The organism is Mesorhizobium huakuii (assembly GCF_030160235.1).
GTDB classification, from domain to species: Bacteria; Pseudomonadota; Alphaproteobacteria; order Rhizobiales; family Rhizobiaceae; genus Mesorhizobium; species Mesorhizobium huakuii.
The window spans coordinates 1-110583 of record NZ_BSNY01000054.1 but is presented as its reverse complement, the minus strand read 5'-3'; the positions used below and the strand labels follow the sequence as shown (position 1 = coordinate 110583).

Below are 110583 nucleotides of genomic sequence, written 5' to 3'. Positions count from 1 at the left end.
CAACACGCGCAACAAGTCGAAGACGGGGTCTGAAGCCGACAGCTTCAAGCGCGCCGTCACCGTCTGCATGCGCGCCATTGCCGGCGACAAGGACATGGAAGTCGGCTTCGCCAAGGACAGGCCCGCACTTGCCGGCAGCCGTGCCCGGCTGCCCGAACTGCCGAAGAAGGCGTCGAAGACCGACATTGCGATCACCCGCGGGCTCGGCGATTCCATGGCGCTGAAGCGCGCCTGCCATGATGCGCGCATCCACACCAAGCTGGCGCCGGAAGGCAAGGCGGCGCGCGCCATCTATGACGCGGTCGAGCAGGCCCGTGTCGAGGCGATCGGCAGCCGCGCCATGCAAGGCGTCGCCGACAATATCGGCTCGATGCTGGAGGACAAATACGCCAAGGCCAATCTCGTCGACGTCAAGGACAAGGCCGACGCGCCGATCGAGGAAGCGCTGGCGCTGATGGTGCGCGAGAAGCTGACCGGCCGGCCGGTGCCGAAGAGCGGCGAGCGACTGGTCGAACTCTGGCGGCCCTGGGTCGAGGAGAAGGCCAAGGCCGACCTCGACGGGCTGTCTGCCAAACTCGACGACCAGCAGGCCTTTGCCCGCGTCGTGCGCGAAATGCTCGCCTCCATGGAGATGGCCGAGGAACTCGGCGACGACCAGGAGACGGAAGACTCCGAGGACAATGACGACAACCAGCCGCAAGGCGAGGAGCAGAGCGAGGAGGGCGGGGAAGAGGATTCCGGCTCCGAGCAGTCGCAGTCCGAGGATGCCGAGGCTTCGGCCGATGACGAGCAGTCGTCCGAGACGGAGGCATCCGATGCCACCGCCGACGATCTGTCGGACGATGACGATGCCGATGCCGAGACGCCCGGCGAGGCGCGCCGCAACGACAATCCCTTCACCAATCTGCCGAAGGAAATCGACTACAAGGTCTACACATCAGCCTTCGACGAGACGGTCGGTGCCGAGGAGCTTTGCGAAGAGGAAGAGCTCGACCGGCTGCGCGCCTTCCTCGACAAGCAACTGGCCAACCTGTCGGGCGTGGTCGGGCGGCTGGCCAACCGGCTGCAGCGCCGCTTGATGGCGCAGCAGAACCGGTCCTGGGATTTCGACCTGGAAGAGGGCTACCTCGACCCGGCGCGGCTGGTGCGCGTCGTCATCGACCCGATGCAGCCGCTCTCCTTCAAGCAGGAACGCGACACCAAGTTCCGCGACACGGTGGTGACGCTGGTGCTCGACAATTCGGGCTCGATGCGCGGCCGGCCGATCACGGTCGCCGCCACCTGCGCCGACATTCTCGCCCGCACGCTGGAGCGTTGCGGCGTCTCGGTCGAGATCCTCGGCTTCACCACGCGGGCGTGGAAGGGCGGGCAGGCGCGCGAAAAATGGCTGAAGGACGGCAAGCCGCCGAACCCCGGCCGGCTCAATGATCTGCGCCACATCATCTACAAGTCGGCCGACCATCCATGGCGCCGCGCCCGGCGCAATCTCGGCCTGATGATGCGCGAAGGCCTGCTCAAGGAGAACATCGACGGCGAGGCGCTGCTGTGGGCGCACAACCGGCTGATCGCCCGGCCCGAACAGCGCAAGATCCTGATGATGATCTCGGACGGCGCGCCGGTCGACGATTCGACGCTTTCGGTGAATCCCGGCAATTATCTCGAACGCCATTTGCGCGCCGTCATCGAGCTGATCGAGACGCGCTCGCCGGTGGAACTGCTGGCCATCGGCATCGGCCATGACGTCACGCGCTATTATCGCCGCGCCGTCACCATCGTCGATGCCGAGGAACTGGCCGGCGCCATGACCGAGCAATTGGCCTCGCTGTTTGCCGAGGAAAGCGCACGCGACACGCGGCGCGGCGGCATGCGGCGCGCCGGATGATCCTTTCACGGGGCGGGTTTCGGCAAACGCTCTTCGCCGCCATCGCCCTGTTCGCCGGCGTGGCGTCCGCGCCAGCCCGTTCGGCCGGGTCGGCTTCGGTTGAACCCATCGAGGTTTCGGCCCGCCCCATCACCGAATTCCGCATTGGCCGGACCGACAAGCAGTTCGGCTCGCTCGAATTCGTCGGCGGGCTGGAGATGACCTCGAAATCGCGTGATTTCGGCGCGCTGTCGGCCTTCCGCTTTCTGAAAGCGGGCAGCGATTTCATCGGTGTGGCTGACACTGGCTACTGGTTCTTCGGCACGGTGGCGCGCGACGCCGACAGGCGGCCCGTGGGCATCCAGAACTTCCGCATGCAGCAGATGGTCGACCAGGGCGGCCAGCCGATCGACGAGAAATGGGAGGTCGATGCTGAAGGCCTCGCGGTCAAGGACGGTATCGCCACCGTCGGTTTCGAGCGCAACCACCGCGTTGCCCAGTTCAGGATCGACCCGCAGAACATGAAGGCGCCATACCGGCAGCTGGATTTCCTGGTGCCGGCGCGGGAGCTGCGCCAGAACCGCGGCTTCGAGACCGTCACCCATGCCAATCCCAATGGCCAGCACCAAGGCGGTCTGGTCGTGGTCTCGGAAAAGAGCCTCGACAAATCAGGCAACATCTACGCCGCCATCATCGAAGGACCGCACAAGGGCGTCTTCACCGTCAAGCGCAACGGCGACTTCGACATCACCGACGGCGCCTTCCTGCCGGATGGCGACCTTTTGCTGCTGGAGCGGAGTTTCACCATGGCGGGCGGGCTCAAGATGCGGCTGCGGCGTATCTATGGCGAGAGTGTCGAGAAGGGCGCCGTTGCCGACGGACCGGTGCTGCTGGATGCCGACATGGGCTACCAGATCGACAATATGGAGGGTCTCGACGTCTGGACCCGCGATGATGGCGCGGTGATGGTGTCGATGGTTTCCGACGACAACCATTCGATCCTGCAGCGCAATCTCTATCTGGAATTCGTCCTGCACCAGGATTGAATGACGCTTCAGCCGCGAACCCAACGGCGGGTTCGATCTGGTCGGCCGCCTTCCACTCCGTCGCCGCTTCGCGACGCCACCTCTCCCCGTTGGAGGGAGAGGAAACGCGCCTGATTGGTGGACGCACTTTCTTCCTCTGCCCGTCAACGGGGAGCGTCTTTCCTCTACCCCGTCGATCGGGGGAGAGGTGGCGCTGCGAAGCAGCGACGGAGTGGGGGTCGACTGCCCGTCCCTCGATCCGTCGCCAAATACTTTAGTCCAGACTTGACAATCGGCATCACCGCCGCAATACTCAAGTCCATGCTTAACTATTCCGAGATCGACAGCATTCTTCGCGCTCTTGTCGAGCCCACGCGTCGCCAGATCCTGGACCGGTTGAGCCGCGGACCGGCCACCGTCAGCCAGCTGGCGGAGCCATTCGGCATGACCTTCGCCGCCGTCTTGCAGCATCTGCAGGCGCTGGAGGCCTGCGGCCTGATCCGCAGCGAAAAGATCGGGCGGGTGCGCACCTGCCGGATCGAACCGGGCGGGCTCGCTCCGCTCGCCGACTGGATTGCGGAGCGCCGCATACCGGCGGAACGCCACCTCGACCGTCTAGGTGAAATTCTGGCCGAGACGGACCCATCCCCAAAAGGCCAATCCCCCAAGAAGAATCAGCAAAAGGACGAGCAGACATGAACCAGATCGCCCCCGTGAAAGACGAGCACTCCGTCATCCACTCCACATTCACCATCGAGCGGACCTATCCGCAATCGCCAGCCAGGGTCTTCCACGCCTTCGCCGACAAGGCCACGGTGCGGCGCTGGCGGGTCGACGGCGACGGTTTCACCATCGCCGAATTCAGCTTCGATTTCCGTGTCGGCGGCGGCGAGGTGTCACGCTTCAGCTATGGCGGCGGTCCGGAGGTCAGGCTCGACGCCCAGTTCCAGGACATCGTTCCGGATCAGCGCATCGTATTTTCCTACCGGATGGCAATCGGGCCGCAGCCGATGTCGGCATCGCTGACCACGATTGAATTGACACAATCGGGCGACGGCACAAGGCTGACCTATACCGAGCAGGGCGCCTTCTTCGATGGTGTCGATTCCGCCAAGGGACGGGAGGAGGGGACCCGCGGGCTGCTGGAGGCCCTGGCCGCAGAGCTTGAGAGGTCGAAGTAAGCCCGAACCGCCAGCCGGCGGCTCCGGTCAGGACCGCGCGCCGTTGGTGGCGATCCAGATGACATGGCGCGCGCCTCGCTTGCCGTTGGCGCGCGTGTTGACCTCCTCGACGGCGAAGCCTGCCTGCTTCAGCCGCCGCGTGAAACCGCTATCCGGCCCTTGCGACCACACCGCCAGCACGCCACCCGGCTTGAGGGCGGTGCGTGCGACGCCGAGGCCTGCGAGGCTGTAGAGGGCGTCATTGCCCTTGTGGACGATGCCTTCCGGGCCGTTGTCGACATCGAGCAGAATGGCGTCCCAGGCCGCAGGCCCGGACTGGATCAATTGCCCGACATCGGTCTCCTGGATGGCGACGCGGGGGTCGTCGAGACAGCCGCCAAACACCTCCGCCATGGGGCCGCGTGCCCAGGCGACGACCGCCGGCACCAGTTCCGCGACGACGATGCCGGCATCCTTGCCGAGTTCGGCCAGGGCGGCGCGCAACGTAAAACCCATGCCGAGGCCGCCGATCAGGATCCTCGGCTGGCGATGGTCCGCAATCCTCTGGCAGGACAGTTTCGCCAGCGCCTGCTCGGAGCCGCTGAGGCGGCTGTTCATCAGCTCGTTGGTGCCGAGCATGATCGAGAACTCGTTGCCGCGCCGCTTGAGGCGAAGTTCCTGGGCCCCATCCCCGGTCTTTGCCGAATCGAGCTGGACCCAGGGGATCATGGGCTTTGTCTGACCATGATCTTTTCCGAAAACCGGAAGCCACTTTTCGGGATCATGGGCTAGACGGCCACGGCCGGCTGGCTCCAGCGGGCGGCGAGCAGCCGGTAGGGGATGAGCGCGACCACCGCGATGATCAGCTTCACCGAGAGATCGCCCAGTGCCCAGGAAACCCATCGCATGGCCTCGACATGGAAGACGCCCATCAGCGGCGCCGTTTCGAGCGCGAAACTGTCATTGGGGCCGGTGAAGGCGAAAGCAGCGGAGAAGGCGACGGTGAAGAACACCATGGTGTCGAAGACCGATCCGACCAGCGTGCCGACGATCGGCGCCCGCCACCAGCTCTGCCGGCGCAACCGGTTGAACACGGTGACGTCGAGCAGTTGCGCGGATAGGAATGCCGCGCCTGAAGCGGCCGCGATGCGCACCAGCCGGTCGGCCGCGGTTTCGAATTCGATCAGGCCATGGCGGAACAGGAAGGGCGGGACGAGAATCGAGCAGACCACAGCCGTCATGAAGCCGACAAAAACGATCCGGCGCGCCACGGCAGGGCCATAGCGGCGGTTGGCGAGGTCGGTGACCAGGAAGGAGAACGGATAAGTGAAAGCCCCCCAGGTCAGCAGGTCGGCCAGAGACAGGCCGCCGATCTGGCCTTGCATCGGGAACTGCACGAGGATGTTCGATGCCACGACGACAAGCGCCATGGCGGCCACGAAGGGCAGATATCGCGAGAAGGACGTCATTTTTTTATCCTGGGTAATGGAACCAGCGGAGCATCATGCCCATAGGGCGGTGCTCGCTTCGTAGTCGAGCATCGGATTGTCGAACCTTGCGGATCCATCCGATGCTCCAGGCCAACAAGAGGTTGGCCCGGGCGGTCCCCCGCCTTATCCGATGTTAGGCAGCGACCTGTTCGGCCAGCTTCTTGGCGATCTGCTTCTTCAAGAGGCGCGCGCGCTGCGACAGTTCCTTGACGTCGGCCTTGGCCAGGAAGGCGTCGAGGCCGCCGCGATGTTCGACCGAACGCAGGGCGTTGGCCGAAATGCGCAGGCGCACATTCTGGTTCAGCGCTTCCGAGATCAGCGTCACATTGACGAGGTTCGGCAGGAAGCGACGCTTGGTCTTGTTGTTGGCGTGGCTCACATTGTTGCCGGTCTGGACTGCCTTGGCAGTGAGTTCGCAGGTGCGGGACATAATTCTAACCTTCAATTCTCTCGGGACCTGCCAAACCTTTGTGCCCACGCCGGGTGGCGCGCGGTTCTGGTCAGGCGGCCTTATGGAAAAAGTTGGCGTTCCATAGTTGCATTTCACCGGGGCGTCAAGCTCCGGCTTCGCCACGGAGGCGCCCGGCATTTCATATTAAGGCCGGATTTCATCCTATAAGCGGTCTCATAGGGACATGCCAGACCGGAGTCGCCCGCCTCCGGCCGAAAATCAAGGATCCGATCCCGCCATGCCTCGTTTGTCTCATGCGCTTGTTGCCGCGCTTGCCATCGCCTTGCCCTCCGCCGCGTCGGCTGCCTCGCCGCAGTCCTTCAAGGGTGAGTACACGGTGTCATTCCTTGGTCTCACGATCGCGAGATCGACCTTCTCCAGCCATTACGAGAACGGCGCCTACGCCATCGACGGTACTGTCAGCGCCGCCGGACTGGCCAAACTGTTCGACGACACGCGCGGCACGGTCTCGTCCAAGGGCACGATTTCGGGTCAGAAGATGGTACCGCAGGCGTTCCGCGCCGACTACACCTCCGGCAAGAAGGTGTCGGCGATCGACATTCGCTTTGCCAATGGCGCCGTCGCCTCCACGCAGGTCATCCCGGCGCCTGGCAAGCGCGACCCCAACGACTGGGTGCCGATCGGTGCCGGCGACCTGGCATCGGTGCTCGATCCGATGGCCGCGACCGTCATCCATGCCGACAGCCTCGACCAGGTCTGTGGCCGCAAGGTCAAGTTCTATGACGGCGAGATGCGCGCCGACCTGACTCTGACCTACGATTCGAAAGGCATGATCTCGGTGCCTGGCTATAAGGGCGATACAATCACCTGCCGGATGGGTTTCGAGCCGGTGGCGGGCTATCGCAAGGGCCGCAAGGCGCTGAACTATCTCAGGAACAAAAGCCGGATGATGGTGACGTTTGCGCCGCTCGGCCAAACCGGAGTATATGCCCCAATCCACGCCACGGTTGGAACGCAGATCGGCACCTTGACCATCAGCGCCAGGCGTTTCGAAGCGGTACAATAGGCGCGCCCTGGAGACAGAATAGCGCGCCACTGGAGAACGGAATGGGGCGCGCCACACTGATCGGTTTTTCAGCGGTCGCCATGTGGGCGCTTCTGGCGCTGCTCACCGACGCGTCGGGCAAGGTGCCGCCGTTCCTTTTGTCGGCGATCACCTTCTCGATCGGCACCGGAGTCGGGCTTGTTGCGCGGCTGTTCATGCCGGCCGCCGACAAGAGCCGGAAGATACCGCCGCAGGTCTGGCTGATCGGCATTGCCGGCCTGTTCGGCTACCACTTCTTCTATTTCACCGCGCTGCGCAATGCGCCGGCGGTCGAGGCGAGCCTGATCGCCTATCTGTGGCCGCTGCTGATCGTGCTCGGCTCCGCGCTGATGCCGGGCGAAAAACTGGCGTGGAACCATGTCGTCGGCGCGTTGCTCGGCCTTGCCGGCACCGTGCTGATCGTCACCAAGGGCGGCGGCCTTGCCTTCGATGCGCGCTACGCCTTCGGCTATGCCATGGCTGCGGTCTGCGCCCTGCTCTGGTCGTCCTATTCGCTTTTGTCGCGGCGCTTTCCCTCGGTGCCGACCAGCATCGTAACCTGGTTCTGCGCGGCGACCGCCGTTCTGTCGCTCGTCTGCCATCTGGCGCTGGAGCAGACCGTGTTGCCAAATGGCGCCGGCCAGTGGCTGGCCGTAGTCGGGCTTGGCCTGATGCCGGTAGGGGCGGCCTTCTACGCCTGGGACATCGGCGTCAAGCGCGGCAACATCCAGGTGCTGGGCGCGGCAAGCTACGCGGCGCCGCTGCTCTCGACGCTGGTGCTGATCGCGGCCGGCGTCGCCGAGCCGTCGCTGCGCATCCTCGCCGCCTGCGTGCTCATCACCGGTGGCGCGGCCCTGGCGGCGAAGTCGCTGTTCCTGCGCAAGCCGGCTGCGGCCGAGAGCGGAGCCAAGGTATCTGAAAGCGGAGCCGGGGCATGACGATGCCGTTTGCCGGCGGCATCGACGCCAATGCCAATGCAACGCTGATCTTCTCGCTGGTGGCAGCGGTGATCTACGCCTTCACGCTGGGCATGCCGCCGGGCCTTGCCCGCTCCGCGGCAAAGACGCTGGCGGTCGCGATGCTTGCCGTGCTGTCGGCGCTGCAAGGCGGTCCGCTGCTGCTGGTCGCGGCCCTTGCGCTCAGCGCGGTGGGCGATGCCTTCCTGTCGCGTGACGGTGAAAAGGCGTTTCTCGGCGGGTTGGCGAGTTTTCTCATTGCCCACATCGTCTACATCGCGCTGTTCCTGCGCAGCGGTGGCGGGTTGGGATTGCTTGGCGCCGAATCCTGGCGCGGGGCGATCGCGCTGGCACTGGCGGTCTTCGTCATAGTCATGCTGGCCGCGCTCTGGCGTCGTGTCGGCCCCGGCCTGCGCGTGCCGATCGCCTGTTATGTCGTGGCGATCCTGGCGATGGGCATGGCGGCGCTGACCACCAACAGCGCCTGGGTCATCGGCGGCGCGGTGCTGTTCATGGCATCTGACGGGCTGCTGGCCACCGAAAAATTTCTCGTGGCGGCCATCTCGCCGCATCGCGCCTGGATGCGTTTCGCCGTCTGGGTGCTGTACTATGCCGCCCAGCTCGCGATCACGCTGGGGTTCCTGCTGGGTTAGGATTCCAGCCCGGCTCGGCCAGTTCGAAGGCGGCAAAATCAAAGCCCGGCGCGACCGTGCAGCCGACCAGCGTCCACTCGCCCAGGCTGCGCGCCGATTGCCACCAGCTCGCCGGCACGACGATCTGCGGCCGTTCGCCCGCCGCGAGCCCGATGCCGAGCACCTGCTCGATGACGGCGCCGCCTTCTTCCCACATCGACAGGGCCAGCGGCGCGCCGGCATGGAAATGCCAGACCTCGGCTGCGTCCTTGACCCGGTGCCAGGCCGAAAGCTGGTGCTGTTCCAGCAGGAAATAGATGGCGGTCGAATGGCCACGCGCTCCGCCGGCTTCGTCACGAAAGGTTTCCGCGTACCAGCCGCCTTCCGGATGCGGCTTCAGTCCGAGTGTCGCGATGATCTCAGCGGAACTGGTCATGGTCTGCGAAATCCCTCGGGGTTCAAAAATTGTCCTTGCGCTTGCGGATTTCGGCGAACACCTCGGCGTCGGAGGCCTTCTCCAGCCCAAGATGCTTGCGGATCGCCGGATCGTGCCAGCGCAGGAAGGGATTTGTCGACAGTTCCTCGCCGATCGTCGTCGGCAGTGTCGGCTTGTTGTCCAGCCGCAGCGCCTCGATCCTTGCGGCGCGCTCCTTCAACGCCGAATTGGTCGGGTCGACGGTCAGCGCGAAACGGGCGTTGGCGAGCGTGTATTCATGGCCGCAATAGATTGTCGTCGCGGCGGGAAGGGCAGCGAGTTTCCGCAGTGATTCATACATCACCGGCGGCTTGCATTCGAACAGCCGCCCGCAGCCCAGCGCGAACAGCGTGTCGGCGGTGAAGGCCACCTGCGATGCCGGCAGATGATAGGAGACATGGCCGGCGGTATGGCCGGGGGTGGCGATCACTTCGATGCGCTCGTCGCCGAGATGAAGGACGGAACCCTCTTCGACGGTTTCGTCGATGCCGGGGATCTTGGCCTTTTCCGCCTCCGGGCCGACGATGCGCAGCTTGAAGCGCTCCTTCAGCGCCAGATTGGCCTCGACGTGGTCCATATGATGATGTGTGGTCAGGATCATCGTCGGCGTCCAGCCTGTGCGCTTGATCGCGGCCAGGATCGGCGCTTCCTCGGGCGCGTCGATGATCGCCGTCTGCCCGCTTTTCGGGTCATGCACCAGCACGCCGAAATTGTCCGTGCGGCACATGAATTGTTCGACTTCGACCGCCATCGCGTCTCTCCTTTTGTCGCCGCAGACATAGGGCGCCGGAAGACGGATGTCATCCACGGGATGACCGAATGTCATTCCCGGGGAAGACGAATGTCATCGCAATGTGTCAGCCGCCTCGGGGCCCTTTGTTGAAACCGGCCGATATCACGGCTACATCCCTGACATGCATTCCGACATCGTCGACCTTCGCTCCTTCTATTCGACAACGCTTGGCCGGTTCGCCGAGCGTTCGATCACCATGGCGTTGTCGTCGATATGGGCTGCCGTCCCCAACGAACGGCTGGTCGGGCTTGGCTATACCTTGCCGTGGCTGGAGCGTTTCGGCGCCGACGCCGAGCGAGTGTTTGCCTTCATGCCGGCGACGCAGGGTGCCGTGGTCTGGCCGGCAACCGGGCCGACGGCGACGGCGCTGGTTTTCGACGAGGAACTGCCGCTGGTCGATTCCTGCATCGACCGCATGCTGCTCGTCCATTCGCTCGAACATGTCGAAAACCCGCGCGAGACGCTGAACGAGATCTGGCGGGTGCTGTCGCCCGCGGGGCGCGTCGTCATCGTCGTGCCCAACCGGCGCGGTGTCTGGGCGCGCTTCGAGCATACGCCGTTCGGCAATGGCCGGCCCTTTTCCCGTGGACAGCTCACCGAATTGCTGCGGGAGGCGAACTTCACACCCGCCGCCTGGTCGGATGCGCTGTTCTTCCCGCCATCGCGGCGGCGCTTCATGATGCGCTTCCACAATGTGCTGGAGCGCGCCGGCCGGCGGCTGTGGCCGATCTTTTCCGGCGTCATCGTCGTCGAGGCGCAGAAGCGGCTCTATCAAGGCGTGCCGGTCGCCCAGCGCGCCTCGCGCCGCGTTTTCGTGCCGGTGCTGTCGCCACACGGCGCGACGCGGCTCGGCCGCCGGGCCGAGGCGACAGGCGCGGCTCGCCAGGTGAAACCTTCGTGATCGTGCTAGAAACGCGCGCGGCGCGTCCTTTCTCGACCTATCTGTCGTGATGAACTCGCAGCCTGTTTGATATGCGGATGCCGTCATCATCCGGTTTCAGCATCGCACCTGAACGCAAGGACCTCTGACATGGCTGATCAACTTGACAATCAGGCCACCGTTCAGCCGGTCGCCGTCGAGGCCAGCAGCCTGCGCGATCAGGTTGCGACGATCAGGCGGGCGCTGGTGGCGTCGCCGGTTCGCAAATGGCTGTTGTGGACCTCGGTCGGCATCATGGCCGTCATCATCGCGACCTCGATCGGCCAGGTCCTGCTCAACCGCTGGAACCAGCCCTTCTACGACGCGCTGGCGCGCCGCGACATGGCGGCCTTCCTGCACCAGCTTCTCGTCTTTGCCATGATCGCCGGCGGGCTGCTGGTGCTCAATATCGGCCAGACCTGGCTCAACCAGATGATCCGGCTGAAGCTGCGCGAGGCGCTGACGCTGGACCTGATCGACCAGTGGATGCGGCCGGTGCGCGCCTTCCGGCTGGCCAATGCCGGCGCCATCGGCGTCAATCCCGACCAGCGCATGCAGCAGGATGCGGCACATCTGTCCGACCTCTCGACCGATCTCGGCGTCGGGCTCCTGCAGTCGCTCATCCTGCTCGTGTCCTTCGTCGGCGTGCTGTGGGAACTGTCTTCGGGCTTCGTCTTCCACATCAACGGCTGGTCGCTGGCGATACCGGGCTACATGGTCTGGGCCGCATTCCTTTATGCCGGCACCGCCTCCTGGCTGAGCTGGCTGGTCGGGCGGCCTTTGATCAGCCTGAACAGCGACCGCTACACACGGGAGGCGGAGCTGCGCTCCTCGATGGTGCGCGTCAACGAGAATGTCGATGCCATCGCGCTGTACCATGGCGAAGCCGACGCCAAGCAGCGGCTCGAACTCGACCTCGGCACGGTGCTGGGCGCGATGCGGCGCATCTACACCGCGCAGATCAACCTGTCCTGGGTGACCGATACCTATGGCTGGATCACCGTCGTGGCGCCGATCCTGGTTGCCTCGCCCGTGTATTTCTCGGGCGATATCAGCTTTGGCGGGCTGATGATGGCGGTCGGCGCCTTCAACCAGGTCCATTCCTCGTTGCGCTGGTTCATCAACAACATCGGCAGCATCGCCGATTGGCGCGCCACGCTGATGCGTGTCGCCGACTTCCGCATCGCGCTGGATGAAACCGATGTGCTGCACGACACCGAAAGGCGCATCACCTTCGATCAGAACGCCAATGGCAGCCTGACGTTCGAGAAGCTCCAGGTGGCCTCGCCGGAGGGCTGCACAAAACTCTCAGACCAGCATGTCGAAATCCGCGCCGGCGATCGCGTGATGATCACCGGCGAACCCGGCGCCGGCAAGACGCTGTTCTTCCGCGCCATTGCCGGGCTTTGGCCCTGGGGCAGCGGAAAAATCGGCCTGCCGGCCGGAGAAACCCTCATCTTCGTGCCACGCGTGCCGTATTTGCCGGCAGGCACGTTGCGCGAGGTGCTCAATCACGCCAACGGACATGCGCCCGCGAGTGATGCCGACATTGCGGCGGTGCTGGCCGAGGTCGGTCTTGAACGGCTGTCGTCCTCGCTCGACCGCGTCGGGCGATGGGACCATGAATTGGGCGATGACGAACAGCGCTTGCTGGGCGTGGCAAGGCTCGCCTTGCGGCAGCCGAAATGGGTGATCATCGACGAAGCCATGGACGCCTTCGACGGTCCCTCGCTGCGGCGGGTGCTGGCGATGCTGGAAAAGCATCTGAAGGGCGCCACGATCATCAACATCGGGCGTGGTCAGCATAATATTCAATTCTTTCCGCGTGGCCTGACGATCGTCAAGGATTCCGGTGCGCCAGCGCTGAAACCCGCCCACGTCAGGGCCGGCGCCATCGATCCACCGCCGGCCGCCGTCCACCGCAAGAAATAAGGCTGTTTCCCGCACTCTCGCGGCAAGCTTTATTTCGCCGCGATCGCGAAGGAAGATTTCCCCCAGAAACAAAAGTTGGCGGTGGCGATGCTTGATGCTCTGCGCCTGCTTGCCTGTCTTGCCTGTGTCCAGCCAACGCCGGTTGCCTCGCCATCGCGCGTGCTGGCTGTCGACGTCGAGTTGGTGTTGGCGGTCGATATATCCCTGTCGATGGACGAGAAAGAATTCGCCCTGCAACGCGCCGGCTATGTCGAGGCGCTGCGCCATCCCGAGTTCATCCAGGCCGTCCGGTCAGGCAATACCGGCCGCATCGCGATTGCCTATTTCGAATGGGCCGGCACGGTGCGCGACGACGCGGTCATCGACTGGCAGATTATCGACAGCCCGCAAAGCGCCAACAGCTTTGCCGACAAGCTGGCGGCGCGCCCGTTCCGGAGTTTTCGCGGCACCTCGATTTCCACGGCAATTGCGTTCGGCACAGGGCTGTTCGGCAGGACGAATTTCGCCGGTGAACGCAGCGTCATCGACATATCGGGCGATGGCCCCAACAATATCGGGCCGCCGGTTACCGCGATGCGCGATGCGGCAACCGTAAAAGGCATCGTCATCAACGGCCTGCCGATCCTGATCAACCCATCGCCCACCTTCAAGCATCTCGATCAGTATTACGCGCAATGCGTGACCGGCGGACCCGGTTCCTTCGTGTTGCCGATCCACGCGGCCGCCGAATTTTCCACCGCCATCCGGCGGAAGCTGATCCTCGAAGTGAGCGGCGTTCAGGGGAAGGCCAGCACCATCCCCGTCGACGCGGACCCACCGATCGACTGCCTGCAAGGCGAGCGCGACAGGCGGTTCCTGTCGGATCCGTATTTTCCGGAGCTCGACCGGTGAACTTGCGCAAGAGCGCCTGCGGCCGGCCGTCGAAGGCACCGATTCCATTACCTCGGGCGTAATCGCCTTGTGTCAGGCGTTCCGGCAGATTGCCCTCACGAGGCCGGCAAATCGGCTTCGATGCACAAGGGAGTTACGTCATGACCGCTTACGCCGTCGCCCATATGCGCCAAGTCACGATGGGGCCGCAGATCGTCGAGTATCTGCACAAGATCGATGCCACGCTGGAACCATTTGAAGGCCGTTTCCTGATCCACGGCGGCGATGTCGAGGTGATCGAGAGCGACTGGCCGGGCAACCTCGTCGTCATCGAGTTTCCCGACCGGCGGCATGTGCGCGAGTGGTATGCTTCGCCCGCCTACCAGGCAATACTGGCCTTGCGTACGGAGAATTCCCAGTCCGATGTGGTCTTTGCCGACGGCGTCGAACATCCGCACAAGGCCACGGATGTCCTGGGCTAGACGCCCCTTATCGCTTCAGCAGAAACACTGCCTGCTGGCCAAAGAAGTTCCAGAACCACCAGGGCATGGACAGGCCGATCTTCTGGCCGGCGGCGTCGAGCGCGGTCGCCTTTTCCACGGTCGCGCCAAGCTCTTCGCACAGGTTGACGAAATCGCGGATGGTGCAGAAGTGGATGTTGGGGGTGTCGTACCAGGAATAGGGCAGGTCCTGGGTCACCGGCATGCGACCTTTGACGAACAGCGACAGACGCACCCGCCAATGGCCGAAATTGGGGAAGGAGACGATCGCCCGGTTGCCGATCCGGAGCAGTTCGTCGAGCACCAGCTTCGGGTTGCGCGTGGCCTGCAAGGTCTGCGACAGGACGACGAAGTCAAAACCCTTGTCGGGATAGAATTCGAGATCCTTGTCGGCATCGCCCTGGATGACGGAGAGGCCGCGCGCCACGCATTCGTTGACGCCGCGCTGCGACAGCTCAAGCCCGCGGCCGTCGACCTGCTTGGTGTCCTGCAGCAATTCAAGCAGGGAGCCGTCGCCCGAACCGACGTCGAGCACGCGGGACTGCGGCGGGATGAGGTTGGCGACGACCTCGAGGTCGACGCGCTGGCTGCCGTTGACGCTCATGATGTCGCCTCCTCTATGGCGCATAATCCTGATCCGGAAAGTCTGCAACTTTCCGGGGTCATGCGCTCAGCCCTCTCGCCCGCGCCGCGGAGCCGATGAAGCCGTTGATGGCGGCGAACAGTTCCGGCTCGTCGAGCAGGAAGGCATCGTGGCCGCGATCGGTCTCGATCTCGACGAAGGATACCGAGGCGCCGGCGGCGTTGAGCGCGTGCACGATGGAGCGGCTCTCTTCCGTCGGAAACAGCCAGTCCGATGTGAACGACACCAGGCAGAAGCGGGTCTTGGTTCCGGCAAAGGCGTCCGCCAGCCGGCCGCCATGGTCGGCGGCGAGGTCGAAATAGTCCATGGATCGCGTCATGTAGAGATAGGAATTGGCGTCGAAACGGTCGACGAAGGTCATGCCTTGGTGGCGCAGATAGCTTTCGATCTGGAAGTCGGCGTCGAAGCCGAACGTCAGGTGATCGCGATCCTGCAGATTGCGGCCGAATTTTCGGTGCAGGGCGGCTTCCGAGAGATAGGTGATGTGGGCGGCCATGCGCGCCACCGCCAAACCTTTTTCCGGGCGCTTGCCGTGTTCGAAATATTTGCCGCCATGCCAGTCCGGATCGGCCATGACAGCCTGCCGGCCGACCTCGTGGAAGGCAATGTTCTGCGAGGAATGGCGCGCGCCGGTGGCGATCGGCAGCGCCGAAAAGACGCGCTCGGGATAGCTCGACGCCCATTCCAGCACCTGCATGCCGCCCATTGAGCCGCCGAGCACGCAGAACAGTTTCTCGATGCCGAAATGATCGATCAGCATCTGCTGGGCGCGCACCATGTCGCGGATGGTGATGACCGGCAGGTCGAGCCCATAGGGCTTGCCGGTGGCCGGGTTGGTCGAAGCAGGTCCGGTGGATCCCAGGCAGCCGCCGATGACGTTGGAGCAGATGACGAAGAAACGGTTGGTGTCGATAATCCTGCCGGGGCCGATCAGCACTTCCCACCAGCCCGGCTTGCCGGTCACCGGATTGGTGTTGGCGACATGCTGGTCGCCGGTCAGCGCGTGGCAGACGAGGATGGCATTGGAACGGGCATCGTTCAGCGTGCCATAGGTCTGGTAGGCGATCTGGAATGGTGATAGCAGCGTGCCGGCGTCGAGCTTGAGCGGCTTGTCCGACCCGAAGCGCAACACCGGGCTCGACGGCTGGTCGGCCTCGTTGTTGGTCTTTCCTGCGCGCAGAGCGGCCATTCTCGTCTCACCTGCTGCATCTTATCAGGCGAAAAATCGCCGTCGATGCGTCCGTCCGGCCGGCCGCGGACAAATAAAAAACCGGCATTGCCTTCGCAAAGCCGGTTACGTCACGCAAACGGCCCTTTAGCGAATTGTTTAACGTGGCTGCAAGCCGACCGGCCAAATCACCACGGAACTGTTGCTGCCCTTCTAGAACTCGCCCGCCCTGCCGTCAATGCCGACATCGGGGCCGACATCGGGCCGGCATCTGGGCCGGCTGCTGGCCCCACTGCCACCTCTCGACATTATCGGCCATGGCTTGTATTTCCGCTGCGGCCTCCGGATCGAGGCATTTTCGACGGATTTTGCAAAAATGAACCAGACACCGGATCAGGCACGTCCAACCCCGCGCGCGGGCATCATGGACATTGAAGCCTATGTGCCGGGCAAAAGCGCCGCACCCGCCGGTGTCGCCAAGGTCTACAAGCTGTCGTCGAACGAGAACCCGCTTGGCCCGTCACCGAAGGCGATCGAGGCCGCGCGTGAAGTCGCCGCCAGGCTCGACATCTATCCCGACGGCACCGCCAGGCGGCTGCGCGAGGCGATCGCGGAAGTGCATGGCCTCAACGCGCAGAACATCATCTGTTCCAACGGTTCCGACGAGATCCTCGGCCTGCTGGCGCAGACCTATCTGGCACCCGGCGACGAGGCGATATTCACCGAACACGCCTTCATGGTCTACAAGATCTACATCCAGTCGGCCGGGGCTGCGCCGATCGCGGTCAAGGAGACCGATGAGCGCGCCGACATCGATGCGATACTGGCCGCCGTCACGCCGCGCACGAAAATCGTGTTCCTCGCCAATCCCAACAATCCGACCGGCACCTATGTGCCGTTCCAGGAGGTGCGCCGCCTGCATGCCGGCCTGCCCAAACATGTGCTGCTGGTGCTCGACGCGGCCTACGCCGAATATGTCCGCCGCAATGACTATGAGGCCGGCATCGAACTGGTCGGCAGTGCCGAGAATGTGGTCATGACCCGCACCTTCTCCAAGATCGGTCTCGGTGGCGCGCGGATCGGCTGGATGTATGCGCCCATGCACATCGTCGACGCGATCAACCGCGTGCGCGGTCCCTTCAATGTCAATGCGACGGCGATCGAGGCCGGCATCGCGGCGATCCGCGACCGCGCCCATGTCGAGCGCAGCGTGGCGCATAACGAGACCTGGCTGACCTGGCTGAGCCAGGAGATGACCGGGCTCGGGCTGCGGGTCACGCCCAGCGTCGGCAATTTCCTGCTCATTCATTTTCCCGACGACCAGAAGCATTCGGCGGCCGCGGCGGACGAGTATCTGACCGCGCGCGGCTATATCCTCAGGCGCGTTTCCGGCTATGGCTTCCCCAATGCGCTGCGCATGACCGTCGGCACGGAAGAGGCCAATCGCGGCGTCGTCGCCGCGCTCACGACATTCCTGAAAAGCTAGAACGCCCGAAAAGCTGGAACGCCATGACATCACCGATGTTTGAAAAGATCGCCCTGGTCGGCATCGGCCTGATCGGCTCGTCGCTGGCCCGCGTCATCCGGCGCGAAGGGCTGGCCGGCCACGTCGCCATCTCGACCCGCAGTGCCGCGACGCTGAAGCGGGCGGAGGAGCTTGGACTGGGCGATTCCTACACGACCGACGCGAAGGACGCGGTCCGCGATGCGGACCTGGTCATCGTCTCGGTGCCGGTCGGCTCGTCCGGTGCGGTGGCCGAGGAGATCGCGCCGGCGTTGAAGAAGGGCGCCATCCTCACCGATGTCGGCTCGACCAAGGCCTCCGTCATCGCGCAGATGCAGCCGCACGTGCCTGAGGGCGTTCATTTCATTCCCGGCCATCCGTTGGCGGGTACCGAAAAATCCGGCCCAGATGCCGGTTTCGCCGACCTTTTCGACAATCGCTGGTGCATCTTCACGCCGTTGCCGGGCACCGATCCGGACGCGCTTGAGCGGCTGTCGGAATTCTGGCGCCGTTGCGGCGCCAACATCGACACGATGGATCCCCAGCATCACGACATGACGCTCGCCATCGTCTCGCATCTGCCTCACATCATCGCCTACAACATCGTCGGCACCGCCGACGATCTGGAATCGGTGACCAAGACGGAAGTCATCAAATATTCCGCCTCCGGCTTTCGCGACTTCACGCGCCTGGCCGCCTCCGATCCGACCATGTGGCGGGATGTGTGCCTGCACAACAAGGACGCCATCCTTGAAATGCTGGCGCGGTTCTCGGAAGATCTGGCATTCCTGCAGCGGGCGATCCGCTGGGGCGACGGCGACAAGCTGTTCGACCTGTTCACCCGCACCCGCGCCGTGCGCCGCTCGATCATCGAGGCGGGCCAGGATATCGACGTCCCGGATTTCGGCCGTCAGGCGATCGAGCACCCGTCGAAGAACTGAGCTGTTTCGGGCCAAGTCGCCGTGACCATCGCCAGCGTCTCGGTCCGGCCAGGCGCGCCGAGCCTGCCGCCGAAGCGCAGGCATTTGAGCGCGGCGGCGGCACTTGCAAAGCGCAAGGCCTGCTCGACCGGCATGGCCTCCGCCAGCCCGACGGCGAAGGCGCCGTGAAAGACATCGCCGGCGGCGAGCGTGTCGACCGCCTTGATCTTTGGCGCCGCGACATGACGAGATGATCCCGTCGCGCGATCGAACCACCAGGTGCCTGCCGCGCCGCCGGTTACGGCGACGAACGCATCGGTGCGGGAGGCCATGTCGGAGCAGGCGCTCGCCAGATCCAGCGCGTGTCCGCATATGATGCGGACGGCAGGCTCCGAGGCAACGATATGCGAAGCCAGCGGCAACAGCTGCTCCAGCACCGCCAGCGGGGCTGTGTCGGCATCGAGGATTGCCGGCCGGCCGGCCGCGCGTGCCGCCTTGAGGGCAAGCGCTGCCGCACCCGGCCACCGCACGTCCACCAGCACGGCATCGAATGCCGTGATGTCGGCGAAAGGCAAAGCTTCGGGATCGGCCTGGGCCAGGCTGTCGTAGAAAGGCACGATGATGCGCTCGCCATGCGCGTCGACCAGGATCGAGGCCAATGCCGAGCGGGCGCCGCTGATGCGGCGGACATGGCTGCAGTCGATACCCTCGGCCTCGATCCCGGCAATCAGCTGATCGCCGATGAGGTCGTCGCCGGCGCTCGCCCACAGTGATACCTCGGCGCCAAGGCGATGCGCGGCGCAGGCGGCACTGGTGGCCATGCCCGAGGCGATCTGGACGCCATCGGCGGCGATGAACTTTCCCTGGTGCGTGGGCAGCGTCTCGACACGCAGGATGGTGTCCAGCGTCAGCGCGCCGACACTGAGGAGCCTCGCGGGTCTTGTCATGGCCGCGCTATTGCACTGGCTTGATCTTGCCGAGCGGGATGAAGCCGAGCGAGGCCTTGCCCTTGATCACCTTCAGCGGCATCGACGGTTCTTTGCCCAGCATGGCGAGCGCGGCAAAGCCCTGTTCGATTGCGTTCTTCTGCTCGGGTATGGCGCCAGCCAGGATGGATGCCACGGCCTTGGGGTCCTTGATCCGGATCATCAGATCGGCGTCGACCAGACCTTCGGCATCGACCGACAGCGGCCCGGAAACGGTGACCCGCGCCGTGCCTGACGACAAATCGAGGTTGCGGATTTCGAGGCTCTGGCCGCGCAGGCTCTTCACCTGCGTACCGATCAGCGCGATACCATTCTTCAGCGTGGCGTCACCACTGGCGTCGAGCGCCGGCAGCACGCGGCCGCCGATCGCATCCGGGTCGATCTCCAGATCGGTGAAGCTGCCGGCATAGTCGACGTCCTGACCGTTCGGCTGCAGCTGGCCGGCCGCCCTGCCGGCGCTGAACAGTTCGACCGGATCGGTGTCGTCGGCCGGATCGGTCTGTCCCGACAGGCCCTCCGCCTGCAGCGAGATGCGCTGCGGCAGCGGCCATGACAGGTTGACCTTGGCCTGCAGATTGTCCCAGTCGATCCACAGCGGCACCATGCCGGGGACGGAGGTTCTCAGCGGCCCGCGCAGATCGGCGACCGGCGACAAGGGCTGGATGATCTGGGCGACGGCATTGAAGGAGCCGGCGGAGGCCGCGATGTTCTTGGCATCGTCCTCATACGCCAGATTGTCGCAAGAGACGGTAAAGCTCAGGGGATAGCCGCTGACCTGGAGATTGGCGCAGCCGGCATTGATGCCGCTCTTGTTGAGCGTGGCGACCGCCTTGTCGGCTTCAACCCTGACCCTGTTGGCCAGATAGTACCAGCCGCCGCTGTAGATGGCGAACAGCACAACGATGAACGCCACAAGCCAGAACAGGCCGCGGCGGGACTTTGGTTGGCGTTCGTCACTTGACGTCATGCTTTGGCTCTCATTAACCCACGGTGTTGGTGGACGGACTTCGATTCCGACAACACCTGGTAGACATTGACGAATAGGTAGCCGGGGACGGACGGAAAAAACACCGGTTTCCGGTGCGGTGTGGCCATTCTTTTTGCAATCAGGCACGGCGATATGGGCGATTTTTGGGTGTTTGGCTACGGTTCGCTGATCTGGCGGCCGGGTTTCGCACATGTCGAGACGCGGCGCGCCCATCTGCACGGCTACCGCCGCTCGCTCTGCGTCTATTCCTTCGTGCACCGCGGCACGCGCCAGCGGCCCGGGCTGGTGCTTGGCCTCGACCATGGCGGCTCCTGCGTCGGCCTGGCTTTCCGCGTGCCCGGCGAATTGCGCGACGAGGTCATCGCCTATCTGCGCGAGCGCGAGCTTGTCACATCGGTCTATCTCGAACGCACGCTCAGGGTTCGCCTCGAGGGTGGCGGCACGGTCGAGGCCGTGGCCTACATCGTCGACCGCAAGCATGAGCAATATGCCGGTGCGCTGGATGCCGCGCATGCGGCAGCGGTGGTGCGCGGCGCCGTCGGCCAATCCGGCAACAACGAGGATTATGTGCTCAGCACGCTGAAGCATCTGGAGGCGCTGGGTATCCGCGACCATTGGCTGGAGGATGTGGCACGGGGGATAGCGCCATCGTGAATGGCTGGCTCTGCTGAAATGGGCGGTCAGGCCTTTGACCTCGGCGCGGCAAGACCTAGCTTAGGCGTCGAACCCCAGCCAGCGGGCGGCATCCGCCCCATACAATCATCACGGAGATCCGTCTTGCAGAAACGCCGTCTCGGTCGCACCGACCTTTCCATCGCGCCGCTGGTCCTGGGCGGCAACGTCTTCGGCTGGACCGCCGACGAGAAGACCTCTTTCGACCTGCTTGACCGCTTCGTCGCGGGCGGACTCAACGCCATCGATACGGCCGACGCCTATTCGCGTTGGGTGCCAGGCAATAAGGGCGGCGAATCGGAAACCATCATCGGCAAGTGGATGAAGGACCGCGGCAACCGGGACAAGGTCGTGGTGATCACAAAGGTCGGCTCGGATATGGGGCAGGGTCACAAGGACCTGTCCGCCGCCTATATCGAAAAGGCCGTCGAGGCCTCGCTGAAGCGGCTGCGGACCGATGTCATCGATCTCTACCTGTCGCACTGGCCGGACCCGACCACGCCTTATGAGGAAACGCTTGGCGCCTATGAGAAGCTGCTTGCCAAGGGCAAGGTCCGCCATGTCGGCTGCTCGAACCTCGACGCCGGCCAGCTGCGCGCCGCGCTCGATGTGGCGAGCCTGCGCAGCCTGCCGCGTTACGAAGTGCTGCAACCGGAATACAATCTCTACGACCGCTCCTCCTTCGATGGGCCGTTGCGCGACCTGTGCGTGGCCGAGGATATCGGCGTCATCACCTATTTCAGCCTGGCCAAGGGTTTCCTAAGCGGCAAATACCGCAGCGAGGCCGATCTTGGCCAAAGCGAACGCGGCGAGGACATCGACAGCTACCTGAACGCGCGCGGCATGCGCATTCTGGCCGCTCTCGATGCCATATCCGCCAAGCATTCGGCGAAACAGGCCGAAGTCGCTCTTGCCTGGGCGATAGCGCGGCCAGGGGTCACCGCACCGATCGCCAGTGCCACCAAGGCCAGCCAGATGGACAGCCTGATCAAGGCGGCGTCGTTGAAATTGACCGCCGACGACATGGCCGAACTCGACAAAGCGAGCGACTGAGGCTTCGGCGCGCTCTACGCACGAACGTCCAAGACCAGCCTCCTGCCTTGCCGTAGCGTCCTTCGCTATTGGCAAGACAGAGGGTGCGATGACGGAGCCGCTTCTTTCGCAGCCGCAGCTTTGGCGGCCTCTGCTCGCCCTGGTGCTGGCCGCCACGGTGGTCATGGGAAGTCCAGGGCCGGCAACGATAAGCGTCACCGCTGTTGGCGCCGCCTTCGGCCTGCGCCATTCGCTCCGCTATACTTTGGGGATCGTCTTCGGCACGATCGCCGTGCTGCTGGTCGTGGCGACCGGGATCATGGCGGTGCTTGGCTCGATGCCCAAGCTGGCGCCGGTGCTGATTGTCGCGTCGGCGGCCTACATCCTCTATCTCGCCTTCAGGATCGCCACGGCGCCGCCGCTGGCGGCACGCACGGCCGAAGCTGCGCGCCCGACCTGGCTGGCCGGGTTTCTGCTGGGGGTCGCCAACCCGAAAGCCTATGTGGCGATCGCCGCCGTATTCGCCGGCGCTGCGTCGAACCAGGGCGGTGCCGAACTCGGCCTATGGCTGAAGCTGACGGTTCTGGCAGGGATGATCGTTGTCATCCATGCGGTGTGGCTGCTTGCCGGTGCGGCGTTCGCGCGCTTCCTGCGCAGGCCTGTGGCTTCGCGGATCATCAACCTGGTCTTTGCCGCGACGCTGGTGCTGACCACCTTACTGGCTGTGTTCGGCTGACTGCCTGGTCGGAGGCGTTCAGGCCTCCACGCCCAGCTCCCGCAGCCGCTTCAGCGCCGTCGGCGGGAAGGCCGGTGGGTTGGGTGCACGTGAGGCCTCGATGAGCATCTGGTCGCAAGCGGCTTCCGTCTCGCCGATCAGCCGCGCCATGAACTCGTCCTTGCCGAGGCCGGGTGGGATCGGCGGCAGGAAACGCGCCTTGATGGTGCCGGGATAGCGCAGGAATTTGCGGCGCGGCCAATAGAGGCCGGCGACATGGGCAACCGGCACCACGGGAACACCAAGCTGCGCGTAGATTTCGACGATGCCGTATTTGTAGGCCGGCTCGTCGCCCGGCGCCCGGCGCGTGCCCTCCGGATAGATGATCAGCTGGCGCGGGTTGCGCGCCATCTCTTCCTTGGTCGCCGCGACCACTGCCTTCAGGGCCTTGGAGCGGCTTCCGCGATCGACCGGGATCATGCGCATCTTCATGATGTACCAGCCGAAGAAGGGGATCCAGGTCAGCTCGCGCTTGAGGATGTAGAGGGGGTCCTGGAGGAAGGGGAAGAAGGCGATCGCATCCCAGAACGACTGGTGCTTGGGCGCCAGGATGAAGGAGCCTTCGGGCAGGTTTTCCTGCCCGGTGATGTCGTTCTTCGTTCCGGCGATCTTGTCGTAGAGCCACATGCAGCTGCGCGACCAGAATTTCGGCACAAACCAGGCGCGGTGGCGGGGCGACAGGAAATAATAGGGGGTCCAGAGGATCATCTGGACGATCAGATTGACGTAGAAGACGAAATTGAACGCCAGCGATCTGACATAGAGCATGGGGGAGGTCCGGTGAGGAAGTGTGCGTTGGTTACACCAAGCGCGGGGAAAAAGGAAATGGCGCAGAAGTGTCCCGGCCTATGCTGAAGCACGGCGCCCGCCAGTGCAGGCACGCTACCCCAATCGCGCCAGCCGCTCCTTCAGACGCGGTGCGGCAAAGTCGAGGAAGGCGCGCAGTTTGACCGGGAGCAGGCCGTGGCCCGCATGCACCAGGCTCACCGGCCACGGTTCCGGCTCGAACTCCTGCAGCACGATGCGCAGCATGCCGGACCGCACGGCGGCATCGACCTGATAGGAAAGCACTTTCGTCAGCCCGACGCCGGCAATCGCGGCATCGATCGCCGCCTCGGCGGTGTTGACCTGAAGGCGCGAGCGGACCTGGACAGTGACATCCATCTTGCCTCTGGCGAAGCTCCACGGGGCGGCGGAGGAAAGTCCCTCGAAGGTAATGCAATTGTGGGCGCCCAGATCTTCCGGGATCGTGGGCGTGCCGTGTTCGGCCAGATAGGCCGGGCTGGCGCAGACGACGCGGCGGATCGCGCCGACGCCAATGGCGACCAGGCTCGAATCCGGCAACTGGCCGATGCGCAGCGCGAGGTCGAAATGGTCCTCGACCAGTTGGGTTATGCGGTCCGCCAGGGTCAGGCGGATATCCACGTCGGGATAGGCCGAGAGAAAGCCGGTGACCACCGGCAACACATGGAGACGGCCGAAAACGACCGGCGCGGTGATGGCCAGTTCACCGGTCGGGGCGCTGTATTCGCCGGCCGCGGCGCGTTCGGCCTCGCCAACGTCATCGAGGATACGGCGGCAGGCCGCGAGGTAGGCCTCGCCGGCATCGGTCGGCGTCAGCCGTCGCGTCGAACGGTTCAGGAGCCGGGTGTTGAGATGGCGTTCGAGATCGGAAACCTTGCGGCTGACGGTCGCCAGCGGAATGCCGAAACGGCGGGCCGCGGCGGAAAGGCTGCCGGCCTCCACCGCCGCGACAAAGAGCGACATCGCCTCGAGACGATCCATAACTTCTTCCAGAAAATGGAAGGAATGATTGCAGATATGCCATCTGCATTTCAGGAATGGAAGGGGTTATATTTCGGACATGGCTTTGCCCGCAGCATTAGCCACGCAATGGAGTTGTTATGTCTGAAAGTCGCCCACCCCTTCCGCCCTTCACCGCCGAGACCGCGGCGCAAAAGGCCCGCATGGCCGAGGATGCGTGGAATTCGCGCGATCCGGCGCGGGTCGCGCTCGCCTATACGACCGACAGCCGCTGGCGCAACCGCGCCGAATTCCTGCAGGGCCGCGATGCCATCCAGGCTTTCCTGACGCGCAAATGGAGCCGTGAGCTCGACTACCGGCTGATCAAGGAGGTCTGGGCCTTCCACGGCAACCGCATCGCCGTGCGCTTCGCCTATGAATGGCACGACGACAGCGGCTCATGGTTCCGCAGCTACGGCAACGAGAACTGGGAGTTCGACGAGCACGGGCTGATGCGCCTGCGCATCGCCAGCATCAACGACCTGCCGATCAGCCAGGCTGACCGCAAGTACCATTGGCCGCTGGGGCGCCGCCCGGATGACCATCCAACATTGTCGGCGCTCGGGCTGTAGAGCAATTCCAGGAAAAGTGTGGAGCGGTTTTCCGTCCGGAATTGCGTCAGCTGCGAGAGAGCAATTCCAGGAAAAGTGTGAAGCGGTTTTCGGTCCAGAATTGCGTCAGCTGCAAGCTGGTCCGGCCAAGGAGGTTTCGATGAACGCGCATGCTTTCACCAGCGACGTCGCCTTCACGCCGACCGTCAAGGCGATCCAGGCGCGCAAGGGATCGCGCCAGTCCTACGCCCGCGTCGAGGAGCGTGGCGGCTGGCAGGCTGTCATCACACCGGATCTTGCCGCCTTCATCGAGATGCAGACCAGCGTTTTCCTGTCGACGGCCAATGGCGATGGCCAGCCCTACATCCAGCATCGCGGCGGCCCGGCCGGCTTTCTCAGGGTGCTGGATGAAAAGACGATCGGCTTCGCGGATTTTTCCGGCAACAGGCAGTTTATCACGCAGGGCAATCTGGCGGACAATCCACGCGCCTTCCTTTTCCTGATCGATTACATGCTGCGCCAGCGCATCAAGATCTGGGGCACGGCGCGCGTCGTCGAGAACGATGCCGAGCTGATGGCGAGGCTGATGCCGCAGGATTACAAGGCGCGGCCCGAACAGGTCATCCTGTTCACCGTCTCGGCCTGGGATGCGAATTGCCCGCAGCACATCCCGCAGCGCTTCGAGGCGGCTGACGTGGCGGCAGCGCTCGGCGAGCGGGACAGGCGCATTCAACAGCTCGAGCAGGAGATCATGAAGCTGAAAGCCGCGTCGACGGGGCCCGACAAGGAATGATGATCGAGCGCCGGGGGCTCAGCCGCCGGCGGCTGTCTCTGCCAGCGCAATGCCATCCGGAGTCGGTTTCACCGGCACGATGCCGCGCGCCAGCGCCAGCAGGTATTTGGTGTATTCGGTGAACAGCACGCGCAACGCCCGCGGCTTGGTCAGCCAGCCGCCATTGTCGAGATTGGAATTGACCACCGGATAGGGTTCCAGCTTGGCGCCATGCAGCAGGCGGCCCATTTCCAGCAGGCTGCGCGGCATGTGGTAATTGTTGGTGACCAGGATCACCGTGCCATAGGCATGGCTTTCAACCCATTTGGCGCTTTCCTCGGCATTGCCGATCGTGTCGAGCGCGGCGCGGTCGATGTCGACGCAGCAGGAAAACAGGTTCTTGTCACCGCCGGTGGCTGCCTGGAGCTGGCGCCGGCTGGCCGAAGGATGCACGCCGCTGATCAACAGCCGCTCGCCCTTGCCGGAGGCCAGCAGATCCATCGCGGCATCAAGGCGCGACTGGCCGCCGGTCAGCACGATGATGGCATCAGCCTTGGCCGGATTAGCGGGCGTGGTGAGATGCGCGACCTTGTTGGCGAACCAGCCGAAGCCGCCGGCAAACAGTGTTGCGAGAACGAGGAGGGAGAGTGCGGATATGCGCAGTGCGGTTCTTAAACGGCTAAACCCGCCGTGGTCGCGCAAACGAGCAACCACCACTGGCATCTGTCCAGCCGTCCCGGTCGAATCCCGCACGTCCATAACCATATGGTTAATCCTGAAATGCGACCTTTGGTAGGTAAAAGACGCACTTTGCGTTACGTCGTTTCTCCATCCGTGATCGCCCTGCTTCGATCTCCGCCAGAGCAAGTTCCCTTTCACGCGTCGGGTTGGCGAACATCGATGTCGCTGAGATAGGCGACGACGGTGGCATGCGAGGTTGCCGCCGTCAGCGCGCCGATCACCAGCACCATGAGCACAACGCCGAGATAGCCTGCCGAGCCGATGGCGAAATTGCCGAACAAAGCGGTTGCCTGGTCGGCCTGCGGCGTCGCCATGTTCCGCGACGACCACCAGGAAAAGACGATGAAGACCAGCACCGCCGCCGCACCGCCGGCGGCCGCGCCCTTCATGCCGGTGACCAGGAAATGCCGGCGGAATTCGCGCGCGATGAAGGCCGCCTCGGCGCCGACGAAATGCAGCACCTCGATGATGTGGCCATTACCCGCCATGGCGCCGCGGGTCGCGAACACCACTGTCAGCACTGTCGCCGACAGCATCAGCGCCAGCACGGCAATGCCGATGGTCACCGTGGTGCGGGCCATGGCCACCAGCCGGTCGACCCAGGTGCGGTGATCGTCGAGCGACGCACTCGGCAGTTTCGGTGTGATGGCGGCGCGCATGGCGGCGAAGTCGGGCGGGCTGTTCTCGTCGATGGTGACGATGATCAGGCGCGGCACCGGCAGCTCGTCGATGTTGAGGCCCGAACCAAGCCATGGCTCCAGCAGCCTCGCGGTCGCATCGCGGTCGATGATCTTTGTCGACTTCACACCGGGGAATTCGCCGGCGATCTGCGAGGCCTGGGCAAGCGCGGCCTCCATATCGAGGCCGTCGGCCGGCTTGATCTGGATCGTCGCCTCGCGCGAGATCTGGTTCTCCCAGACCGAAGCGGTGTCGCGCACCAGCGTCACCGCGCCGAAGGTCAGGCAGGACAGGAAGGTCATGATGGCGATGACCAGGACGAGCGCCCGGCCGGCGATGTTCTGCGCCGGCACGATCGGCGCCATCCGGCGCTGGGCGCGCGGCCTTGCTTCGGCCGCCTCGGCTTCCTGCTCATGCTCTTGGAGATGTTCGGCGGACAGATCAGTCATAGATGTCCAGCCTTCCGCCGGCCAGGATCATGCGGCGCGCGTCGACCTGCTCCATCAGGCCGAGGTCGTGGGTGGCGATCACCACGGCGGTGCCGAGTCGATTGAGCTCGATGAAAAGCCTGAGCAGCCGTCGCGCCAGCGGCGGATCGACATTGCCGGTCGGCTCGTCGGCGAGCAGGATCTCGGGCTGCTCGATCAGGGCGCGCGCGATCGCGGCGCGCTGCTTCTCGCCGCCCGACAGGACCGGCGGCAGCACATGCATGCGCTCGCCCAGCCCCACCCATTTCAGCAGCTCGGTGACATCGGTGCGGTAGCTCGCTTCCTCGCGCCCGCGCACGCGCAGTGGCAGCGCGACATTCTCATAGGTGGTCATGTGGTCGAGCAGGCGAAAATCCTGGAACACCACGCCGATGCGGCGCCTGAGATGCGGCAGTTCGGTGCGCGAGATGCGCGAACGGTCCTTGCCGAAAATGGTGATCAGTCCGCGCGTCGGCTTCAGCGACATGAACAGAAGGCGCAGCAAGGTCGTCTTGCCGGCGCCCGAAGGTCCGCTCAGGAACTGGAAGGAGCGCTCCGGGATGTGCAGGGAGATGTCGCGGAGGATTTCCGGACCCATGCCATAGCGGAGGCCGACATTTTCGAAGCGAATCAATTTCGACGACCTGAAATTCCTGGCAGTGCCAAACCTGCCTGTTCTGCGAAAAGACCATCGGCCGGCATGGTTAACCGGCGGTTAATTCCTGGCTTGTTTCGACGCGTCACGAGGGCTCCGGTGGGGAAGCGTTAACCATTTTTGTTTACGCAAAAGAAACGAAAAGCGAACACGCGCAATAACGGGGCCATGATGGCTGACGAACGAACCGCGCGCCCGGTTTCCGGCGAAATCATGACCGATCCCCCGGCAATTGTCGCGGCGGAGCGGATCGTGCGCGGCCCGGCGGCTGATATCGTCGATGCCGACTATGAAGTGATGCCGCGCCCTATCCCTGCCGTGGAAAGCGCGTCACCGCCGCCGCGCCCGATTGTCACGCCGTCCATCGAGGGTATGGACATGCTGCGCAAGCCGGAAGCGCCGGCGGAACGGCCGCCGGCCGCGCGCGGCGGGCCGATCTTCTGGATCGCCGGCATCGGTGCCGCCTTGGCCGCCTTCTGGGTATCCGGCGGGCATGCGCTGGTGCGCCAGGCGCCGTTCCTGTCCGGCGCACAAGCCTCGGCGCTGACCATCTCGGGCGTCACCTCGCGCGTCGACGCCTCGGGAGCCAATCCGGTGCTGTTCGTCGATGGCGAGGCTGCCAATGACGGGACTGGGCCGGCGACAATGCCGCCGCTCGAAATCCGCGTGACCGGCAATGACGGGCGCACAACCCGCTATACGTTGGGGACATCCGGCCATTCGCTGGCATCGGGCGAAAGATTCGGCTTTGCCAGCCGCCTCGACGTGCCTAAGAACGGCGTAAGGACCGTTTTGGTTACTTTCGCCGAATAGCGTGTGTCGATATTCAGGTGATGCCGGCCTGCAAACGGCGGTTCCCTGCGCTTCCGGTGCTCACGTACTTAAGTACGCTCCGCTCCGGTTCTCGGAAACCACCGTTTTCGGCTCGGCCTGACCTGAATCTCAACACACGCTCGATGCGAAGGCGTTTGGGTAAGAAACTTGAGGGGGCGAAAAATGCCAATCGTACGCGGCAAGGACATCGAAGTCCTGTTTTCGGCGTCGGCGATCGCGCGGCGCAATCTCGAGCTCGCCAAGGAGATCGCCGGGCACGACTATCACGATCTGCTGGTGATTTCGGTGCTGAAGGGCTCGTTCATCTTCGCCGCCGACCTGATCCGTGCCATGCACGATGTCGGCCTGTCGCCGGAAGTCGAGTTCATCTTCATTTCCAGCTATGGCGCCGGCACCACCAGCGGCGAGGTGAGGGTGCTGCGCGACATCGACAATGAGGTCGCCGGCCGCGACGTGCTGCTGATCGACGACATCCTGGAATCGGGCAAGACACTGACCTTCACCCGTGACCTGATGCTGGCGCGCGGTGCGAAAAGCTGTTCCATCGCCGTGCTGCTCGACAAGCGCATGCGCCGCCAGACCGCGCTCGTCGCCGACTATGTCGGCTTCGACTGCCCCGACTATTTCGTCGTCGGTTACGGCATGGACGTCGCGCACGCCTTCCGCGAATTGCCGTTCGTGGGTGTCGTGAAGGGCGATGCGTGAGGCCACTGCCTCCGACCGACAAGTCCTGAAAAAGGCCTTAACGGCGCTGCAAAAATAGCCCGGCCAGGGGCTGGGCGCTTTCAGGAAAAGTCAACTTTTCGCGGCCAAATTGCCGGCCATGGCAAAGCTTTTGATCGTCGAGGACGATGAGTCCGTCCGCACCCTTGCAGCCCGCGCGCTTGAACGCGCAGGCCACGCAATCGATATCGCCGCCGATGGCGCCCAGGGCCTGGCGCTGATCCGCGCCGCGCATGGCGGTTACGATCTCGTCGTCTCCGACATCCGCATGCCCGAGATGGACGGCATCGAGATGGCGATCGCTGCGGCGGCCCTTTTTCCGGCAATGAAGATCATGCTGATGACCGGCTATGCCGATCAGCGCGAGCGCGCCGAGGAGTTGAACGGCATCATCCTCGATGTCGTGCAGAAGCCGTTTACACTGGCCGAAATCCGTTCGCGCGTCGAACGCGCGCTGATCTGCTTCGCCTGATCAGACCGGATCGGTCGCGGCCAGCACTGGCGCCGCGCTCTTGCGCCGCTCGGTGTTGAGCGCGAGCAGGCCGGCGCCGATGATCAGCGCCGCGCCGATCACGGTCGTCGACCTCGGCACCTCGGCGAAGAACAGGAAACCCCAGAGCGGCGACCACAGAATGCCGGTGTATTCGAAGGTGGCGACGCGATTGGCCGGCGCCAGCCTGTAGCCCTGCGACAGAAGGATCATGCCGGCGGAGGCGACGAAGCCGCAGGCGGCCATCTTGAGGAAATCCGGCAGCGTCGGCCATATCCACGGCCGCACCAGGAATTCGACGCTGGGGTGGACGGCGTGGGTTATGCCGGCCAGGTGGAATGTGCCGGCAACCACGGCGGCGCCGACGAGATAGGCGCCGTTCTGGTAGAAGGCCATGACCGTCGACGATTCGGTATCGCCGATCTTGCGCGCCATCAACTGCGAGAATCCGTAGAGCGCCGCCGAGCCGAGCGACAGCAGCGCTGCCCAGTCGAACAGGCCGGCGCCAGGGCGCACCATCACGATGACGCCAAGCATTCCGATCAGCACGGTCGCCAGCGTCCGCCACGAGACGCGTTCGCCGAGATAGGGGCCGGCCAGCGCCATGATGAACAGCGGCGCCATGAAATAGAGCGCCACGGCGTCGGCCAGCGGCAGCGCGGCGATGGCCAGATAGTACACCGTGTAGGAGGTGAACTGGATGAAGGCGCGTATCGTCAGCAGGCCGAACCGCTTCGACAGGATTGCCCGCAGCCCGACATCGGCGTTGACAAGAATGATCAGGATCGGCAGGGCGACGATCGAGCGGATCGCCATCACCTCGGTCACCGGGTAACCGCTCGACACGGCCTTGACGAGCGGGTCCTGCAGCGAGAACACCAGCACGCCCAGGCACAGGTTCAGGATGCCGCGCACCATCCTATTCTGCATCTGCGTTCCGGCTCCTGCGCGTACGATCCGAAGCAGCCCGCCTCCAGATCAAAAAGAACCCGCCACCGTTTCGGGCAGCGGGCACGAGTGAGGACTCTTTGAATTGGTCCGCAGCCGATTTCGCAGCCGCATATCCAATGGGTAAGACGACTATCATCCGGCGTTTGACATGTTGCAAACGAATTGGAATGATGCCTGCAATCAAATCTGCTTATGATGGAAAGCATGCGTCCGACCCTCGACAGCGATCTCCTGCGCACCTTCGTCGCCATCGCCGAGGCCGGCAATTTCACCCGGGCGGCCGAACAGGCCGGGCGCACCCAGTCGGCCGTGTCGATGCAGATGAAGAAGCTTGAGGAGCTGGTCGGCGACAGCCTGTTCGAGCGCGGCTCGCGCGGCGTCGCGCTGACGCGGCGCGGCGGCGAACTCATCGTCAACGCCCGCCGCATCGTCTCGCTGCTCGACGAAACGGCGGCCTCGATGGCGGCGCCGCCGCTCGGCGGACCGGTGCGCATCGGCATTCCGGAGGAATATGGCCACGCCATCCTGTCGCGCGCGCTCGGCGCGTTTTCGAAACGCCACACCAAGGTAGAGGTCACCGTGCGCTACGCCCATTCAGAGGCGCAGCTGGCGGCGCTCGCCGCCGGCGAACTTGATCTGTGCGTGGTGTTCGAATGGCAGGATCCGGCCGGCGGCGAAGTGCTGATGCACGACCCGACGGTCTGGGTGACGTCGACCCTGCATCATATGCACGAGGAACGGCCGGTGCCGATCGCGCTCTACAACCGGGTCAGCTGGTGCAAGGACTTCGCCATCAAGTCGCTGGAGCAGCGCGGTCTTGCCTATCGTGTCGCCTATACCAGCGATACGACCGGCGGCCTGAAGCTTGCCGTTACCTCGGGACTGGCGATCGCGCCGATCTCGCGCAGCAACATTCCGGACGGCTGCCGTGAACTGACGTCCGCCGACGGGTTCGGCGACATCGATTCCTCCAATGTGGTGATGCATCGCAACCCGAACGCGTCAGGCGAGGCGATCGACGGCATGCAGGAGGCGATCCGCGAAGCGTTCGTCAACCGGTAAGCTCAGTCTTTGACATCCTCATAGAAGGTCAGGCGGTTGCCGAACGGATCGCCGACCGTGACCTCCTTCGTCTTCCAGGGCGTCTCCTCCAACCCCGGCCTGGCAAAGCGGTACTTTCTTTCGGTCAACTCGTGATGCAGCCCCGCAATGTCGGTCGTCTCGATCCGGATGTGAGAGCCCGGCGCGCCATCGCCATGATGTTCGCTCAGGTGCAGGACGCAGCCGTCGCGATGAACGCCTGTGTAAAGCGGTGCGTTGTCTTCGAAACGGTGTTCGAACTGCACTTCGAAACCGAGAAAACCGACATAGAATTCATGCGCCTTGGCAACATCGAAGATGCGCAGGATGGGCGTGACAGTGCCGAGCTTCGGCATGGTGTTGCAACCGTTCGAGCGGGGTTGGGTGGAGTGTGGGGGCGGCGGACCCTATTTCAGCTCGAGCAGCCGTTCGAGATAGCTACGCTCGATATCGGGGCTGAGCGCGTTGCCGAGCCGTTTGCGGATGGCTTCCAGGATCTGGCGGGCGCGCTGGACGTCGATCTCGTCGGGGACCTTCACTGAATCGCCGAAATCGGGACCCTGGCTGGCGCGCGGCCGGCCGAGCGGGTCACGGTCGGCATTCTGCTGACGCCCGCCTTCCTGGCTGCCGCCCTGGTCGCCCTGCATGGCCTGCATCTGCTTCATCATGTCCTTGGCGCCCTTGCGCAGCGCCTCGAGTGCCCGGCCCTGGTGGCCGACGGCCTCGTCGCCCTGGCCCTCGCCAAGCGCCTGCTCGGCGCTGCCCATCGACTTGCCGGCCTCGCCAAATCCTTCATTGGGCTCCATGCCCATGCCTTCGAGGCTCTTCTTCAACTGCTCGAGGTCGCTCTTCAACTGGCCTTGGCCTTCCTGCAGCTGCTTCAGCGCATCGGCGAATTCCTGCGGCGTCATCGGCTTTTGCCTCGCCAGCGGATCGCGGTCCTTGCCGACGCCTGGCTTGTCCTGGTCCTCGCCACCGCCTTGGCCAAGCTGCTCGTCGCGGTTCTGTCCGCGCTGGCGCTCGCCGCGCTGCATCTGGTCCATGCGGAACGTGTCGTTCATCATCTCCTGCTGGCGGCGCAGGATCTCGCCGAGCTTGTCCATCTGCTGGCGCATCTGGCTGTCCTGCTCGCCGCCTTGCTGCTGACGGCCGGCCTGGAGATTGTTCATCATGTCCTGCAGCTGCGACAGCAATTGCTGCGCCTTGTCGCGGTCGCCCGACTTCGCCAGGTTTTCGATCTGGTCCATCATCCGGTCGATGTCGCTCTGGCGCAGTTCCTGGCCGTTCTGCTGCATTTGCGGCGCGTTCGGGTTCTGCTTGGCGCGTTCGGCGAATTCCTGCAGGAACTGGTTCATCGCCTCGCGCAGTTCCTTCATCGCCTTCTCGATTTCGGCATCGCTGGCGCCGTTCTTGATGGCCTCCTGAAGCGCCTGCTGCGCCTGGCGCAGCCGCTTCTCCGCCGCCGAGAGGTTGCCCTCTTCGATGCCGAGCGCGATTTCCCAGAGATAGGCGACCACGCCGCGCAGCTGGTCGTCGTTGCCGGCCAGCTTCAGCCGGCTGCGCGCGCTCATGATGGCGAGGTAATGGGACATGTTGTCGAACGTGTCTTCCGGCCGCAGCGTGATGGCGTCGATCAGGTCGAGCACATGCGGCTTGGCATTGGCGTCGAGCGCCAGCAGGCGGCGTTGTTCGATCACCGCCCGCGCCAGCGGGTTGGTGAAAGGCCGCTCCGGCATCACTAGCGTCTTGGTTTCGCTCGAAGAGGTGTGACCGGCATCGTCGGTGGCGACCAGCGTCAGCTTGATGCTGCTGCCGGCCCAGACATGCTCAGTCAGGTCCTTGGTGGTCTTGGCGGCATTGGACTTGCCGCCGCGGCGCGGCAGCGCCAACGGCATTTCGGGCGCGCCGTAGAGCGGATGCGCGCCCGGCGACTGCGGGTCGGCCGGCGCGAAGACCGCCTTGGCGGTGGCGGCGCCATAATCGTCGTCGATCTGGTAGTTGAGCTCGAAGGCGCCGTTGGCGGCACGCTTGGGCTCGCCGACAAAGCGGATCTGCGGCGGTTTGTCCGCGATCACGGCGAAGGCCCAGCGGCCGAGCTGATCCTCGCCCGATTTCAGCGTCAGCGTGCCGTCGCCGGTCAGCTTGCCGGTGAACTGGCGCACCTTCGAGGGGGATGTAACGGCCGGCACCGCCGGGCTTGCGGCTGGCTTGGCGCTGGCCTGTGGTCCGGCAGGGTCGATGGTGCGCGAATTGCCATCTTTGTCGGCATAGGCGAGCGTTTCCTCGCCCGAGCCTCCGGTGACGCGCAAGGAGACATCGCTGCCCTCAGGCACATGAAACGTAGGTGTCGCCTGATTAGCGTCGGCAGTCAGGAAGATTGGCGGCTTGCCGGTGTAGGCAGGCGGAGTCACCCAGGCATCGATGCGTGGCGGCACGGCGTCGTGCGCGCCGTGGGCGCTGAAGCCGTCTTCTATCCTACCGCCTGTCGGCCCGAAGGAGAAGGCAAAGGCCGTGACGAGCAGCAGCGCCGCCACGGCGCGCAGCCCCCATGGGTCGCGCTCCGGCACCCGGGTGCGCGGCAGGTCGGCGCCAAGGGTGTCGAGCCTGGCAGCCATGCGCTTCTGGTGTTCGCGCCACAGCGCCTGCGAAAAGCTGCTTTCGCGGCCGCTTGGCCGGTCGGCCTGCACCAGCACGGGGCTGTGCAGCAATTCGTTGGCGGCCTCGATGCGGCGGTCGACCTCGGCGGCGCCAGGCAGGCGGAAGAAACGCAGCGGATAGAGCGCCGCCAGCCCTGCCAGGCCGAATGCTGCGACAAGGCCGACGCGCGCGACATCCGGCAGCCGGGAGAAAACGCCGAACCAGGAGATGCTCAGGAACAGGCAGGCGATAAGGATCAGCGGCAGCAGCAGCGGCCAGCCGCGCTCGACCATCATCGAGACCCGCGTCGCCAGCCGGCTGAGCGCAAGGCGCCCGGCGAGACCGCGATCGCTAGAGATGGGTCGTTGCGTCATCGGCCCTTCCTGGAATCAGGCGGGATAGCCCGATCCTCACGACTCGAAGAATACCAGCAAACACGGCAAAGGCGAGGCGCTCTCAGAAAATGTGAAACCGCCGAAATAGTTGCAATCAGAAATTGCCGGGGTTTGCGTTGGCGCCACAGACCAGCACGGCGACGCGTTCGCCCGGGGCCGGCGTGTAGCGGCCGGACAGGATCGCGGCGAAGGCGGCAGCCCCACCCGGTTCGGAGATGATGCGCACCCGGTTCCACAGCGCCTTCTGCGCGGCGATGATGTCGTCGTCACTGACCAGGATGGAGCGCTCGACGAAGGCTTCGGCGATCGGGAACATCATTTCGCCGACGCGCTTCGGCGCCAGCGAATCGGCGGCGATGCCTTCCGCCGGTGCGTCGACGGGACGGCCGGCCTCGAAGGCGCGATGAAGCGTCGGCGCGCCCTCGGGCTCGATGGCGATGATGCGGATGCGGCCGGCATACCAGGCGGCGATGCCGCCGATCAGCCCGCCACCGCCGACGGCGACCAGCAATGTGTCGATCTGCGGCAGATCGTTCTCGATCTCGAGCCCGAGCGTGCCCTGGCCGACCAGCGTTTCCTCCTGGTTGAAGGCGTGAATCTGCAAGGCGCCGGTTTCCTGCGCGAAACGTTCGCTGGCGGCCAGCGCCTCGGCATAGCGGGCGCCGCCGACGACCAGGTCGGCGCCATACGAACGAATGCGGTCCAGCTTGGCCTGTGGGCTCACTTCGGGAACGAAGATGGTTGCCTTGTGGCCGAGCCGCATGGCGGCATAGGCGACAGCGGCGCCATGGTTGCCACCCGATGCGGCCACGACACCGGCCGCGGGAACCGGCCGTTCCAGAAGATTGGTGAAGGCGCCGCGCGCCTTGAACGAGCCGGAATGCTGCAGGCATTCGAGCTTGAGGTCTACCGCCAGCGGCGGCCGGTCGAAATCGACCATGTCGACGCGCAGCACCGGCGTATGCCTGATATAGGGGCGGATGCGCGGCTCCATCGCGGCAATGCGTTCGCGTGTGACGGTGTTACCCTGCGACATGATTTGCTCCTCGGGATTGACAGCAATTAGTAACTTGGCAAAATGGCTAAATGCAAGAGGTTGATGTCTTCAAGGCGATCGCCAACGAACGCAGGCTGCGGATCCTGGACTGGCTGAAGGATCCGCGCGCGCATTTCCCGGCTCAGGCGGATGGCGATCTGGTCGAGGATGGCGTCTGCGCGCTGCTGATCGCCGAGAAGCTCGGCATCACGCAGGCGACGCTATCCGAGCATATGCGCGTGCTCACCCAGGCCGGCCTGCTCCGGCCCAAGCGCATCAAACAATGGACGTTCTACCGCCGTGATGAAGACAGGATCGCCAAGACAAGGACGCTCCTCCAGAACCGGCTGTAGCGGTGTCGGCGGGAGGCTTCTATGCCAGCCAGTCTGGCACCGAATCCAATCCGATGAGGTCGTCATAGGTCAGGCGCGGTCGCACGACGTGGAAACGGTCGCCGTCGACCAGCACCTCCGGCACCAGCAGGCGGGTGTTGTAGGTGCCGGCCTGCACGGCGCCATAGGCGCCGGCCGTGGAAACGGCAACGAGATCGCCGGCCTTGAGCCTCGGCAGATCGCGGTCGAGGCCGAGATAGTCACCGGTTTCGCAGACCTGGCCGACCACGTCGACCATCATGCGCGGCGTGTCGGCCGGCGGCTGCACGACCGGCCTGATATCATGAAAAGCATCGTAGAGGGTCGGCCGGATCAGATCGTTCATGGCGGCGTCGACGACCAGGAAATTCTTGGCGTCGCCTTCCTTCACGAAGATCACTTCCGAGACGAGGATGCCGGCATTGCCGACGATCAGCCGGCCCGGCTCGAACATCACCTTCAGGCCGAGCTTGGTGACATGCTTCCGGACGATCTGGGCATAGGCGTCGGGCAAGGGCGGCGGGTTGTTGTCGACGCGGTAGGGGATGCCGAGGCCACCGCCGAGATCGACATGCTCGATCGAATGGCCGTCGGCGCGCAGCGCGCCGACCAGGTCGACCAGCAGGGCGAAAGCGTCGTCGAAGGGCTGCAGCTCGGTGATCTGGCTGCCGATATGGGTGTCGATACCGGTGACCTTGATGCCCGGAAGCGTTGCCGCGCGGGCATAGACCTGCCGCGCGCGCTGCCAGGCAATGCCGAACTTGTTCTCGGCCTTGCCGGTGGAGATCTTCTTGTGGGTCTTGGCGTCGACATCGGGATTGATGCGCAGCGAGATCGGCGCCACCTTGCCGAGCGCCGTGGCCCGCGCCGACAACAGTTCGAGTTCAGGCTCGGATTCGACGTTGAAGCAAAGGATGCCGGCTTCGAGCGCAAGGTCCATTTCGCGCGCCGTCTTGCCGACGCCGGAAAACAGGATCTTGCTGGCCGGGATGCCGGCTGCCAGCGCCCGGCGCAACTCGCCTTCCGAGACCACGTCGGCGCCGGCGCCGAGCCTGGCCAGGGTCCGCAGCACGGCCTGGTTGGAGTTGGCCTTCATGGCGTAGCAGACCAGCGCGTCGAGGCCGGCGAAGGCCTGGGCAAACACGCGGTAGTGCCTGGTGAGCGTGGCCGTCGAATAGCAGTAGAACGGCGTGCCGACCTGGGCGGCGATATCAGGGATTGCCACGTCCTCGGCATGCAGCACGCCGTCGCGGTAGTCGAAATGGTTCACGAGAGTGATTCCGGAAGTTGGAGCACGATGAGATCGGGCCAAACCCGGTCTGATCGGTTCTAGATCAGCGGGTCGAGGATGAACTTCTTGTCCTTGACCGGTTTTTCCGGCTCCGGCGGCAGCGGCTGCTTGGCCTTCTCGGCATCCTTGCGCGCCTGCACGGCCGCCTCATAGGGCGTGTCGAGACCGGCCTTGCGGCCGCAGGCGGTCACGGCGGCCATCGCCGCCAGCAGCGTCAGCGTCACCAAAATCCTGCTTCCGGTCATCGATCCATCCGTCCGAAACGTTTTGTCAGCCGCCGCTTTTAGCCGAGTTCTCGGCGCATTGCACCCCGGATATTGCCGGTTGCAACATCCGGGATATTGCCGTTGCAATATCGGGCATCAGGCTTTGGCCAGCCGCTTTTTCCAGTAGCGGATCTGCTTCCTCACTTCCGACGGCGCGGTGCCGCCGAAACTGGTGCGGCTCTTGACCGAATTCTGCACCGCCAGCACCGAGAAGATATCCGATGTGATGCCGGGGTTGATCGACCGCAGGTCCTCCAGCGATAGCTTTTCAAGGCTCACCTTCTTCTCCTCGGCCAGCGCCACCGCGCGGCCGGTGACGTGATGCGCCTCGCGGAACGGCAGGCCGAGCGTGCGCACCAGCCAGTCGGCGAGGTCGGTCGCTGTCGCGTGACCGGAGCCTGCGGCCTTCTTCATCGCCGCCGCGTTTACCGTCATGTCCGAGACCATGCCCGTCATCGCCGCCAGCATCAGGTCGAGCGTCTCGGCGGCATCGAACACCGATTCCTTGTCCTCCTGCATGTCCTTGCCATAGGTCAAAGGCATGCCCTTCATCACCGTCAGCAGGCCGACCAGATGGCCGTTGACGCGGCCGGTCTTGCCGCGCACCAATTCGGCGGCGTCGGGGTTCTTCTTCTGCGGCATGATCGAGGAGCCGGTGGAAAAACTATCCGACAGCCTGATGAAGCCGAATTGCGGCGTCGACCAGATGATGATCTCCTCGGCCAGCCGCGACAGATGCGTGGCGCAGATCGCAGCCATGGCGAGGAAGTCCAACGCGAAATCGCGATCCGACACGCTGTCCAGCGAATTGCGCATCGGCTCGCGGAAGCCGAGCGCCTTTGCCGTCTGGTGGCGGTCGATCGGGAAGCTGGTGCCGGCAAGGGCGGCGGCACCGAGCGGGCTCTCGTCCATGCGCTCGATGGCATCGCGCACGCGCGACAGGTCGCGTGCAAACATCTCGACATAGGCCATGCAGTGATGGCCGAAGGTCACCGGTTGCGCCGCCTGCATGTGGGTGAAGCCCGGCATCACGGTCGCCGCGTGCTCCTCGGCCCGCTCCAGCAGCGCCGTGATCAGCCCCTTCAACGCCTCGGCGACGCGGAAGCATTCGTCCTTGACCCAGAGCCGCAGATCCACCGCCACCTGGTCGTTGCGCGAGCGCGCCGTGTGCAGGCGGCCGGCGGCCGGGCCGATCAGGTCGGCGAGGCGGGCCTCGACATTCATGTGGATGTCTTCGAGCTTGGTCGAAAACTCGAAGCTGCCGGCCTCGATCTCTTTCAGGATCGTGTTCAGCCCGTGAGCGATTTTTTCTTGATCGGCCGCCGAAATAATGCCCGTTTGCGCCAGCATCTCGCTATGGGCGATCGAGCCGCGTATGTCCTGCGCGTAGAGTTTGCGGTCGAACGAGATCGACGCGTTGATCGCTTCCATGATCGCGGCCGGACCCGAGGCAAATCGTCCGCCCCACATCTGGTTGCTGGTCTTCTTGTCGCTCATCGCTATAAAACCCGTGCTTCGGAGCAGTTTTGAGAAAATGGCAGACGGAAACAGATTTTTCCCGGCCCCGCGCCTGATCCTCGCCGCTTTGGTGGCGGGAGCGCTGGCCGGCGCGGTCGCGGTATATGTCAGCGAGAGCCGGTCTGGCAACAATGCACCGGCCCAGGTGGCGGTCGGCGGCAGCAAGGACGACGTCGCCTGCGCCGCCAAGAGCGACCGCGCCAAGAAGATCGCCGCCGCCGCCACCGGCGAGGTCGCGGCGCTTTTGCCCGCCGATCCGCCGCAATCGATGAAAAGCCTTGCCTTCAACGGTCCGGACGGCAAGCCGATGACCATCGCCGACCATGCCGGCAAGACGGTGCTGCTCAACCTCTGGGCAACGTGGTGCGCGCCGTGCCGCGCTGAAATGCCGGCGCTCGATGCGCTGCAGAAGGAGAAGGGCAGCGACAGCTTTCAGGTGGTCGCCGTCAATGTCGATGCCGGCGACGATGTGAAGCCGAAGAAATTTCTCAAGGAAACAGGTGTCGAAGCACTCGGCTATTACCGGGATTCGACGGTGGCGCTGTTCAACGACCTCAAGACGCGCGGCTTGGCGCTCGGCCTTCCCGTCACCATGCTGATCGACGGCGAAGGCTGCCTGATCGCGCATATGAACGGCCCGGCCGAATGGTCGGGGCCCGACGCCAGGCGGCTGGTCGACACGGCGCTCGGATCGTGAGCGATCAGGCCGAGCGCGCGCTTGGCTTGAGCAATACGAGACTGCCCTCCCGATGGCCGGCGCGCGCCGGAGTGCGCTTGCCGTGGCCGGTCAGGTCGTCAAACGCCTCGATCGGCGCCGGCTTGCCAAGATAGTAGCCCTGGCCGATCTCGCAGGCTTCGGCGTCCAGGAATTTCAGTTCGCCAAGCGTCTCGACGCCTTCGGCAAGAACCGGCAGGCCAAGGCCGCGCCCCAGGCCCAGCACGGCGCGCACGATCGCCGCGACCTGGCCGTTTGTGTCGACCGCCTTGATGAAGGAGGAGTCGATCTTGATCTTGTCGAAGGGGAAGGCGCGCAGGTTGGAGAGCGAGGAATAGCCGGTTCCGAAATCGTCCATGGCCACGCGCACGCCAAGCGACTTGACCTGCCGCAGGGTTGCAAGCGCACGAGGCATGTCCTTCACCAGCGCGGTTTCGGTGATCTCGAGTTCCAGCCGTGTCGGGGCAAGACCCGTTCTTAGCAACGTCTCGTGGACCTTGCGGCTGAAATTGGGATTGTGAAGCTGGACCGCCGAGACGTTGACGGCGACCGTCAGCGGATTTTCCCAGCGGGCGGCTTCCTCGCAGGCCGCGTCGAGCACCCAGTCGCCGATCTGCCCGATGGCGCCGCTTTCCTCGGCCACCGGGATGAATGTCGCGGGGGAAACGTCGCCGCGTTCGGGATGGCGCCAGCGGATCAGGGCTTCGAAGCCAACCATCTTGCCGCTGCTGATCTCCTTCTGTGGCTGGTAGACGAGGTAAAACTCTTTGCGCACGACGGCCTGGCGCAATTCGTGCTCCATAATGCGCTTGTCGCGGGCCTCGGCGCCCATCGAGGCCTCGAAATAGCGATAGGTATCCCTGCCTTCGGTCTTGGCGCGATAGAGCGCGGTGTCGGCATGGCTGATCAGGCCGGTCGAGTCTTCGGCATCGAGCGGATAGATCGCGATGCCGATGCTGGCCGAGACCAGCCCGCCGCCGGCCGCGACCCGGTTTTCCTCGCGCATGGCGGCGAGCAGCGAGGCGGCGATGCGGCCCGCCGCCTGCGGGTCGGGCAGGTTGGGGGCGATGATGGCGAATTCGTCGCCGCCCAGGCGCGCAAGCATCTGTCCGTGGCGTAGAATGCCGGCTGCGCAGGTCGCCACCTTCTGCAGCATCGCGTCGCCGGCGCCATGTCCGTAAAGGTCGTTCACCTCCTTGAAACGGTCGAGGTCGAACAGCAGAAGCGCAAGGTGCCGGCCTTTGACGCCCTTTTCGGTATTGGCGATCCGGTTCATGGACGCGATTTCCATGTCGAGACGGCTGGAAAAGGAGCGGCGGTTGGCCAGTCCCGTCAGCGGGTCGAAATGGGCGAGACGAAGGATCTCCTCCTCCGCCTTCTTGCGCTCGCGGATGTCGCGGACGGCGATGACGTTGTGGGGCTTGCCGCAATAGTCGATGCTTCGGGCGATCAGCTCGACGGGAATGCGCGTCCCGTCGCGATTCCTCAACTCCGCCTCCCATGGCTGGCCCGCCAGGCTGGCGGCGTCGGTTGCGGTGTGTTCGTCGAAGAGTTCGCGCAGTTCCATGCCGTCCAGGGTCGCGGCAAGCGTGCCGGTCAGCTTGCCCATGCTGTCATTGGCGCTGACGATGCGGTTGCCGTCGCAGACGATAAGGCCCTCCACGGCGGCATTGGCCAGGCCGTGCATGCGATCGACCTCGAGCTTCTGGCGGCGGAAGCGCAAATCGATCCACAGCGCCGATGCCGACAGCACCAGGATCACCAGCGTGGCGGCCGCTGCCGCGAAAGCCTGCGACGTCGGCTTGATCGTGTACTCGGATATGACGATCGAGGAATCCGGAAAGATCGAGACGGCGCCCATGCCGATGAAATGCAAGGTGCAGATCGCCAGCGTCAGCAGCACCGCGCCGACGGATGTCGCCGTCAAGGAGGGGCGGCGCAGCACGACATGCAGTGCCAGCGCCCCGAGGGTCACGCCGGCCAGCAGGGAAACGGCGACCATCAACAGGTTCCATTCGATGCGGCCCTGCACCTCGAACGCCGCCATGCCGATATAGTGCATGGCCGCGATGCCGCCGCCCAGAACGGCGCCGCCAACGAGATGATACTCGAACTCGTCGCGCAAGGTGGCAATCCACATGCCGCCAGCCGTCAGCGCGACCGAGGCGGCGAGCGAGAGCACGGAGAGCCACGGATCGTAGGCGCTGGGTATGCCCGGCGTGAACGCGAGCATGGCGATGAAATGCGTTGCCCAGATGCCGAAGCCGGTCGACGTGGCCGCGATCATCAGCCAGACAAGCCGGTTCCGGTCCGTCGAACGGCTGATGTGGTGAAGCAGGCTGACGGCGGAGAAGCAGGAAATTCCGCAGATCAGCGCGGCGAGTGCGACCAGTCTCAGATCGTGCTGGTTCACGATGCAATTGTAGACTGTCAACATCTTATATCCCCAAGCCCATTGGAAATAAAAAACGAAATATGACTGATTAGGGCTTGGCTGTTGAAGGATCGATAAAGTCACCTGCAACCAGGGCGTGCTTTCCCGGCGCATTTACACCCATCGTCGTTCCCATACTTCATGTCCCCTTTAGCCGGATAATCATGGCGGCCGGTATGGTCTTTACGTCCGCTACAGTCGCCCTAGCTACCCAAGGCGCCGGTGCGTTCTGATGCCGGCCAAGCCGCCGAGGGAGAGGAACGAGCAGCTGTGCAAAGGCCGGAGAGCCACAACAGAACTGTCACATACCTTCTCTAAGAGAGCGGGCAAGGACTTGCGCAAGACCCTTGTCACCAGCCACTCAAGAGGGAATACCATGACCATGATCAAGCGGGGCTTTGCTGCCCTTGCCGCTGGTGCGCTTAGCACCGCGCTGGCGATGCCTGCTTCTGCAGAACCGGTAAAATTCGACTTCTGGTTCGGCCTTTCGGGCGATCTTGCCCGTGTCGTCGACACGCTGTGCAAGAACTTCAACGCCTCGCAGAAGGACTACGAAGTCGTCTGCACCAGCCAGGGCAACTACGACGCCACGCTGCAGAATACCATTGCCGCCTTCCGCGCCGGCAAGCAGCCGGCCGTCGTCCAGGTCTATGATGTCGGCACCGCCACCATGATGCTGTCAGGCGCCTACAAGCCCGCCGACAAGCTGATGGAAGAGAACGGCTACAAGATCGACTACGCCGACTATTTCCCGGGCATCGCGCGCTACTACGCCACGTCGAAGGGCGAGATGCTGTCCTTCCCGTTCAATTCCTCGACCCCGCTGATGTACTGGAACAAGGACGCCTTCGCCAAGATCGGCAAGACCGAAGCGCCCAAGACCTGGGAAGATGTCGGCGCCGACCTCAAGGCGTTGAAGGAAGCGGGCTACGAGTGCCCGATGGCGATCAACATCTCGGCCAATGAAAGCTGGCAGCTGATGGAGCAGTTCTCGGCGCTCCACAACCAGCCGATCGCCACCAAGAACAATGGTTATGACGGTCTCGACGCGCGTCTGGAAGTCAACAAGACCAAGTTCGTCCAGTACGTCACCGATCTCAAGAAGTGGTATGACGCGGGCCTGATCAAGATCAAGTCCAAGGATCTCGGCCAGGACATGGTCCAGGCCTTCGCCTCGGGTACCTGCCAGGTCATCCTGACCTCGGTCGGCGACCACGGCACGGTCGGCAGGACCCAGAAGGAAGGCATGAAGTGGGATGTCGCCGAACTGCCGGTCTATGCCGGCACCGAGCGCAAGAATTCGCTGGTCGGCGGCGCATCGCTGTGGGTGCTCTCCGGCAAGTCGGATGCCGAGTACAAGGGCGCTGCCGCCTTCCTCAACTTCATCCACGACCCCAAGACCGCGCTGTTCTGGTCGACCAACACCGGCTACATTCCGGTGACGAAGTCGGGCTTCGACTACATGAAGGGCCAGGGCTTCTACGACAAGGCGCCCTACAAGGGCCGTGAAGTCGCCATCGCCAGCCTGACCGCGTCCGAGCCGACCGAAATCACCCGCGGCATCCGGCTGGGCAACTTCACCCAGATCCGCGCCGAGTTCGGCACGCAGATGCAGGCCATCTTCGCCAACAAGGTCAGCGTCCAGGAGGGCCTCGACACGCTGGTCAAGAATGGCGACGCCATCCTCGACCGCTTCCAGCAGACCTATCCGGGCAAGACCCTGCCGTGATCGTCGAAACGTCAAGGCCGCCCGTCGAGATTCGACGGGCGGCCATTTCATATCTAGTCTTGCCCCAAGAAAGTGGGCTGGCTGTTCAAACAGCATCGGCGGATCGATGGAAAAACGCGTCACTTTCGGCAAATGGACGATCGGCATCCTTTTCGCGGTGCCGCAGCTCCTGCTGATCTTCACGTTCTTCTACTGGCCGGCGGGCCAGGCCGTGTACTGGTCACTGACGCTGCAGCAGCCCTGGGGCGGCGGCAACATCTGGGTCGGGCTCGATAATTTCCGCTCGATCCTGTCCAACGCCGATTACTGGAACTCGATCACCGCCAGCCTTGTCTTTGCCGGCATCAGCACCGGGCTTGCGATGTTCATCGCGCTTGTGCTCGCGGCATTGACCGACCGGCAGCTCGCCGGCTCGCGTTTGTATCGTGTGGTGCTGATCTGGCCCTATGGCATCGCGGCACCCGCGCTGGCGATGGCGTTCCGCTTCATCCTGGCGCCGGAGGCCGGCTTCATGGCCGTGGTCAACCAGGTCTGGCCCGGCTTCTGGGATCCCGGCCTCGACGGCGCCGACGCCATGGCTTCGATCATCGTCGCCTTCTCGTGGAAATATGTCGGCTACAACTTCATCTTCTTCCTGGCGGCGTTCCAGGCCATCCCGCGCTCGCTGATCGAGGCCGCCGCCATGGATGGTTCCGGCGTCATCAGGCGTTTCTGGGACATACAGTTTCCGCTGATCACGCCGACCATCTTCTTCCTTCTGGTCATCAACATCACCGAGAGTTTTCAGGACTCCTTCGGCATCGTCGACATCATGACCGCGGGCGGCCCGGCGAACGCGACCAATCTGATGGTCTACAAGATCTATTCCGACGGCTTCAAAGGCCTCGATTATTCAGGTGCCGCCGCGCAGAGCATCATCCTGATGCTGCTCATCATCGTGCTCACCATCTTTCAGTTCCGCTTCATCGAGCGGCGCGTGCATTACAGGTGAGATGGATATGGTCGAGCGCACCCCGTTCCTCAATTTCTTCACGCATCTGATCCTGTTCATCGGCTTCGTCTTTTGCATCGCGCCTTTCGTGGTCGTGGTGATCGCTGCGTCGCATAACCTCAAGGACGTCAACGACGTGCCGATGTCGCTGCTGCCGGGCAGCGATTTCTGGGTCAACATCAAGACCGCCTGGACGACGGCCGATCTCGGTCCGAAGCTCCTCAACAGCTTCATCATGGCGACGGGCGTCGCCGCCGGCAAAGTGATCGTCTCGGCGCTCACCGCCTTCTCGATCGTCTACTTCCGCTATCCCGGCCGCATGCTGATCTTCTGGCTGATCTTCATCACCCTGATGCTGCCGCTCGAAGTGCGTATCGTGCCGACCTATGCCGTGGTGGCCAACGTGCTCGAGCCGTACCAGGCGATCCTGGACCTGACCGGGATTTCCTGGCTGATCGAAAAAGTCTCGGGCGTGCAGGTCCAGCTCAGCCTCGGACTGCTCAATTCCTATAGCGGCCTGATCCTGCCGCTGGTCGCCACCGCGACCGGCACGTTCCTCTACCGGCAGTTCTTCCTGACCGTGCCGGACGAACTGACCGAGGCCGCGCGGATGGACGGCGCGGGGGCGCTGCGGTTCTTCATCGATATCCTGCTGCCGCTGTCACGCAACAACATGGCTGCACTCGGCACCATCATGTTCCTGTGGGCCTGGAACCAGTATCTGTGGCCGCTGCTCATCACCACAGACCAGTCGCATGCGATGGCGGTGACCGAGCTCAAACAACTGATCCCCAATGTCGGCGGCATTCCGGAATGGCACATCGCCATGGCCGGCACGCTGATCGTCATGCTGCCGCCGCTGATCGTCGTTGTGCTGATGCAGCGCTGGTTCGTGCGCGGCCTGATCGCCACCGAGAAATAAGGAGACAAGAATGGCCTCCATCACAATACGCGGCATCAAGAAGAACTACGCCAAGACGCAGGTCGTGCATGGCGTCGATCTCGACTTTGCCTCGGGCGAGTTCGTCGTCATCCTGGGACCGTCCGGCTGTGGCAAGTCCACGCTTCTCAGGATGATCGCCGGGCTGGAAGAGATTTCCGGCGGCGAGATCGCGATCGACGGCACGGTGGTCAACAAACTCGAACCGCGCGAGCGCGGCTGCGCGATGGTGTTCCAGAATTACGCGCTCTATCCGCATATGAGTGTTTCGCAGAACATCGGCTATTCGCTCAAGGTCGCCGGCGTTCCCTCGGCCGAACGCCAGCAGCGCATCCAGGCGGTCGCCCGCACGCTGGAGCTCGAACACCTGCTCGACCGCAAGCCGATGGCGCTTTCCGGCGGCCAGAGGCAGCGCGTCGCCATGGGCCGCGCCATGATCCGCGAGCCGAAGGTGTTCCTGTTCGACGAGCCGCTGTCCAATCTCGACGCCAAGCTGCGCGTGCAGATGCGTTCGGAAATCCGCAAGCTGCATCGCCGGCTGAACGCCACCTCCGTCTTCGTGACCCACGACCAGGTCGAGGCGATGACGCTGGCCGACCGGCTGGTGGTGATGAATGGCGGACGCGTCGAGCAGGTCGGCACGCCGGGTGAAATCTATACCCGCCCGGCCAGCCGCTTCGTCGCCACCTTCGTTGGAGCGCCGGCCATGAACATTCTCGAAGGCACGGTCGATCTCGACGGGCTGTCGCTGCTCGGCGGCAGCCGGCGCCTGGCCATGGCACGCGCCGGCCTGCCCGTCGGTACAAAGGTCGCGATGGGCATCCGGCCGGAGGCCGTCCGGCTGGTTGCGCCCGGCACGGCAGGCGCGCTCGACGCCACCGTCGACCTGGTCGAGGAACTGGGGGCGGGGCGGGTCATCTATGTCGATCTCGACGGCGCGCCGTTTTCGGTGATGACGTCGGAGGCGGTCCATCCCGAGCCCGGCAGCCAGGTCGGCCTGAAGATTTCGCCGGAGGACATGCATTTCTTCTCGTCGGAAACGGGAGCCCGCCTCGATGTCTTCAAGGCGTCGGTGCCCGAGCCGGCGCTCTGATCTTCAAGCCACTTGAGCAGTGGCCGATCCATTCGGCCAAAACCGGCAACATATCGCGGCCTGAACTGGCCGTCGCGCGCCGGGCACCGTACGCGTCGGCCCTTCAGACGAAGACATGCGCCTTTCCCGACACGGTGAGCCGGACGATCTCACCGACTGCCGGTGCGTCCATGCCGGGTTTGCGCAGGATCAGCGGCGTGTTGCCGATGGCGGCGGCGTCCGGGGGATCGAAGTTGTTCAGGAGCCGCACCGCGATCGTGCATGTCGAGCCGGCGAATTCCGATTCCGTCACCTCGCCAAACAGCATGTCGGGGGTGCCGGACATGCCTTCGCGCGACGTGCGTTTCAGCCCGATCTGCTCCGGCCGCAGCATGATGCGGGCGACATCGCGGCTGTCATTGGTATCGACGGCGATGCGGCCGAGCGGCGAATTGGCGAAGCCGCCCGAAATGCTCGCCGGCAGGATGATGGCGTCGCCGAGGAATTCGGCGATCATCCTGTCCTTCGGCTTGAGGTAGAGATCGCGCGGCGTGCCGACCTGCGAGAATTTTCCGTCGCGCATCACTGCCACTTGTCCAGCGAAGGACAGTGCTTCGGCCTGGTCATGGGTGACCAGGATGGTGGTGATGCCCGCCGCCTCCAGAAGTTCGGCCACGGCCTTGCGCATCGAGGCGCGCAAACCGGTGTCGAGCGCCGAGAACGGCTCGTCGAGCAGCATCAGCCGCGGCTTCATCGCCATGGCGCGGGCAAGCGCCACGCGCTGCTGCTGGCCGCCGGAAAGCTCGTGCGGGCGGCGCTTGAGGATCGCCTTGTCCAGTCCGACGATATAGGCCAACTCGACGATGCGCTCGGTGCGCTTGTCCTCGCCGCGGCCCATGCCGAAACCGATATTGTCGCCGATGGTCAGATGCGGGAACAGGGCGCCGTCCTGCGCCACCACGCCGATGCCGCGGCGATGCGCCGGGACAGCGGCGCCGCCATTGGCCAGCACCTGGCCGTCGAGCACGATGCGGCCCTGGTCCGGTGCCTCGAAGCCGGCGATCAGCCGCAGCAAGGTCGTCTTGCCGCAGCCGGAGGGGCCGACGATTGCGGTGCGGCTGCCGCTGGCGACATCGAGGTCGACACCGGCCAATGCGGCGACCGGGCCGTAGCGCTTGTGCAGGCCGCTGATTTCGAGAAAGCTCATCGTCCGGCCATCCGTTTCGACTGGACATAGAGCAGCCAGGTTAGGGGCAGCGACATCGCCACCATGATGAAGGCGTAGGGAGCTGCCGACGCGTAGTCGATCTCGCTGCTGTAGGACCAGAATGCCATGGCCAGCGTGCGGGTGCCGTTCGGCGCCAACATCTGGGTCGCCGTCAGTTCGTTCATGATGCCGAGCGCCACCAGCGCCATGCCGGCCGCGGCGCCAGGCGCCGACAGGCGGATGGTGGTCGACCACAGCGCGTTGAGCGGACGCCTGCCGAGGCTGGACGCCGCGCGCTCGAGCTCGACCGGCGCCTGGGCGATCGAGGCGCGCAGGCTGACCAGGGCGCGCGGCAGGAACATGAGGGCATAGGCGACCAGGATGGTGAACAGCGTCTGATAGAGCGGAAGCGCGATGCGCACGGTGATGGTTACCAGCGCCAGCGCAATGACGACACCCGGTAGCGAGCCGACGATGTAGTTGCAACCCTCCAGCAGGCGTTGCAGCGGTCCTGGCGCGCGGATCGAGATCCAGGCCATCGGCATGGCGGCGACGGTGGCAAGCAGTGCCCCGGCAAGCGCCAGGAACAGCGTCTGGCCCAACGCCAGGCCAATCTCGTCGAGACGCCAGACCTCGGCGCCGCCGGCGATGAGCCAGCGGCCGATGGTGATGAACGGCACGCCAAGCGCCAGCAGCGTGGTGACGACCAGCAAGAGCAGGCCCGGCGTGGTGGCGCGGCCGAGGTTCGTGCGCTGCTGGTAGCGCGCCGCGCCGGCGCCGACACGGGCATAGCGCTCTTCGCCGCGCACCAGCACTTCGAGGCCCAGAAGTACGAAGCAGCAGGTCACCAGGACGCCGGCCAGCATGTTGGCGGCCGGTCCGTTGAAGGTCGACTGGAACTGATCGACGATCGCCGTGGTGAAGGTGTCGAAGCGGATGAAGACATAGAGGCCGTATTCGGCCAGCAGATGCAGTCCGACCAGCAGCGAGCCGCCGCAGATGGCGAGCCTGAGCTGCGGCAGCACGACACGCCAGAAGACGCGCCAGGGTCCAAGGCCGAGGGCGGCGGCGGCGTCCTCCAGGGCCGGATCGAGACGGCGCAGCGCCGCCGATATGGGCAGATAGAGGAAGGGGAAATAGGCGATCACGGACACGAGCACGCCGGCCCAAAGGCCGTGCAGGCCGGGCACCATGGTGATCCAGGCGTAGGAGTGCACGAAAGCGGGGATGGCGAGTGGCGCCACGCACAGCCAGGCCCACAGCCTGGCGCCGGGCAGGTCGCTGCGCTCGGTCAGCCAGGCCAGCGCCACCGACAGCACGATGGCGATCGGCACGGTCAGCAAAACCAGCAGCGTGGTGTTGACCAGCAGTTCGCCGACACGCGGCCGGAAGACCAGCGCCGAGACGGTCTCCCAGCCGGTCTGGACCGCGATCCAGACGATGAAGGCGAGCGGCAAAAGGGCGAACAGCGCGACGAGAACAGCGGTGGTGACAAGCCAGGGCGCCGCACGCCGCCGCGGCATTCGGCGCATCTGCGAAGGCAGGCCGGCGCGCCCGAGATCGACGGCGGACTGCATCAGCTCGGACGCCCCACGGTTGCGGCGGGGTGCCGGCAATCGGGGGACCACGGTTGGAGGTCAGGAACGCAGCGTGTCGTCATCGACGAATGCCATCTCGAAAACAAAAGGCTCCCGCGGAAGGTGGATTCCCGCGGGAGCACGGTCGGTTTGTCCTTATTAGGACGAACGCCAACTAAAGCAAGCCGGCTGCCGTCATCAGGTCGGTGACCTTCTTGGAGTTCAGCGTCGTGGCGTCGACTTTCGGCGCCTGCAAGTCGGCCAATGGAACGAGCTTCGGGTTGGACCCGGCGCCCTTGCCGACCGCGTATTCGAAGGAGTTTCCGTTCTTCAGCACATCCTGGCCGCCCTTGCCGGTCACCCATTTCAGGAAGGCCTGGGCTTCCTTCTGATGCTTGCTCGAGGCGAGCACGCCGCCACCCGAAACCGAGACGAAAGCGCCCGGATCCTGGTTCTTGAAATAGTGCAGCGCGACGTTCTTGCTGTTCTCGCCGGTCTTGGCCTGATCGCCGAAGTAGTAATAGTGGTAGATCACCCCGCCTTCGATCTCGCCGGCATTGACCGCCTTCATCACCGTGCTGTTGCCCTTGTAGGGAGTGAAGTTCTGCTTCATCGCCTTCAGCCAGTCCGCGGTGGCGGCCTCGCCCTTGAGCTGCAGCAGCGCGCTGACGATGGCCTGGAAATCGGCGCCCGAGGGCGAGGCCGCCCAACGGCCCTTCCAGCTCGGATCGGCGAGGTCGAGCAGCGACTTGGGCAACTGCTCGGCCTTGAGCTTGGTCGTGTTGTAGGCAAAGACGGTGCTGCGCGCGGCCACGCCCACCCATTTGCCGCTGGCCGCCTGATAGTCCTGCGGCACCTGCGCCAGCGTGTCGGCATCGACGGGCGCGAACAGGCCGGCATTTTCGACCAGCGCCATGGCCGGCGAATTTTCCGTCAGGAAGACGTCGGCGGGCGAGGCTGCCCCTTCGGCGACGATCTGGTTGGAGAAGTCGCTGTCGCCGCCATTGCGCAGCGTGACCTTGATGCCGGTTTCCTTGGTGAAACCTTCGGCCCATTCCTTGGCCAGGCTTTCATGCTGGGCGTTGTAAACGATGATTCCGGCATCCTCGGCCGTCGCAGGACCGGCGGCCAGGCCGATTGCAAGCGCGGTGGCACCGACAAGGGCGGAAAGGGTGTATCTCATGGCGTCATCCTTGCTTTGATTGGTCTTGGCATGCCGCACCTATCGATACATGACACGAATAGTCAACATTATTTGCCTGCTTCAATCGGTCGCTGAGGCACAAAGATCGGCGCGAGGCGGACAATTCCATGTGATGACCGCCTCGACCGACGGTTTCCCGCGCGAGGTCCTCGCAAGGCCTGTGAAATCGTCCAGGCCGGGGCTGCACCTTCAGGACCCGCAAACTTTCGTGATTTGCCCGTAGTTTGGCTTGGACATTATTTCGCCGGCCACGTAACAAATCAGTGCCGAGGCACGAAAATCGGGGGAGTGAACTCTTGTGAGCGGCAAGGACGAGGCCGAGCTTTCCCGGCTGTTACGGGCCGCGATCGCGGGAGATGAAAAGGCCTATGCCGACTTTCTGCACCGGATTGCCGCGCTGGTGCGCGGCTTTGTCCGGCGCAAGATCGTGCAGGGCGGGGTCGATCCCGAGGATGTCGTGCAGGAAACCTTGCTGGCCATTCATGTGAAACGGCATACCTGGCGCCAGGACGCGCCGGTGCTGCCGTGGATTTATGCGATTGCCCGCTTCAAACTGATCGATGCGTTCCGGCGGCGCGGCCGGCGCATCGAAATCGATGTCGACGATATCGCGGAGACCTTCGCCGAGCCGGAAACAGAGACCGTCAGCGAGCGCGACATTGGCAGAGCCCTGGACGGGCTGCCACCGGCACAGCGTTCCGTGGTTTCGGCCATATCCGTGGAAGGCCAATCGATCGGCGAGACGGCAGCGAAGTTCGGCATCAGCGAGACGGCGGTGCGTGTGTCGCTGCATCGCGGACTTGCCGCGATAGCCAGGCGGTTTGGGCGGGAATGACATGAGGACCGAGGATCTCATCAAGGCGCTCGACGCCGATGCAAGCAGCAAGGCGATGCCGCTGCGCTCGGCCTGGTGGCTGGCGGCTGGCGCGGCCATTGTCATCGCGGCAATGGTTTTCCTGCTGACGATCGGCCCGCGCCCTGACTTCATGGCGGCCGCGCACACGATGCGCTTCCTCTCCAAATTCCTTTTCACCATTGCGCTGGCCGTCAGCGCCTTCGGCCTGATCCGGGCGCTGTCGACACCTGGCGCCTCAACGGCCAGGGCCGTGGCCTGGATGGCCGCGGCGCCTCTGCTGATGGCCGTGGCGGTGGTTCTGGAGCTCTTCATGGTGCCGGAGGCGTTGTGGGGCACCAGGATGATCGGCTCCAACATGATGATCTGCATGGCCTTCATCCCGCTGATCGGCATTGGCCCGCTGGCCATCTTCCTGTGGATGCTGCGCTACGGCGCGCCGACGCGGCCGGTGCTTGCCGGCGCGGTGGCGGGGCTGCTCGCCGGGGGACTGGCGGCTACCTTCTATGCCGCGCACTGTTTCGACGATTCGCCGCTTTTCGTCGCCACCTGGTACACGATCGCGATCGCGGTTCTCGCCTTGCTCGGCGCGCTCGGCGGGCGGTTTTTCGTGCGCTGGTAGCAGGATAGAAGCGACCACACCCCGTGCATACCGATCCTTAATCATGCCGGCAATTGTTTGCCGGTTGACCATATCGCGGTGCCCCCGCGCAACCTTTCCTTAAAATCGATCCTTCAGGGTTTTAACGGGAAAAAGCGATTGCCCACGGGGGTGGCACGGATCGTGAGACTACGAGGACCGATCAGGCTCGACAGACATGCAACGCCGGCGTTGCTCGTGGCCGGCTTCGCCGTGGCCGTGGCCGCGGCCTCGGCCCTGTTGTCGAGGCTGGACCTTGGCACGGACGCGCTCAGACTTTGCCTTCAAGTGTCGGTCGCGACGACAATCGGCGCGCTTTTCTTCGCCTGTCTTTTCATCGGCCGCATCTCGGAAGATCGGCGGCAGATCGCGGAGAGCGAGCAGCGTTTCCGCCGGGCGATGGAGGACTCTGCAATCGGCATCGTCGTCGTCGGCCTCGACGGGCGCATCGTGCAGACCAATCCGGCCTTCGCCTCGATGCTCGGCTACAGCCGCGAAGAGATCGAGGCGCTGACCTTTTTCGAGATCACGCATCCTGACGACCTGCATGTCGGGCGGGAGACCATGGAAGGCATCAAGGCCGGCACGGTGAACGCCTTCCAGTTCGAGAAGCGTTACCTTAAGAAGGACGGCACAGCCGTCTGGACGCATCTCGCCGGCTCCGTCATTCGAGAGGAAAAGAGCCGCCGCCCGCTCTATCTCGTTTCGCAGATCGAGAACATCGATGCACGCAAGCAGGCCGAGGCCCGCATCGCAGAGGCCGAAACGCGCTGGAATTTCGCGCTTGCCGGCGCCGGCCAGGGCGTCTGGGATCTCGACATCCGCAAAGGCGGCACGACCTACTCGTCGACCTGGGTCAAGATGCTGGGTTATGCGGATGGCGAACTCGACGGCAACCCGGATCGTTGGCTGACGATGATCCATCCCGACGACCGCGAAACCGTCGCCGAGGCGGATCGCGCCCATCTCGACGGCCAGACGGAGTTCTTCGAGGCTGAGTTCAGGATGCGTCACAAGGACGGCCGCTGGATCTGGATCCTCGACCGCGGCAAGGCCATCGAGCGCGACGGGGAAGGGCGTCTGATCCGGGCCATCGGCAGCCTGACCGACATTACCCTGCGCAAGGAGGCCGAGGAGCGTCTGACCGTATCGGCGGCAATGCTGGCCGACGAGAAGGAGCGGCTCCGGGTGACGCTGCAGTCGATCGGCGATGCCGTCATCTGCACCGATGCGGCGAACCGCGTCACCTTCATGAATCCGGTTGCCGAGAAGCTGACCGGCGTTTCGGCGGAGGCGGCTCTCGGCAAGACGCTTGGCCATGTCTATTGGGCGGTCGACGAGGAAACGGGACACAGGATCGGCGTGACACGGCCGGCGATCGGCGCGGAGGCGCCCTCCGACCAGAACAGCCGCGCCGTGCTGATCCGCCGCGACGACACACGCTGCAGCATCCGTCAGGTCGTGTCGCCGATCATGAACGAGCGCAACGAATTCTGCGGCCTGGTCATCGTCTTCCAGGACTTCACCGACGCGCGCGCCCTGCAGCGCCAGCTCGCCCACGCCGCCGCGCATGATGCGCTGACGGGCCTTGCCAATCGCTCGAGCTTCATCCGCACCATGGAGGAGCTCGTCGATCAGGCCCGCAAGGATGCCGCGGCGGCTGGAAGCACCGGCCATCAGTTCATGTTCATCGACCTCGACCATTTCAAGCTGGTCAACGACACCGGCGGTCACGCCGCCGGTGACGCCTTGCTGAAGCGGGTCGCACAAGCCGTGCGTGGCGCGCTCGGGCCTGAAGACATCGTCGCGCGCCTGGGTGGCGACGAATTCGCGGTCATCCTGAAATCGGGCTCGACCGCCGGCGCCAGGATCGCGGCGCGCTCCATCATCGATGCGATAGCTGGCCTGGATTTTGTCTGGGATGGCCGGCCGCACGCGATCGGCGCCAGTATCGGGCTGGCGGCGATCAACGCCAATTGCGGCGAGGCTGACGAGATCATCGCAAGGGCCGACGCCGCCTGCTATGCCGCCAAGGCGGCCGGCCGCGGATGCGTTTGCGTGGCGCCCGACGGCAGGATCACCGACGACAAGTCGGAGCCGCCCGCGCCGCTTGCCGCGGCGTCGTGAGCGGACGCGTCAGCGCGTCGGAACGGGGTGCTCGCCGCGATAATCGTAGAAACCGCGCCCGGTCTTGCGGCCGAGCCAGCCGGCTTCGACATATTTCACCAGCAGCGGGCAGGGGCGGTACTTCGAATCCGACAGGCCGTCATGCAGCACCTGCATGATCGACAGGCAGGTGTCGAGGCCGATGAAATCGGCGAGCTGCAGCGGTCCCATCGGATGGTTGGCGCCGAGCCGCATGGCGGTATCGATGGCGTCGACCGAGCCGACACCCTCATAGAGCGTGTAGATCGCCTCGTTGATCATCGGCAGCAGGATGCGGTTGACGATGAAGGCCGGGAAATCCTCCGAGACCGTGATCGTCTTGTCGAGCTGCTTCACATAGGTCTTGGCCGCCTCGAAGGTCTGGTCCTCGGTGGCGATGCCGCGCACCAGCTCGACCAGCTTCATCAGCGGCACCGGGTTCATGAAATGTATGCCGATGAAGCGCTCGGGCCGGTCGGTCTGCGCGGCGAGCCGCGTGATCGAGATCGACGAGGTGTTGGTCGCCAGTATGGCTTCCGGATTGAGCTGCGGGCAGAGCTGCGCGTAGATCTTGCGCTTGACCGTCTCGTCCTCGGTCGCCGCCTCGATCACTAGATCGGCGCCGGCGAGATCGGCCATCGTCGGTGCGGAGGCAATACGCGCCATCGCCTGGTTGCGCAGCTTCTCGTCGAGCTTGCCGGAGCCCACCTGGCGGGCCATGTTGCCGCTGATGGTGGCAATGCCCTTTTCAATGCGGTCGGGCGAAATATCGTAGATCAGCACCTTGTAGCCCGAAAGCGCGGAGACATGGGCGATACCCCCACCCATCTGGCCTGCGCCGATGATGCCGATCGTCTCGATCTTGCTCATTACACCGATCCCGTCCAAAGGCTTTTGCAGCCTGCTTTTTGTGCGGTGCAAACTAAAAGGGCGGGGCGACTTCGTCTACCCCACCCCAAGCATTTAATACGCTTTGCCGGAGAGCGTCAAAGCGCCTTCTGCAACTCCGGCAGAATGACGAAGAGATCGCCGACGAGGCCGTAGTCGGCAACCTGGAAGATCGGGGCCTCCTCGTCCTTGTTGATGGCGACGATAACCTTGGAATCCTTCATGCCGGCGAGATGCTGGATGGCGCCGGAGATGCCGACCGCGATGTAGAGGTCCGGAGCGACCACCTTGCCGGTCTGGCCGACCTGCCAGTCGTTCGGTGCGTAGCCGGCATCGACAGCGGCACGGCTAGCGCCGACCGCCGCACCGAGCTTGTCGGCGACCGGCAGGATGACCTCCTGGAACTTCTCCGACGAGCCGAGCGCGCGGCCGCCCGAGATGATGATCTTGGCCGAGGTCAGTTCCGGACGATCCGTCTCCGACAGCTTGTTCTCGACGAAGGTGGACAGGCCGGGATTGGCTGCCGCCTTGACGGTCTCTACGGCTGCCGAGCCGCCCTCGGGGGCCGCCTGGAAGGAGGCGGTGCGCACGGTGATGACCTTCTTGGCGTCGGTCGACTGCACGGTCTGGATGGCGTTGCCGGCATAGATCGGCCGCTTGAACGTGTCCGGCGAGACCACTTCGATGATCTCGGAGACCTGCGCGACGTCGAGCAGGGCCGCGACGCGCGGGGCGACATTCTTGCCCGACGAGGTGGCGGGAGCGATGATGGTGTCGTAGCCGCCTGCGAGCGACACGACGAGGGCTGCCGTCGGTTCGGCGAGGCGCTCGGCGAGTTCGTCGGCCTCGGCGAGCAGCACCTTGCTGACGCCCTTGAGCTTGGCCGCGGCGTCCGCCGCACCCTTGGCGCCCTTGCCGGCCACCAGCACATGCACGTCCGAGCCGATCTGCAGGGCCGCCGAAAGCGCCTTGGCGGTCTGGTCGGAAAGGCTGGCGTTGTCGTGTTCGGCGATGAGGAGAATTGCCATTTATCTGTTCCTTTCCCGATCGCTTACAAAACGCCGGCTTCGTTCTTGAGCTTGTCGACCAGTTCGGCGACGCTCTTGACCTTGACGCCCGCCTTGCGGCCGCCCGGCTCCTCGGTCTTGATGACCTTGAGGCGCGGCTTGACGTCGGCGCCGTAGTCGGCCGGGGTCTTTTCGTCGAGCTGCTTCTTCTTGGCCTTCATGATGTTGGGCAGAGAGGCATAGCGCGGCTGGTTGAGGCGAAGGTCGGCGGTGACGATCGCAGGCATCTTCAGTTCCACCGTCTGCAGGCCGCCGTCGACTTCGCGCGTCACCTTGGCCTTGTCGCCGTCGAGCACCACCTTGGAAGCGAAGGTGCCTTGCGCCCAGCCGAGCAGGGCCGCCAGCATCTGGCCGGTCTGGTTCGAATCATCGTCGATCGCCTGCTTGCCGAGGATGACGAGGCCGGGCTGTTCGGCCTCGACGACGCCCTTCAGCACCTTGGCGACGCCGAGCGGTTCGGTCTGCTCGTCGGTCTTGACCAGGATGGCGCGGTCGGCACCCATGGCGAGCGCGGTGCGCAAGGTTTCCTGCGCCTGCTGCGGGCCGATCGAGACGACGATGATCTCTTCGGCCTTGCCGGCTTCCTTGAGCCGGATCGCCTCTTCCACCGCGATCTCGTCGAACGGGTTCATCGCCATCTTGACGTTGGCGAGTTCCACCGCCGAACCGTCGGCCTTCACGCGAACCTTGACGTTCGCATCCACAACCCGCTTCACGGGCACAAGGATCTTCATTTGCCTGTCACCTCTTCACGCTAGTTGGGCGCGCTATAACAGCTTGCGCCCCTTCTGAGTTGTCGAAAGCCGACATTCCTGACTGAATTCCGGCCAGACGGAATTCTGGCCGGATGGAAATTCTGGTCTTTGCCCGTCTTGGACTGCTCCTCAACAGCCCTGGGGCTCAGACGGAGACGTTTCCGTAGTTGGGGCAACCCTTGCCGTCAATACGCTGAAAGCGGCTCAAATCGGTTCAGTTTGGGGCAGAAGGGTTTCCCCGGCCCCAGCGCGTCGTGGCCGGCGGTTCAGGCGCCGCTGGTTCGGCAGCAACCGGCGGCTGGTCTGATGCGGGAACCACGGCATCCTCGTCAGCGCCGGCAAAAAGCGGCACGCCGCGGCTGCGCAGGACCAGCACCAGCACGGCGCCTGCAATGATGCCGCCGATATGGCAGGCCCAGGAAATCTGGTCCCCACCGCCGGCGGCGAACATGACGATCTGGAACAGCACCCACAGGATGAGCGGTATGAAGGCCGGAATGCGCAGCGGGATTCGAGCGAAGGCCAGCACCCAGACCTTCACCCTGGGATAAAGGATCAGATAGGCGACGACCACACCGGCGATGGCGCCGGAGGCGCCGATCAGCGGCACTTGCGAATTCCAGGCGACAAGCCCCTGGAAGGCGGCGCCGGCGATGGCGCACAGGAGATAGAAGATCAGGTAGCGGATGTGGCCGAGCGCGTCCTCGACATTGTCGCCGAACACCCACAGGAACAGCATGTTGCCGCCAAGGTGGAAAATGTCGGCATGCAGGAAGGAATAGGTGAGGTAGCTCAGGCTTTCCGGAATGATGATGAACCGAGGATCAAGCTCGGCCGTGTTGTGAACCACGGACGGAATAAAGCCGAGGCCAAGCACGGCGGCATTGGTGAAGTTCTCGCCGCCGAGTGCGGTGGCGCAATAGACCAGCGCGTTGACCACGATCAGGCCGATCGTCACATATTGCAGGCGGATGTGGCGCAGCCTGTTGGTGTCGTAAAGCGGGATGAACATACGTGCCTGGTCCCCTCCCGCTCTTCGATGCGTTCAGCGGTTCTTGCCGGGAACCCATAGCACGTCGGCATTTCCATTGTCATTGACCGCCCGGGCGGCGACAAACAGGAAATCCGAGACGCGATTGATGTATTTCAACCCGTCGCGGTTGACGTGTTCGCGCGGGTCTTGAGCGAGCGCGACCATCAGCCGTTCGGCCCGCCGCGCCACCGTACGGGCCAGGTGCAGCGCCGCCGCCGCCGGAGTGCCGCCGTTGAGCACGAAGGATTTGAGCGGCTGGAGATCCTTGTTGAGGAGGTCGATGTCCTTCTCGACACGGTCGGTCTGCACTGATGTGATCCGCAAGGGCTCGTAGCCAAGCGGCTTGCCGTCATCAGGCACGGCGAGATCGGCGCCGAGGTCGAAGAGATCGTTCTGGATGCGCGACAGCATGGCATCGATCGCCGGGTGGTTCGCTGCCGTGTGCACGCGCGCCATGCCGATGCAGGCGTTGGCTTCGTCGACCGTGCCGTAGGCGTCCACCCGCAGGTCGGATTTCAGCCGCCGCTCGCCAGTGCCGAGACCCGTCGTGCCGTCATCGCCGGTGCGGGTGTAGATCTTGTTGAGCTTGACCACATCGCCTCCCGAACGGCGCTCACTTGCGGGTGAAATACACGGCCAGCAGGATCAGCGCCAGCGCAACGGCCTGCAGCATGACGCGCGCCTGCATCAGCTTGTTGGAGGTGACGCCGGAACCGCCGCGCATCATGTTGACGAGGCCTCGGATCAGCACGATCACCACGGCGGCCATGACCAGGATGGCGAGGATGTTGAAGACGGTTGCCATTGTTGCGTTCCCAGTTGTTGCGCGTTCAGGCGCGTCTGGCCATCAGGCGGTAGAGCATCGAAGCCGGCAGGATGCGTTTGAGCGCCGCGCCGATTTTGGCCGGCACCGTTACCACATAGTGCGGCCGCGGGCGCCGCGACAGAAGTGCATGACGCAGAACCTTGTGGACCACTTCCGGCCCGGGCTTCAGCGCCGATTGGCTGCCGCCGGCGCGCAGCCGCTCCAGCTGCGCGGCATAGTCCGTGCGGTGCACGGACTTCTCGATGTCGATGTTTTTCAGGAACCAGGGCAGGCCGTTGCTGGCGATCTTCGATTTCACCGGCCCCGGTTCGATCAGCGAAACATGGACGCCGCTGCCTTCGAGCTCCTGGAGCTGGCAGAGCATCAGAGCCTCGAGCGCATGTTTGGATGCCGAATAGGCACCGCGGAAGCGCACCGGCACCAGTCCGAGGATCGACGAGCAATGGACGAGGCGGCCATGGCCCTGGCGGCGCATCACCGGCACGAGACGGCTGGTCAAATCATGCCAGCCGAAGAAATTGACCTCGAACTGCTCCTTGAGCGCGGCCACCGACAGATCCTCGACCGCGCCGGCCTGGGCGTATGCACCGTTGTTGAACAGGGCATCGAGCCGGCCGCCGGTGCGTTCGAGCACCGCCGTCACCAGCGCCGCAACGGAGTCCGGTTCGCTGTAGTCGAGGTAGAAAGCCTCGATGCCGTCGCTTTCGAGGGCGGCGATGTCCTGGGGTTTTCGGGCCGTTGCGAAGACTCGCCAGCCTTCCGCCTTGAGTGCCCGGGCGCAATATGCACCTATGCCGGACGAGGCGCCGGTGACGATGATGGTGCGCAGTTGCTGCGCCGTCGGACTCGTGGTTTCGCCAAGGGTTGCCATTTGCCGCATTCACTTCCCATATTCGCGGCGTCGAGACAATCGAAGGGAACGCGGGTTCTTGTTGCGGAATATTGTCGCCCTGCGCCGCGTGCTCTACGACGCGCTCGGCCATTTCAACACCGATGACGGCTGGGCGATGGCCAGCCATCTGGCGATCACGTCGCTGATGGCGCTGTTTCCTTTCCTGATCTTCGCCACCACGCTGGGCAGCTTCCTCGGCGCCCAGGCCTTTGCCGACACGGCCGTGCACCTGGTCTTCGACACCTGGCCGGATCAGATCGCCAAGCCGATCGCGCATGAGGTGCTGAACGTGCTGACCGTCCGGCGCACCGACCTGTTGACCTATGGCGTTCTGCTTGCCGCCTATTTCGCCTCGAACGGCATCGAGGCGCTGCGCACGTCGCTTAATCGTGCCTATCGCGTCACCGAGACGCGCGGCATCATCTATCGCCGGGTGCAGAGCATCTTCTTCGTGCTGATCGCGACGGCCGGCTTCCTGGCGATCAGCGTGCTTCTGGTGTTCGCGCCGCTGCTGGCGCGGCTGGCGGAAGCGCATTTCGAGTGGATCAAGCCCTATACCGGCACGATCACGCTGTGGCGCTACGTCATCGCCTCGGCCGTCATCATCGGCGGATTGTTTGCCGTGCACTACTGGCTGCCGGCGGGCAAGCGCCGCTTCGTCTCGCTGGTGCCGGGCATCGTCTTCACACTGGCCGCATGGCTCATCGGCTCGACCATGTTCGCCACCTATCTCGACCATTTCTCGTCCTATGTGACGACCTATGCCGGCCTCGCCTCGATCATGATCGCGGTGGTCTTCCTCTACATCGTCTCGGCGATCTTCATCCTCGGCGGCGAGCTCAATGCCGCGATCAGCCGCTATCTGGAGGCGCGGGCGAGGGTCGGGTGAGCGGCGCCGAATTGCGGAAGTGAAGAAATGGAGGATTGAGGAAGAGACACACAGCGCCAAATATGGCCGCTTTTTCCTCAGTTCCTCAGTTCCTCAGTTCCTCAGTTCCTCAGTTCCTCAGTTCCTCAGTTCCTCAGTTCCTCAGTTCCTCAGTTCCTCAGTTCCTCAGTTCCGCAATTCTGCCCTTGGCCGGCCGCGCCGTTGCCAGGCCGACGCCGAAGGTCGTGATCGCCATGCCGACGATCTGCAACGCATTGAGCTGTTCGTCGAACAGCGCCCAGGCGATGATGGCCGTCACCGCCGGCACCAGGTAGAACAGCGAGGCGACTTTCGACATTTCGCCGTCGCGGATCATCACCATCAGCAGGAAGATGGCGCCGAGCGACAGCACCAGCACCAGCCAGGCCATGGCGAAGATCAGTTCGCCGTTGATGATGACGGTGTGCGTCTCGAAGGCGAGCGCGGCCAGGATCATCAGCGAGGCGCCGCCGATATATTGCCACATGGTCGCCGCCACGAGGTCGCCGCCGGAAGCAAAGCGCTTCTGCCAGATGGTGCCGGCGCTCATGCCGAGCACCGAGACCAGCGAGGCGGTCAGCGTCGCCGCGGTCACGCCGCCGCCGAGCGCGCCGAGCTTTGGCCACAGCACGATGACGATGCCGACCAGGCCGATGCCGAGGCCAAGCCAGTGGCGCGGCAGGATGGCCTCGCCCAGGAACTTGCCGGCAAGCACGGCGGTGATCAGTGGTTGCAGGCCTACGATCAGGGCCGAAAACCCGGCCGGCATGCCCCTGTGGATGGCCCAGAAGACGGCGCCGAGATAGACGCCATGCATCAGCACGCCGGCGCCGGCGGCGTGCAGCGCTTCCTTGCGGGTGGCTCGTTTCGAACCCAGAACGGGCATCAGGACGGCCAGCAGGATGGCCGCTATGACGAAACGGGCGGCGAGGAAGGTGAACGGCTCTGCCCACGGCATGGCGTAGCGCGCGCCGATAAAGCCGGTCGCCCACAGGACGACGAAGGTGGCGGGGATGAACCGCTTGATGCTTTGCATTTTTCCGGAGACCGCCGCGCTGGTGAGAAACTGACCGTGGCGCTGCTCTAATCCGGTTCTACCCGGTGTGCAAAACGAAACGGTTGATCCATGCATCACCGGAATTCAACCGGCAGTGCGTGAGGCGCGTGTTTGCCGCAGCTTTTTCGCCAGGTCTAGAGACCGACCATCCGCCTGATGTCGTCAGGCGATGCGCCGGCCTCGCGCAGCTCGGCAAGGCCGGTGTCGCCAAGGCTCTTCGACAGCTTTCGCCCGTCCGGCCCGAGGATGAGCCGATGGTGGAAATAGGCGGGCTGCGGAAGCCCAAGAAATTCCTGCAGCAGGCGCTGCAGGCCGGTGGCGGAAAACAGGTCCTGCCCACGCACGACACGGCTGACCCCTTGCAGGGCGTCGTCGACAGTGACGGCCAGGTGGTAGCTGGTCGGGATGTCGCGGCGCGCCACGATCACGTCGCCCCAGTCCCGCGGGCGGGCCTCGACCGAGCGCGTCGCCGATAGCGACTCATCGGTGAATTCGGTCCATGCGAGGTCCCTGCCGACACGCGCGACAGCGGCATCGATATCCAGCCGCCAGGCGAAGGGCTCGTTTTCGGCGATACGCCGTTTGCGTTCTTTCACCGGCAACGCCTTGTCGGACGTCGGATAGAGCGGCACGCCGTCAGGATCGCGTGGCCAGTCCCGCCCGCGCTTTTCGCTGTCGGCGATGAAGGCCCTGACCTCGCCACGGCTCATGAAGGCGGGATAGACGATGTCCTCGCGGATCAGCCGGTCGAGCACCGCCTCATACTCGGCGAAATGCTCGGACTGGCGGCGCACCGGCTCTTCCCAGCCAAGCCCCAGCCATTTCAGGTCGGCAAGTACGCCAGCCTCGAATTGCGGCGTGCAGCGCGTCGTGTCGATGTCCTCGATGCGCAGCAGCAGGCGGCCGTCGTGCGCCTCTGCGAGCTTCTGGTTGAGCAGCGCCGAATAGGCGTGGCCGAGATGCAGGTCGCCATTGGGGCTGGGTGCGAAGCGGAATGTCAGGAGCGTCATGTTTCAGGCGGCAATCGGGTTGTGCTGCGGTTTCGGCGATTGCTACTTTGCTGCACATCGGCGGACAAGGATACCATGCAACGCATCGCGACACTGGACGACATTGTGCGCGGGCTCGATGCGCTTTGCATCATCGACCCGCGCCTGGAAAAGGTGCGCGGCATGGCCGGCGAGGTGCCGCTTAGGCTTTCGGAGCCAGGCTTCAGGAGCCTCGCCTCGATCATCGTCTCGCAGCAGGTGTCACGGGCGAGCGCCGACGCCATCTTCGGCCGGCTGACGAAGCTGGTCGATCCGCTGACGCCGCAGGCGATCCTGGCCGCCGGCGAAGACATGTTCCGCGAAGCCGGCCTGTCGCGGCCCAAGCAGCGTGGACTGATCGCGGTTGCCCAGGCCGTGGCCGACGGGCTCGACCTCAATCACCTCTGTTCGCTCGACGCGACCGAGGCGATCACGACGATGACGGCTGTGCCCGGCATCGGCCCTTGGACAGCGGAAGTGTACCTTCTGTTTGCCGCCGGGCACCCCGACATTTTCCCCGCGCGCGACGTCGCGCTGCAGAGCGCGGTCGGCCATGCGCTCGGCATCGACCCGCGTCCACCGGAGAAAACGCTGATCGCATTGGCCGAATCATGGAGCCCGTGGCGAGGTGTCGCATCGCGGCTTTTCTGGTCCTATTATCGCGAAACCAGGGGGCGGGATGCCGCGCCGCCGTCCTGAATCTACAAAAAAGCATAAAAATCGGGGGTTTTTGACGCTTTGGGCAAGCGACAATCCGCTTCACATCCCTGTCATGTCGGGCTTACAGTATCCGCGCCGTTCGGGTCTAGAACCAAGGAGGTAAACACGTGACGGTTGCCGTATCTCCGGATGGGCTTCCAGCACTGGTGCTGAATGCGGATTACCGTCCGCTCAGCTACTACCCCTTGTCGCTCTGGTCCTGGCAGGACGCCATCAAGGCGGTGTTCCTCGACCGGGTGAACATCGTCGCCGAATATGAGCATGCGGTGTCCTCGCCGACCTTCTCGATGAAGTTGCCGAGCGTGGTCAGCCTGAAGGCCTATGTGAAACCATCCAGGCACCCGGCCTTCACCCGCTTCAACGTCTTCCTGCGCGACCGCTTCCAGTGCCAGTATTGCGGCACGCCTGACGACCTCACCTTCGACCACGTCATCCCCCGCCATCGCGGCGGTGCGACGACCTGGGAGAATGTTGTCGCCGCCTGCTCGCCCTGCAATCTGAGGAAGGGCGGCATGATGCCGGCGCATGCCAAGATGTGGCCGCTGCAGAAGCCCTATCAGCCGACCGTGCATGATTTGCACAACAATGGCCGCCTGTTCCCGCCGAACCATCTGCACGAAAGCTGGATGGATTATCTGTACTGGGATGTTGAGCTGGAGCCATAGTGTCGGCGCCTGGAGCCGATTGGCCGGCGCATGTACAAGATCACGATCGAGTGCCTTGACGTTGTACCAGCGCTAGGCCCGCAAGCCGCCGTAGACATAGAGCAAGAGTTTCGCGCCGACCGGACATGGCACGAGCAGCCCAGTTGTACCTATGCCGACGGGAAACTTCTGCTTGTCGCAAGAAATGACTTCGATGCCGATGGAAAGGCCCTGCTCGACGAATTCTGGGACTGTCTCGCTGCGTATCTTGGAGAACACGGAGCGATGAACATCCTCAGCGTCGAGCAAGTCTGAAAGTCGCCCCGATTCGCGTTAGTCGCGGGCCAGCGCGCCGCGGAAGGCGACGGCGGCCAGGATCAGGCTGGCGATGGCGTTCCAGCCGGCCAGAGACAGGCCAAGGATGCGCAGCGCGGCCTTGTCGCAGGACGGCGGCACGAATTTGTCGAGCGCGTCGAGCACGCCCTTGCCGCCGGTGTCGACCGGGCCGGCGCCCGCCGTGCAGTCGGTCGGGCCGGCCCACCACTGCCACTCGACGCCGGAGTGATAGACGCCGAGATAGAGGCCGTAGAGCATCAAGAGGCCGCCAATGCCCAGCAGGCCGCGCGTCAGCCAGGCCGGTGCGCGCAGCATCGAGGCTATCACCGCCAGCACCATCAGCGGCGCGCCGATATAGTAGGGGGTGCGCTGCTCGAGGCAGAGATGGCAGGGGATATAGCCGCCAATATACTGGAAGCCGAGCGCCGAGCCGACGGTCGCGGCCATGGCGACGGCGAGAAACAGCGCGGTCCGCGTCCGCTGGCGTCCGGTGTCGTCATTCATGGTCGCTGTCATGGGTCTTTTGTCCGTTGGTCCGGCCCGCTTAAAAAGCGTATTTGACGACGATATAGAGCAAAATCAGGGCAGCGGCCGCGGCGCCGGCGATCAGCCCGAGGCGCTTTTCGATGAATTCGCGGATCGATTCGCCATAGCGGCGCAGCAGCCACGCCAAGAGCAGGAAGCGCGCGCCGCGAGCGACGATGGCCGAGATGATGAAGATCAGCAAATTGACGTGCAGGGCGCCGGCAAGGATGGTGACGACCTTGATCGGCGGCAGGTGCGCGAGACCGGAGGTAATGAGCAGCACCAGCATCAGGCCGATGCCAGAATTCTGCCAGCGCTCGAAGGTCTCCAGGCCGCCGAAATGCTCCAGGATCGGACGGGCGATGGTGTCGTAGGCGAAGTAGCCGATCATCCAGCCGGCGATGCCGCCCAGCACCGAGGCGGCCGTGGCGGTCAGCGCATAGCGGTAGGCGCGGTCGGGGCGTGCCAACGCCATCGGCAGATAGAGTACATCGGCCGGCACGAAGAAGAACGAGCTTTCAATGAAGGCGATGATGGCAAGCCACCATTCCGCGGATTTCCTGGCCGCCAGCGACAAGGTCCAGTCGTAAAGTCCGCGAAGCATCGGCACTCCTATGCGTGTCGCCCAAACGGTGCGCAGCGGTTTCGGGGCATGCACAAACAAAGACCCAAAGCGCGCCATCCATTCAGTGGGACGCGCCTCGCTTTGATGCGCCGCCTGTGTAGAAAGATTTTCCGCGCCGCACAATGGCGGCACGGTCACGAAATCAAAAGGCGAAGATTGGTCGCATCCCGGTGATCTCGAGAATTGGCCAGTTGACGAACAGGCCTCCGACCGTATAGTCCGCGCCCATCCAGGTCGCCCGGCCTGAGCCCCTATGGCGGAATTGGTAGACGCGCTCGACTCAAAATCGAGTTCCGCAAGGAGTGCTGGTTCGATCCCGGCTAGGGGCACCATTCCACTTTATCGAGCCATCGATGCTCAGCGCATATTGCCGGTATGGCCCTGCGAATATCTGCCGGGCTGCGGCCAGACCGTCAGGCCATGAGGCTCGACGCCCACCCGGATTTTCGTCACGGCACCCGAATTCGTGTCGATCATGTAGACCTCGCTGTCGAAGCGGCCGGACAACCACAATTGCCTGCCGTCGGCGCTGACATTGCCCATGTCTGGGCTGCCGCCGCCGGGTATGGGCCATTGCGCGACGACCGAACGGGTGGCGAAGTCGATGACGGTCACGCTGCCCGGCCCCTTCGCGCGGCCTTGCTCCATCTTGTGCGAGCCACGATTTGAAACGTAGAGTTTTGTCCCGTCGCGGCTCACGACAAACCCGTGCGTTCCGATGCCGGTGGCGATGAAGCCGATCTCGGAAAAGCTGGCTGCGTCGATCAGGAACACGCCGTCGTTCATCATGTCGGCGACATAGAAGACCTTGCCGTCGGGCGAGAGCCGGATGTCCTGCGGCATGCCCATCTTCGACAAGGCGAGGTGGCCGAGCACCTTCTGGTTTTTCAGGTCCACCTTCAACAGTCCGCCATCGCCATATTCGCAGGTGAATATGGCATAGGCATTGTCGGCGGAAAAATCGGCATGGTTGATGCCGGGGCAGGTCGGCGTCGGTATCGTCGATTTCAGCGCCATTGTCTGCGGATCGCGCAGATCAAGCCGCTCATAGGCCTCATCGACGATGACGGCCGCACTTCCGTCCGGCATGAAGTACATGTTGTAGGGGTCATCGACCGGGATTTCGTGACCCGGCCTGGCGGTCCTGGGGTCGATCGGCGTCAGGCTGCCCTTGCTGGTGCCGCTGGCGTTGTTGGCGACCCAGAGCGTGCTCAGATCCCAGGACGGAACGACGTGCTGCGGCTTGCGCCCGACAGGGAACCTGTCGACCTCCTTGAGCGTCGCGGGGTCGATGACCGATACGCTGTTGGACGAGCGGTTCGGAACATAGACGCGCGGCAGTGCGCCTATCGTGGCCGGGCTCAAATGATCAGAGGTCGTCTGGTCGTAGATATTGACCGGAGAGCCGGCAGGCGGCGGCCCGCTGCAATCCTCCGGGCACGAGTCGGCCCAAGCCGAGGCCGGCGACAGGGCAAGCAACAAGACGAGCAGGGCGCGGAAGCTCGTGAACCGTGGGTATGGCTTGATCATCTGGGCTGCTGTTTCACGAATTCGCGGATGGCTTCGGTCGTCCCGCTGACGATCAGGTCGACGCCGAGTTGACCGAACTCGGCCGAAGATCGTGCGGGGTCGCCGCCATAGACTCCGTCGCCGGCACCGAGCTTCGGAGCCGCCGCGAGGCGATCCTTGCGCACCATGGAAGGGTCGATGGCGAGCATGAGCGATGTGTCGGCCAATCCGGCGTGCGTTCCGATCTCGGACTGCCTCGCGCCGGTCGACAGGAGCTTGTCGACATAGGCGCCCTGGGTGATCTGATAGTATTGCAGCGCCGCAAAGACCCGGACCGGGCTTTTGCTCCATTCGGCATTCAGACGATCGGCCACATGGCGCTCGTCGGCCTGATAGCCGCCATGGTCGCCGATCAGCACGATGGTCTTGAAGCCGTGCAGCTTGAAGCTGCGCGCCGCGGATTCGAGCAATTGCTCGAAAATCTTGTCGCTGATGGTAATCGTTCCGGGAAACCGCATATGGGCGCTCGGCGGGTCGATGGTCCCTTCCGGGACATAGGAAACCACCGGGGCGACCAAGGCGTTGCCGAGTTGACCGGCGATCTTCTCGGCCAGGAACTTGACCCGCGCATTGTGCTTGCCCAAGGCCATGGCAGGACCGCTTTGTTCGGTGCCGCCTATCGGGACGATGATCGTCGTCGTCCCGGCGTTGATCCGATCGCGCAGTTCGGTCCAGGTCTGGTCTTCGAGGAAGACCGACGCATTGGCAGCGTTGGCCGCCGAGGCAAGACCTGACAGAAACCAAAGGCCGACGACGATGCCCGCGAGCGTGCGTTGCACCGGACCGGATGTCCCCCGATTTCCTGCAATCAGTCCGGTGGCGGAGGTCTCGGGAAGGCGCCGGCGCCCGCGAAGATTCATGATCATGGGCTACCGCCGTCTCAGCAGGCTCTTCATGCGGTTGCGCAGCAGGCGGGCCATATTGCGGGTCTCGCGGTAGAGATGCAGCTGCGAAGCGGCCTGGCGGGCCAGGCGGTCGGCGTCCGGCGTCAGCCCGATCACCAGCGTGCCGATCGGCTTGCGCTCGGCCCACAGCCGGCTCATCACCGGATGGCCCGGCACCGCGCAGGAATCGGTCATCATGATGTTGGGATCGTCGAGATGCTGCCTTGTGACCTCGATCATCAGCAGCGTGCCGGGCGAATAGGCGGCCAGCGTCTCGTCATAGGCCGTCTTCCAAGTGTAGGCGACGCCGGCCTCGACGAACACGATCAGGCAAGCGACGGTGCGGCCGTCGAGCGTCAGCGAATGGATGCGGCACATGTCCTGCTCGGCGAGCCGGTGCACGGCCTCGCGGGCAAAGGCGGCGCGGAAGCGGTCGATCGCCATGGCGGTGCGCTCGCGGCCCTTCCAGCCGGACGCTTCCAGCGTCAGGAAGCTTTCGATGGCGTGGCGGATCTCCTCGGGGCCGCGCGCCACCACATGCTCCAGCCTGCCGAGGTCGGCAAGACGCCGCTTCAGGCGGCGGAACTCGCGATAATGGTGCGAGCGCAGCGAGGCCTTCAGATAGTCGTCGCCATCGAGCTCGCTCTCCAGCACGGGACGCGAGGTCTGGCCGGTGGTGACCAGGGTCAGGCCGCGCGTCTCGGCCACGGTGTCGAGCAGGCTCGCCACCGGACCGTCGAGCCTGATGTCGGGCAGCACGAAGACTTTCGGCAGCTTGAGGTGCGGGCGCGACAGCATCGAGAAGAAATCCTCGACGACGCCAACCGGATCGTCACGGTCGATCAGCGGCGTGCCGAGCGGACCGAACGGGCTCGACCAGGTGCGCATCACCGGAACGCCGAGCGGCACCACCGGACGCTCCACCGAGATCGGCACCAGGAGCCGCAGCCGGTTGCGGTATTCGTCGCCGTCGCGGATCACCGCCAGCCGCACCTCGCGATCCTCCAGCCGGGGCATGGCTGGCGCCAGGAAACGCGGGTTGAAGAAGACGTTCGGCTCGACCGTGCGGGCGCACAGGTAATCCAGTTCCTCGACCAGGTCGAAGCCGGCTGACGCCGGATAGATGGCAAGCTTGCGTTCCGGACGGTTGTTGGCGAGGATTTCGATATGGGCGGGGTCGGGATCGCGCGCCAGCCCGGCAAGGCCGGACACCATGGCGCCGGCGGTGCCGCCGCTGGTTTCCTCGAGCAACGGGATGGCGACCATCAGGCGGCTCCTTTGGCAGGCACGAAGATCGCCATGACGATGCCGAGCTTGCGCCAGACCGTGAAGGACAGCGCGCCGGCCTCGAAGATCATGGCGAAGGCGGTGGCCATGGCGGCGCCCCACAGGCCGAACATCGGGATCAGCACGACGTTGAGGCCGATGTTGAAGGCCAGTGTCATGGCATAGACGGCGGCGCAGATGTTCTGGTTGCCGCTCATGGTGAGCAGGCTTTCGCACGGGCCGACAGCGGCGCGCGCCACGACGCCGAAGACGAGCAGGAACAGCAGCGGATAGCCCGATGTGAATTCAGGGCCAAACAGCACCAGCATGGGCTTGCCCAGCGCCAGCACCAGCAGCGCCATCAGCAGCGAGGGCCAGAAGGTCCACGACACCGTCTCGCGGGCAAAGGCGGCAAGCCTTTCCGGCTCGCCATGGGTGAACTGCGCATAGCGCTGCGCGACGCCGGCCTTGACGGCGAAATAGACGAAATGCACCAGCGCCAGCGTCTTGACGGTGGCGAAATAGACGGCGACGTCGTTGGGATCCATATAGGCGCCGACCATCAGTACGTCGGCATTGGTGAGCAGGAAGAAGAAGCTTTCGACCAGGAAGATCGGCAGCGAGACGATGAACCATTGCGCGAAATGCACCTTCATGGGCCCGGCCGGGATCTGCCTTTCCATGCGGTGCGTGATGCCGATCAACTGGGCAAGCGTGGTGACGTAGGTGGCGGCGATCGAGGCGAAGATCGCCGTCCTGGCATCGGCGGCGTAGCCGGCGAAAAGCATCAGCGCCATGAACAGCAGGATCAGCACCGGCCGTATCAGATAGGTCGGCGACAGGGCAAACAGCGCCCAGCTGTTCGCCCTGGCCTGGCCCTGCAACAGATCCGACAGCGCGATCATCGGCAGGCAGATGACGCCGAGGATGAACGGGATGACGTAATAGTTTTCGATCCACGGCGCCGACAGCCAGACGCCGAGCGCGCCAAGCCCGGCGATGATGGTGGAGGCGATCAGCACGAACAGCCGGCTGGCCACGACAATGCCGCGCAGTTCATCCATCAGGCCGCGCTCGCGGTATTCGGGGATGAAGCGGATGACCGAGGTGTGGAAGCCGAGGCAGGCGAGGTTGCCGACGATGACCATCGTCACCCAGACGAGCACGAAGATGCCGTATTCGAACGAACCCATCCAGCGCGCCATCAGCACCTGGCTGATGAAGGCGATGACGGCGCTGACGATGCGGATGGAAAAGGCGATGACCGACATGCGGCCGGCCTCGCCACGCTCATCGGCGGTGAACAGCACGGCGTCGATGCGGCCAAGCAACGGCTCGACGCGCAGCGCCAAACGCTGCGGCAAGAACCGCCCGGCAGTCGTGGCCGCGGAAAAGCGCACCCCGATCTCTCTCCGTTTTCCGCCTCTTTTTCAGGCGTTGGTGTAGCGGAGACACATTAAGAAACGGTTGGGTGAGGGGGCGGGGCGGGCTGCGGACGAAAAGCCAACGATTTGGTTTTTCGAGCGACGAACGCGCGGAGCGACAGCGAACGGCTGGCGACCGCTTAAGTGGGTGAAGCCCAGAATCCGCTTTTCGAGATCCGCCGTGTTGCGGAACACCAACCGCGATGCGGCTAGAGGAGACAGGCCATATCTTGGAACTCGGCGCTGCCCCTTATCCGGCCCTGCGGCCACCTTCTCCCCGTGGAACGGGGAGAAGGAAGAGCGTCCTTACGCAAACGCGCCATGGCAGTGCTTGTACTTCTTGCCTGAGCCGCAGGGGCAGGCTTCGTTGCGGCCGACCTTGCCCCAGGTCGCCTGGTTGTTCGGGTCGCGGTCTTCGGGGGCGACGACGGCGCTCTGCTCCTGGCGCACCAAGAGGGCCGTATCACCGCCTTCGAAATCGTTCTCGCCGGTGGTGCCGTCAATGTGCGTGCCGAACATGTCGGGCGCCTCCGGGGGCGGGGCTTCGGCGGCCTGGCGGACCAGCTCGACGCGCATCAGCTGCGCGGTGACGGCCTGGCGCAGATTGCCCAGCATCGCCTGGAACAGCTCGAACGCCTCGCTCTTGTACTCCTGCAGCGGATCGCGCTGCGCGTAGCCGCGGAAGCCGACGACCGAACGCAGATGGTCAAGGTTGACGATGTGCTCGCGCCAGAGATGGTCGAGCGTCTGCAGCACCACGGAGCGCTCGACATAGTTCATCACTTCGGGGCCGAAGCGCTCGGAGCGCTCCTTGGCGGCGGCGTCGGCGGCAGCTGTGATGCGCTCGCGGATGTCGTCCTCGGCGATGCCTTCTTCCTTGGCCCACTCCTCGACCGGCAGGTCGAGATTGAGGAATTCGGCGACCTCGGCCTTCAGTCCGGCGACATCCCACTGCTCGGCATAGGCGTTTTCAGGAATGGCCTTGGCGACGATCTCGTCGATGACGCCCTCGCGCATCTCGGCAATGGTTTCCGACAGGCCTTCGCCGTCCATCAGCTCGATGCGCTGCTCGAACACCACCTTGCGCTGGTCGTTGGAGACGTCGTCATATTTCAGCAGGTTCTTGCGGATGTCGAAGTTGCGCGCTTCGACCTTCTTCTGCGCCTTTTCCAGCGCCTTGTTGATCCAGGGATGGATGATGGCCTCGTCTTCCTTGAGGCCGAGCTTCTGCAGCATGCCGTCCATGCGCTCGGAGCCGAAGATGCGCATCAAATCGTCCTGCAGCGACAAGAAGAACTTCGAACGGCCCGGATCGCCCTGGCGGCCGGAACGGCCACGCAACTGGTTGTCGATGCGGCGCGATTCATGGCGCTCGGTGGCGAGCACGTAGAGGCCGCCGGCGGCCAGCGCCTTTTCCTTCAGGCGCTCTACGTCGGCAATGATCTCCTTTTCGCGCGCCTCGCGCTCCGGGCCTTCCGGCATGTCGCCCAGTTCGTCGGCGATGCGCATCTCGGCATTGCCGCCGAGCTTGATGTCGGTGCCGCGGCCGGCCATGTTGGTGGCGATGGTGATGGCGCCGGGCTTGCCGGCCTGGGCGACGATCGCCGCCTCGCGCTCGTGGTGGCGGGCGTTCAGCACCTCGAAATCCTTGAAACCTTCCTTGCGCAGGCGCTCCGCCAGCTGCTCGGACTTCTCGATCGAGGTGGTGCCGACCAGCGTCGGCTGGCCCTTGGCGCTGGCTTCGCGGATCTCCTTGACGATCGCCTTGTACTTCTCCTCGACCGTCCGGTAGACCTCGTCGTCCTCGTCCTTGCGGATGACCGGCAAATTGGTCGGGATCTCGGTGACTTCGAGACCGTAGATGTTGCCGAATTCCTCGGCCTCGGTCAGCGCCGTGCCGGTCATGCCGGAGAGCTTCTTGTAGAGGCGGAAGTAGTTCTGGAAGGTGACGGAGGCGAGCGTCTGGTTCTCCGGCTGGATCGCCACGTGCTCCTTGGCTTCCAGCGCTTGGTGCAGGCCTTCCGAATAGCGGCGGCCGGGCATCATGCGGCCGGTGAACTCGTCGATGATGACGATCTCGCCGTTGCGCACGATGTAGTCCTTGTCGCGCTGGAACAGCCGGTGCGCCTTCAGCGCGTTGTTGACGTGATGGACGATGGCGACGTTCTCGACGTCATAGAGCGACTCGCCCTTCAGCAGGCCGGCATCGCGCAGCAGGTTCTCCAGCTTCTCGGTGCCTTCCTCGGTGAAGATCGAGGTCTTCTGCTTCTCGTCGATCTCATAATCCTGCGGCTGCAGCTGGATGATGAAGGTGTCGATGGTGTTGTACATTTCCGAACGGTCCTCGAGCGGACCGGAAATGATCAGCGGCGTACGTGCCTCGTCGACCAGGATGGAATCGACTTCGTCGACGATCGCGTAATTGTGGCCGCGCTGCACCATCTGGGCGCGCTCGTACTTCATGTTGTCGCGCAGATAGTCGAAGCCGAGTTCGTTGTTGGTGGCGTAGGTGACGTCGGCGGCGTAGGCGGCGCTGCGTTCCTCGTCCGACAGGCCATGGACGATGACGCCGACCGAGAGGCCGAGGAATTTGTAGACGCGGCCCATCCATTCGGAGTCGCGCGTGGCAAGATAGTCGTTGACGGTGACGACGTGGACGCCCTTGCCGGCCAGCGCGTTGAGGTAGACCGGCAGCGTCGCGACCAGGGTCTTGCCCTCGCCGGTGCGCATCTCGGCGATGCCGCCATTGTGCAGCACCATGCCGCCGATCAGCTGGACGTCGAAGGGGCGCATGCCGAGCACGCGGCGTGCCGCCTCGCGCGCGGTGGCGAAGGCCGGGACAAGAAGGTCGTCAAGGCTGGCGCCATTGGCGATATCCTGGCGGAATTTTTCCGTGCGCCCCGCGAGTTCGGCGTCGGAGAGCGCCCGCATCTCGTTTTCCATGGCGTTGATCGCCTCGACACGGGGCCGGGTCGATTTGACCCGACGGTCGTTGGAGGAACCGAAAACCTTACGGGCGAGACCGCCGAGACTGACCATCCAATGGTCCTTTCGATAGAATTCTCAATCTTGAGACAGGCGCCGGCCGGCCCCATCAAATCCGCGTGATCGCACCGCCTCAATACGGGCAAACACAAAAAGCGCCCGGAAAACGGTTCTGGACGCAAAGTCGTTGGACAGATAAGAGGGGGCTCAACTGATGTCAACGCCGCGCTGGCCCTGCCGGTCGCGCCAAATTCCGCCACAATCTGGCTGATCTGGAAGCCACCCCTCCTTACAATCCTTCACCGGAGTCATCCTTATGCCCTTGTTGTTCCGCCGTGCGTCGCTCGCCAGCCTTGGTCTGGCCTTCGGCCTGTCGGCTCTTTGCCTGTCGCCCGTCATGGCGCAGGAGGCCGCTCCTGCTGCTCCGGCCGCACCCGCGGCGGCGCCGGTCGACCCGAATGCCGTGGTCGCCACGGTCAACGGCCAGCCCCTGACCGAAGCCGACCTGGTGCTCGCCGAAGGCGAGCTGTCGCAGCAATTCGCGCAGCTGCCGCCTGAACAGCGCCGCGCGGCCGCCCTTTCGGCGGCCATCGAGATCCGCGTCATGGCCGCCAAGGCCGTTACCGACGGTCTCGACAAGGATCCCGACTTCCAGCGCCGCATGGCCTTCCTGCAGCAGCGCGCGCTGCATGGCGAGATGGTCGAGAAGGGCGTCGTCGACAAGGTAACCGACGCCGAGATCCGCGCCCGCTACGACCAGGAAATCGCCAACACGCCGCCGGTCAACGAGGTGCATGCCCGTCACATCCTCGTGAAGACGAAGGAAGAGGCCGAGGCGATCATCAAGCAGCTCGACGGCGGCGCCGACTTCCAGAAGCTCGCCAACGAGCACACCAGCGATCCCTCGGGCAAGTCCAACGGCGGCGATCTCGGCTGGTTCGGGCCTGGGCAGATGGTGCCGGAGTTCGACAAGGCGGCCTTCGCGCTCGAGGTCGGCAAATACACCAAGGAGCCGGTGCAGTCGCAGTTCGGCTGGCACGTCATCAAGCTCGAGGACAAGCGCGCCAAGCAGCCGCCGGCCTTCGACGACGTCAAGGACCAGGCCAAGCAGGCGGTCATCCGCGACAAGTATTTCGCGCTGGTCAAGTCGCTGCGCGCCGGCGCGAAGGTCGAGATCCCCGACGCCAAGCTGAAGCAGGCCGTCGATACGATGGAAGCCGGCAAGTAAGCCTGAACGATTTTTTCAAGAAGGGCGCGGCAGCCAAGGGTTGCCGCGCCCTTTTTATTGGCCGCCGCTATCTGCCGGGCGCTTCTATGCCTTGCAGGAGATAGCGGACCATCTTGCGTATCGCCGCCTCTGGCTCGTCAAGCCGGTTGATCAGGAGATGCCGCCAGGCGTAGGAGGCGACGAGATCGGCGACCACGCCCGGGTCGATATCGCCGGCGATCTCGCCGCGTGCCTTGGCGCGCTCGATGATCTGGCCGGTGTGGGTGCGGCGCCCTCCGGCATAGCCGGCAAGCGCCGCAGCCGCGGTTTCATCCGATTGGGCCTCGGCGATCAGCGACTTGAAGACACTCCCCGACGATGTCTCGCGCCAGTGCGTGAACAGATTGATCAGGAAGCCGACGAGATCCTCCTCCAGGCTTCCGGTGTCGGGAAGGTCGACGCGCTTCTGGCGCTGGTAGACCTCGAGCAGCAAGGCTGCCTTGCTCGGCCACCAGCGATAGATGGTCGGCTTGCCGGCACGGGCGCGCCGCGCCACCGCCTCGATCGAGAAACCGGCATAGCCGGCCTCGATCAGCACGGCTTCGGCAGCCTCCAGAATGGCTTCGGCGCTGTCGGGATTGCGCCTGGCGCCAATCGACTTGCGTGCCGGATCGACGATTTCGCCCATGAGCGCTTCCTCCTGAAGCGGTTGCGTGTCGGCTGAAACGACAAGCCGCCGGCACCTGTTGCCTCGCCCGTATTTTTGCCAGCCGGATGCTTGTCATCCTGGAGCAAATCGTTCGCTTTCCTTGCAGCGTTCGTGCGGACGCCAAATGAAGCCATTTGGCCGCAAAATGCGCTGATGCCAAGAGATTGCTCACACATCGAGATACCAATACATCATCGCTTGACGAAACGGAACGGTTCGTTCTATTCAACGAAACGTCTCGTTCCCATGGACATCACCATGACCACCATTATCGCATCCGGCTCCGCGCCCGCCGAGACGACAATTTCGAGTTGGATGACCTTCTTGCTGGCTGCCGCCTGCGGGCTGATTGTTGCCAATATCTACTATGCACAGCCACTGATTGGCCCGATCGGCGCCGAACTTGGCCTGCCGCCACATGCGGCGGGCCTGATCGTCACGATGGCGCAGATCGGCTACGGGGTGGGCCTGCTGTTCATCGTGCCGCTTGGCGACCTGATCGAGAACCGCAGGCTCGTGCTTGGCATACTCGCCGTTGCGACGCTTGCCTTGCTGGGCGCGGCGATTTCAACGCAGCCGGCGGCTTTTCTGGCGGCGATGCTGTTTGTCGGCCTTGGCTCGGTCGCGGTGCAGACCCTTATCCCCTATGCGGCGCACCTGGCGCCGGAGGCCAGGCGTGGCCGCGTGGTCGGCAATGTCTCGGTGGGATTGTTGCTGGGCATCATGCTGTCACGGCCGTTTTCCAGCTTCATCACGGCGCTGTCGTCCTGGCATGTGGTCTATTTCACCTCCTGCATCGTCATGATCGTGCTGATCGCGGTGCTGCGGTTTGCGCTGCCCAGGCGCGTGCCGACGGCCCGTCTGAGCTACGGCGCGCTCTTGGCGTCCATGGTGCAGATTGCGCGCTCGACGCCGGTCCTGCGGCGGCGGGCTCTCTACCAGGCGTTCCTGTTCGCGGCCTTCAGCCTGTTCTGGACGACGACGCCGCTGCTGCTGGCCGGACCCGATTTCGGCCTGACACAGCGCGGCATCGGCCTGTTCGCCTTGGCCGGCGTCGCCGGTGCAATCGCCGCGCCGCTCGCCGGAAGAGTAGCCGACCGCGGATGGAGCCGCCCGGCGACGGCCTTTGCCATGCTGTGCGTCGCCGTCGCCTTTCTTGTAACCCATATCGCCCGCAGCGGTTCGACGCTTTCGCTGGCGATGCTGGTCGCCGCGGCAATCGTGCTCGACTTCGGCGTGCAGACCAACCTTGTCCTCGGCTATCGCGACCTGTTCGCGCTCGGCGCCGCGCATCGCAGCCGTCTCAACGGGCTTTACATGGCGACGTTCTTCATCGCCGGCGCGATCGGCTCGGCCGTCGGCGGTTGGGCCTATGCGCAAGGCGGCTGGCCGTTGGTGTCCTGGATCGGCCTGGCGCTGCCGGCTGCGGCCCTGCTCTGTTTCGCCACCGAATTCATGTCGCGCCAACGGGCGTGAATTCGCGCCCCGTCAGCGCATCATTGCATGGCCTGCGATGTTTCGGATTCGATGCGCCATCCCTCTTCGGCCTTGACCAGCCCGAGCGTGACGCGCGCCTTGCCGGTCAGCCGTGCCGCCGACTTGTCCTTGGGCACATAGTCGTAGCGCATGGCAAAGGCGGCATCGGCGCGGTCCTCGCCATGCGGCGTGATCTCCAGGCTGCCGGGTTCCAACCCGAGCGACCACGAGGCCCATTGCGCGAACCAGTCGGTCTTCACCTTGACGATGGCATCGGCGTCGTAGCGTGTGCCGAAAATGGTGGCCGACGGGCCGTAGACCCGCTTGACCGTTTCGGCCATCGTCCTGGCGTCGGGCGTCAGATAATCCCGGCGCAGGAATTGTTCGATCGAAGCCTTGTCGTCGCCCACGGAGCGCTCCAGCGCCGCGACCTGTTGGGCCGGCGCCGGCTCGGCCGTCGGCTTGGGCTTCGGGGCGGGCCCTTCACCCGGGACGAACTCGAAGCGTTCGAGCAGCGAGCCCTGCTCCCATGGGCGCTGGCTTTCTCGGGTTTGCGAAACGACGTCGCGGCGCACCGCGATCATCATGTCGTTGATGCTCTGGCCGGGTTCGGCGATGTGCCGCAACAGGGCTGATGCAAAGGGCGAGTTGCGCCCGGTGCCGTCCATGGCGACCGCGCCCGGCGCCGTCGAAAAGGCGATGAAGGAGCCGCGCGTCGAATCGAACTGCGCCAGGCCGGCGAGCGCCGTCGCCGAGCGCGTGGTGGCGGTGCGGCTCAGACTGCGGGCAAACGGATTGTTGCGGCAGGCATCGAGAAACACCAGGCTGACCTTGGTCTGCTGTTCCATGATGTCGAGAACTTCGTCGATCGGCACGGCTTCGAGCTGCAGTTTCACCGGCATGTCGAGCCTGGCGTCGACCGGCACGATGTAATTGCGCCCATCGACCTGCAGACCGTGGCCGGCATAGTAGAAAAGCCCGACGCCCGCGCCTTCGAGCGCATCGGAGAATTCGCCGATGCTGCGTTCGAGCTCGCGTTTGCCGAGGTCGTTGCCTTCGATGACTTGGAAACCGATGGAGCGCAGCTTGGCGGCGATGTCGAGGGCGTCGTTGACCGGATTGGCCAGCGTGCCGGCCTCGGCATAGGTGCCGTTGCCGATGACGAGCGCCACGCGCCGCGCCGGCTCAGCGTCGGCGCTCAGCAGCAATAGTCCCAGAAATGCCCAAGCGAGGATCGCAAGCCTGCCCATGGGGCGCAATCATAGCGCCACAGGCCCCGGCGACGCCAACAGATTTGAAATGCAGGCTTAATCCGGCGTGGTCCGCCGCCCCGGCAGGCGCGGCGAAAACGCCCTTGCGCCCGCGCGCCGTATCAGGCAAACCGGCCTTCCCTTGCGATTTTCCCGCCCGAGGTCCCCATGTCCACGATGATTTCGCCGCTCGCGCCGAAGAAATACCCCAAGATGCCTGTCATCGAAGGGGTGCGCATCGCCACCGCCGAAGCGGGGATAAAGTACAAGAACCGCACCGACCTGCTGGCCATGGTGTTCGATGCAGGCACCGCGGTCGCCGGCGTGTTCACCAAGTCGAAATGCCCCTCGGCGCCGGTCGATTTCTGCCGCCAGAACCTTGCCGCCGGCAAGGCCCGGGTGCTGGTCGTCAATTCCGGAAATGCCAACGCCTTCACCGGCAAGAAGGGCCGCGAATCCACCGCGCTGACGGGCGAAGCGGCGGCAAAGGCTGCCGGCTGCACGGCAGGCGAGGTGTTCCTGGCCTCGACCGGTGTCATCGGCGAGCCACTCGACACGACCAAATTCAGCCATCTGCTTGCCGGACTGGTCAGCGACGGCAAGCCCGACCTGTGGACCGAGGCGGCAAAGGCCATCATGACCACGGACACCTATCCGAAGGTGGCGACGCAGACCGTCAAGCTTGGCGACACCGATGTCACCATCAACGGCATTTCCAAGGGCGCCGGCATGATCGCGCCCGACATGGCGACGATGCTGTCCTTCATCGCCACCGACGCGCCGATCGCGGCCCCTGTGCTGCAGGACCTGTTGTCGCGCGGCACGGCCAAGACCTTCAACGCGGTGACCGTCGACAGCGACACGTCGACCAGCGACACGCTGCTGATCTTCGCCACCGGCAAAGCCGCCAAGCGCGGCGCGCCTGAAATCACCGACCCGAAAGACGCGCGGCTCGGCCAGTTCCGCCGGGCGCTCGGCAAGGTGCTGAAATCGCTGGCGCTGCAGGTGGTGCGCGACGGCGAGGGCGCCCGCAAGCAGGTCGAAGTCACCGTCACCGGCGCGAAATCGGCCCGCTCGGCCAAGCGCATCGCGCTGTCGATCGCCAATTCGCCACTGGTCAAGACGGCGGTCGCCGGCGAGGACGCCAATTGGGGCCGTGTCGTCATGGCCGTCGGCAAGGCCGGCGAACCCGCCGACCGCGACCGGCTGTCGATCTGGTTCGGCGACAACCGGCTGGCGCACGAGGGCGAACGTGACCCGGCCTATTCGGAAGAAAAGACCTCGGCCTATATGAAGCGCGACGATATCCGCATCCGTGCCGATATCGGCATCGGCCGCGGCAAGGCGACGGTGTGGACCTGCGACCTCACCAAGGAATACGTCGCCATCAACGGCGATTATCGGAGCTGACGGTTTTGGCTTCCAGGCATCCGGCAAGCATGCTTGCGATCGTGCGCCGCTACGAGGCGGCCGGCTTTCGCGCCTGGCCGGCGGCCGCCGTCCATTATGACGGCACCTGGGTGGTGCGGCTGACCGCCGGCCATCCGGCCAAGCGGCTGAATTCGGTCAACCCGCTCGATCCCGGCGACATCCAGCACATAGCCGACCGCATCGGCCGCGCCAGCCGCCGTTTCGATGCCTATGGCAGGCCGCTGACGTTCCGCATGTCGCCGCTGTCGGGTCCCGACCTTGCCGGCCATCTCGACAAGGAGGGCTGGAGCCGGTTCGACGAATCGCTGGTCATGCGGCTGCCGCTGGCCGACGCCCAGCTCGATGCCGCCATGGACCAGATTCCGCTCAAGGACATCAGCCGCTTCATCGGCGCGTCGCTCAAGGTCAGTGGCTCGGATGTTTCGCTGCGGCCCGGCCTGTCGGAGATCATCGGCGCCATCCAGCCCGAGGCCGGGCTGTTCGCGCTGGAAGATGGGGCAGAGGCGCTGGCGACCCTGATCTGCGTGCATGACGGCGATCTCGCCGGCCTGTTCGAGGTCGCCACCGACAAGTCGGCCCGCAACAAGGGCCATGGCCGTAACCTGATCCGGTCGGCGCTGAAATGGGCGCGGCTGCGCGGCGCGCGGGAAGCCTGGCTGCAGGTCGAGGCCAGCAATGTTCCGGCGCTGGCGCTCTATCGGTCGCTCGGCTTCGAGGAAGTCTATCGCTACCATTATCGCCGGCCGCCTGGTCATGAGTGACGTCGGGCATGAATGATCCGGCCAATACCGGCAAGCGCCTGCTCCTGGTGGCGGCCTGCGCGCTGGTCGATGCCGACGGCCGCGTGCTGCTGGCGCAGCGTCCCGAGGGCAAGCAGCTTGCCGGCCTGTGGGAGTTTCCCGGCGGCAAGGTCGAGCCCGGCGAGACGCCGGAACAATGCATCATCCGCGAATTGCACGAGGAGATCGGCATCGAGACCGAGATCCCGTGCCTGGCGCCGCTTACCTTCGCCAGCCATTCCTATGACGACTTCCATCTGTTGATGCCGCTGTTCGTCTGCCGCCGCTTCCGCGGCATTGCCCAGCCCCGGGAAGGGCAGGCGCTGAAATGGGTGCGGCCGAAGCAAATGCGCGACTATCCGATGCCTCCGGCCGACGCGCCGCTGATCCCGTTCCTGATCGATCTGCTCTGAGGACTTGTTTTGACGCAATTCCCAAGGGAAACCGTTCCGCGGTTTTCCCGGGAGAACCGCTTTACACTTTCCTGGATTTGCCCAGAGGAGCGGGCTGCGGCCCTTATCAGCCAGCGTTAATGGAAGATTTATCTCATCATGAAAAATTGATGCATGGCCGTGCCGTCGCGGCCGCGTCGCGGATTGGCTGGGGAGCGATAGGATGAGCCTGGACAGGGATTGGGATTCGATCCGGCCCGACCGCGGCTTTCGTGCCGCCGATGCGGGCATGGGCATCCTGCGCGTCACGCTGCTGTTCGGTTCGGCCGCGGTGGCGCTGGCGCTGATCGCGACTCCTTTCCTCGACAGCCAGACGCGCTCGCAATCTGCGCGCGATGATTTTCCCGGCGGTCTCGACATGACGGCCACCGGCTCGATCACCCATCGCACCACCTATACGGTGCGCCGCAGCGTGCTGCAGGCGCAGCCCGATTCGGTCTGCATCATCGGCTCCGATGGCAGAACCAGCGGCGACTGCTGACATGGTTAAGATATCTGCGGAAGGGCGGCCGTTTCACCGCCTGTTAAGTCTTTGCCGTTAACCTTTCTTAACAGATCGGCGGTAATATCCTGGCGAGAGGGGTTGAGGTCATGAAAGCGGTGCTGCTGCGATTTCTGAAGGACGAGACCGGCGCCACGGTGGTCGAATATGGCCTGATCGTCGCTGTGTTGTCGTTGACCATCGTCGCCGGCATCAGTCAGGTTTTCAACTCGATCACCTGGCTGTTCAGCAACAATGGCAGCCGGCTTGCGAACGCCTTCGCACCCTGATCCGGCTGTCCGCGCATAGAGCGTTTCACCGTTTCATGGAAACGGCGAACCACTCTAACTCTTTGTTTTGACGCAATTCCGGATGGAAAACCGCTCACACTTTTCCTGGAATTGCTCTAACGCCGGTCATTGCCCGTCGGGAGCCTCCAGTATCGTCTTCAGCGAGACCTTGGCCGAACCCGGCTTCAGCGGTTTTTGCTGCGAGGCATCGGGCGCCCAGCCGGACATCCAGACAATCGAGAAACTTGCCCTTACGCGGCCGTCGGCGTCGGAAAACCGTTCGGCGTAAATTTCCGCCGCGCGGGCAAACAGCTGGCGTGCGCCCGGCCGCCGGCTGCGGTCGGTGAGTGCGCTGGTTTCGCCCATGGCGCGCAGATCGGCCATCAAGGCAAACAAATTGGCATAGCGCACCGTCACGGTCTCGACATCGGCGACCGGCAGGGCAAGACCGGCGCGCTGCAGCAGCGCACCGGCATCGCGCACGTCGGTGAAGGGGATGACGCGCGGGCTGGCGCCGCCGTAAAGCTCGGTCTCGGCCGCAAGCAGGCTTTCACGCAACTCACCGAGCGTGCCGGCGCCGGCGAAGGCGCCGAGAAAGAGCCCGTCCGGCCGTAGCGCGCGGCGGATCTGGATCAGCATGCCGGGAATGTCGTTCATCGCCTGCAGTGACAGAAGCGACACCGCCAGATCGAGGCTTGCCGGCTCGAAGGGTACGGTTTCCAGCGGTGCGACCATGCCGGCAGCACCCGTCAGGAAGACTGCGTCCGCCTCGACGCGGGCGATATCCGCCACCTTGCCGCTCGCGGCGAGCACGCCGGCCGCGGCCGGCGTCTGGCAAAACAGCACTGCCGCCTTGCCGAACCTGCGCTCGACGGCGCCCAGCCGGTCGGCAAGGTCCTCGGCGGCGCGGTTCATCAGGAAATCGGCACCGTCGACCGGATGGCTGAGCGCGCGCCGCTTGTGCGCCAGCCACAAAGAGGTATCCATAATAGGCTGCAACGGGCGGATCCTTGTTTGTCCACGCCCTGATACACTTGGTACACTCGGTGCGGAGAACCAACCACGTGGCCGATCCGATGCCAGAGATCAAGTCCATCGGGATCAGGAACCTTGCCCGATCGGCCCTCGGCTGGCCGGCGCGCATGCTGTTTCCACCGGTCTGTGCCGGTTGCCGCCGGCATGTCTCGCAGCCCGGCGTGCTGTGCGGCGCCTGCTGGCCGAAGCTGCGGCTGCTGGAGCGGCCCTGGTGCCCGGTGATGGGCACGCCGTTCACCCATCATATGGGCGAGGGGTTCCTGTCGGCCGAGGCGATCGCGGACCCGCCGCCCTTCGAGCGGGCGCGGGCAGCCGTCGCTTATTCCGGCGTTGCGCGCCAGATGGTGCAAGGGTTGAAATACCAGGATCGCACCGATCTGGCGCCTTGGATGGCGCGCTGGATGGTGCGCGCAGGCGCCGATCTCATCGCCGAGGCCGATGTGGTGGTGCCGGTGCCGCTGCACTGGCGGCGTTTCTTCCGTCGGCGATTCAACCAGTCGGCGGAACTGGCGCGCGCGGTTTGCGACCTCAGCGGCCTGTCTTTCGCGCCTTCCGCCATGCGGCGCGTGAAGCTCACCCGCCAGCAGGTCGGGCTGGAGCGGCAGGAGCGCGAGGAGAATGTGCGGGCCGCCTTCCGCGTGCCGGCCGAGGCGGAGATCGAGATCGCCGGCCGCAGGGTGCTTCTGATCGATGACGTCTACACCACGGGCGCCACCGTGCGCGCAGCCACCAAGGCGCTGAAAAGGGGCGGTGCGTCCGCCGTCGACGTGCTGACCTTCGCGCGTGTGCTGCCGGGGGACTTCCGGGCGGACGAGTCCGCGACTATATAAGTCGGCAACCAAAGCGGAATTCATCATGGTCGATGTCACGATCTATACGCGGATGATGTGCGGCTACTGCACCGCGGCCAAGCGGCTGCTGGAGCGCAAGGGCGTCACCTATACCGAGCATGACGCTTCGTTTTCGCCGGAACTGCGCCAGGAGATGATCTCGCGCGCGCACGGCCGCACGACCTTTCCGCAGATTTTCATCGGCGACACGCATGTCGGCGGCTGCGACGATCTCCATGAGCTGGAGGCCGAAGGCCGGCTGGACAGACTGCTCGCCAACGGCGCGACGATTTGAGGGTATTTTGATGGGTGTTTTCAAGGCTGCGGCGATCCAGATGCGTTCAGGCGAAAGCCCCGAGCGCAATGCCGTCGATCTCGAACGGCTGGTGCGTGAAGCGGCAGGGCAGGGCGCGACCTATATCCAGACGCCGGAAATGACCGGGGCGCTGATCCGCGACAAGGAAGCGCGTGCCGCCTCCTTCACCTCCGAGGACAAGGATATCATCGTCGCGACCGCGCGCGGATTGGCGCGCGAACTCGGCGTCTTCCTGCATATCGGCTCCACCGCCATACTGCGCGGCGACGGCAAGCTCGCCAACCGGGCGCTGCTGTTTGGTCCGGACGGCGCGACGCTGGCCACCTATGACAAGATCCACATGTTCGACGTCGACCTCGACAATGGCGAGAGCTGGCGCGAATCCGCCGCCTATGAACCCGGCACCGAGGCCGTCGTGACCGAGGTTGCGGGCGCCAGGTTGGGCTTTGCGGTCTGCTACGACCTGCGTTTCCCGCAGCTGTTCCGCGCCGAGGCGCTGGCCGGTGCCGATGTTTTGACCGTACCCGCCGCCTTCACCCGCCAGACCGGCGAGGCGCATTGGCATGTGCTGCTGAGGGCGCGTGCCATCGAGAACGGCGCCTTTGTCGTCGCCGCCGCGCAGGGCGGCCTGCACGAGGATGGTCGCGAGACGTTTGGCCATTCGCTGATCGTGGATCCATGGGGGCGCATCCTCGCCGAAGCCGCGCATGACGAGCCCGCTGTGATCGTCGCCGAGATCGACCCGGCGCAGTCGGTTGCGGCGCGCAAGAAGATCCCCAATTTGAAGAATGCGCGGGATTTCACCATCAATGCCGGCGCGGTGGACGCGCCGCTTCTGCGGGGTGCCGCCTCTTGATCCGCTTTTCCCTGATCTGCGACAACGAGCACGAGTTCGAGGGCTGGTTCCGCAGCAACGACGATTTCGACACCCAGAAGAAGCGCGGCTTTGTCGATTGCCCGAGTTGCGGCTCGCACAAGGTAGAGAAGGCCCTGATGGCGCCGGCCGTTTCGACGGCGCGCAAGCAGGAGACCATAGCGCTCGCCATGGGCGAGGCGCAGAAGCAAGCCCTGGCGCAACTGAAGGCGATGGCCGAGAAGGTGCGCGAGAATGCCGACTATGTCGGCGACAAATTCGCCGAGGAAGCGCGAAAAATCCATTTCGGCGAAACCGACCCACGCGGCATCTACGGCGAAGCGACGCTGGAAGAGGCCAAGGGCCTGGCCGAGGATGGCGTCGATTTCATGCCGATCCCGGTGTTTCCGGACGATCGGAACTGAACGTTCAGCTCACGCTGCCTATCAATTTCTCAAGCAGGTGCGAAAGCGTTTCCCGTTCGGCGTCGCTTAGGCCCGCGAGGATTTCGTGTTCGTTGGCGACGTGGGCGGTCAGGGCCTCGTCGATCAAAGCGAGACCCTTCTCGGTAAGCTGCACGACGATGCCGCGCCGGTCGTTGGGGTGCGGGCCGCGCTGGGTCAATCCGGCCTTCTCCAGCCGGTCGAGCCGATTGGTCATGGCGCCCGAGGTAACCATCGTCGCCTCGTAGAGAGCGGTCGGCGTCAGCGCGTAAGGTGAGCCTGACCGGCGCAGCGTTGCCAGCACGTCGAACTCGCCGGCTTGCAATCCGAATCGCGCAAACAGCGGCGCAAGGCGATCGCGCGCAATCAGCGACGAGGCTTCGTTCAATCGCCCGAGCACGCCCATCGGCGAGACATCGAGGTCCGGCCGCTCTCGTTTCCACTGCTCGATCGCTCGCGCTGCCCTATCCATTGTCTTACCACTAAATATCTTGACGTTAAGAATCTTTCCATTATCTTACCGCAAGATACAATGCCGGCCAAGAGGCCACGCACGACAGGGTTCGATCATGAAACTTCTCTGGGATTCGGCGCTCGGCCTGCTGGTCGTCACGGGCAGCCTGCTCGGCCTGACACTGCCCTTCGGCAAGCTCGCCACGGCAGCCGGCGTGCCGGCCATGGTCTGGGCTTTCATCATCTCGCTCGGCGCCGGCGGCGTGCTGCTGTGCGTGCTCTTGCTGCGCGGGGAGCACGTCCGGCTCACCGCTCACAAACTGCGCTATTTCTTCGTCACGGCGGCCGTCTCCTATGCCGTCCCCAATCTCCTGATGTTCTCGGCCATCCCGCATCTGGGCGCCGGCTATACCGGCATCATGTTCACGCTGTCGCCTGTCGTCACGCTGGTGTTCTCGATCCTGCTGCGCGTTCGGCGGCCGAACATGCTGGGCATCATTGGCATAGCCGTCGGTTTCGCCGGCGCCGTGATGGTGGCGGTGACGCGCGGCGAGGCCGGCCAGCCGGCCGATCTGTTCTGGGTGGTGACCGGGCTGCTGATCCCGGTCAGCCTTGCCGCCGGCAACATCTACCGCACCGTCGACTGGCCGGAAGGCACCGGCCCGATCGAGCTTGCCGTCGGCAGCCATCTGGCGTCGGCAACACTGCTGCTCGCGGGCATTCTCGCTCTGTTCGGCATCAAGGCCTTCGCGCCGCTCGGCGGCGTACCGCTGATCGTCATCGCGCAGGTCGCATCGGCGTCGGCGATGTTCGCCTTCTTCTTCCGGCTGCAGGCGGTCGGCGGGCCGGTCTATCTCAGCCAGATCGGCTATGTGGCGGCCGCGGTCGGCCTGTTTGCCGGCACCATCTTCCTTGGCGAGCACTATCAGCAGCTGACCTGGGCCGGCGCCGTCATCATCACCGCCGGCGTCTTCATCACCACGAAGGCGCAGAGCCAGGCCGTCGCGAAGCCGCAGCCTGCGTAAACGTCGTCATAGCTTTCCGCCGCCGCCGGCGCCGCTGCCGGGCTCCGGCCTTGGATGCCGGCGGCGGTGCGTGGCGGCGGCCCGCGCCGCCTGTTCGTAGATGCCGGTCATCAGTTCGAGCATACGCGCGACATCTTCAAGCTTGTCGGCCATTTCGGGAATGCGCGTCACGGCATCGATGAGCAGGACGGAGCGGATGTCGGCATAGCGCTCGGTCACGCGATGCCCGAGCGGTGTCACTTCGTAGGTGACGCCTGACCTGCCGCTGCCGGTGCGGGTGATCAAGCCGCCCTTGAGCAGTTTGCGCAGGCTGTACTGGATGTTGGGAATGTCGTCGCGGTTGGTCATCTGGGCAAGATCGCGAACGCTTTTCGGGCGGTCGTTCATCCGGATGATGTGGAGCAGCGCGTTCTCGGGTCCGCTGGCGGAAAACTCGATCACCGTGGCGAGGCATTCAGCCTGCCAATGGCCGAATGCCTCGTAGGAGCGCATCAGCGCGTACTCGACTTCGGTGACGTCGATCTCCAGCGGCGTGCGCGCCAGATGCCAGCCGCGATCCAGCAATTCGGCCTGTGTTTCCAGAGATTTGCGCCGTTCGTTCATCTGCCTGTCCCCTGCCATCAGCATGCGCTGATCCTGGTGATTGCGTCCACATGAATTTATGATAGACTTTCTATTATAAATTATAATTAAAAATGAGGAGAACACCGCCAATGAGCATGCTCGACAAGACCGCGCCTCATGCGCAGCCCTTCTTTCTCGGCACTTTCGCGTCCAATTGTTCCGGCGGCATGACCGTCACCAAGGTTCCCGAGCGCTGGGAAAGTTCCTGGGACAACAATCTGCGGCTGGCGCATCTGCTCGACGAGGCCGGCATCGACTTCATGCTGCCGATCGCGCGCTGGATCGGCTATGGCGGCGAGACCAATTTCCACGGCAACGTGCTGGAGACGATCACCTGGGCGGCCGGCCTTCTGGCGCTCACCCGCAACATCACGGTTTTCGCCACCACCCATACCGCGGCCAACCATCCCGTCGTCGTCGCCAAGCAACTTGCGACCATCGACCAGATCAGCCGCGGCCGGATCGGCCTCAACATCGTCGCCGGCTGGAACAAGCCGGAATATGAGGCGCTTGGCCTGACGCTGCCCGACGACCATGTCACGCGCTACGGCTATGCCCAGGAATGGTTCGATGTCGTCCAGGCGCTGTGGCAGCGCTCGGAAGCCTTCGACTGGGACGGCACCTGGTTCAAGCTCAAAAATGTGCTTGGCGATCCGCGCCCGTCGTCACGGCTGCCGATCCTCAATGCCGCCGGGTCGGAGGAGGGCCGCAAATTCGCGGTCCGCAACGCCGATTTCCTGTTCACGCCGGCAATCGACCTGGCGCGCTCCAAGGATGAGATCATTGCGCTGAAGGAGCAGGCGAGGGCCGCCGGCAGCGATGTCGACGTGCTGACCTTTGCCCATGTCGTCTGCCGGCCGACCGAAAAGGAAGCCAAGGACTATCTCGAACATTTCGGCCGCGCCAACGCCGACTGGGCGGCGGTCGACAATCTGGTGCGGTTGCAGTTCGCCCATGCGCAGTCGTTCCCGCATGATCTCCTGGCGCTCATTCGCGACCGCATGGCGGCGGGCCATGGCGGCTTCCCGCTCACCGGCACGCCCGAGCAGGTCGCCAACGGGATCACCGCCTTGCATGCGGCGGGTTTTCGCGGCTCGACGCTGTCCTTCGTCGATTATGTCGAGGAATTCCCCTATTTCCGCGACACCGTGCTACCCATCCTCGAAGAGAGAGGCATTCGCATCGCGCCGCCCGCGATGCAGTCGGCGGCTTAGACGCGAAGAGGCAATGTCCATGGCAGAAGGTCCGGTCAGCGTCGCCGACTTCCGTGCCGCCATGCGGCTCATCGTCGGCAATGTCAGCGTCATCACCGCCGGTGTCGGCGACGACCGTTCCGGCCTTGTCGTCATTTCGGTGGTCTCGCTGTCGGCCGAGCCGCCCAAGGTGATCGCTTGCGTCAACCGCTCGTCATCGACCTGGCCGGTTATCGAGCGCTACCGGCATTTCGGCGTCAATTCGCTGGGGCCCCAGCATCAAGCCGTGGCGGAGCGTTTCTCCGGCTTTGGCGGCATCAAGGGCAAGGACCGCTATGGGGGCGCCGAATGGATGACGCTGAGGACCGGAGCCGCACTGCTTTCCGACGCCGTGGCCGCCTTCGACTGCAGCCTTGACGAGATGATCGACCGCGGCACGCATTCCATCGTCATCGGTTCGGTCGAGGCGGTGCGCACCCGCGATGCCGGCCAGGCGCTGATCTATTGGCGGGGCGGCTACCGAGCGCTCAACACTGAGTAGCGAGAGACCGGATCAGACGGATCCTTTTTCCGCCAGCACCATGTAGTTGACGTCCATGTCCTTCGACCGCGCCCAACGATCGGCAAGCGGATTGTAGGTGACGCCGGTGCGGTCGATGATCGTCAGGCTGGCGCCGCCGAGCGCCTTCTCCAGTTCTTCCGGGCGCACCAGCTTGCCGAACTGATGCGTGCCGCGCGGCAGCCAGCGCAGCACATATTCAGCGCCGATGATGGCGAGGCCCAGCGCCTTCAGCGTGCGGTTGATGGTGGCCACGAACATGATGCCACCGGGCCGGACCATCTGCCCGCATTTGGCGACGAACAGGTCGATGTCGGCGACGTGCTCGACCACTTCCATGTTGAGGATGACGTCGAAAGTCTCGCCGGCGTCGGCAAGGTCCTCAGCCGTCGTGGCGCGGTAGTCGACGATCACATTGCCTTCGGCCGCGTGCAGTTTCGCCACTTCGATGTTCGTCTCGGAGGCATCCGCTCCCACGACCTCGGCACCAAGCCGCGCCATCGGCTCGCACAAAAGACCGCCGCCGCAGCCGATATCGAGGATGCGCAGTCCCTCGAACGGCCGCGCCGCACGAGGGTCGCGGCCGAAGCGCGTCGCTATCTGGTCGCGGATATAGGAAAGCCGGACCGGATTGAACTTATGCAGCGGACGAAACTTGCCGTTCGGATTCCACCATTCGGCGGCAAGGGCGGAAAAGCGTTCCACTTCTCCGGCATCGATCGTCGATCGTCGGGGCTCTGGCATTGATTGGTCTCCTCGAACGCTAGGAAGTCGGGCGTGGGAGCGCGAAAGTCAAGGCAACAATTTTCCCGTACCGACAGGCCGAAGCATCCTGTCAGGGCATGTCAGCTGTCGCGCGCGGCGGTGAAACACAATTGGCGTGGCGGGCGAATGAAGGGCATCGTTTGGATTCGAGGGAGTGCGCAATGTCGGCCATGACGGCCTCGATCCTTTGGCGTCGGCTGGATGTGGAGGGCCACGACGCCTGCCTGCTTTCGCAAGCCGATGACGGGCACAGCCTCAAGGGGCAGGCCATCTTCGTCCAGGACGGCAAGCCATGCTGCCTTGCCTATGAGGTGATTTGCGACGCCGGCTGGCGCACGCGATCGGCGCGGGTCGACGGTTTTCTCGGCATGCGCGAGCTGCACTATGCCATTGAACGACATTCCGACGGCGAGTGGACGCTGAACGGCGAGCCACAGCGGGACGTTGCCGGCCTTGTCGACGTCGACCTCGGCTTCACGCCGGCATCGAACCTGCTGGCGATCCGCCGGTTCGACCTCGGCATCGGCGAGACGACGCCCGCTCCAGCCGCCTATCTGAGCTTTCCAACGCTTGAGATGGTGCGTCTCGAGCAAAGCTATCGGCGCCTCGACGGCACCCGCTACGCCTACAGCGCGCCCATGTTCGGTTATGACGAGATCCTTGGTATCTCGCCGCACGGCTTCGTCGTCGACTATCCCGGCCTGTGGACAAACGTGGCTGCGTCAGGCTGAAGGAAGTCCCGGCGCGGCCTATTTCGCGTCCAGCACGTCGCGCAGCTTGGCTTCGAGTTGCTCGATGGTGAACGGCTTGGCCAGGAAGTGCACGTCATGGTCGAGCACGCCGTTATGGACGACGGCATTCCTGGTGAAACCGGTGGTGAATATGACCTTCAGGCCGGGTTGGCGTGCGACCGCTTCCTCGGCGAGCTTGCGGCCGTTCATCGCAGGCATGACGATATCCGTGAAAAGCAGCGCGATGTCCGATGTCGCCGCCAGCTTCTGAAGGGCCTCCTGGCCACTTCCAACATGGATGACCGTATAGCCGAGTTCGCGCATGGCGTCTGTCGTAGCGGCCCGCACGCGGGCGTCGTCCTCGACGACGAGGATCGTTTCGGTGACCCTGGCGGTGCTCTTGCCATGCCCGGCGCGTGCCGCCGGCTCCTCCGGTCCGAAAAACCGGGGCAGATAGATCCTTATCGTCGTGCCTTGGCCCGGTTCGGAGTAGATCTTGACGTGGCCGCCCGACTGCTTGACGAAGCCGAACACCTGGCTCAGCCCAAGTCCCGTGCCCTTGTTGACCGGCTTGGTCGTGAAGAAGGGGTCGAACGCCTTGGTGATGACCTCGGGCGACATGCCGGTGCCGGTGTCGGTGACCGCGATCATCACATATTGGCCTGGCGTGACTTCGGCATGTGTCGCGGCGTAGGCGTCGTCGAGGTGGCTGTTGGCGGTCTCGATGGTCAACTTGCCATCATTGTCCATGGCGTCACGGGCGTTGACAGCAAGGTTGAGGATGGCGTTCTCGATCTGGCTGGGGTCGGCGTGGGTTTTCCACAGGCCGGCCGCCAGCACGGTTTCGACGCGGATGCCCTCGCCCAGCGCACGGTGCAGAAGGTCGGACATGCCAGTCACCAGCCGGTTGGTGTCGACCACCTGCGGAGCAAGCGGCTGCAGGCGCGAGAAGGCAAGCAGCCGGGAGGTCAAATTGGCGGCACGGCCGGCTGCATCCGTCGCAGCCTCGACGAATTTCTCGATGTCATTCTCGCCGCGCTTCAGCTTGCGCTGGGCAAGGTTCATGGCGCTGAGGATGACCGCCAGCATGTTGTTGAAATCGTGGGCGATGCCGCCTGTCAGTTGGCCGACCGCCTCCATCTTCTGCATCTGGCGGATCTGGGATTCGGCCTTCTCGCGCGTGTTGATCTCGTTGCCGAGCTCGATGTTCTTGCGCATCAGCTCTTCCTGGGCGGTGGCGACCTCGCGGAAGCGGCGGCGGGATTGGCGGATCGTGTAGGCACCGAGCAGGAAGATCGCGACGAGGGCCGCAAGCGAACCGACACGCAGCCAGGCCTCGACCTGGTCCGTGTGCTCGTCGCGCGCTGCGATGTCGGCGGCGCCGATGCGCCGGATCGTGTCCATGCTGGCGCGGATCTCGTCCATGGCGGCCTTGCCCTGGCCGCTGCGGACCAGTTCCAGCGCCTTCGACGCATCGCCCTTGTCGTAGAGGGCGATCGTCTCGGACAGTTCAGCCTGTTTTTGCGCCAGTGCGTCCTTGATGTGGCTGATCTGCGGGGCGAGCTGATCGTTGGATGATGTCATGGCATCGATGCGGGCAAGTTGCCCCGGGATTGCATCGACAGCCTTCTGGTACGGTTCGAGATAGGATTTCTCGCCGGTCAGCAGATAGCCGCGCTGGCCGGCCTCGGCATCCTGCGCCAATGAAAGCAGCCCTGAAAGCTGTTGCTGGTATTCGATTGTCTCGCGCGCGGCGGCACGATTGGCCCTTTGTCCCTCGACCAGCAGGGCACGGGTGCCGACGATCAATGCCAGCACGGCGAAGCCGGCAACAAGCGGCAGCGATTGCAACCGCATGGCGCGCCGAAGACGAGCAATCATCTGTTATGCCGAACCAAAAGGAATTCCCCGCGGGCAGCATTTGGTAAGCGGCGCGGCGCCGGATGGCAATATACCGTCTTCTTGAAGCCGGCATTCTGCTGCCAGCCTTGCGAAACCCAAAGCATTTGGCTAAGGAGGCCGCGCATTCAGCGGCCGGCGCCAGCCGGGCGCTTTCCTTCGTTTTCGGCCCCGAGCCGGCTTCAGTCAAAGGCATTTCGCTTCCATGGCGCGTATCGTGATGAAATTCGGCGGAACCTCCGTCGCCGACATCGCCCGCATCCGCAATGTGGCGCGTCACGTCAAACGCGAGGTCGATGCCGGCCACGAGGTCGCAGTGGTGGTTTCGGCGATGGCCGGCAAGACCAACGAGCTCGTAGCCTGGACGCGCGAGGCCTCGCCGATGCACGACGCACGCGAATATGACGCGGTCGTCGCTTCCGGCGAACAAGTCACTGCCGGTCTGCTCGCCATCACCTTGCAGAACATGGGTGTGCATGCCCGCTCCTGGCAGGGCTGGCAGATCCCGATCAAGACCGACAGCGCGCATGGCGCGGCGCGCATCCTCGACATTGACGGCGCCTTCCTGATCAAGCGCTTCGGCGAGGGCCAGGTGGCGGTCATAGCCGGCTTCCAGGGCATCGGGCCGGACAACCGCATCGCGACCCTCGGACGTGGCGGTTCCGACACCAGCGCGGTCGCCATCGCCGCAGCGGTCAAGGCCGACCGCTGCGACATCTATACCGACGTCGACGGGGTCTACACCACCGATCCGCGCATCGAGCCCAAGGCGCGGCGGCTGGCCAAGATCTCCTTCGAGGAAATGCTTGAAATGGCCTCGCTCGGCGCCAAGGTTCTGCAGGTGCGTTCGGTCGAGCTTGCCATGGTGCACAGGGTGCGTACTTTCGTGCGGTCGTCCTTCGACGATCCCGATGCGCCCGGAATGGGGGATTTGCTCAATCCTCCGGGAACGCTCATTTGCGACGAGGAAGAGATCGTGGAACAGCAGGTCGTCACCGGAATTGCCTACGCCAAGGACGAGGCCCAGATTTCGCTGCGCCGCGTCGGCGACCGCCCCGGCGTCGCCGCCGGCATTTTCGGGCCGCTGGCCGAGGCCAACATCAATGTCGACATGATCGTCCAGAACATCTCCGAGGACGGCAAGTTCACCGACATGACCTTCACGGTGCCTTCGGGCGACGTCGACAAGGCGCTGGCCGTGCTCGACCGGCTGAAGGCCGAGGTCGGCTACGATGTCGTGCAGTCGGAGGCCGGCATGTCGAAGGTCTCGGTCATCGGCATCGGCATGAGGAGCCACGCCGGTGTCGCCGCCACCGCTTTCAAGGCTCTGGCCGAGAAGGCGATCAATATCCGCGCCATCACCACCTCCGAGATCAAGATTTCGATACTGATCGACGGTCCGTACACCGAACTTGCGGTTCGCACTTTGCATTCCGTCTACGGTCTGGATAAGCAGTAGCAAGACTGAATCAGTTGTTGCGCGCATGCCGGCAGCGGCGGAAACTGCGCCGGCAAGTGTTTCATTGGAGAAGAAGCCGCGATGCGTGACCAGGCCAGTGGCCCGCGCGTTTTGCTGAAACGGCTCCGCGAGCTCATGCAAGAGCCGCTGGAGCCGCAGGAGCGGCTTGACCGGATCGTACGCGATATCGCCTCCAACATGGTCGCCGAAGTGTGCTCGCTCTATGTGCTGCGTGCCGATTCGGTGCTCGAGCTCTACGCTACCGAGGGTCTGAACCCGAACGCCGTCCATTTGGCGCAGTTGCGGCTGGGTCAAGGCCTGGTCGGCACCATCGCGGCCAGCGCGCGGCCGCTCAACCTATCCAACGCGCAGGAACATCCGGCCTTCGCCTATCTGCCGGAGACCGGGGAAGAGATCTACAATTCCTTCCTCGGCGTGCCGGTGCTCAGGGCAGGGCGCACGCTGGGCGTGCTTGTCGTGCAGAACAAGACCATGCGCCATTACCGCGACGACGAGGTCGAGGCGCTGGAAACCACCGCCATGGTCATCGCCGAGATGATCGCCACCGGCGATCTGGCGCGGCTGACTCGGCCTGGGCTGGAACTCGACCTGCGCCGACCCGTCAGTTTCACCGGCCTGTCCTTCAATGATGGCGTCGGGCTCGGCCATGTCGTGCTGCATGAGCCGCGCATCGTCGTCACCAATCTGTTCAACGAGGACAGCGAGGAAGAGGTCCGGCGGCTGGAGAGCTCGCTCGGTTCGCTGCGGCTCTCCATCGACGACATGCTGGAGCGCCGCGACGTCGCCTTCGAGGGCGAACATCGCCAGGTGCTGGAAGCCTACCGCATGTTCGCCAACGACCGGGGCTGGGTGAGGCGCCTGGAAGAGGCGATCCGCAACGGCCTGACGGCGGAAGCGGCCGTGGAAAAGGTGCAGAGCGACATGCGCGCCCGCATGCTGCACATGACCGATCCCTATCTGCGCGAGCGGATGAGCGATTTCGACGACCTCGCCAACCGGCTCTTGCGCCAGCTGATGGGCCGCGGGCCGGAAGATGTCGCGGCCTCGCTGCCGAAGGACGCCATCATCGTCGCCCGCTCGATGGGCGCGGCCGAGCTGCTCGACTATCCCAGGGAAAAAATGCGTGGGCTGGTGCTCGAGGATGGTGCTGCCACCAGCCACGTCGTCATCGTCGCGCGCGCCATGGGCATTCCGGTCGCCGGCCAGATGAAGGGCGCCGTTTCCATGGCGGAAAACGGCGATGCCATCATCGTCGATGGCGAGGAAGGCACGATCCATCTGCGGCCGCAGTCCGATCTCGAAGCCGCCTATGCCGAAAAAGTGCGGTTCCGCGCGCGCCGGCAAGAGGTCTATCGCGAGCTGCGCAAGAAGCCGTCGACGACCAGGGACGGCGTGCAGGTCGATCTCTTGATGAATGCCGGGCTTGCCGTCGACCTGCCGCAACTGGCCGAGTCGGGCGCTGCCGGCATCGGCCTGTTCCGCACCGAACTGCAGTTCATGGTCGCCTCGACCTTTCCGCGCGCCGAGGCGCAGGAGAAACTCTATCGCGACGTGCTGGAGGCCGCGCGCGGCAAGCCTGTCACCTTCCGCACCATCGACATTGGCGGTGACAAGGTGCTGCCCTATTTCAAGGGCGCCATCCAGGAAGAAAACCCGGCGCTCGGCTGGCGGGCGATCCGCCTGACGCTCGACCGGCCCGGCCTGCTGCGCACCCAGATCCGCGCCTTGCTGAAGGCCAGTGGCGGGCGCGAGCTCAAGCTGATGCTGCCGATGGTGACCGAACTCGGCGAGATCGCCCAGGCGCGCGAAATCATCGACCGCGAAGTGCGGCATCTCTCGCGCTTCGCCCATCATCTGCCGACCAGCCTCAAGCTGGGCGCGATGCTGGAAGTGCCGTCGCTGCTGTTCCAGCTCGACGAATTGATGAAGGCGGTCGATTTCGTCTCGGTTGGTTCGAACGATCTGTTCCAGTTCGTCATGGCGGTCGACCGTGGCAACACGCAACTGGCCAACCGTTTCGACACGCTGTCGGCGCCGTTCCTGCGCGTGCTCAAGCAGATCGCCGATGCCGGCATCCGCAACCACACGCCGGTGACGCTGTGCGGCGAACTTGCCGGAAAACCCATATCCGCCATGGCGCTGATCGGTCTCGGCTTCCGGTCGATCTCGATGTCGCCGGCCTCGATCGGCCCGGTCAAGGCAATGCTGACGGAGCTGCCGCTGGATGAGCTGACGGCGTTCTTCGACGACAATCTGATGGCGCCGGCGCAGGGGTTGCCGATGCGGGCGCTGCTGCAGGCCTTCGCCGACGACCGCTCGATCCCGTTGTAGCGCCTCCATCATGGTCAATTTGCCCCGCGATCGTATGGATCAAGTCGTCAAGCGTTTCGAGATGCTCGAAGCGCAGATGTCGGCCGGCCCGGCGCCGGATGCCTATGTGAAGATGGCATCGGAATATGCCGAGTTGCAGGACATGGTGGCCAAGGTCAGGGAATTGCGCTCGGCCGAGCGTGAGCAGGCCGACCTCGAGGCGATGCTTGCCGACAAGGGCACCGATGCCGAGATGCGGGCGCTCGCCGAGGCGGATCTGCCCGGCGTGGAGGAGCGTATCGAAACGCTGCAGAAGGACATCCAGATCCTGCTTCTGCCCAAGGATGCCGCCGACGACAAGAACGCCATCCTCGAAATCCGTGCCGGCACCGGCGGCGACGAGGCGGCCCTCTTCGCCGGCGACCTGTTTCGCATGTATGAGCGCTACGCCGCCGAACGCGGCTGGCGGTTCGAGACGGTGTCGGCCAGCGACGGCGATGCCGGCGGGTTCAAGGAAATCATCGCCACCGTCTCGGGAAAGGGCGTCTTTGCCCATCTGAAATTCGAATCCGGCGTGCATCGCGTGCAACGCGTGCCGGCGACCGAGGCCAGCGGGCGCATTCACACCTCGGCGGCGACCGTCGCCGTGCTGCCGGAAGCGGAAGAAGTCGACATCGAAATCCGCGCCGAAGACATTCGCATCGACACGATGCGCGCCTCGGGCTCCGGCGGCCAGCACGTCAACACCACCGATTCAGCGGTGCGCATCACCCATTTGCCGACCGGCATCATGGTGGTGCAGGCGGAGAAGTCGCAGCACCAGAACCGGGCGAAGGCCATGCAGATCCTGCGCGCTCGGCTCTACGACCTGGAGCGCAGCAAGGCGGACGAGGAGCGTTCCGAATCACGCAAATCGCAGGTCGGCTCCGGTGACCGCTCGGAGCGCATCCGCACCTACAATTTCCCGCAAGGTCGCGTCACCGACCATCGCATCAACCTGACGCTCTACAAGCTTGACCGGGTAATGATGGGCGAACTCGACGAGATCGTCGACGCGCTGATCGCCGATCACCAGTCGAAGCTGCTGGCCGATATCGGCCTTGATGGCTGACCCTCTGCCCGATGCGCTGGGGCCGCTGCTGCGGGAAGCGCGGGCCAGGCTTGTGGCGACCGGCGGGGTCGACGATCCGACTCTCGATGCGCGGCTGATCGTCGAACATTTTTCCGGCACGACGCGCACGCAGGCCATTGCCGATCCTGAACGCATGATCGACGGCAACGCCATCGCCGCGATCGAAGCCGCCTTAAGGCGCCGGGCCAGCGGCGAACCGGTGCACCGCATCCTCGGCTACCGCGAATTCTACGGCTTGCGCCTGTCGCTGTCGCCGGAAACGCTCGAGCCGAGGCCGGATACCGAAACGCTGGTCGAGGCGGTGCTGCCCTTCGTCAAGGCGACGGCCGCGCGGGAGGGCGCCTGCCGCATCCTTGATCTCGGCACCGGGACGGGCGCCATCGCGCTCGCGCTGCTGAGTGCCGTGCCGGCCGCGACCGCCACCGGCGTCGACATTTCCGCCGGCGCGCTGGCGACGGCGGCGCGCAATGCCGGGGAACTCGGGCTTGGCGGCCGGTTCACGACGGTGCAGTCGGACTGGTTCGAAAAAGTTTCCGGCCGATACCATGTAATTGCCGCAAACCCTCCCTATATACCTTCAGGAGACATTGGGAATCTGCAGGACGAGGTCCGCGATTTCGACCCACGCCTGGCCCTGGATGGCGGCGTGGATGGACTGAACCCCTACAGGATCATTGCCGCCGAGGCGGCGCGGTTTCTAGAAGCCGAAAGCAGGATTGCGGTCGAGATCGGCCACACGCAACGCAATGAGGTTACGGATATATTCGAGGCGGCTGGTTATGCATCGGCTGCTGCTTTGCGTGATCTCGGCGGAAACGACAGGGTTCTTGTCTTTCAATGGGGATAAGCCTTGACGCAGTGCGAAAAAACCGCTTGGCAATACCGGGGAATGCGGCTAGGGTCGCCTCAACCGGATGAGACGAAGCAGGCAGTGCTCTTAGCGATTCGGTCCTCCTTGGAAATAGCTGCCTTCTTGCGCAAACGACGCCCAAGCTTCGTGCGGGAATCGTCCGGCAAGTGATGTAACCGGAACAGGATGGCACGTGGCGCCAACGCAATTGATGCGGGCGAACGCCGGTGAAGAAACGAAACGGCTGGCTGCATGAGCGCCTCCGTTCGTAACGAGTTTTCGAAAATTTCAAGATGAAGAGAGTCGAATGAGGCCACAACAGCAGAACAGGCGCATGCGCGGTCGCAACAACAATGGCGGCGGCGGTGGCAACAACAATAACAACAACAACCGCAAGGGCCCGAATCCCCTGACGCGCAATTACGAGAGCAACGGTCCGGATGTGAAGATCCGTGGATCGGCTCAGCAGATCGCCGAGAAATACGCCACCCTGGCCCGTGATGCGCAAAGCTCCGGCGACCGGGTCATGGCGGAGAACTATCTCCAGCACGCCGAACACTACAATCGCATCATTGCCGCCGCGCAGGCGCAGATGCCGATCCAGAACGTCCAGCAGAACCGCGACGATTTCGACGATGACGGCGATGAGGATCGCGACGATTTCGACAATGCCGGCAACAATGGCGCCGGCAATGGCGGCAACACCGTTTCCGATCCGCAAATTCCTGTCATCAACCATGGTGCCGGTCCGCAGCCGGTTATCGAGGGCATGCCGGCCGAGGTCGCGCTGAACCGTGATGGCCGCGACAATCGTGACAATGGCGGGCGTGACAATAACGGGCGCAACAATGGCGGCCGCGACAACAATGGCGGGCGTCACCGCGATCGCCGCCCCAATGGCGGCTATGGCCAGAATGGCCAGCGTGATTATGCGTCATCGACCGAGCAGGGCGGCCAGCAGCGTAACGAAGCCCCGGCACAGGCAGAGGTACAGCTAGAGTCCGGTTCGCCAGCCGAGACCGTTGCGGTGGCCGAGCCGGCTCCGCTGTTCGAGAGTTTTTCGCCGGCGGCTCTCGCCGCCCAGGCCGAGCTCAACGAGGCGGCCGCCGAGAGCGGTGCTGCCCGTCGCCCGCGTCGTCCGCGCCGTCCGCGCGCCAATGCCGACCAGGTCGATAGCGGTGGCGACAATGCGGATGCCGGCGAAGTGGCCGCGGCCCCGGCCGATAGCGGCAACGCCGAGCCGGCGATCGTCGACATCGACAACTGATCGAACGGTATTTCAAGACGTCAGACGGCGGAGAGAAATCTCCGCCGTTTTCGTTTGGACGGACGTGGAATATTATGCATTGACCGATATCAAGGCGTCTTGAGACGGCATGGTCCATGCACCATATCTCGGCTGAGCAGGATCCGGCTCGAATGGGCGGGTCCGTCACCGCAATCTGATCCGGTGCCGCAAAGCGGGCCGGTGATGGAAGGAGACAGATATGAACCTTGAAAAGTACTCCGAGCGCGTGCGCGGCTTCATCCAGTCCGCACAGACCATGGCGCTCTCCCGCAATCACCAGCAATTTACCCCCGAACACATCTTGAAGGTGCTCGTCGACGATGACGAGGGCTTGGCCGCGTCGCTGATCGAGCGCGCCGGCGGCAATGTCCGCGACGTCAAGCTCGGCGTCGAGACGGCACTCGAGGCAATGCCGAAGGTGGAGGGCGGCAACGGCCAGCTCTATCTGGCGCAGCCGCTGGCCAAGGTGTTCTCGACGGCCGAAGAACTGGCCAAGAAGGCTGGTGACAGCTTCGTCACGGTCGAGCGGCTGCTGCAGGCGCTCACCATGGAAAAGTCGGCCAAGACGGCCGACATCCTGGCCAAGGCCGGCGTCACCGCGCAGGCGCTGAACCAAGTCATCAACGATGTCCGCAAGGGCCGCACCGCCGATTCGGCGAGTGCCGAGCAGGGCTATGATGCGCTGAAGAAGTACGCGCGCGACCTGACGGCGGATGCGCGCGCCGGCAAGCTCGATCCGGTCATCGGCCGCGACGACGAGATCCGCCGCACCATCCAGGTGCTGTCGCGCCGCACCAAGAACAATCCGGTGCTGATCGGCGAGCCGGGCGTCGGCAAGACGGCGATCGCCGAAGGCCTGGCGCTGCGCATCGTCAATGGCGACGTGCCGGAATCGTTGAAGGACAAGCAACTGATGGCGCTCGACATGGGCGCGCTGATTGCCGGCGCCAAATATCGTGGCGAGTTCGAAGAGCGGCTGAAGGCCGTGCTTTCGGAAGTCACCTCTGCGGCAGGCGGAATCATCCTGTTCATCGACGAGATGCATACGCTGGTCGGCGCCGGCAAGGCGGACGGCGCGATGGACGCTTCGAACCTGTTGAAGCCGGCGCTCGCGCGCGGCGAACTGCATTGCGTCGGCGCGACCACGCTCGATGAATACAGAAAGCATGTCGAGAAGGATCCGGCACTTGCCCGCCGCTTCCAGCCCGTCTTCGTCGACGAGCCGACGGTGGAGGACACCGTCTCGATCCTGCGCGGCCTGAAGGAAAAGTACGAGCAGCACCACAAGGTGCGTATCTCGGACTCGGCGCTGGTGGCGGCGGCAACGCTGTCCAACCGTTACATCGCCGATCGCTTCCTGCCGGACAAGGCGATCGATCTGGTCGACGAGGCCGCTTCGCGGCTCAGGATGCAGGTCGATTCCAAGCCCGAGGCACTGGACGAGATCGACCGCCGCATCATGCAGCTCAAGATCGAGCGCGAGGCGCTGAAGGTCGAGACGGACGATGCCTCGAAGGATCGGCTCGCCCGCCTGGAGAAGGAGCTTGTCGGCCTCGAGGAGGAATCGACCGAGATCACCGCCAAGTGGCAGGCCGAGAAGCAGAAGCTCGGGCTTGCCGCCGACCTGAAGAAGCAGCTCGACGAGGCACGCAACGATCTCGCCATTGCCCAGCGCAAGGGCGAGTTCCAGCGCGCCGGAGAGCTTGCCTATGGCAAGATCCCGGAACTGGAAAAGAAGCTGAAGGAAGCTGAAGCCCAGGACGGCAAGGCCGGTATGGTCGAGGAAGTGGTCACCCCCGACCACGTCGCCCATATCGTCTCGCGCTGGACCGGCATTCCAGTCGACAAGATGCTGCAGGGCGAGCGCGACAAGCTGCTGCGCATGGAAGACGAGATCGGCAAGCGGGTCGTCGGCCAGGGCGAGGCGGTGCAGGCTGTTTCCAAGGCGGTGCGGCGCGCGCGTGCCGGTCTGCAGGATCCGAACCGGCCGATCGGTTCGTTCATCTTCCTGGGACCGACGGGCGTCGGCAAGACCGAACTGACCAAGGCTTTGGCAAGCTTCCTGTTCGACGACGACAGCGCCATGGTGCGCATCGACATGTCGGAGTTCATGGAAAAGCACTCGGTCGCCCGGCTGATCGGCGCGCCTCCCGGCTATGTCGGCTATGAGGAAGGCGGCGCGCTGACCGAAGCGGTGCGGCGCCGGCCCTATCAGGTCGTACTGTTCGACGAGATCGAGAAGGCGCATCCCGATGTCTTCAACGTGCTCTTGCAGGTGCTCGATGACGGCCGGCTCACCGACGGGCAGGGGCGCACGGTCGATTTCCGCAACACGCTGATCATCATGACGTCGAACCTCGGTGCCGAATATCTGGTCAATCTCGGTGAGGACCAGGATGTCGACGCCGTGCGCGACGAGGTGATGGGCGTGGTCAAGGCATCGTTCCGGCCGGAGTTCCTCAACCGCGTCGACGAGGTGATCCTGTTCCACCGGCTGCGCCGCAAGGACATGGACCGCATCGTCGAGATCCAGCTCAAGCGGCTGGAAAGCCTGCTCGTCGATCGCAAGATCACGCTGTCGCTGGATCACGAGGCGATCGAGTGGCTGGCGGCCAAGGGCTACGATCCGGCCTATGGCGCGCGGCCGCTGAAGCGGGTGATGCAGAAGGAACTGCAGGATCCGCTGGCTGAGAAGATCCTGCTCGGCGAGATACTCGACGGTTCGACCGTCAAGGTCACGTCAGGTTCCGACCGGTTGAACTTCCGCTCGAAGCCGACGGTCGTCGCGACCGAAGCGGCGGCCTGATTTTTCAACGCCGCGCGTCCATCCTGGACGCGCGGCGTTTTCATCGTGATGGGGGCGGATGACGCTGGACGACTACAACGGCTTTTGCGCATCGCTGCCCGCGGCAAACCACGTCGTCCAATGGGGCGGCGCCCATGTCTGGAAGGTCGGAACCAAGGTGTTTGCGATCGGCGGCTGGGATCAGGGCCAGCAGCTCTTCGTGACATTCAAATGTTCCGATATCGCCTATGACGTGCTGAAGGAGCAGCCGGGCTTGCGGCCCGCGCCCTATCTTGCCTCGCGCGGCATGAAATGGATCCAGCGTCGGACAAGCCAGAGCATGGATGATGGTGCGCTGAAGGACTATTTGCGCGAGAGCCATCGCCTTGTCGCCCTGAAGCTGACCAAGCAGGCGCGCAAGGAATTGGGGCTCGCGAGCTAGCGCGTATTCGTCGGTGCGCCGAAAAACCGCCATCTTCATGCCCGGTTCATATTGGAACCATAGGGTGGGGTAACTGGTTTGCTGGCGAAAGGGTTCGCCCAGCGAACAACGCCGGGCGGCGGCAATTACGGACCGGAGAGTTTGGCCACGATGTTCCGCACGATCTTTGCCCTTTCGGCGCTTGCTACCGGGCTTGTGTCTTTCGGTGCGCTTGCCGCGCCGACGCAGGATGACGCTCCAAGGGTTGCCCGCGCCACCAATGACGGCGGCATTCTTGTGGCCCAGGACGGAAATCTGGACATCTACTACGACGCCCGCGGCAACCGCGTCATCGTCGATGCCGACACCGGCAAGGTTATCGCCATCCAGCCGCCGCAAACACGGCTTGACCGCCGCGCGCTGCGCCGCGAGACAAGGCTGCGCGAATTGGGCCGGGCTCCCGCCGACGATGACCGCTACTATCTCGACGATCCGCAAGACATGGCGCGGTTCCGCCGCAAGCAGTTGGAAGAGGAAGGCCGGGTCATCCCGCCGCCGGTGGACGAATCCGACCCCTATGGTGACAATTCGGTCGATGCCTATCCGCCGGCGCCGCAGGACGACGGCAGCTATCCCGATGCGCCGCAGCCGGCAAAGCCGCGCACCATCAAGCGCCAGCCGCTGAACGAGGCCGCGATAGACCCCGCGCAGCCGGACGTGCAGCAGGCGAATCCGGACGCGCAAGCGGCCCTGCCGCCGGACACAGGCGGCAAGGCCGCCGTCGATCCGTCGCTTTCGCTCGGCGTGCGCCAGGACGTGGCGGCGCTGCAAGTGCTGCTCGACCGCGGCGGCGCTTCGCCGGGCGTGATCGACGGGCGCTTCGGCTCGAACGTCGACAAGGCTTTGGCCGCCTATAACCAGATCACCGGCAGCAATCTGAAATCGACTGATACCGTCGGCATCCAGGCAGCACTCGCGCAATCGGGCGGCGATGCTTTCGCCAATTACACAATTACAGCGGAAGATGCCGCCGGTCCCTATGTCGCCTCGATCCCGGAAGACTACGGCCAGAAGGCGCAGCTCAACTGCATGTGCTACACCTCTGTCACCGAGGCGCTGGGGGAGCGCTTCCACATGGACGAGAACTATCTGAAGTCGATCAACAAGGGCCTCGACTTCAACCGCCCCGGCACGATCATCAAGGTCGCCAATTTCGGCAAGCTGGTGTCGACGCCGGTCGCGCGCATCGTCGCCGACAAGACCAAGAAGGAAGTGTACGCCTACGATGCGGGCGGCAAGCTGGTCGCGGCCTATCCCGCCACTATCGGTTCGGCCGATACGCCGTCGCCCACCGGCATTCACGCCGTGTCGCGCATCGCGCTCGACCCGAACTACACCTACAATCCGAACATCAACTTCAAACAGGGCCAGAACGACAAGATCCTGACCATTCCGCCTGGTCCCAACGGTCCGGTCGGCTCGGTGTGGATCGCCCTGGACAAGCCGACCTACGGCATCCACGGAACGCCCGAGCCGTCGAAGATCGGCAAGACCGAAAGCCATGGCTGCGTACGCCTCACCAACTGGGACGCGCGCGAACTCGCCAAGCTGGTATCGCCTGGCGTCACAGTGGAGTTTGTCGGCGGACCTTCAGCCGATGATTTTGCGCAGCAATGAGCCGCGCAGCGCGGTGGCATAGATCAGCTGCACCACAAGGATGAAGCCGACGCTGAGCAGCGGCGTGGCCAGGCAGAGTAGCGCGCCGATCGCCCACAGAATCTGGGCCTTGACGATGCGCAGATAGACCGTGCGCTTCGTTTCGGCATCGACGTCTTCTGCGACAAAGCCGTTCTTCTCCGCATAGCGCCAGCTGGCGAACAGCGTGACGCCGAGCATCAGCAGGTTGAGCCAGTAGACCAGCACCGCGGTCCTGAATTCGAGGAAGTCGGCCAGAAGGTCGGTCGAGAACGGCAAGAGCGCGATGAAGGCGAGAAAGCAGAGATTGAGCGTGGCAAGCCGCCTGTCGGATTTGGCGATCAGCCCATGCTGCGCCTGCTGGCCGAACCAGAAGATGGTCAGCGTCAGGAAGCTCAAGGCATAAGTCAGGAAGCGCGGTGCCAGTGCCGCAATGGCGACGAGCAGATCGTGCTCGGAATGTACGGTCTCGTGCGCCGGCACCCTGATCTCGAGCACGATGAGCGTGAGCGCGATGGCAAAGACGCCGTCGGTGATGCCGACAATGCGACCGCGTCCTTCCGCCGACGCTTCGAGTGGACGTTTCATCGATTTTTCCCCGGCTGCCGTCTTCCGGAAAACTTAGCATGACTGCCAGGGTTTGCATCAACACGGGACGCATCCTTTGGCTGGTTTCAAGGACTGCAAGCGGCTGGCCGGTTGTTGCCGGCGCGCATGAGGTCTAAGCAGGGTGTCATGCATTCGCCGAATGAAGCCGCCGCAGTCCCGCTGACCAGACCGGTCACGAACGGAACCTTTTGTCCGCAAGCGCAGCGGCGATTCGTCCTGATCGCGGCGATTCTGGCCTCGGCGCTCGGCTTCATCGACGGGTCGATCCTGGCCATCGCCATGCCGGCGATCCGCGTCAACCTCGGCGCCAGCCTTGCCGAGGCGCAATGGATCTCCAATGCCTATGCGTTGACGCTTTCGGCGCTGATCCTTGCCGGTGGCGCCGCCGGCGACCGGTTCGGGCTGCGCCGTGCCTTCGTGGCCGGCATCGCGCTGTTCATCGTTGCCTCGCTTGCCTGCGCGCTGGCGCCGAATGCTGTCGTGCTGATCGCGTTTCGCGCGCTCCAGGGCATTGGTGCGGCGATCATGGTGCCGGGCAGTCTCGCCATTATCGCCAAGGCCTATCCGAAAAAGGAGCGCGGCCGTGCAATCGGCATCTGGGCGGCAGCCTCGGCGCTGACCACGGCCCTTGGGCCAGTGCTCGGCGGCCTGGTGCTGTCGGCTTTCGGCGACGGCATCTGGCGGGCGATCTTTGCCGTCAACCTGCCGCTCGGCCTGATCTCGATCTACCTGCTGCTCGTCAAGATTCCGGCCGATGCGGCGACGGAAAAACGCAGCCTTGATCTCGGCGGTGGCGCGCTCGCGACATTGGCGTTCGGCGCACTCGCCTATGGGCTGACGTCTATGAGTTCGAGCGGCGAGGGCCACATGGCGGGGCCGAGCATTGCCGCCGGCGCGGTGCTCCTTGTCGTCTTCATCCTGTTCGAGCAGCACCAGCGCGAGCCGATGATCGACCTCAGCCTGTTTCGCATCGGCGCTTTCGCCGGTGCCAATGTGGCGACCTTCTTCCTGTATTTCGCTCTGTCGGCCAATCTTTTCTACCTGCCGATGCTGCTGATCGCCGGCTGGGGGCTGAGCACGGCCGAGGTCGGCTTCATCTTCCTGCCGCTGTCGGCGTCGATAGCGCTTCTGTCGGGACCGGTCGGCCAGTTGTCGGACCGGATAGGACCGCGTTTCCCGATCGCCTGCGGCAGCCTGATCGTGGCTTTCGCCTTCGCCGGACTTGCCTTGCTCGCCCATGCCGGCATCCACCATTTCTGGACCGGAGTATTTCCGCTGATGGCGCTGATGGGCCTCGGCATGGCGCTGGTCGTCTCGCCACTTTCCACCGCGATCATGACGGCGGTGGAAGACAAGGATACGGGAGCCGCCTCCGGCATCAACAATGCCGTCTCGCGCATTGGCGGCCTGATCGCGGTGGCGGCAATGGGATCGCTTGCCACATGGGTCTATTCAACGATGCTCGACACCAGCGTCAGGCCGGGCATTCCAGGTTTTGGCGAACCGGTATCGACAGGTTTGCCGCCGGAACTTGAGGCAACGCGGCTTGCTGCCAGCGACATGGCTTTTTCAGCCATATCCTTGACGACCGCCGTGCTCTGCCTGCTTGCAGCAATCATCGCCTGGATGACCGTTTCGGGTCAGGCGCTGCCCTGGCCGCGCCCGGCCGATGGATCGTCGGCTGATTCGTCGCGAAGCTGATTTGCCCATGCGGGATCGGCCGAGGTTCAGAGCAATTCCAGGAAAAGTGTGAGCGCTTTCCCTAGGGAATTGCATCAAACACAGAATTGAAGCGGTTCGCCGTTTCCGTGAAACGGTGTATCGCTCTAGCCGTCGATCTTGGCGCTGGCGACCTTCAGCGAGTTGCCATCTTCCTGCTTCAGCAGATCGTCGATGCGCTCGCGTTCGCGTTTGAAAGCGACGAGATCGTCGCCCTTCAGCACCTTGCCGACCGGCAGCCGAACACGCATCGAATCGACTTTGGTACCGTTGACGATCAGCTCGTAGTGGAGGTGCGGACCGGTGGAAAGACCGGTCTGGCCGAGATAGCCGATGACCTGGCCCTGGCGAACCCGAACGCCCGGCTCGATGCCTTTCGCAAAGGCGCTCTGGTGATTGTAGGAGGTCTCGTAGCCATTGGCATGGCGCAGGATGATCTGCTTGCCATAGCCGCCAGCCCAGCCGGCCTTCTCGACGACGCCGTTGCCGGCGGCGATGATCGGCGATCCGATCGGGGCGGCCCAGTCGGTGCCTGTGTGCATGCGGACATACCCCAGGATAGGATGCTTGCGCGCACCAAAGCCGGAGGTGAATCTTCCGTTGGGCAGTGGATTGCGCAGCAGGAACTGCTCGGCGCTCGAGCCATCCTCATCGAAATAGTCGGTGCTGCCGTCCTGCATCTGGAAGCGGTAGAAGTTGCGCGTCGTACCGCCGAATGTCGCCGAGACATAGAGAAGCTCGGAATCGTCTGATGTCTGGTCGTCGCCATCAGGCTGCGAGAACAGCACTTCGAGGCGGTCGGACGGATTGAGTCGCGACTGGAAGTCGACGCCAGATGCCAGCAGCTTGATCAGCCGCTGGGTCATTTTCTTCGACATGCCGTAGGAATAGGCGGTGCGGTAGATGCCGTCATAGACAGTGGGCAGGTTGCCGCGCACCACCACCGGTGCCGACGAATCGTCAAATGCCGTCAACAATTCGGGATTGGGATCCGGCTCCTGCGCCGGCACATACTGGCCGCGGTCATCGAGCGCGATGGTAACGATATGGGTGGTCTTGTCGTAGACGCTGGTGCGCACGACCTTGGCGGCGTCGCCATGGACCTCGAGGCCGACGCGCAGCACGGTTCCGGCTTTCAGCGTCGGCGCATTCAACAGCTTGGCGATCGCTTCGGCCATGCCGGTGGCGTCGTCGCCCGTATAACCCGAATCGGCGAAGGCCTCGGTGAGGTCGGTGTCCTTGGTGAAGGGAATGATTTCCTCGGCGAAAGCCGGCGCTTGGTCGTCAGTGGCAGCACGCGGCGACACCGAAACGTTTTCCGGCACGATCTTGACGTCATAGGAGCCGGCCATCGACTCGGCGAAGGCTTCGCCGAATCGCTGCGGGTCGACATAGTGGAGGGAAGCGACCTGTACGGCGCCGTCGCTGAGGTCGGTGCCGGCCTCGCGCACCACCTTTTCCACCTCGTCGGCGGACAGATCGCTCTTTTCGTCGAAGGAGGCCGTCTCGATGGGGAAGTCGACGGTCTTCAGGCTCATCTCGCTTTCGACCTTGGCGCCATAGATCTGGCCAGAGGCGGCAGAGGCTGTCGCCGGTTGCGCCGGAGCGTCGTCACCGTCGTCGCCGAACACCTGCATCGGATCGAAAGGCGGGTAGGGCCGGCTGGTGGTGTGGCCCGCGGCGAGCGCCATCTTGATCTGCACGAAAGGCATTGTGTGGATGACGTCGCGGTCGCCGACCTTGGTGACCATCGACACTTCCATGCGGCGGCGATCCTTGGCCTTGGCGATCTGACGCGGCGCCACCAGCCTGGTCGTCTTGGCCACCTCGCCGGAATCGCCATTTCTGGCAAGGCCGATCAGTTCCGCGATTTCGGGTGGCGTCGCCAGTTGCTGGCGCCCGTCCAGGGCGGCGAACAGCGCCACGCCCATCAGCACGCTCGATGTCACGCCGGTCAGGAATGTTCCCGACAGCCAGCGCGCAGAGACCTCGCGCCGATCGGGCGGGCCACTGCGGCCATCCGCGATAAGCGGCGGCTCATTGCCGAGTTCGGCTATGACATCTTCCGTGTCTGGCATCCAGAAAGGCTGCTTCTTCCCCGGGCGGAACGGCTTGTCGCTTTTGTTGTGGCCATGACATTTGCCTGTCACGGCAGGTTAAGTCAACGAAGCCTCAGGCCCCGGTCGAGTTCCCCCCATGCACTTCTCTTATAGAGCGCTCTGCAAAGAGGGCGGCATGCCTTCTCTATAAGGCCCATCGCGCGCTGGCTTGCGTGGCTCTTAAAAGAGGGCATTGCACGGCTGTGCCATGGCCTCTTTTGTTGGCCTTGGTGTCGAACGGCAATGCGGCGGCAATAGGGCTCCTTCGTGGCAACCCCGCTGTTCCCCTGGGGCAGCCGGCTATCGACAAAGCGCGCCCGAAATTTCTGTCGCAAAAAGTTCAAAAACTTTCGCCTGGCGTGTTGACAGTTCTCGTTGGTGGCGACTATATACGCCTCAC

The 110583-nt window shown here is 64.3% G+C and carries 109 protein-coding genes, 1 tRNA gene and 1 riboswitch (1 of these 111 only partly in view); of the genes, 60 read left to right on the top strand and 50 right to left on the bottom strand.

Annotation, left to right across the window (positions count from 1 at the left end; all coding sequences use genetic code 11):
* The 4 genes from cobT to QQK95_RS28420 form a co-directional block, all read left to right on the top strand.
* A protein-coding gene (cobT, locus tag QQK95_RS28435) for a cobaltochelatase subunit CobT (protein WP_284277763.1) crosses the window boundary here: on the top strand, nt 1–1882 show its 3' portion. It extends 17 nt beyond the left edge of the window; 1882 of the gene's 1899 nt are visible here — the last part of the coding sequence; the start codon falls outside the window, past its left edge; its stop codon occupies nt 1880–1882.
* Entirely contained in the window at nt 1879–2907 is a 1029-nt protein-coding gene (locus QQK95_RS28430) for an esterase-like activity of phytase family protein (protein ID WP_284277762.1), read from the top strand. Before cobT ends, QQK95_RS28430 begins: the two co-directional genes overlap by 4 nt.
* 300 nt (nt 2908–3207) lie before the next feature.
* The gene (locus QQK95_RS28425; RefSeq protein WP_284277790.1) at nt 3208–3585 is read left to right on the top strand and encodes an ArsR/SmtB family transcription factor; all 378 of its coding nucleotides are present in this window, start codon (nt 3208–3210) and stop codon (nt 3583–3585) included.
* Nucleotides 3582–4067 carry an SRPBCC family protein gene (locus QQK95_RS28420; protein WP_284277760.1) on the top strand — a complete coding sequence of 162 codons (486 nt, stop codon included), beginning with the start codon at nt 3582–3584 and terminating at the stop codon, nt 4065–4067. The genes QQK95_RS28425 and QQK95_RS28420 overlap by 4 nt, the downstream gene beginning before the upstream one ends.
* 27 nt (nt 4068–4094) lie before the next feature.
* Here QQK95_RS28420 and QQK95_RS28415 read toward each other — a convergent pair whose 3' ends face one another.
* From QQK95_RS28415 to rpmB, 3 genes are all read right to left on the bottom strand, one after another.
* Nucleotides 4095–4775, bottom strand: coding sequence for a spermidine synthase (locus QQK95_RS28415; protein ID WP_284277759.1), 681 nt, complete (start codon nt 4773–4775; stop codon nt 4095–4097).
* Between the two features lie 59 nt (nt 4776–4834).
* On the bottom strand, nt 4835–5515 hold the full coding sequence (locus QQK95_RS28410) for a queuosine precursor transporter (RefSeq protein WP_284277758.1): 681 nt from the start codon (nt 5513–5515) through the stop codon (nt 4835–4837).
* Nucleotides 5516–5669: 154 nt separating this feature from the next.
* Nucleotides 5670–5966, bottom strand: coding sequence for a 50S ribosomal protein L28 (gene rpmB, locus QQK95_RS28405; protein ID WP_010911765.1), 297 nt, complete (start codon nt 5964–5966; stop codon nt 5670–5672).
* Between the two features lie 259 nt (nt 5967–6225).
* On the opposite strand from rpmB, the gene QQK95_RS28400 reads away from it, so the two are divergent.
* The 3 genes from QQK95_RS28400 to QQK95_RS28390 are packed head-to-tail and all read left to right on the top strand — an operon-like array spanning nt 6226 to nt 8641.
* Nucleotides 6226–7014 carry a DUF3108 domain-containing protein gene (locus QQK95_RS28400; protein ID WP_284277756.1) on the top strand — a complete coding sequence of 263 codons (789 nt, stop codon included), beginning with the start codon at nt 6226–6228 and terminating at the stop codon, nt 7012–7014.
* Between the two features lie 41 nt (nt 7015–7055).
* Complete coding sequence (gene yddG, locus QQK95_RS28395; protein WP_284277755.1) at nt 7056–7970, top strand: aromatic amino acid exporter YddG; 915 nt, start codon at nt 7056–7058, stop codon at nt 7968–7970.
* Nucleotides 7967–8641 (top strand): lysoplasmalogenase family protein, encoded by a 675-nt coding sequence (locus tag QQK95_RS28390; RefSeq protein WP_284277754.1) that lies wholly within the window; start codon nt 7967–7969, stop codon nt 8639–8641. The genes yddG and QQK95_RS28390 overlap by 4 nt, the downstream gene beginning before the upstream one ends.
* Here QQK95_RS28390 and QQK95_RS28385 read toward each other — a convergent pair.
* Together QQK95_RS28385 and gloB are read right to left on the bottom strand one after the other, a co-directional pair.
* Entirely contained in the window at nt 8616–9056 is a 441-nt protein-coding gene (locus QQK95_RS28385) for a cupin domain-containing protein (protein WP_284277753.1), read from the bottom strand. The genes QQK95_RS28390 and QQK95_RS28385 overlap by 26 nt on opposite strands.
* Before the next feature lie 22 nt (nt 9057–9078).
* Complete coding sequence (gloB, locus tag QQK95_RS28380) at nt 9079–9846, bottom strand: hydroxyacylglutathione hydrolase (RefSeq protein ID WP_284277752.1); 768 nt, start codon at nt 9844–9846, stop codon at nt 9079–9081.
* A 163-nt stretch (nt 9847–10009) separates the two neighbouring features.
* Between gloB and QQK95_RS28375 the strand changes: the two genes are divergently transcribed.
* From QQK95_RS28375 to QQK95_RS28360, 4 genes are all read left to right on the top strand, one after another.
* On the top strand, nt 10010–10789 hold the full coding sequence (locus QQK95_RS28375; protein WP_284277750.1) for a class I SAM-dependent methyltransferase: 780 nt from the start codon (nt 10010–10012) through the stop codon (nt 10787–10789).
* 129 nt (nt 10790–10918) lie between these two features.
* Entirely contained in the window at nt 10919–12739 is a 1821-nt protein-coding gene (locus tag QQK95_RS28370) for an ABC transporter ATP-binding protein/permease (protein ID WP_284277748.1), read from the top strand.
* 87 nt (nt 12740–12826) lie between these two features.
* Entirely contained in the window at nt 12827–13630 is an 804-nt protein-coding gene (locus QQK95_RS28365) for a DUF1194 domain-containing protein (protein ID WP_284277746.1), read from the top strand.
* 140 nt (nt 13631–13770) lie between these two features.
* Complete coding sequence (locus QQK95_RS28360) at nt 13771–14091, top strand: DUF1330 domain-containing protein (protein ID WP_284277744.1); 321 nt, start codon at nt 13771–13773, stop codon at nt 14089–14091.
* Nucleotides 14092–14098: 7 nt separating this feature from the next.
* Here the strand turns inward: QQK95_RS28360 and metW are convergent, their stop codons facing one another.
* Nucleotides 14099–14713, bottom strand: a complete 615-nt coding sequence (gene metW, locus QQK95_RS28355) for a methionine biosynthesis protein MetW (RefSeq protein ID WP_027047441.1) — start codon at nt 14711–14713, stop codon at nt 14099–14101.
* A gap of 58 nt (nt 14714–14771) precedes the next feature.
* A complete protein-coding gene (metX, locus tag QQK95_RS28350) occupies nt 14772–15941 on the bottom strand; it encodes a homoserine O-acetyltransferase MetX (RefSeq protein WP_284277743.1) in 1170 nt (389 codons plus the stop codon).
* 106 nt (nt 15942–16047) lie between these two features.
* Nucleotides 16048–16125, bottom strand: a riboswitch (SAM riboswitch).
* Nucleotides 16126–16296: 171 nt separating this feature from the next.
* Between metX and hisC the strand changes: the two genes are divergently transcribed.
* On the top strand, nt 16297–17406 hold the full coding sequence (gene hisC, locus QQK95_RS28345; RefSeq protein ID WP_284277741.1) for a histidinol-phosphate transaminase: 1110 nt from the start codon (nt 16297–16299) through the stop codon (nt 17404–17406).
* A gap of 23 nt (nt 17407–17429) precedes the next feature.
* The gene (locus QQK95_RS28340) at nt 17430–18365 is read left to right on the top strand and encodes a prephenate/arogenate dehydrogenase family protein (RefSeq protein ID WP_284277740.1); all 936 of its coding nucleotides are present in this window, start codon (nt 17430–17432) and stop codon (nt 18363–18365) included.
* Here the strand turns inward: QQK95_RS28340 and QQK95_RS28335 are convergent.
* Together QQK95_RS28335 and QQK95_RS28330 are read right to left on the bottom strand one after the other, a co-directional pair.
* On the bottom strand, nt 18335–19291 hold the full coding sequence (locus QQK95_RS28335; RefSeq protein ID WP_284277737.1) for a sugar kinase: 957 nt from the start codon (nt 19289–19291) through the stop codon (nt 18335–18337). The two genes, QQK95_RS28340 and QQK95_RS28335, sit on opposite strands and share 31 nt — an antisense overlap.
* Before the next feature lie 7 nt (nt 19292–19298).
* Nucleotides 19299–20297, bottom strand: coding sequence for a DUF2125 domain-containing protein (locus QQK95_RS28330; RefSeq protein WP_284277736.1), 999 nt, complete (start codon nt 20295–20297; stop codon nt 19299–19301).
* Nucleotides 20298–20450: 153 nt separating this feature from the next.
* On the opposite strand from QQK95_RS28330, the gene QQK95_RS28325 reads away from it, so the two are divergent.
* From QQK95_RS28325 to QQK95_RS28315, 3 genes are all read left to right on the top strand, one after another.
* Nucleotides 20451–20972: a gamma-glutamylcyclotransferase gene (locus QQK95_RS28325; RefSeq protein ID WP_284277734.1), complete on the top strand. Its 522-nt coding sequence runs from the start codon at nt 20451–20453 to the stop codon at nt 20970–20972.
* A gap of 123 nt (nt 20973–21095) precedes the next feature.
* Entirely contained in the window at nt 21096–22043 is a 948-nt protein-coding gene (locus QQK95_RS28320) for an aldo/keto reductase (RefSeq protein WP_284277732.1), read from the top strand.
* Nucleotides 22044–22131: 88 nt separating this feature from the next.
* A complete protein-coding gene (locus QQK95_RS28315; RefSeq protein ID WP_284277731.1) occupies nt 22132–22758 on the top strand; it encodes a LysE family translocator in 627 nt (208 codons plus the stop codon).
* Nucleotides 22759–22776: 18 nt separating this feature from the next.
* Here the strand turns inward: QQK95_RS28315 and QQK95_RS28310 are convergent, their stop codons facing one another.
* Nucleotides 22777–23565 (bottom strand): lysophospholipid acyltransferase family protein, encoded by a 789-nt coding sequence (locus QQK95_RS28310; RefSeq protein ID WP_284277730.1) that lies wholly within the window; start codon nt 23563–23565, stop codon nt 22777–22779.
* A 114-nt stretch (nt 23566–23679) separates the two neighbouring features.
* Complete coding sequence (locus QQK95_RS28305; protein WP_284277729.1) at nt 23680–24582, bottom strand: LysR family transcriptional regulator; 903 nt, start codon at nt 24580–24582, stop codon at nt 23680–23682.
* 119 nt (nt 24583–24701) lie between these two features.
* On the opposite strand from QQK95_RS28305, the gene QQK95_RS28300 reads away from it, so the two are divergent.
* Nucleotides 24702–25172, top strand: a complete 471-nt coding sequence (locus QQK95_RS28300) for a nuclear transport factor 2 family protein (protein ID WP_284277728.1) — start codon at nt 24702–24704, stop codon at nt 25170–25172.
* Between the two features lie 139 nt (nt 25173–25311).
* The gene (locus tag QQK95_RS28295) at nt 25312–25944 is read left to right on the top strand and encodes a pyridoxamine 5'-phosphate oxidase family protein (protein WP_284277727.1); all 633 of its coding nucleotides are present in this window, start codon (nt 25312–25314) and stop codon (nt 25942–25944) included.
* An 18-nt stretch (nt 25945–25962) separates the two neighbouring features.
* On the opposite strand, the gene QQK95_RS28290 is transcribed toward QQK95_RS28295, so the two are convergent.
* The 3 genes from QQK95_RS28290 to ftsE form a co-directional block, all read right to left on the bottom strand.
* Nucleotides 25963–26688, bottom strand: coding sequence for a YdcF family protein (locus QQK95_RS28290; RefSeq protein ID WP_284277725.1), 726 nt, complete (start codon nt 26686–26688; stop codon nt 25963–25965).
* A 110-nt stretch (nt 26689–26798) separates the two neighbouring features.
* Nucleotides 26799–27791 carry a cell division protein FtsX gene (locus QQK95_RS28285; RefSeq protein WP_284277724.1) on the bottom strand — a complete coding sequence of 331 codons (993 nt, stop codon included), beginning with the start codon at nt 27789–27791 and terminating at the stop codon, nt 26799–26801.
* Entirely contained in the window at nt 27784–28443 is a 660-nt protein-coding gene (ftsE, locus tag QQK95_RS28280; RefSeq protein WP_010911739.1) for a cell division ATP-binding protein FtsE, read from the bottom strand. Before ftsE ends, QQK95_RS28285 begins: the two co-directional genes overlap by 8 nt.
* 189 nt (nt 28444–28632) lie before the next feature.
* On the opposite strand from ftsE, the gene QQK95_RS28275 reads away from it, so the two are divergent.
* The 3 genes from QQK95_RS28275 (at nt 28633) to QQK95_RS28265 (ending at nt 30493) form a co-directional block, all read left to right on the top strand.
* On the top strand, nt 28633–29277 hold the full coding sequence (locus QQK95_RS28275; RefSeq protein WP_284277722.1) for a fimbrillin family protein: 645 nt from the start codon (nt 28633–28635) through the stop codon (nt 29275–29277).
* Nucleotides 29278–29460: 183 nt separating this feature from the next.
* Nucleotides 29461–30003 (top strand): hypoxanthine phosphoribosyltransferase, encoded by a 543-nt coding sequence (gene hpt / locus QQK95_RS28270; protein WP_284277721.1) that lies wholly within the window; start codon nt 29461–29463, stop codon nt 30001–30003.
* A gap of 118 nt (nt 30004–30121) precedes the next feature.
* On the top strand, nt 30122–30493 hold the full coding sequence (locus QQK95_RS28265; RefSeq protein ID WP_010911735.1) for a response regulator: 372 nt from the start codon (nt 30122–30124) through the stop codon (nt 30491–30493).
* Here the strand turns inward: QQK95_RS28265 and QQK95_RS28260 are convergent, their stop codons facing one another.
* Complete coding sequence (locus QQK95_RS28260; RefSeq protein WP_284277719.1) at nt 30494–31441, bottom strand: DMT family transporter; 948 nt, start codon at nt 31439–31441, stop codon at nt 30494–30496.
* A 225-nt stretch (nt 31442–31666) separates the two neighbouring features.
* On the opposite strand from QQK95_RS28260, the gene QQK95_RS28255 reads away from it, so the two are divergent.
* Nucleotides 31667–32524, top strand: a complete 858-nt coding sequence (locus tag QQK95_RS28255) for a LysR family transcriptional regulator (protein ID WP_172223602.1) — start codon at nt 31667–31669, stop codon at nt 32522–32524.
* A gap of 2 nt (nt 32525–32526) precedes the next feature.
* On the opposite strand, the gene QQK95_RS28250 is transcribed toward QQK95_RS28255, so the two are convergent.
* The 3 genes from QQK95_RS28250 to QQK95_RS28240 all read right to left on the bottom strand — a co-directional run bounded on the left by QQK95_RS28250 (nt 32527) and on the right by QQK95_RS28240 (nt 36610).
* Complete coding sequence (locus QQK95_RS28250; RefSeq protein WP_284277717.1) at nt 32527–32898, bottom strand: glyoxalase superfamily protein; 372 nt, start codon at nt 32896–32898, stop codon at nt 32527–32529.
* 51 nt (nt 32899–32949) lie between these two features.
* The gene (locus tag QQK95_RS28245) at nt 32950–35553 is read right to left on the bottom strand and encodes a TIGR02302 family protein (RefSeq protein WP_284277716.1); all 2604 of its coding nucleotides are present in this window, start codon (nt 35551–35553) and stop codon (nt 32950–32952) included.
* Between the two features lie 115 nt (nt 35554–35668).
* Nucleotides 35669–36610, bottom strand: coding sequence for a threonine/serine dehydratase (locus tag QQK95_RS28240; RefSeq protein WP_284277715.1), 942 nt, complete (start codon nt 36608–36610; stop codon nt 35669–35671).
* Between the two features lie 50 nt (nt 36611–36660).
* Between QQK95_RS28240 and QQK95_RS28235 the strand changes: the two genes are divergently transcribed.
* Nucleotides 36661–36963 (top strand): ArsR/SmtB family transcription factor, encoded by a 303-nt coding sequence (locus QQK95_RS28235; RefSeq protein WP_284277714.1) that lies wholly within the window; start codon nt 36661–36663, stop codon nt 36961–36963.
* A gap of 19 nt (nt 36964–36982) precedes the next feature.
* Here the strand turns inward: QQK95_RS28235 and lysA are convergent, their stop codons facing one another.
* The 3 genes from lysA to argH form a co-directional block, all read right to left on the bottom strand.
* Nucleotides 36983–38251 (bottom strand): diaminopimelate decarboxylase, encoded by a 1269-nt coding sequence (gene lysA / locus QQK95_RS28230; RefSeq protein WP_284277713.1) that lies wholly within the window; start codon nt 38249–38251, stop codon nt 36983–36985.
* A gap of 59 nt (nt 38252–38310) precedes the next feature.
* A complete protein-coding gene (locus tag QQK95_RS28225; protein WP_019861402.1) occupies nt 38311–38517 on the bottom strand; it encodes a hypothetical protein in 207 nt (68 codons plus the stop codon).
* A 117-nt stretch (nt 38518–38634) separates the two neighbouring features.
* A complete protein-coding gene (argH, locus tag QQK95_RS28220; protein ID WP_284277712.1) occupies nt 38635–40035 on the bottom strand; it encodes an argininosuccinate lyase in 1401 nt (466 codons plus the stop codon).
* Between the two features lie 37 nt (nt 40036–40072).
* Between argH and tlpA the strand changes: the two genes are divergently transcribed.
* Nucleotides 40073–40753 (top strand): thiol:disulfide interchange protein TlpA, encoded by a 681-nt coding sequence (gene tlpA / locus QQK95_RS28215; protein ID WP_284277710.1) that lies wholly within the window; start codon nt 40073–40075, stop codon nt 40751–40753.
* 4 nt (nt 40754–40757) lie between these two features.
* On the opposite strand, the gene QQK95_RS28210 is transcribed toward tlpA, so the two are convergent.
* Entirely contained in the window at nt 40758–43208 is a 2451-nt protein-coding gene (locus tag QQK95_RS28210; protein ID WP_284277709.1) for a bifunctional diguanylate cyclase/phosphodiesterase, read from the bottom strand.
* Between the two features lie 373 nt (nt 43209–43581).
* Between QQK95_RS28210 and QQK95_RS28205 the strand changes: the two genes are divergently transcribed.
* The 4 genes from QQK95_RS28205 to QQK95_RS28190 all read left to right on the top strand — a co-directional run bounded on the left by QQK95_RS28205 (nt 43582) and on the right by QQK95_RS28190 (nt 47958).
* The gene (locus tag QQK95_RS28205; protein ID WP_284277707.1) at nt 43582–44934 is read left to right on the top strand and encodes an extracellular solute-binding protein; all 1353 of its coding nucleotides are present in this window, start codon (nt 43582–43584) and stop codon (nt 44932–44934) included.
* A gap of 106 nt (nt 44935–45040) precedes the next feature.
* Nucleotides 45041–45925 carry a carbohydrate ABC transporter permease gene (locus QQK95_RS28200; protein WP_284277703.1) on the top strand — a complete coding sequence of 295 codons (885 nt, stop codon included), beginning with the start codon at nt 45041–45043 and terminating at the stop codon, nt 45923–45925.
* Between the two features lie 7 nt (nt 45926–45932).
* Entirely contained in the window at nt 45933–46847 is a 915-nt protein-coding gene (locus tag QQK95_RS28195; protein ID WP_284277702.1) for an ABC transporter permease subunit, read from the top strand.
* Between the two features lie 10 nt (nt 46848–46857).
* Nucleotides 46858–47958 (top strand): sn-glycerol-3-phosphate import ATP-binding protein UgpC, encoded by a 1101-nt coding sequence (locus QQK95_RS28190; RefSeq protein ID WP_284277699.1) that lies wholly within the window; start codon nt 46858–46860, stop codon nt 47956–47958.
* A gap of 103 nt (nt 47959–48061) precedes the next feature.
* Here the strand turns inward: QQK95_RS28190 and QQK95_RS28185 are convergent, their stop codons facing one another.
* From QQK95_RS28185 to QQK95_RS28175, 3 genes are all read right to left on the bottom strand, one after another.
* Nucleotides 48062–49144 (bottom strand): ABC transporter ATP-binding protein, encoded by a 1083-nt coding sequence (locus tag QQK95_RS28185; protein WP_284277698.1) that lies wholly within the window; start codon nt 49142–49144, stop codon nt 48062–48064.
* The gene (locus QQK95_RS28180; RefSeq protein ID WP_284277697.1) at nt 49141–50721 is read right to left on the bottom strand and encodes an ABC transporter permease; all 1581 of its coding nucleotides are present in this window, start codon (nt 50719–50721) and stop codon (nt 49141–49143) included. The genes QQK95_RS28185 and QQK95_RS28180 overlap by 4 nt, the downstream gene beginning before the upstream one ends.
* A 175-nt stretch (nt 50722–50896) precedes the next feature.
* The gene (locus QQK95_RS28175; RefSeq protein WP_284277696.1) at nt 50897–51904 is read right to left on the bottom strand and encodes an iron ABC transporter substrate-binding protein; all 1008 of its coding nucleotides are present in this window, start codon (nt 51902–51904) and stop codon (nt 50897–50899) included.
* A 319-nt stretch (nt 51905–52223) separates the two neighbouring features.
* On the opposite strand from QQK95_RS28175, the gene QQK95_RS28170 reads away from it, so the two are divergent.
* The 3 genes from QQK95_RS28170 (at nt 52224) to QQK95_RS28160 (ending at nt 55545) form a co-directional block, all read left to right on the top strand.
* Nucleotides 52224–52760, top strand: coding sequence for a sigma-70 family RNA polymerase sigma factor (locus tag QQK95_RS28170; RefSeq protein WP_284277695.1), 537 nt, complete (start codon nt 52224–52226; stop codon nt 52758–52760).
* Between the two features lies 1 nt (nt 52761).
* Entirely contained in the window at nt 52762–53400 is a 639-nt protein-coding gene (locus QQK95_RS28165) for an NrsF family protein (RefSeq protein ID WP_284277694.1), read from the top strand.
* Between the two features lie 162 nt (nt 53401–53562).
* Complete coding sequence (locus QQK95_RS28160; protein ID WP_284277693.1) at nt 53563–55545, top strand: PAS domain S-box protein; 1983 nt, start codon at nt 53563–53565, stop codon at nt 55543–55545.
* 9 nt (nt 55546–55554) lie between these two features.
* Here QQK95_RS28160 and QQK95_RS28155 read toward each other — a convergent pair whose 3' ends face one another.
* The 7 genes from QQK95_RS28155 to QQK95_RS28125 all read right to left on the bottom strand — a co-directional run bounded on the left by QQK95_RS28155 (nt 55555) and on the right by QQK95_RS28125 (nt 61003).
* Nucleotides 55555–56433: a 3-hydroxybutyryl-CoA dehydrogenase gene (locus QQK95_RS28155; protein ID WP_015315562.1), complete on the bottom strand. Its 879-nt coding sequence runs from the start codon at nt 56431–56433 to the stop codon at nt 55555–55557.
* A gap of 116 nt (nt 56434–56549) precedes the next feature.
* Complete coding sequence (locus QQK95_RS28150) at nt 56550–57479, bottom strand: electron transfer flavoprotein subunit alpha/FixB family protein (protein ID WP_032931838.1); 930 nt, start codon at nt 57477–57479, stop codon at nt 56550–56552.
* Nucleotides 57480–57502: 23 nt separating this feature from the next.
* A complete protein-coding gene (locus QQK95_RS28145) occupies nt 57503–58252 on the bottom strand; it encodes an electron transfer flavoprotein subunit beta/FixA family protein (RefSeq protein WP_095787867.1) in 750 nt (249 codons plus the stop codon).
* A gap of 235 nt (nt 58253–58487) precedes the next feature.
* A complete protein-coding gene (locus QQK95_RS28140) occupies nt 58488–59285 on the bottom strand; it encodes a rhomboid family intramembrane serine protease (RefSeq protein ID WP_284277692.1) in 798 nt (265 codons plus the stop codon).
* A 33-nt stretch (nt 59286–59318) separates the two neighbouring features.
* Complete coding sequence (locus tag QQK95_RS28135; protein WP_284277691.1) at nt 59319–59900, bottom strand: cob(I)yrinic acid a,c-diamide adenosyltransferase; 582 nt, start codon at nt 59898–59900, stop codon at nt 59319–59321.
* 19 nt (nt 59901–59919) lie between these two features.
* Nucleotides 59920–60111, bottom strand: coding sequence for a twin transmembrane helix small protein (locus QQK95_RS28130; protein ID WP_137930598.1), 192 nt, complete (start codon nt 60109–60111; stop codon nt 59920–59922).
* A 25-nt stretch (nt 60112–60136) separates the two neighbouring features.
* Complete coding sequence (locus QQK95_RS28125) at nt 60137–61003, bottom strand: SDR family oxidoreductase (RefSeq protein ID WP_284277690.1); 867 nt, start codon at nt 61001–61003, stop codon at nt 60137–60139.
* Between the two features lie 58 nt (nt 61004–61061).
* On the opposite strand from QQK95_RS28125, the gene QQK95_RS28120 reads away from it, so the two are divergent.
* Entirely contained in the window at nt 61062–61913 is an 852-nt protein-coding gene (locus QQK95_RS28120) for a YihY/virulence factor BrkB family protein (RefSeq protein ID WP_027047430.1), read from the top strand.
* 157 nt (nt 61914–62070) lie between these two features.
* On the opposite strand, the gene QQK95_RS28115 is transcribed toward QQK95_RS28120, so the two are convergent.
* Together QQK95_RS28115 and gluQRS are read right to left on the bottom strand one after the other, a co-directional pair.
* Nucleotides 62071–62967 (bottom strand): DMT family transporter, encoded by an 897-nt coding sequence (locus tag QQK95_RS28115; RefSeq protein WP_284277689.1) that lies wholly within the window; start codon nt 62965–62967, stop codon nt 62071–62073.
* Between the two features lie 155 nt (nt 62968–63122).
* Complete coding sequence (gene gluQRS / locus QQK95_RS28110; RefSeq protein ID WP_284277688.1) at nt 63123–63998, bottom strand: tRNA glutamyl-Q(34) synthetase GluQRS; 876 nt, start codon at nt 63996–63998, stop codon at nt 63123–63125.
* A gap of 75 nt (nt 63999–64073) precedes the next feature.
* Here gluQRS and QQK95_RS28105 point away from each other — a divergent pair, with 75 nt between their 5' ends.
* The 3 genes from QQK95_RS28105 to QQK95_RS28095 all read left to right on the top strand — a co-directional run bounded on the left by QQK95_RS28105 (nt 64074) and on the right by QQK95_RS28095 (nt 65695).
* Nucleotides 64074–64715, top strand: coding sequence for a DNA-3-methyladenine glycosylase family protein (locus tag QQK95_RS28105; protein ID WP_284277687.1), 642 nt, complete (start codon nt 64074–64076; stop codon nt 64713–64715).
* A gap of 128 nt (nt 64716–64843) precedes the next feature.
* Nucleotides 64844–65401 carry an HNH endonuclease gene (locus QQK95_RS28100; RefSeq protein WP_010911702.1) on the top strand — a complete coding sequence of 186 codons (558 nt, stop codon included), beginning with the start codon at nt 64844–64846 and terminating at the stop codon, nt 65399–65401.
* 30 nt (nt 65402–65431) lie between these two features.
* Nucleotides 65432–65695, top strand: coding sequence for a hypothetical protein (locus QQK95_RS28095; protein WP_284277683.1), 264 nt, complete (start codon nt 65432–65434; stop codon nt 65693–65695).
* 18 nt (nt 65696–65713) lie between these two features.
* Here QQK95_RS28095 and QQK95_RS28090 read toward each other — a convergent pair whose 3' ends face one another.
* Both QQK95_RS28090 and QQK95_RS28085 read right to left on the bottom strand, forming a co-directional pair.
* Nucleotides 65714–66232: a disulfide bond formation protein B gene (locus QQK95_RS28090; RefSeq protein WP_284277682.1), complete on the bottom strand. Its 519-nt coding sequence runs from the start codon at nt 66230–66232 to the stop codon at nt 65714–65716.
* 28 nt (nt 66233–66260) lie between these two features.
* Entirely contained in the window at nt 66261–66845 is a 585-nt protein-coding gene (locus QQK95_RS28085) for a YqaA family protein (protein ID WP_284277681.1), read from the bottom strand.
* Between the two features lie 268 nt (nt 66846–67113).
* Here QQK95_RS28085 and QQK95_RS28080 point away from each other — a divergent pair.
* Nucleotides 67114–67198 (top strand) — tRNA-Leu (locus tag QQK95_RS28080).
* 25 nt (nt 67199–67223) lie between these two features.
* Here the strand turns inward: QQK95_RS28080 and QQK95_RS28075 are convergent.
* The 5 genes from QQK95_RS28075 to secA all read right to left on the bottom strand — a co-directional run bounded on the left by QQK95_RS28075 (nt 67224) and on the right by secA (nt 75048).
* Nucleotides 67224–68396: a YncE family protein gene (locus QQK95_RS28075; RefSeq protein WP_284277680.1), complete on the bottom strand. Its 1173-nt coding sequence runs from the start codon at nt 68394–68396 to the stop codon at nt 67224–67226.
* Complete coding sequence (locus tag QQK95_RS28070) at nt 68393–69301, bottom strand: creatininase family protein (protein ID WP_284277678.1); 909 nt, start codon at nt 69299–69301, stop codon at nt 68393–68395. The genes QQK95_RS28075 and QQK95_RS28070 overlap by 4 nt, the downstream gene beginning before the upstream one ends.
* A 3-nt stretch (nt 69302–69304) precedes the next feature.
* Nucleotides 69305–70585: a GNAT family N-acetyltransferase gene (locus QQK95_RS28065; protein WP_284277677.1), complete on the bottom strand. Its 1281-nt coding sequence runs from the start codon at nt 70583–70585 to the stop codon at nt 69305–69307.
* On the bottom strand, nt 70585–71985 hold the full coding sequence (locus QQK95_RS28060) for a lipopolysaccharide biosynthesis protein (RefSeq protein ID WP_284277676.1): 1401 nt from the start codon (nt 71983–71985) through the stop codon (nt 70585–70587). Before QQK95_RS28060 ends, QQK95_RS28065 begins: the two co-directional genes overlap by 1 nt.
* A gap of 330 nt (nt 71986–72315) precedes the next feature.
* Nucleotides 72316–75048 carry a preprotein translocase subunit SecA gene (gene secA / locus QQK95_RS28055; RefSeq protein ID WP_284277674.1) on the bottom strand — a complete coding sequence of 911 codons (2733 nt, stop codon included), beginning with the start codon at nt 75046–75048 and terminating at the stop codon, nt 72316–72318.
* Between the two features lie 262 nt (nt 75049–75310).
* On the opposite strand from secA, the gene QQK95_RS28050 reads away from it, so the two are divergent.
* Entirely contained in the window at nt 75311–76222 is a 912-nt protein-coding gene (locus QQK95_RS28050; protein ID WP_284277672.1) for a peptidylprolyl isomerase, read from the top strand.
* Nucleotides 76223–76289: 67 nt separating this feature from the next.
* On the opposite strand, the gene QQK95_RS28045 is transcribed toward QQK95_RS28050, so the two are convergent.
* On the bottom strand, nt 76290–76889 hold the full coding sequence (locus QQK95_RS28045) for a TetR/AcrR family transcriptional regulator (protein WP_284277670.1): 600 nt from the start codon (nt 76887–76889) through the stop codon (nt 76290–76292).
* Between the two features lie 279 nt (nt 76890–77168).
* Between QQK95_RS28045 and QQK95_RS28040 the strand changes: the two genes are divergently transcribed.
* Nucleotides 77169–78386: an MFS transporter gene (locus QQK95_RS28040; RefSeq protein WP_284277669.1), complete on the top strand. Its 1218-nt coding sequence runs from the start codon at nt 77169–77171 to the stop codon at nt 78384–78386.
* A 20-nt stretch (nt 78387–78406) separates the two neighbouring features.
* Here QQK95_RS28040 and QQK95_RS28035 read toward each other — a convergent pair whose 3' ends face one another.
* Nucleotides 78407–79636: a caspase family protein gene (locus QQK95_RS28035; protein ID WP_284277668.1), complete on the bottom strand. Its 1230-nt coding sequence runs from the start codon at nt 79634–79636 to the stop codon at nt 78407–78409.
* 168 nt (nt 79637–79804) lie between these two features.
* Between QQK95_RS28035 and argJ the strand changes: the two genes are divergently transcribed.
* The 5 genes from argJ (at nt 79805) to QQK95_RS28010 (ending at nt 83069) form a co-directional block, all read left to right on the top strand.
* A complete protein-coding gene (argJ, locus tag QQK95_RS28030) occupies nt 79805–81046 on the top strand; it encodes a bifunctional glutamate N-acetyltransferase/amino-acid acetyltransferase ArgJ (protein ID WP_284277667.1) in 1242 nt (413 codons plus the stop codon).
* A 29-nt stretch (nt 81047–81075) separates the two neighbouring features.
* Nucleotides 81076–81828 carry a GNAT family N-acetyltransferase gene (locus QQK95_RS28025; RefSeq protein WP_284277666.1) on the top strand — a complete coding sequence of 251 codons (753 nt, stop codon included), beginning with the start codon at nt 81076–81078 and terminating at the stop codon, nt 81826–81828.
* An 8-nt stretch (nt 81829–81836) separates the two neighbouring features.
* A complete protein-coding gene (locus tag QQK95_RS28020; protein ID WP_284277664.1) occupies nt 81837–82259 on the top strand; it encodes a (deoxy)nucleoside triphosphate pyrophosphohydrolase in 423 nt (140 codons plus the stop codon).
* A 202-nt stretch (nt 82260–82461) separates the two neighbouring features.
* A complete protein-coding gene (locus tag QQK95_RS28015; RefSeq protein ID WP_284277663.1) occupies nt 82462–82779 on the top strand; it encodes a hypothetical protein in 318 nt (105 codons plus the stop codon).
* A gap of 110 nt (nt 82780–82889) precedes the next feature.
* A complete protein-coding gene (locus QQK95_RS28010) occupies nt 82890–83069 on the top strand; it encodes a Flp family type IVb pilin (RefSeq protein ID WP_284277662.1) in 180 nt (59 codons plus the stop codon).
* A 126-nt stretch (nt 83070–83195) separates the two neighbouring features.
* Here QQK95_RS28010 and QQK95_RS28005 read toward each other — a convergent pair whose 3' ends face one another.
* On the bottom strand, nt 83196–84068 hold the full coding sequence (locus QQK95_RS28005) for a methyltransferase domain-containing protein (protein ID WP_284277661.1): 873 nt from the start codon (nt 84066–84068) through the stop codon (nt 83196–83198).
* A gap of 65 nt (nt 84069–84133) precedes the next feature.
* Between QQK95_RS28005 and QQK95_RS28000 the strand changes: the two genes are divergently transcribed.
* The 4 genes from QQK95_RS28000 to QQK95_RS27985 are packed head-to-tail and all read left to right on the top strand — an operon-like array spanning nt 84134 to nt 86528.
* Nucleotides 84134–84934 carry a ComF family protein gene (locus tag QQK95_RS28000; protein WP_284277660.1) on the top strand — a complete coding sequence of 267 codons (801 nt, stop codon included), beginning with the start codon at nt 84134–84136 and terminating at the stop codon, nt 84932–84934.
* A gap of 25 nt (nt 84935–84959) precedes the next feature.
* Nucleotides 84960–85229 carry a glutaredoxin 3 gene (gene grxC, locus QQK95_RS27995; protein WP_199644564.1) on the top strand — a complete coding sequence of 90 codons (270 nt, stop codon included), beginning with the start codon at nt 84960–84962 and terminating at the stop codon, nt 85227–85229.
* A 10-nt stretch (nt 85230–85239) separates the two neighbouring features.
* On the top strand, nt 85240–86106 hold the full coding sequence (locus QQK95_RS27990; protein ID WP_284277659.1) for a carbon-nitrogen hydrolase family protein: 867 nt from the start codon (nt 85240–85242) through the stop codon (nt 86104–86106).
* Entirely contained in the window at nt 86103–86528 is a 426-nt protein-coding gene (locus tag QQK95_RS27985) for a DUF1178 family protein (protein WP_284277658.1), read from the top strand. Before QQK95_RS27990 ends, QQK95_RS27985 begins: the two co-directional genes overlap by 4 nt.
* A 4-nt stretch (nt 86529–86532) precedes the next feature.
* Here QQK95_RS27985 and QQK95_RS27980 read toward each other — a convergent pair whose 3' ends face one another.
* The gene (locus QQK95_RS27980) at nt 86533–87018 is read right to left on the bottom strand and encodes a MarR family winged helix-turn-helix transcriptional regulator (RefSeq protein WP_284277657.1); all 486 of its coding nucleotides are present in this window, start codon (nt 87016–87018) and stop codon (nt 86533–86535) included.
* Nucleotides 87019–87115: 97 nt separating this feature from the next.
* Here QQK95_RS27980 and QQK95_RS27975 point away from each other — a divergent pair, with 97 nt between their 5' ends.
* Complete coding sequence (locus QQK95_RS27975; protein ID WP_284277656.1) at nt 87116–88024, top strand: DMT family transporter; 909 nt, start codon at nt 87116–87118, stop codon at nt 88022–88024.
* A 6-nt stretch (nt 88025–88030) separates the two neighbouring features.
* On the opposite strand, the gene QQK95_RS27970 is transcribed toward QQK95_RS27975, so the two are convergent.
* Nucleotides 88031–88651, bottom strand: coding sequence for a winged helix DNA-binding protein (locus QQK95_RS27970; protein WP_284277655.1), 621 nt, complete (start codon nt 88649–88651; stop codon nt 88031–88033).
* A gap of 86 nt (nt 88652–88737) precedes the next feature.
* Between QQK95_RS27970 and QQK95_RS27965 the strand changes: the two genes are divergently transcribed.
* Nucleotides 88738–89862, top strand: a complete 1125-nt coding sequence (locus QQK95_RS27965; protein ID WP_284277654.1) for an LLM class flavin-dependent oxidoreductase — start codon at nt 88738–88740, stop codon at nt 89860–89862.
* A 13-nt stretch (nt 89863–89875) separates the two neighbouring features.
* Nucleotides 89876–90382 (top strand): flavin reductase family protein, encoded by a 507-nt coding sequence (locus QQK95_RS27960; protein ID WP_284277653.1) that lies wholly within the window; start codon nt 89876–89878, stop codon nt 90380–90382.
* A 12-nt stretch (nt 90383–90394) separates the two neighbouring features.
* Here QQK95_RS27960 and ubiG read toward each other — a convergent pair whose 3' ends face one another.
* The gene (gene ubiG / locus QQK95_RS27955) at nt 90395–91144 is read right to left on the bottom strand and encodes a bifunctional 2-polyprenyl-6-hydroxyphenol methylase/3-demethylubiquinol 3-O-methyltransferase UbiG (RefSeq protein ID WP_202361558.1); all 750 of its coding nucleotides are present in this window, start codon (nt 91142–91144) and stop codon (nt 90395–90397) included.
* A 182-nt stretch (nt 91145–91326) separates the two neighbouring features.
* On the opposite strand from ubiG, the gene QQK95_RS27950 reads away from it, so the two are divergent.
* A complete protein-coding gene (locus tag QQK95_RS27950) occupies nt 91327–91896 on the top strand; it encodes a putative glycolipid-binding domain-containing protein (protein WP_284277652.1) in 570 nt (189 codons plus the stop codon).
* Nucleotides 91897–91914: 18 nt separating this feature from the next.
* Here QQK95_RS27950 and QQK95_RS27945 read toward each other — a convergent pair whose 3' ends face one another.
* Nucleotides 91915–93753, bottom strand: a complete 1839-nt coding sequence (locus QQK95_RS27945) for a CHASE3 domain-containing protein (RefSeq protein WP_284277789.1) — start codon at nt 93751–93753, stop codon at nt 91915–91917.
* A 247-nt stretch (nt 93754–94000) separates the two neighbouring features.
* Between QQK95_RS27945 and QQK95_RS27940 the strand changes: the two genes are divergently transcribed.
* The 8 genes from QQK95_RS27940 to QQK95_RS27905 all read left to right on the top strand — a co-directional run bounded on the left by QQK95_RS27940 (nt 94001) and on the right by QQK95_RS27905 (nt 105738).
* Complete coding sequence (locus QQK95_RS27940) at nt 94001–95254, top strand: aspartate kinase (protein ID WP_284277651.1); 1254 nt, start codon at nt 94001–94003, stop codon at nt 95252–95254.
* An 81-nt stretch (nt 95255–95335) separates the two neighbouring features.
* Nucleotides 95336–97606 carry a phosphoenolpyruvate--protein phosphotransferase gene (ptsP, locus tag QQK95_RS27935; RefSeq protein WP_019861345.1) on the top strand — a complete coding sequence of 757 codons (2271 nt, stop codon included), beginning with the start codon at nt 95336–95338 and terminating at the stop codon, nt 97604–97606.
* 10 nt (nt 97607–97616) lie between these two features.
* On the top strand, nt 97617–98696 hold the full coding sequence (gene prfA / locus QQK95_RS27930; RefSeq protein WP_284277649.1) for a peptide chain release factor 1: 1080 nt from the start codon (nt 97617–97619) through the stop codon (nt 98694–98696).
* Entirely contained in the window at nt 98689–99564 is an 876-nt protein-coding gene (gene prmC / locus QQK95_RS27925) for a peptide chain release factor N(5)-glutamine methyltransferase (protein ID WP_284277648.1), read from the top strand. Before prfA ends, prmC begins: the two co-directional genes overlap by 8 nt.
* Before the next feature lie 310 nt (nt 99565–99874).
* Complete coding sequence (locus tag QQK95_RS27920; protein WP_284277647.1) at nt 99875–100834, top strand: DUF4167 domain-containing protein; 960 nt, start codon at nt 99875–99877, stop codon at nt 100832–100834.
* A gap of 220 nt (nt 100835–101054) precedes the next feature.
* Nucleotides 101055–103661, top strand: coding sequence for an ATP-dependent chaperone ClpB (gene clpB / locus QQK95_RS27915; protein ID WP_284277646.1), 2607 nt, complete (start codon nt 101055–101057; stop codon nt 103659–103661).
* A gap of 58 nt (nt 103662–103719) precedes the next feature.
* The gene (locus tag QQK95_RS27910) at nt 103720–104082 is read left to right on the top strand and encodes an MmcQ/YjbR family DNA-binding protein (RefSeq protein ID WP_284277645.1); all 363 of its coding nucleotides are present in this window, start codon (nt 103720–103722) and stop codon (nt 104080–104082) included.
* A gap of 150 nt (nt 104083–104232) precedes the next feature.
* Nucleotides 104233–105738 carry a L,D-transpeptidase family protein gene (locus QQK95_RS27905; protein ID WP_284277644.1) on the top strand — a complete coding sequence of 502 codons (1506 nt, stop codon included), beginning with the start codon at nt 104233–104235 and terminating at the stop codon, nt 105736–105738.
* Here QQK95_RS27905 and QQK95_RS27900 read toward each other — a convergent pair.
* On the bottom strand, nt 105712–106344 hold the full coding sequence (locus QQK95_RS27900) for a TMEM175 family protein (protein WP_284277643.1): 633 nt from the start codon (nt 106342–106344) through the stop codon (nt 105712–105714). The two genes, QQK95_RS27905 and QQK95_RS27900, sit on opposite strands and share 27 nt — an antisense overlap.
* Before the next feature lie 147 nt (nt 106345–106491).
* Between QQK95_RS27900 and QQK95_RS27895 the strand changes: the two genes are divergently transcribed.
* Nucleotides 106492–108066 (top strand): MFS transporter, encoded by a 1575-nt coding sequence (locus QQK95_RS27895; RefSeq protein WP_284277641.1) that lies wholly within the window; start codon nt 106492–106494, stop codon nt 108064–108066.
* Between the two features lie 125 nt (nt 108067–108191).
* Here the strand turns inward: QQK95_RS27895 and QQK95_RS27890 are convergent, their stop codons facing one another.
* A complete protein-coding gene (locus tag QQK95_RS27890; protein WP_284277640.1) occupies nt 108192–110162 on the bottom strand; it encodes a M23 family metallopeptidase in 1971 nt (656 codons plus the stop codon).
* Between the last annotated feature and the right edge of the window lie 421 nt (nt 110163–110583).

What these genes read in the sequence shown, in the direction of transcription:
- QQK95_RS28430 (WP_284277762.1), top strand. Translation starts at nt 1,879, where the DNA reads ATGATCCTTTCACGGGGCGGGTTTCGGCAAACGCTCTTCGCCGCCATC.
- QQK95_RS28425 (WP_284277790.1), top strand. Translation starts at nt 3,208, where the DNA reads ATGCTTAACTATTCCGAGATCGACAGCATTCTTCGCGCTCTTGTCGAG.
- QQK95_RS28420 (WP_284277760.1), top strand. Translation starts at nt 3,582, where the DNA reads ATGAACCAGATCGCCCCCGTGAAAGACGAGCACTCCGTCATCCACTCC.
- QQK95_RS28415 (WP_284277759.1), bottom strand. Translation starts at nt 4,775, where the DNA reads ATGATCCCCTGGGTCCAGCTCGATTCGGCAAAGACCGGGGATGGGGCC.
- QQK95_RS28410 (WP_284277758.1), bottom strand. Translation starts at nt 5,515, where the DNA reads ATGACGTCCTTCTCGCGATATCTGCCCTTCGTGGCCGCCATGGCGCTT.
- rpmB (WP_010911765.1), bottom strand. Translation starts at nt 5,966, where the DNA reads ATGTCCCGCACCTGCGAACTCACTGCCAAGGCAGTCCAGACCGGCAAC.
- QQK95_RS28400 (WP_284277756.1), top strand. Translation starts at nt 6,226, where the DNA reads ATGCCTCGTTTGTCTCATGCGCTTGTTGCCGCGCTTGCCATCGCCTTG.
- yddG (WP_284277755.1), top strand. Translation starts at nt 7,056, where the DNA reads ATGGGGCGCGCCACACTGATCGGTTTTTCAGCGGTCGCCATGTGGGCG.
- QQK95_RS28390 (WP_284277754.1), top strand. Translation starts at nt 7,967, where the DNA reads ATGACGATGCCGTTTGCCGGCGGCATCGACGCCAATGCCAATGCAACG.
- QQK95_RS28385 (WP_284277753.1), bottom strand. Translation starts at nt 9,056, where the DNA reads ATGACCAGTTCCGCTGAGATCATCGCGACACTCGGACTGAAGCCGCAT.
- gloB (WP_284277752.1), bottom strand. Translation starts at nt 9,846, where the DNA reads ATGGCGGTCGAAGTCGAACAATTCATGTGCCGCACGGACAATTTCGGC.
- QQK95_RS28375 (WP_284277750.1), top strand. Translation starts at nt 10,010, where the DNA reads ATGCATTCCGACATCGTCGACCTTCGCTCCTTCTATTCGACAACGCTT.
- QQK95_RS28370 (WP_284277748.1), top strand. Translation starts at nt 10,919, where the DNA reads ATGGCTGATCAACTTGACAATCAGGCCACCGTTCAGCCGGTCGCCGTC.
- QQK95_RS28365 (WP_284277746.1), top strand. Translation starts at nt 12,827, where the DNA reads ATGCTTGATGCTCTGCGCCTGCTTGCCTGTCTTGCCTGTGTCCAGCCA.
- QQK95_RS28360 (WP_284277744.1), top strand. Translation starts at nt 13,771, where the DNA reads ATGACCGCTTACGCCGTCGCCCATATGCGCCAAGTCACGATGGGGCCG.
- metW (WP_027047441.1), bottom strand. Translation starts at nt 14,713, where the DNA reads ATGAGCGTCAACGGCAGCCAGCGCGTCGACCTCGAGGTCGTCGCCAAC.
- metX (WP_284277743.1), bottom strand. Translation starts at nt 15,941, where the DNA reads ATGGCCGCTCTGCGCGCAGGAAAGACCAACAACGAGGCCGACCAGCCG.
- hisC (WP_284277741.1), top strand. Translation starts at nt 16,297, where the DNA reads ATGAACCAGACACCGGATCAGGCACGTCCAACCCCGCGCGCGGGCATC.
- QQK95_RS28340 (WP_284277740.1), top strand. Translation starts at nt 17,430, where the DNA reads ATGACATCACCGATGTTTGAAAAGATCGCCCTGGTCGGCATCGGCCTG.
- QQK95_RS28335 (WP_284277737.1), bottom strand. Translation starts at nt 19,291, where the DNA reads ATGACAAGACCCGCGAGGCTCCTCAGTGTCGGCGCGCTGACGCTGGAC.
- QQK95_RS28330 (WP_284277736.1), bottom strand. Translation starts at nt 20,297, where the DNA reads ATGACGTCAAGTGACGAACGCCAACCAAAGTCCCGCCGCGGCCTGTTC.
- QQK95_RS28325 (WP_284277734.1), top strand. Translation starts at nt 20,451, where the DNA reads ATGGGCGATTTTTGGGTGTTTGGCTACGGTTCGCTGATCTGGCGGCCG.
- QQK95_RS28315 (WP_284277731.1), top strand. Translation starts at nt 22,132, where the DNA reads ATGACGGAGCCGCTTCTTTCGCAGCCGCAGCTTTGGCGGCCTCTGCTC.
- QQK95_RS28310 (WP_284277730.1), bottom strand. Translation starts at nt 23,565, where the DNA reads ATGCTCTATGTCAGATCGCTGGCGTTCAATTTCGTCTTCTACGTCAAT.
- QQK95_RS28305 (WP_284277729.1), bottom strand. Translation starts at nt 24,582, where the DNA reads ATGGATCGTCTCGAGGCGATGTCGCTCTTTGTCGCGGCGGTGGAGGCC.
- QQK95_RS28300 (WP_284277728.1), top strand. Translation starts at nt 24,702, where the DNA reads ATGTCTGAAAGTCGCCCACCCCTTCCGCCCTTCACCGCCGAGACCGCG.
- QQK95_RS28295 (WP_284277727.1), top strand. Translation starts at nt 25,312, where the DNA reads ATGAACGCGCATGCTTTCACCAGCGACGTCGCCTTCACGCCGACCGTC.
- QQK95_RS28290 (WP_284277725.1), bottom strand. Translation starts at nt 26,688, where the DNA reads ATGGTTATGGACGTGCGGGATTCGACCGGGACGGCTGGACAGATGCCA.
- QQK95_RS28285 (WP_284277724.1), bottom strand. Translation starts at nt 27,791, where the DNA reads ATGACTGATCTGTCCGCCGAACATCTCCAAGAGCATGAGCAGGAAGCC.
- QQK95_RS28275 (WP_284277722.1), top strand. Translation starts at nt 28,633, where the DNA reads ATGATGGCTGACGAACGAACCGCGCGCCCGGTTTCCGGCGAAATCATG.
- hpt (WP_284277721.1), top strand. Translation starts at nt 29,461, where the DNA reads ATGCCAATCGTACGCGGCAAGGACATCGAAGTCCTGTTTTCGGCGTCG.
- QQK95_RS28265 (WP_010911735.1), top strand. Translation starts at nt 30,122, where the DNA reads ATGGCAAAGCTTTTGATCGTCGAGGACGATGAGTCCGTCCGCACCCTT.
- QQK95_RS28260 (WP_284277719.1), bottom strand. Translation starts at nt 31,441, where the DNA reads ATGCAGAATAGGATGGTGCGCGGCATCCTGAACCTGTGCCTGGGCGTG.
- QQK95_RS28255 (WP_172223602.1), top strand. Translation starts at nt 31,667, where the DNA reads ATGCGTCCGACCCTCGACAGCGATCTCCTGCGCACCTTCGTCGCCATC.
- QQK95_RS28250 (WP_284277717.1), bottom strand. Translation starts at nt 32,898, where the DNA reads ATGCCGAAGCTCGGCACTGTCACGCCCATCCTGCGCATCTTCGATGTT.
- QQK95_RS28245 (WP_284277716.1), bottom strand. Translation starts at nt 35,553, where the DNA reads ATGACGCAACGACCCATCTCTAGCGATCGCGGTCTCGCCGGGCGCCTT.
- QQK95_RS28240 (WP_284277715.1), bottom strand. Translation starts at nt 36,610, where the DNA reads ATGTCGCAGGGTAACACCGTCACACGCGAACGCATTGCCGCGATGGAG.
- QQK95_RS28235 (WP_284277714.1), top strand. Translation starts at nt 36,661, where the DNA reads ATGCAAGAGGTTGATGTCTTCAAGGCGATCGCCAACGAACGCAGGCTG.
- QQK95_RS28225 (WP_019861402.1), bottom strand. Translation starts at nt 38,517, where the DNA reads ATGACCGGAAGCAGGATTTTGGTGACGCTGACGCTGCTGGCGGCGATG.
- argH (WP_284277712.1), bottom strand. Translation starts at nt 40,035, where the DNA reads ATGAGCGACAAGAAGACCAGCAACCAGATGTGGGGCGGACGATTTGCC.
- tlpA (WP_284277710.1), top strand. Translation starts at nt 40,073, where the DNA reads ATGGCAGACGGAAACAGATTTTTCCCGGCCCCGCGCCTGATCCTCGCC.
- QQK95_RS28210 (WP_284277709.1), bottom strand. Translation starts at nt 43,208, where the DNA reads ATGTTGACAGTCTACAATTGCATCGTGAACCAGCACGATCTGAGACTG.
- QQK95_RS28205 (WP_284277707.1), top strand. Translation starts at nt 43,582, where the DNA reads ATGACCATGATCAAGCGGGGCTTTGCTGCCCTTGCCGCTGGTGCGCTT.
- QQK95_RS28200 (WP_284277703.1), top strand. Translation starts at nt 45,041, where the DNA reads ATGGAAAAACGCGTCACTTTCGGCAAATGGACGATCGGCATCCTTTTC.
- QQK95_RS28195 (WP_284277702.1), top strand. Translation starts at nt 45,933, where the DNA reads ATGGTCGAGCGCACCCCGTTCCTCAATTTCTTCACGCATCTGATCCTG.
- QQK95_RS28190 (WP_284277699.1), top strand. Translation starts at nt 46,858, where the DNA reads ATGGCCTCCATCACAATACGCGGCATCAAGAAGAACTACGCCAAGACG.
- QQK95_RS28185 (WP_284277698.1), bottom strand. Translation starts at nt 49,144, where the DNA reads ATGAGCTTTCTCGAAATCAGCGGCCTGCACAAGCGCTACGGCCCGGTC.
- QQK95_RS28180 (WP_284277697.1), bottom strand. Translation starts at nt 50,721, where the DNA reads ATGCAGTCCGCCGTCGATCTCGGGCGCGCCGGCCTGCCTTCGCAGATG.
- QQK95_RS28175 (WP_284277696.1), bottom strand. Translation starts at nt 51,904, where the DNA reads ATGAGATACACCCTTTCCGCCCTTGTCGGTGCCACCGCGCTTGCAATC.
- QQK95_RS28165 (WP_284277694.1), top strand. Translation starts at nt 52,762, where the DNA reads ATGAGGACCGAGGATCTCATCAAGGCGCTCGACGCCGATGCAAGCAGC.
- QQK95_RS28155 (WP_015315562.1), bottom strand. Translation starts at nt 56,433, where the DNA reads ATGAGCAAGATCGAGACGATCGGCATCATCGGCGCAGGCCAGATGGGT.
- QQK95_RS28150 (WP_032931838.1), bottom strand. Translation starts at nt 57,479, where the DNA reads ATGGCAATTCTCCTCATCGCCGAACACGACAACGCCAGCCTTTCCGAC.
- QQK95_RS28145 (WP_095787867.1), bottom strand. Translation starts at nt 58,252, where the DNA reads ATGAAGATCCTTGTGCCCGTGAAGCGGGTTGTGGATGCGAACGTCAAG.
- QQK95_RS28140 (WP_284277692.1), bottom strand. Translation starts at nt 59,285, where the DNA reads ATGTTCATCCCGCTTTACGACACCAACAGGCTGCGCCACATCCGCCTG.
- QQK95_RS28130 (WP_137930598.1), bottom strand. Translation starts at nt 60,111, where the DNA reads ATGGCAACCGTCTTCAACATCCTCGCCATCCTGGTCATGGCCGCCGTG.
- QQK95_RS28125 (WP_284277690.1), bottom strand. Translation starts at nt 61,003, where the DNA reads ATGGCAACCCTTGGCGAAACCACGAGTCCGACGGCGCAGCAACTGCGC.
- QQK95_RS28115 (WP_284277689.1), bottom strand. Translation starts at nt 62,967, where the DNA reads ATGCAAAGCATCAAGCGGTTCATCCCCGCCACCTTCGTCGTCCTGTGG.
- gluQRS (WP_284277688.1), bottom strand. Translation starts at nt 63,998, where the DNA reads ATGACGCTCCTGACATTCCGCTTCGCACCCAGCCCCAATGGCGACCTG.
- QQK95_RS28105 (WP_284277687.1), top strand. Translation starts at nt 64,074, where the DNA reads ATGCAACGCATCGCGACACTGGACGACATTGTGCGCGGGCTCGATGCG.
- QQK95_RS28095 (WP_284277683.1), top strand. Translation starts at nt 65,432, where the DNA reads ATGTACAAGATCACGATCGAGTGCCTTGACGTTGTACCAGCGCTAGGC.
- QQK95_RS28090 (WP_284277682.1), bottom strand. Translation starts at nt 66,232, where the DNA reads ATGACAGCGACCATGAATGACGACACCGGACGCCAGCGGACGCGGACC.
- QQK95_RS28085 (WP_284277681.1), bottom strand. Translation starts at nt 66,845, where the DNA reads ATGCTTCGCGGACTTTACGACTGGACCTTGTCGCTGGCGGCCAGGAAA.
- QQK95_RS28075 (WP_284277680.1), bottom strand. Translation starts at nt 68,396, where the DNA reads ATGATCAAGCCATACCCACGGTTCACGAGCTTCCGCGCCCTGCTCGTC.
- QQK95_RS28070 (WP_284277678.1), bottom strand. Translation starts at nt 69,301, where the DNA reads ATGATCATGAATCTTCGCGGGCGCCGGCGCCTTCCCGAGACCTCCGCC.
- QQK95_RS28065 (WP_284277677.1), bottom strand. Translation starts at nt 70,585, where the DNA reads ATGGTCGCCATCCCGTTGCTCGAGGAAACCAGCGGCGGCACCGCCGGC.
- secA (WP_284277674.1), bottom strand. Translation starts at nt 75,048, where the DNA reads ATGGTCAGTCTCGGCGGTCTCGCCCGTAAGGTTTTCGGTTCCTCCAAC.
- QQK95_RS28050 (WP_284277672.1), top strand. Translation starts at nt 75,311, where the DNA reads ATGCCCTTGTTGTTCCGCCGTGCGTCGCTCGCCAGCCTTGGTCTGGCC.
- QQK95_RS28045 (WP_284277670.1), bottom strand. Translation starts at nt 76,889, where the DNA reads ATGGGCGAAATCGTCGATCCGGCACGCAAGTCGATTGGCGCCAGGCGC.
- QQK95_RS28040 (WP_284277669.1), top strand. Translation starts at nt 77,169, where the DNA reads ATGACCACCATTATCGCATCCGGCTCCGCGCCCGCCGAGACGACAATT.
- QQK95_RS28035 (WP_284277668.1), bottom strand. Translation starts at nt 79,636, where the DNA reads ATGGGCAGGCTTGCGATCCTCGCTTGGGCATTTCTGGGACTATTGCTG.
- argJ (WP_284277667.1), top strand. Translation starts at nt 79,805, where the DNA reads ATGTCCACGATGATTTCGCCGCTCGCGCCGAAGAAATACCCCAAGATG.
- QQK95_RS28025 (WP_284277666.1), top strand. Translation starts at nt 81,076, where the DNA reads ATGCTTGCGATCGTGCGCCGCTACGAGGCGGCCGGCTTTCGCGCCTGG.
- QQK95_RS28020 (WP_284277664.1), top strand. Translation starts at nt 81,837, where the DNA reads ATGAATGATCCGGCCAATACCGGCAAGCGCCTGCTCCTGGTGGCGGCC.
- QQK95_RS28015 (WP_284277663.1), top strand. Translation starts at nt 82,462, where the DNA reads ATGAGCCTGGACAGGGATTGGGATTCGATCCGGCCCGACCGCGGCTTT.
- QQK95_RS28010 (WP_284277662.1), top strand. Translation starts at nt 82,890, where the DNA reads ATGAAAGCGGTGCTGCTGCGATTTCTGAAGGACGAGACCGGCGCCACG.
- grxC (WP_199644564.1), top strand. Translation starts at nt 84,960, where the DNA reads ATGGTCGATGTCACGATCTATACGCGGATGATGTGCGGCTACTGCACC.
- QQK95_RS27990 (WP_284277659.1), top strand. Translation starts at nt 85,240, where the DNA reads ATGGGTGTTTTCAAGGCTGCGGCGATCCAGATGCGTTCAGGCGAAAGC.
- QQK95_RS27980 (WP_284277657.1), bottom strand. Translation starts at nt 87,018, where the DNA reads ATGGATAGGGCAGCGCGAGCGATCGAGCAGTGGAAACGAGAGCGGCCG.
- QQK95_RS27975 (WP_284277656.1), top strand. Translation starts at nt 87,116, where the DNA reads ATGAAACTTCTCTGGGATTCGGCGCTCGGCCTGCTGGTCGTCACGGGC.
- QQK95_RS27970 (WP_284277655.1), bottom strand. Translation starts at nt 88,651, where the DNA reads ATGCTGATGGCAGGGGACAGGCAGATGAACGAACGGCGCAAATCTCTG.
- QQK95_RS27965 (WP_284277654.1), top strand. Translation starts at nt 88,738, where the DNA reads ATGAGCATGCTCGACAAGACCGCGCCTCATGCGCAGCCCTTCTTTCTC.
- QQK95_RS27960 (WP_284277653.1), top strand. Translation starts at nt 89,876, where the DNA reads ATGTCCATGGCAGAAGGTCCGGTCAGCGTCGCCGACTTCCGTGCCGCC.
- ubiG (WP_202361558.1), bottom strand. Translation starts at nt 91,144, where the DNA reads ATGCCAGAGCCCCGACGATCGACGATCGATGCCGGAGAAGTGGAACGC.
- QQK95_RS27950 (WP_284277652.1), top strand. Translation starts at nt 91,327, where the DNA reads ATGTCGGCCATGACGGCCTCGATCCTTTGGCGTCGGCTGGATGTGGAG.
- QQK95_RS27945 (WP_284277789.1), bottom strand. Translation starts at nt 93,753, where the DNA reads ATGCGGTTGCAATCGCTGCCGCTTGTTGCCGGCTTCGCCGTGCTGGCA.
- QQK95_RS27940 (WP_284277651.1), top strand. Translation starts at nt 94,001, where the DNA reads ATGGCGCGTATCGTGATGAAATTCGGCGGAACCTCCGTCGCCGACATC.
- ptsP (WP_019861345.1), top strand. Translation starts at nt 95,336, where the DNA reads ATGCGTGACCAGGCCAGTGGCCCGCGCGTTTTGCTGAAACGGCTCCGC.
- prfA (WP_284277649.1), top strand. Translation starts at nt 97,617, where the DNA reads ATGGTCAATTTGCCCCGCGATCGTATGGATCAAGTCGTCAAGCGTTTC.
- prmC (WP_284277648.1), top strand. Translation starts at nt 98,689, where the DNA reads ATGGCTGACCCTCTGCCCGATGCGCTGGGGCCGCTGCTGCGGGAAGCG.
- QQK95_RS27920 (WP_284277647.1), top strand. Translation starts at nt 99,875, where the DNA reads ATGAGGCCACAACAGCAGAACAGGCGCATGCGCGGTCGCAACAACAAT.
- clpB (WP_284277646.1), top strand. Translation starts at nt 101,055, where the DNA reads ATGAACCTTGAAAAGTACTCCGAGCGCGTGCGCGGCTTCATCCAGTCC.
- QQK95_RS27910 (WP_284277645.1), top strand. Translation starts at nt 103,720, where the DNA reads ATGACGCTGGACGACTACAACGGCTTTTGCGCATCGCTGCCCGCGGCA.
- QQK95_RS27905 (WP_284277644.1), top strand. Translation starts at nt 104,233, where the DNA reads ATGTTCCGCACGATCTTTGCCCTTTCGGCGCTTGCTACCGGGCTTGTG.
- QQK95_RS27900 (WP_284277643.1), bottom strand. Translation starts at nt 106,344, where the DNA reads ATGAAACGTCCACTCGAAGCGTCGGCGGAAGGACGCGGTCGCATTGTC.
- QQK95_RS27895 (WP_284277641.1), top strand. Translation starts at nt 106,492, where the DNA reads ATGCATTCGCCGAATGAAGCCGCCGCAGTCCCGCTGACCAGACCGGTC.
- QQK95_RS27890 (WP_284277640.1), bottom strand. Translation starts at nt 110,162, where the DNA reads ATGCCAGACACGGAAGATGTCATAGCCGAACTCGGCAATGAGCCGCCG.